Origin of the sequence: Plantibacter flavus (genome assembly GCF_900177615.1) — a bacterium.
Lineage (GTDB): Bacteria > Actinomycetota > Actinomycetes > Actinomycetales > Microbacteriaceae > Plantibacter > Plantibacter flavus.
This window is the reverse complement of record NZ_FXAP01000006.1, coordinates 225950-329328: the sequence shown is the minus strand read 5'-3', so window position 1 is coordinate 329328 and position 103379 is coordinate 225950. Positions and strand designations below refer to the sequence as shown.

Genomic DNA, 103379 nt, shown 5'->3' with positions numbered 1-103379 from the left:
GCGGGTTCGAACTCGACCCGGCGGTCTGCCTCGGAGCGGACCGCGCGTGCGGTGATCGATTCGGGGTGGAGGCGCTCGCGCAGGACGCGGGCGCGTTTCCAGAGGTTCGCGTTGGTCAGCTGCTCCGCGGCCGGCAACACCGCCTCCAGGAACGCCGCCCGCCCTGCGGTCGGTACGTCGCTGAGTTGGTCGATGATCGTCTGCGCGTGCCGGGCTGAGATGCGGCCGGCCTCGAGCGAGGCCAGCACGGCCGGTGCGTCGTTCACGAGCCGTTCCGCGTCGTTCGTCGCCCGCTGGACGGTCCGTTCAGGTGTTCGAGTCGCCATCGCGAGCGCCGCACAGGTGGAGCGGCGGGAGAGCGCCAGGCGTTCCGCCGGCGGGAAGATCGCCGGGACCGTGGCGTCTGCGAAGGCATCCGCGTAGGCGGCAGAGCGGGCGAGCAGGCGGGCCTCCTCGGCGTCCAGAGCCGCGCGTCGTCGGTGGATGTCCGCGTATTGGTCCGAGAACTCCGCGAGGCGCGCGGCGTGCTCGTCGCCAGCGCGGATCGCGGTGAGGGTGGTCTCGATCATGGAACCAGTCCACCATGGACCACTGACATTCCAGATGCTGAGTTGTCTCGGTTGTGGAAGTCTCCTCGCGTGCCCTTCGACAGGCTCAGGGACCGGGACAGGATCGCCGGAGCAGGAGGTCCCTCGTGCGCCCTTCGACAGGCTCAGGGACCGGCGGAGGCATGCCGGGTTCGTGAGGTTCTCCGCAGGCCCTTCGACAAGCTCAGGGACCGGAGGAAGGGTGCCGGAGCGGGATGTTCCTTGTGGCCCTTCGACAGGCTCAGGGACCGGCGGAGGCATGCCGGGTTCGTGAGGTTCTCCGCAGGCCCTTCGACAAGCTCAGGGACCGGCGGAGGATCGCCAGAGCGAGATGTTCCTCGTGGCCCTTCGACAAGCTCAGGGACCGGAGAAGGTTGCTCAGGGACCGGAGAGGGTTGCTCAGGGACCGGAGAGGGTTACTCAGGGGTCGGGATGAGGCATACCGGGTTCGTCGGGGTCTCCGTGGGCACCTCGCCACTTCGACAGGCTCAGTGCGGCGCGGCTCAGGGACCGGCGGTGCACTCCCGCCCGACGCTCGCCACCCCAACGACAAATCGCCCCATCCTGAGGATGAGACGATTTGTCCGTGGCGAGTGAGGGATTCGAACCCCCGAAGGCTGAGCCGTCTGATTTACAGTCAGATCCCTTTGGCCGCTAGGGTAACTCGCCAAGCGCGCCCGACCGACTTTCGAACAGCCAACCGAAAGCGCTTGACCAATATAGCCGTCAGACCGCCGGACGCGAAATCAGCATCGGCATCCGTCATCGGGCCCCTCAGCGCTTGTCGGACGGCGCGGCTTCGGCGTACTCGTTCGCCGCGGCGGCGACCCGCCGAAGGTACTCGGGCGACGAGTTGTACGCCCGGATCCCACTCAGCCAGCCATCCTCCGTCCGCATGTCGTAGTCGCTCGCCCGGCAGAGGTAGTTCGCGGCCGCCATCGCCGCGTCGTCGAGGTTCTGCGGGTCGAGCACGCCGTCACCACTCGCGTCGGTCCCCCAGTTCTCCCACGACTGCGGGATGAACTGGAACGGCCCGACGGCACGGTCGTGGACCGGGTCGCCGTCGATGACCCCCTGGTCGGTGTCGGTGATCTCCTCGGTCTCGCCACCAGTGAGCGGCACACCGAAGATCGGCGGCGTCACGACGCCGTCCTCGCCGAGCTTCGAGCCGTCGTGGCGGCCGTGGTCGCTCTCGGCGAACCCGACGGCCGCGATCGTCGTCCAGCCGATGCCGCACTCCGGCGTCAGCTCGGCCTTGCGGATGGCGGCACCGGCATAGGACCGCAGGGCGCGCTCCGGGATGCCACTCGCCTCGGCGACCTCGGTGATCCACTGCGGGTCGGCGAGGTCGACGTTCGCGACACCACCGTCGGGGGCGTCGCTCTTCGGCGGGAGCTCGACGGGGACCGCATACCGGACAGGGTCCGGCTCGGGAGCGCAACCGCTCAACGCGAGCACACCGATCACCAGGGTCGCTCCGGCGAGCGCCCCTCGTCGTCCGACGATGGTCCGCTGGTCTTGCTTCACCGGGCTGCGCATCGCATCCACCCAACCACACCTGCCTGAGCGGCACCGGCGCTACCATGGTCCACATGGCAGATTCATCGTTTGACGTCGTGAGCAAGGTCGACAAGATGGAGGCGGACAACGCCCTCAACCAAGCGCACAAGGAGGTCGAGCAGCGGTACGACTTCAAGAACGTCGGTGCCTCGATCGCCTGGAGCGGCGAGAAAATCCTCATGAAGGCCAACACCGAGGAGCGCGTGAAGGCGATCCTCGACGTCTTCGAGTCCAAGCTCATCAAGCGCGGCATCTCGCTGAAGAGCCTCGAGGTCGGCGATCCCTTCGCCAGTGGCAAGGAGTACCGGATCGAGGCGACCCTCAAGGAGGGCATCAGCCAGGAGATCGCGAAGAAGGCCAACAAGCTCATCCGCGACGAGGGCCCGAAGTCGGTCAAGTCGCAGATCCAGGGCGACGAGCTCCGCGTCTCGTCGAAGAGCCGTGACGATCTCCAGGCCACCATGGCGCTGCTGAAGGGCGCCGACCTCGACATCGACCTCCAGTTCGTCAACTACCGCTAGCAGGTCGGTCGCGGTCGATCACCTCGATCGCGTCATGATCCGCGCCTGACCCACTCTCTTCATCGGAGCACTCGATTCAGCGTGCTCCCGTTCGGCAGCCCGCCGGATGAATTGAATCCTGCGCGAGCGGGATCGATGGTTGGAGTGGAGCTGTGGATCACCGGACACCCGCGGACGGGTCGCATCTCGAACTCTTCCGGACCTCGCGTGCCGGCCAGGAGGTCGGCGTCCCGTGCTGGTGCGCGATCGGCGGGAACCACAGCTACGCCGACTGGCTCGCCGCCGGGCGACCGGATCCGCGGCGTCCGCGACGAGGTCTCCCGCCCGCTGAGCGCTAGCGGTCGGCGTTCGGCGGTGCTGCGAGGTAGCCGCGTGCCCACGTGACGATCTGCTCGAAAGCGCGGCGTCTGACGGCCTCCTCCGACAGGAAGACGTCGTGCAAGGCGCCATCCAGGCGCACGATCGTGACCGTCTCGCCGAGGTCGAGTGCGCGTTCCGCGACCGCGTCGACGTCGAGCGCCGTGTCGCTCCGCATCATCGCGTCGTTCCACCGCGGCAGCAGGACGCTCCGTGCCGACAGCAGCGTGAGCGCCGGCACACGCAGCTGCAGGCCCGCGTCGACGAGCCGATGCCCTCGCAGGATCGCGTTCAACCACCCCGGATGCAAGGGGAAGCCGTGGAGCGGCCGCCAGGCGAAGTCGTAGTCCCAGGCGCCGTCCATCGTGCTCGACACGGAGCGGGTGTAGAACCCGAGGTCGACGGCGGGGAGCTGCGCACGCGGATCGATCCGCGATCCGGCTTGGACGAGCGGGGCGATCGCGAGCCGTCCGAGCTGCCTCGCCTGGAATTCGAGCCACGGACTGTTCAGCACGAGACCGGCGACGCGATCCTGGTTCCTGGCCGCCCAGAGCGACAGCGTGAGCCCGCCGGTCGAGTGGCCGAGGAGGACGAGTCGGCGCCGGTTCCGACGCCCGGTGGCGTGGTCGTCGGGGCCGTGCCCCATCACCGCGAGCGCGACCTCGATGTCCTCGTCGTAGGTGCGGAGGTCGTCGACGTATCCCGGCGTCTGGTGCGGACGGAGGCTCCGGCCGTACTTGCGCAGATCGAGCGCGTAGAACCGCGCGCCGAGCCTGGCCCAGAATCGCGCGAAGTGGCGTTGGAAGAAGTAGTCGGACCAGCCGTGGACATACAGCACGTCTATGCCGTCCGCAACGTCGGGCAACAGGAACTCGCTGAGCTGCTCGAGGGGCGGCATCCGGTAGCGGACGAGGGTCGCGACGACGTCGCCCTCGTCATCCGGTTCGAGGGTCAGCGTGCGCTGCTGGAAGCCCTCGCCGAGGATGTCGGCGGCCCACCCTCGAGATCCGGCCATACCGTCACGTTACCCCGCCCGGCGATCGGGGGTCGGATGGTCGGGCTCACGCGCCGACCATCCGACCCCCGACTACTGCTGGTACGGGTTGTGCTGCTGCGGTGCCTGCGGCTGCTGTCCGTAGGGCTGCTGCGCCTGACCGTACTGCTGCGAGCCCTGGTCGTGCTGCCCCTGCTGGTGCTGCCCCTGCTGGTGCTGCCCCTGCTGCTCGTGCTGACCCTGCTGGAACTGCTGACCGTGCTGCTGACCATTGTGCTGCTCGTGCGGAGCGTCGGCGAGCCCCTCGGGTGCGACGAAGCGCGTCACGAGCACGGCACCGATCGTGAGGAAGCCCGCGAGGGTGACCCCGTAGAGGATCGGCGAGAGGAAGCCCTGGTTGACGAAGAACGCCGGCGTACCGTACTGCTCGACCACGCCACGCACGATGGTGACGATGAGCACGACGAGCAGCATGACACCGGTTCCGACGGCTGCGGCGATGCCGACCGACTGGATCAGGTCGCGAGCGGTGCGGACGCGCGTGAGCGGTCGGACCATGATGAGGATGAGCGCGGCTCCCGCACCCCAGAGGGCGATGTTCACGAGGTTGGCACCGAAGCTCAGCAGGACGTCGCCGACGGGGTAGTACTCGGAGATGCTGAAGAAGGACCCGATGAGGCTGACCAGGGCGACGGCCGCGGCGATACCCGCTGCGATGCTGACCGACACGAGCGCGAGGCGCGTCTCGCGGGCGCGCGGGTTCGGCGCCTTCTGCGGAGCCTGAGCGTACTGCTGCGGCTGACCGTACTGGCCCTGCTGCGGCTGACCGTACTGGCCCTGGGGGGCGCCGTACTGACCGGTCTGCTGCGGCTGACCGTACTGCCCCGTGTCCTGGCCGTACTGGCCGGTGTGCTGCGGCTGGCCCGGGTGCTGCGGCTGGCCGTACTGGCCCTGCTGCGGCTGACCCCACTGGCCCGCCTGCTCACCGGTCTGCGGCTGACCCCACTGGCCACCCTGCTGCGGAGCCGGAGTCTGCTGACCCGTCTGGTCCCACTGCTGCTGAACGGGATCCGGGTGCATCTCGCCGTAGCGCGGCTGCTGCTGTTGCTGCTGCTTGCCGTCGGCGACGAATGCCGGCGGTTCGGACGGCGGTACGGACGTCGGCTGCTCCGACGGGACGTTCTGGGGCGCGTTGGGGTCGGTCATTCGTCCAGCATAGTGACCGACACTTGTCGGAACCGGGTTCCGTCGAGCGGCTTGACGCGGAGCGATCGGCCGGATCGAGACCATCGCGGGTGCGGTTCAGGCGGACGGTGTCCCGGTGCCCGATGACTGCGCCCGCGAGATCGACACCATCTCCTCACGCGGCACCACCTTGATGCGGGCACGACCCTGTGGTTCACCGAGCGCGATCTCGTGCTGGTCGAGGAGGTGCCAGCCCTCGAGGTCCGTGTAGGCCACGCCGCGCGACTCGAGCAGCGCGACGACGGCCTCCTCCTCAGGTTCGGCCGGCGCCCACCAGTCCGCCTGGTCGTTGATGACGTGACCGATGGTCTCCATCGCGTCCGACTTCGTGTGGCCGATGAGGCCGACCGGACCACGCTTGATCCACCCGGTCGCGTAGACGCCCGGGACGCGCTCGTTGCTCTCGGGGTGGAGGACCTTGCCCTCGTGGTTGGGGATGACGCCGTGCCGCGAGTCGAAGGGCACGCCGGGCAGCGGGCTTCCGAAGTACCCCACCGCGCGGTAGAGCGCCTGGATCGGGACCTCGCGGATCTCACCCGTGCCCTCGACCCCGCCCTGACCGTCGGGTCTCGTCCGCTCGTACCGGAAGGCGGCGACCTTGCCGGAACCGTCGTCGACGACGTCGAGCGGCTTCGCGTAGAAGTGCAGGTGCAGTCGGCGCGAGGCCTGGCCGGTCTCGCGCTTCCGCCACTGCTGCAGGACGCGGTCGATGACCATGACCTGCTTGTTGCTCGCCACCGCCGCCTTCGACGCCTCGTCGTAGTCGAAGTCCTCGTCGGCGAGGATCATGTCGACGTCGTTGAGTTCCCCGAGCTCGCGGAGCTCCAACGGCGTGAACTTCACCTGCGCGGGCCCACGACGCCCGAAGACGTGCACGTCGGTCACGGGCGACTGCTGCAGCCCCTCGTGGACGTTGGCCGGAATCTCGGTCGGGAGCAGGTCCTCCGGGTGCTTCGCGAGCATGCGGGCGACGTCGAGCGCGACGTTGCCGTTGCCGATCACGGCGATCGACTCCGCCTCGAGTGGCCAGGTGCGGGGGACGTCGGGGTGTCCGTCGAACCAGCTCACGAACTCGGCGGCGCCGTACGACCCGTCGAGGTCGATCCCCGGGATGTCGAGCGGGGCGTCCTCGACGGCACCCGTGGAGAAGATCACGGCGTTGTAGTGGTGCTTGAGGTCGTCGAGCGTGATGTCGACGCCGAAGCGGACGTTGCCGAAGATCCGGATGTCGCCTCGGTCGAGGACGTCGCGGAGCGCGTTGATGATCCCCTTGATACGCGGGTGGTCGGGCGCGACGCCGTAGCGGACCAGGCCGTACGGGGCCGGAAGCTGCTCGAAGAGGTCGATGGAGACGTCGAACTTCCGTTCCGCCTTCAGGAGGATGTCCGCCGCATAGATGCCTGCGGGTCCTGCGCCGACGATGGCCAGCCTGAGCTTGGTCACGGTGGTTCCTTTCGTGTCCCCGTGCGGGGTTCCGGGTGTGGCCGGTGAAGCGCTCCGGCCGTCATGCATGCGCGTCTGGGATGCCGTGCCGACCCGGTGGGGCGGCGGCGCCATCAACTCCTTCGGTCGACGATCGCCTTCGCGAAGTGCACGAGCGCCTTCTTGACCGAGCCGTCGGGCAGCGGTGCCAGTGCCGCGATCGCTTCGTCGGCCCACTGCCGGGCCTCGGCGAAGGTCCGCGCGGTCACGGCGTGGTCGCGCAGGGTGGCGACGAGCGCGGCGAAGCGGACGGGGTCGTGGTCCGTCTCCGTGACCTCGGCGTCGAGGCGGGCGACGAGCGCCGCGGCTTCGGGGTCGGCGACGGCCTCGCGGCGCAGGTAGAGCATGGGGAGGGTGACGACGCCGGCCCGCAGGTCGGTGCCGGGGACCTTGCCGGTCTCCTCGGGCTGCGGCGACAGGTCGATGACGTCGTCGATGAGCTGGAAGGCGATGCCGACCTTCTCGCCGAACTCGACGACCGCGCTCTCGTACACCTCGGGGGCGTTGGAGAAGATGACGCCGCTCCGGGCCGCGGCGGCGATGAGCGACCCGGTCTTGTCGGCGAGGACCTGGATGTAGTGCTCGACCTCGTCCTGACCCTCGCGAGGACCGGTGGTCTCGTGCAGCTGCCCCAGCACGAGGCGCTCGAACGTGGCGGCCTGGATCCGGATCGCCCGCTCGCCGAGGTCGGCCATGATCTGGCTGGCGCGCGCGAACAAGAGGTCGCCGGTGAGGATGGCGGTGTTGTTGCCGAACACCTGGTGGGCGCTGGGGACGCCGCGACGCTTGTCGGCGTCGTCCATGACGTCGTCGTGGTAGAGCGAACCGAGGTGGGTGATCTCGATGGCCTCGGCCGCCCGCAGGACGTTGTCGGTGATGCCGTCGCCGAGCTGGGCGATGAGCATCGTGAGCAGCGGGCGGACCCGCTTGCCACCGGCCTCGAGCAGGTAGCGTGCGGTGACGTCGACGAGGTCGTCGGTGAACCCGAGCTGCTCCTCCAGACCGATCTCGAGGCGGGCCACGCCGTCGTCGATGGTCTTGGCGAGCTTCCGGTCTGCACCGGTCGCGAACATGCGTTCGGCAAGCCCGGCCTGGCTGGCCAGGTTGCTGACACGGCGGGTCGCGCTGGGATTCACAGCTCTAGCCTAGCCGGGGCAGCCCGTCACCTGTGCCGGAGGACCGGAATCCACGGGCGCGATCAGGCGATTGGCAGCTGTGGTCGGACCACACAGCTCTCTTCAGCGGAGTCGCACGCCCTCGGCGTCGTAGAACGCCAGATGCGGGAACTCGTGCGCGAGGTCGAGCAGCATCGAGTATCCGTCGGTGTTGAGCGGCGGCCAGGTCCAGGCATCGACGCCCTGAGCGGTCGGCAGCGCGGCGCGGAAGAGGCCGGCTTCGACGCCGGTCCCGAGGTGTTTCGGCGGCACGACGACGAGGGCGATCCTGGCCGACGGCCCGGACGCCACGAACTGGAGCCGCGCACCGGTCGCGTCGTCTCGCACGATGAACTCGCGGGTACCCGGGGTGTCCGGCGGGATCTCGGTGGTGTCGTAGCGCTCGTACGGCTTCGCGAACGCCGACTTCGCCCGCTTGGCGTTCAGGAGGATGACGACGAGCACGAGACCGACGATCGCGATGCCCCAGATCCACGGGCCGCCTGGCAGGGTGTCCAACATCCCACCAGTATGCCCGGCCCGCCTGGACGACACCGGGAGATGCGCCCTTCGACAGGCTCAGGGACCGGAGGGTGTCTCAGGGACCGGAGGTCAAGCTCAGGAGCCCGAGGTCAGGCGAGACCGCCGTCGACAGAGCGGCCGTACTCGATCGGCTCGTCTGGCACGAGGACCTCGGTGTCGCGGTTGAGGCTCTCCCCGCGGAAGAAGGGCCGCGAGGACTTCCGGCTGTACCAGAGCAGCATGAGCACGAAACCGAAGGCCAGCGAACCGACACCGATGACGAACGTGCCGCCGACGCCGAACAGGACCGTGTAGCCGTAATCGACGTCGAACATGTCGATGCAGCTCTGCACGAAGGCGAAGGTGAGCATGAGCGCCCCGAGGAGCGGGAAGAGGCCCTTGAAGAAGAAGTCCTGCGCGGAGCGGAAGAGCACCTTCCGGAAGTACCAGACGCACGCGTACCCGGTGATGCCGTAGTAGAAGGCGATCGCGAGTCCGAGGGAGAGGATCGAGTCCGCCAGGATGTTCTCGCTCACGAGCGTCATGCCGACGTAGTAGACGATGGCGACGATACCCATGACGAGCGTCGAGAAGGACGGCGTCTTGAACGTCGGGTGGACGGTTGCGAACCGTTTCGGCAGCGCCTTGTAGGCCGCCATCGCGAGCGTGCCGCGCGCCGTCGGGAGGATCGTCGTCTGCGTCGACGACACCGCCGAGATGAGTACGGCGACGACGAGGATCCACGCCCACGGTCCGAGCACGAGGTCCTTCAGCGCCAGGAAGATGTCGTTCGCGTTGTCCTCGTTGGCGAGGCCGGTGCCCGTGGTCCCGAGGCCGGCGTAGACCATCGCGGCGACCGTGACGGTGACGTAGGTGACCAGCAGGATGACCGTGGAGATGACCGCCGCGCGGCCCGGGATCTTCTGCGGGTCCTTCGTCTCCTCGTTCAGGGCGAGGCACGTGTCCCAACCCCAGTAGATGAAGAGTGCGAGCAGCACCGCCTCGATGAAGCCGTGGTAGTCGGTGAACGCGAACGGGTTGAACCAGTCGAGCGAGATCGGCGTCGCGTCGGGCGCGGTGCCGTTCGACGCTCCGATGAAGGCGAACACCGCGAACAGCACGAGTGCGAGGTACTGGACCGCCAGGAGGATGTTCTGGATCCGCTCCCCCAGTTCGATGCCGCGGTACGACACCCACGTCATGAGGGCGATGAACACGACACCGGTCGCGGTGACGAGCGGGACGTTCGAGGCGAGGGAGCCGTCACCGATGAGCAACCACAGGTACTGCCCCGCGATCTGTGCGAGGTTCGCGAGCACCACGATGCCGGCGAGCGCGACGCCCCACCCTCCGATCCAGCCGGTGACCGGGCCGAAGGCCTTCGTCGCCCAGGTGAAGGTCGTGCCGCAGTCCGGTACGTCGCGGTTCAGCTCGCGGTAGGCGAACGCGATGAACAGCATCGGGATGAAGGCGACGATGAAGGCGATCGGCGCCTGGGCACCCACGGCGAGCACGACGAACCCGAGCGTCGCGACGAGCGAGTACACCGGCGCGGTCGAGGCCAAGCCGATGATCACGGAGCCGAAGAGACCGAGGGTGCCGGTGGCGAGACCCTTGCCGCCGGTGGGTGATGCCGGCTGCGACCCGCGGGCCGTGTCCTGTGCTGTCATGACGGAACGGTAGGGCCGGGCGCACACGTGTGTCAATGCTCCCGTTCGGGACCGGGCTACGGAATCAGTCGCGCCGACTCGCGGCAAGTGACGGGATCAACAGGTTCCACCCCTCGGTAATGCCGAGACGAACCCCGCTGGTGACGAGACTCAGGCCGGCTTGAGTCCCCGGTGCAGGGCGACGATCCCGCCGGTGAGGTTGCGGTACGCGACGTGCTCGTAGCCCGCTTCGCGCAACCAGGCGGCCAGCTCCGGCTGGCTCGGCCAGGCGCGGATCGAGTCGTTCAGGTAGGTGTACGCCTCGGCGTTCGAGGAGGCCACTCCGGCGACGAGCGGCATGACCCGCTCGAGGTAGAGGTTGTAGGCGGCGCGCATGGGCCCGAACGTCGGCGTGGAGAACTCGCAGATGACGATCCGGCCACCGGGCTTCGTGACCCGGAGCATCTCGGCGAGGGCGTCCTTCGGCCGGACGACGTTGCGGAGGCCGAAGGAGATCGTCGTGGCGTCGAACTCCTCGTCTGCGAAGGGCAGGTCGGTCGCGTCGGCCTCGACGAACTGGATGTCGGAGCGGTCGGCGTACTTGTCGCGACCCACGGCGATCATGCCGGGCGAGAAGTCGGCGGCGACGACATGCGCACCGTTGCGGGCCAGCGCCGCGGAGGACGTGCCCGTGCCGGCTGCGAGGTCGAGGATGCGCTCACCGGCGGCCGGACCGACCGCGCGAGTGGTCGCGATGCGCCACAGGGCGTCGTTCCCGACGGAGAGGACCGCGTTCATGCGGTCGTACTTCGTCGAGACGTCATCGAACATGGCCGAGACCTGCTCGGGCTGCTTGGAGAGGTCGGCGCGGTTCACCCGTCCATCCTACGTCCGCGCCGCTGGGAGCCGGCCGTCCGAGCACGGCTCCCAGGCTCACGCTCAGTAGTCGATGCGTCCGTGCCGATTGTGGAACTCGCCGGTGGGACCGTCCGGACCGAGTAGGGCGAGCGCGACGGTCGCGTCCGTCCCCTCGGTCACCGTCTGGTGGCCTCCGTGTCGGTTGAAGTCGGTCGCGGTGTAGCCCGGGTCGCTCACGTTCACCCGGAACCCGGGCAGGTTCTTCGCGTACTGCACGGTGAGCGTGACGACGGCCGCCTTCGACGCGGCGTACGGGATCGTCGGCACCGCGAACTCGTCGGCCTCCTCGGAGGTGAGGAAGCGCGGCCAGCCCACCCCCGAGGCGACGTTCACGATGACGGGTCGGGACGAACGGCGCAGGAGGGGCAACGCCGCCTGGGTGACGCGGACGACACCGACGACGTTCGTGTCGAGGACGTCCTGCATCGACTCCGGGGTGAGGTCGTCCACGCCGAAGGACGTGCCGAGCACGCCGGCGTTGTTGATGAGCACGTCGAGCTCCGGAATCGCTGCGAGCGCCGCGTCGACGCTCGCCTGATCGGTGACATCGAGTTGGACGGGGTGGGCGCCGAGCGCGGCGACGGCATCGCCGCGGCCCAGGTCGCGCATGCCGGCGTAGACGGTGTGGCCGGCGTCGATCAGTCGGCGTGCGGTTTCGAGTCCGAGGCTCTTGTTGGCCCCGGTGATGAGTGTGGTGGTCATGGGTCCATGCTCCGCCCGGCATGGTCGGTCCGCCAGGCCCCGGTCGACAGGGGGACCGGCAGTACCAGGATGCGGACCGCCACCGGGGGCACAATGGCCGGATGGACGAATTCGCCGGCGTGCTCCGGGCCTGGCGCGAACGGGTATCCCCTGCCGAGGTCGGTCTCCCCGCCGGCCCGGGAAGACGGACGGCCGGCCTGCGTCGCGAGGAGCTCTCCGCCCTCGCCGGCATCAGCGTGGACTACATCGTCAGGCTCGAGCAGGGTCGCGCCAAGAACCCGTCGCCGCAGCTGCTGCGGGCCCTCGCGGTCGCACTGCGGCTGACGGATCAGGAGCGCGACCACCTCTACCGCGTCGCCGGAGCCGCTCCACCGCCGCCCGGGGTCGTCCCGCGGCACATCGGTCCGGGCGTGCAGCGCATCGTCGACCGGCTCGGCGACGTGCCGCTGGCGGTCTTCTCCGCCGCTCACGACATCCTGCTCTGGAACCCGCTGTGGGCCGCGGTGAACGGTGACCCCTCCGCCCTCGTCGGCGACGATCGCAACCTGGTGTGGCGTCACTTCACCGCGGGGCACGACGGCACGGACTTCGACGAGCAGCATGCGGAGGAGTTCGCGAGCGACCTCGCCGCAGACCTCCGGGCCGCGGTCGGGCGCTACCCGCGGGATGACGAGCTCGCACGACTCGTGGCCCGGCTGCGATCGGTGTCGCCCGAGTTCGAGCGGCGCTGGGCGGAGGCCAGGGTCGCGGAGCACCGGGCGAGCCGGAAGACGGTCACGCGGACGCCGGTCGGACCGATCACCGTCGACTGCGACGTCCTGTCCACACCGGGCGGCGACCTGCGCATCGTCGTGTACACGGCGGCACCGGGCACCGAGGACGCGGCGAAACTCGCACTGCTCGGGGTCACCGGGTTGCAGACGATCGGGACGTCCGGCCGGTGAACGCCCCGCCGACGAGGCCGTGACCGACCCTCCACCAGTCGGGCTGCGGCGGGGAGGGACCCCTCCTGCGCGGGCGTAGGGTTGAACGGTGACCATTCCCCTGACCTCGTCACTGGTCGCCCAGACCGTCGCCATCGACGACCCGCGCCAGCTCCTCCCGTTCGCCGACCAGACCTCGCCGCTCCTCTGGGTGCGGAAGGGATACGGGCTGGTCGGACTGGGTGAGGCGCTCCGCCTGGAGTTCTCGGGTCCCGACCGGTTCACGCGTGCCGCGGCGGCCTGGCGGGACGTCTCCGCTGCCGCAGTGGTGACGGACGAGGTCCGGCGGCCCGGGTCCGGCTTGGTCGCGTTCGGCACGTTCGCCTTCGACGACGAGTCCTCCGCGACGAGCGTCCTCATCGTGCCGCGCACGATCATCGGCCGGTACCCCGACGCGAGCTTCATCACACGGGTCTCCCTCGGCGACGGCGCCGAGGACGTCGATCCCGTGACCACGGCGTACGGGCCGGAGTACCGCATCCAGCTGACCCCCGGCGTGCAGAGCCGCGAGGGCTACCTCGACTCGGCCGAGCGCGCCATCGCCCGCATCCAGGCCGGCGGCCTCAGCAAGGTCGTGCTCGCACGCGACCTGGCCGGGCACCTCCCCGCGGAAGCGGACCGCCGCCGAGTGCTCCACGACCTCGCCCTCGGCTACCCCGACTGCTGGACCTACGCGGTCGACGGCTTCATCGGCTCGAGCCCGGAGACGCTCGTCCGAGTGGATCGGGGTGCCGTCTCGGCACGCGTCCTCGCCGGCACGATCTCGCGTGGTCCCGACGCCGAGAGCGACCACGACCAGGCCGTCGCACTCATGACGAGCGCGAAGGACCAGGGTGAGCACCGGTTCGCCGTGCAGTCGGTGCTGACCGCCCTGCAGGCCCACAGCCCCCAGTTGCGCCGCAGCGAGGTCCCGTTCACCCTCAAGCTGCCGAACCTCTGGCACCTCGCGACCGACATCGACGGACGACTCTCGGACGGCTCGTCCTCGCTCGACCTCATGGACGGCCTGCACCCGACGGCCGCCGTCGCCGGGACCCCGACCCGCGACGCCGTCGCCCTCATCCGCGAGCTGGAACCGTTCGACCGCGGTCGCTACGCCGGTCCGGTCGGGTGGGTGGACGCCTCGGGTGACGGCGAGTGGGCGGTCGCCCTCCGGTGTGCGCAGATCGCGCCGGACGGCGACATCACGGCCTTCGCCGGCTGCGGCATCGTCGCCGACTCGGACGCCGCGACGGAACTCGTCGAGACGAAGATGAAGTTCCGTCCGATCGTAGAGGCCTTCGGCTGAGCCGAGGCCCCACGGCCTCAGCTCGCCGCGAGTCGTGCCTGCTCGACGGCGATGTCGTAGTCGGCCGCCGGCCACTGCGGATCGATGTCCTCGAGGGCGTCGAGTAGCAGCCGTTGGACCGCGATGCGCGCGTACCACTTACGGTCCGCCGGCACGACGAACCACGGGGCGGCCTCGGTGCTCGTGCGCTCGAACGCCACCTGGTAGGCGTCCTGATAGGCCGGCCACAGCTCGCGTTCGTCCACATCTCCGGGGTTGTACTTCCAGTGCTTGTCCGGACGCGCGAGCCGGTCGGCGAGCCGTTCCTTCTGCTCGTCGGCGCTGATCTGCAGCATCACCTTGACGATGCGGGTGCCGCTCGCGACGATGCCCGCCTCGAAGTCGTTGATCGCCCCGTACCGGCGCTCGATCTCGTCCGGCTCCGCGAGCTGACGCACCCGACCGATGAGGACGTCCTCGTAGTGCGAACGGTCGAAGACGCCGATCTGACCGGGCTTCGGCAGGTGCGGCTCAACCCGCCAGAGGAAGTCGTGGGAGCGCTCCTCCTCCGTGGGCTTCTTGAAGGCGTAGTGGTGCACGCCCTGCGGGTCGACGGAGCCGACGACGTGCTTGACGATGCCGCCCTTGCCCGCCGTGTCCATCGCCTGCAGGACGAGGAGCACCGCTTCCGGGGCTCCCTGCGTGCTCGCCGCGAAGAGTCGCTCCTGCAGTTCGGACAGGGCGGGCACCCCCGCGTCGAGCTCGAGCCGGCCCTGCTGCTTGTCACCGTCGAAGCCCGGTGTCGACCGGGGATCGACGTCGGCGAGGCTGAACCCCTCCCCCACGCGCAGCGTGTCTCGGGGTGGTGCCGTCCAGGTCGATGCGTGCTTCGATGCCGTCATCCGCCCATTCTGGCCGCAGGTCGCGTCGGAAGTCGACCCCTGCGACGGCCGCCCTTCGACAAGCTCAGGGACCGGGATGGAACTCAGGGACCGGGATGGAACTCAGGGACCGGGATGGAACTCAGGGATCGGGATTGAGCTCAGGGATCGGCGGATCAGGCTCGCGGCAGCGGGACCTCGATGAGGACGGGACCGGTCACCGGCGCGGTGAACGCCTGGTCGAGCTCCGTGCGGGTGCGGGCCGAGCGGTACTCCCAGCCGTAGGCGGTCGCGAGCGACTCGAGCCGGACGTGCTGCGGCGTGTACTGGACGCGGTCGAAGAGCGCTCCGGGTGCGCTCTGGGCTACTTCGAGTGCGTCGAAGATGGTGCCACCCCCGTCGTTGCCGACGATCACCTGGAGACGCGGCGCGACGCCGTCGTCCAGGAGCAGCGCGCCGACGTCGTGGAGGAAGGCGAGGTCACCGAGGAGCACCCGCGTCACCCCTGGGCCTCCGTCGGCCTGGCTCGCCAGCGCGATCCCCGTGGCGGTGGCGATGGTGCCGTCGATGCCCGCGAGTCCGCGATTGGCGTGCACGCTGATCTTGCGGCCGGGGACGAGACCGTCCGCCACGCGGATGAGCCTCGACGCGCCGACGACGAGGCGGTCGTGCGGCCAGGTGGCACGCCAGACCGCGTCGACGAGGACCTCGCGGGTGACCGGGAGACGGACGGCGTCGAGCTCGGCCCGGACGGAGGCCAGTCGCTCGGCGGGTGTCGTCGAGTGCAGCCCGTCGAGATCGGGGGCTGCGGGCGAGGGGTCCACCACCCGCTCGCGGGATCCGACGACCCAGGCGCCGAGCCAGGCGCGATCCGCGGGACCCGCCTCGACGGCGACGGAGGACACGATCCGGTCGGCCCGTCGTCCGGGGTTGTAGACCTCCGCTCCGGCCGGGGCGACGACGATCGTCTCGACCTGCGGCTGCTGGAGCAGGAGTGGGACCTCGCGGCTGAGGGTCGGATGGCCGAAGACGACGACGCGCTCGACGGCCTCGCGGTAGTCGTCCTCGCGCAGTAGCTCCCGGTAGGCGGCGATGACGTTCCGCCCGAACCGGGATCCGCTCGACACCTCCGCGATGAGCGGCCATCCGCCGTCCGCCGCGAGCTGCTCGGCGGCCGGGCCGGCTTGGTGCCCGGCGACGACGAGGGTCCTGGGTCCGCGCTCGAGGACGAGATGCGGTCGGCCCGGGTAGCGCGGTGCGTGCGCGGTGTCGTCCGTCTCGACCGGGGCGTCGGGGGCTGCCTCGGCGACGACCGCGGCGAAGCTGCCCGAGAGCGGCTCCCGGAAGGCGAGGTTCAGGTGCACCGGGCCCGGATCGAGGACGTCAGTCGCGGCGCGGTACGCCCGCTGGGCGAGGTCGCGGGCGGTGTCCTGCTCACCGGCGTCGCCGGTCGGGGCCTCGACGACCACGGCGAGGCGCGCGGCGAACCCGTAGAGGTCGTCCTGCTTCGTCGTCTGGTTCGCCCGGATGCCGTGCGCCTCGGCCGGCCGGTCGGCGGTGAGGACGATGAGCGGGACGCGCGAATGATGCGCCTCGAGGACCGCCGGATGCAGGTTCGCGGTCGCCGTCCCCGAGGTCGTGATCACGACGGCCGGGCGGCCGGTCTCCACGCCGAGGCCCAGGGCGAGGAAGCCGGCGACCCGCTCGTCGATGCGCACGTGCAGGGTGATCCGTCCGGAGGCCGCCAGCTCGGCAGCGGCGAGCGCGAGCGCCTGCGACCGGGAACCGGGGCAGACGACGACGTCGGAGACACCCGCGTCGACGAACGCGTCGAGGAGTGCCCACGCGGACGCGCTGGCCGGGCTCGACGAGGGAGCCGAACCGACGGGCTCGGGAGCGGCGGACGGGTTCACGAGGCGCTCGGGGCGCCAGGCGGTCTGCGGCCGGAACCGTCGTCGGGCGTGTCGGATCCTGGGGTGGGGTCGTCGTGCGTCGTCGCATCCGGGCTGTCGCCCGATTCGTCGTCGAAGCGGTTGAGCTCGTCCTCGAGGTCGCGGATGCGCTTCGTCTGCGCGCGGTCGGCGTCGAGCTTCTTGAGGAAGTCGGGGTCGTCGTCCGGGGCTGAGCCGCGGGGCACGGCCTTCGGAGCGCGGACCCGGCCGATGATCCACCAGAGGACTCCGCCGATGACCGGCAGGAGGAGGATGGCGATGATCCACGAGGTCTTGCTGATCCCTCGGACGCGGTCGCGCGGCATCGTGGCGCAGTCGACCACCGAATACACGATGAAGACGACTGCCGCGACGGCGAGGCCGATCCAGAGACGAACCATGTCTCCATCGTAAACGCCAGGTGACGTGATTACCTGGGGTTGCCTTCAGGCGGGACGCCTAGACTTGTCTGGTGAAACGCGTTCCCGCCGCCGTCCGGTACACCATCCTCCGCCTCCTGGCGTTCGTGGTGCCGCTCCTGCTCCTCGTCTTCCTCACGGGTCTGCAGCCCTGGGTCGCCGCGATCATCGCCGCGATCATCGGGCTCTGCGTGTCCTACATCTTCCTACGCACCCCGCGGGAGACCGTCGCGCAGGAGCTCTACGCCCGTCGGCACGGCGACAAGCCGACGCCGCACGATGACGAGGACTCCGAGGACGCGGCGCTCGATGCGAGCGCGGCGGCACCGGAAGCGTCCTCAGCTGGCGATGCCCGGCGTGTAGAAGAACGCCAGACCGAGGATCACCCCGAACGCTAGCTGTACGAGTCCCGTCAGCTTGAGCGCAAGGATCTGCTCCCTGGCCGTCGTGGAGAACAGCACGATCACGCACGCCGGGATGGCGGCGAGCAGCGCGAACATCGTGAACCAGGCGATCGGGTAGAAGAGCGCGAGGAACGCGGCGATGCCGAACGGCACGAGCAGCAGGACGCAGTAGAGCACCTTCGACGCGATCCGGCCGATGAACGTCGACAGGGTGCGCTTCCCGACCGCCTTGTCCTGTTCGAGGTCGCGGAGGTTGTTGACGACGAGCGCCGCGCAGGCGATGAGGCCGGCGCCGATCGCGCCGAACCATGCCTCCTGGTTCACGGTCCCGACCTGGACGAAGGTCGTGCCGAGCGTGGCGACGAGGCCGAAGAACACGAAGACGAAGACCTCGCCGAGCGCGAAGTACCCGTAGGGACGCTTCCCGCCCGTGTAGAACCAGGCGGCGACGATCGCGACCGCCCCGACGAGGAGCAGCCACCAGAACTGGGTGAGGATCGTGAGGACGATGCCGGCGACCGCCGCGATACCGAAGAACGCCAGGGCGACGGTCAGGACCGTCTTGGGCTTCGCCGCGCCGGAACCGGTCAGTCGGCTCGGGCCGACCCGCAGGTCGTCCGTTCCGCGGATGCCGTCGGAGTAGTCGTTGGCGTAGTTGACGCCGATCTGCAGCGCGAGCGCGACGACGAGGCAGAGCAGCGCACGGACCGGGTGGTAGACCCCGGGGCCCGCGATGATCGTGGCGGCGCCGGTGCCGATGAGCACGGGGGCGACGGCCATCGGCAGCGTACGGATCCGGGCCGCACCGACCCAGTCGCCGAAGGTCGCCGGCTTCGCGAGCGGGACCTTGCGACCGCCACCGCGTGCGGGGTTGCCGGATCGTCCACCGTTCGCACCACGACCCGCCGTGCTGCGCGGTGCGGACGTCTTCTGCTGTTTCGGCGCTGCCGGCCGTGCTCCATGTGCCACGACGGCGAGTCTACCCGCGGAGCCTCGGGGCGGACCGCGTCACAAGGCCCCGGCGGCCTGGAGCGCCTGGAGGACCGCCGGAGCGATGTGCTCGGCGAACGCCGGGGTGAGGTGCACGCTGTCGTACTTCGTCGGCGTCGTCCCCGCGAAAGCCGGGCAGACGCCATCCGCACAGCTGAACGGAAGTGACGAGACGAAGCGCTCCCCGGCAGCTCCCGCCGCGGACTCGGTCGCCGCGGCGAAGTCGTTCCAGGCCGCGTCGACGCCGACGGCGCAGTCCTGCGGACTGGACACCCTCGAGTAGCAGGACCCGAGATCCGCACCGAGCGGCGGCGGCGCGAGGAACACGACGCGGCCGGGGACCTGATACGCCGCCGTCTCGGCGAGCGCCGACGCGACCATCGACGTCGTGTCGAGCGATCGGCCGTCGGTGGTGCGACCTGCGGTGAACGCGTTCGAGACGATCACGAGGTCGGGCTGGTCCGCGGCGATGCGTTCGGCGATGTCGTGCTTGCGCGTCGGGCAGTCGTCCATGACCCCGGCGCCGCTGTTCTGGATGAGGTCTTGTGTGAACCGGCACCCGTAGAGGCCGATGGTCGTGATCCGCAGCGCCCCACCGCTCTGATCGGCGATCGCGCGGAACGCCGGCGCGTAGGCGAGCGCGGTCGAGTCGCCGACGAGGTAGACGTGCTTCGGGGCGGACGCATCGCCCCAGGTGCACGAGCCGTCGTCGGGCGTCGAACCCAGGTCGAAACAGGCCCGGGCGGGGTTGGTGCTCGAGGTCGCGCGGATCGCGTCGTCGAGGCTCGGCGAGAGGTTGTCGGGCCACGCTGAGGCCTCGCTCGCGAGTTGCAGCTCCGCGGCGATGCCCTGGAGCGGGTCTCCGGCCGGGGCCGCGACGGCCGCCGGTCCCGCGGTGGTCACCGGCATGCGGAGCGCGGGACCGATGGCGATCACCGCGAGCCCGGCGACGATCACGAGCCCGACCGCCGAGTAGAGGAACTGGGAGGCGAAGCGCTCGCGCCAGGCGGCCCAGGCGGCGTCCCTGGCGTCGCGGTCGCCGTGGAAGGAACCCACGAGTGGCGTGCGGTGCAACGGCTGTTCGATGAGCAGGAAGGAGAGGACCGAGACCCCGAGGATGAGCCCGAGCATCCCCGGGACCGTGCTGAGGGCGGTGTCGGGGACGAGCATCGGCACGAACACGAGGATCGGGAGGTGCCAGAGGTAGAGCGAGTAGGAGATCGCTCCGACGCCACGGCTCAGCGGGTTCGCGAGCGGGAACATCCAGCGCGGGTACGCCGGGCCGGCTCCGGTCCCGGCGGCGATGAGCAGCATCGCGGCGATGACGGGGGCGACCGCCCAGGGGCCGGGGAACCCGATCGACCCGGTGATGAGCAGCGCGGATGCGACGATGCCGACGAGCCCCGCCCATCCGGCAACCACCCGGAGCGCCAGCGGCAACCGGCCGAGGAGCGGTGCGGACACGGCCAGGAGTGCGCCGGCCCCCAGCTCCCAGACCCGCGCGCCGGTCGCGAAGTACGCGGCCTGCGGAGCCGCGCCGGACTGCCACACGGCGACGGCGAAGGAGGCCGCGATGAGGACGACGAGGACGCCACCGACGACGAGGCGCGAGCGCAGCACGGGTCTGGCTCCGCGGGCCGCGACGGCGAGCAGGACGACGAGCAGCACCGGCCACACGAGGTAGAACTGCTCCTCGATCGAGAGGGACCAGAAGTGCTGCAGCGGTGACGCGGCGTCCGTCGCGTGGAAGTAATCGGTGCCCGACGCCTCGAAGCGCCAGTTCGAGACGAGCAGCGCGGCCGACAGCGCGTCCCACCAGGTCGCAAGCGCCCGCGGGGCGTTGAAGAGCCAGGACGCCAGCGCGGCGGTCGCGGCCAGGACGACGAGCGACGCGGGCAGGATCCGCTTGATCCGCCGCCCGAAGAAGGCCGGTAGGGAGATGCGTCCGGAACGCTGGTGCTCGCGCAGGAGCAATCCGGTGATGAGGAAGCCGGAGATCACGAAGAACACGTCCACGCCCACGAAGCCGCCGGCCGGCCAGCCGGTCGCGTGGGCGAGGATCACCGCGGTCACCGCGAGCGCCCGCATCCCTTGGATGTCGGCGCGGAACGCCGTGGTCGGCCTCGTGGGCGCAGCGCCCGTGTCGGTCCCCGTTGTCACCTGTCGTCGTCCCCCGGCTGCGGTCGCTCGTCGACACGCATGGGAGAGCATGCCCTATGCGACAACCGCCTGCAAACCGGCCGTCGCGGTCACGCGGAGGACGGGCTCAACCCAGGCGTGAGCGGAGCGCGACGAGGTCGGGTTTGCCGCTCGCGAGCAGCGGCAGCTCGGCCAGACGGACCAGTCGGGCGGGGCGCGCCGGGCGGCCGAGCGCCTCCGCGACGGTGTCCCTGGCGGTCTGCAGCAGCGCGTCGTCCGCGCGCTGGTCGAAGGCCCTCCCGGCAACCGTCACGATCACGGACGCCTGGCCGAACCGCTCGTCGGGGACGGCGACGACGACGGCCTCGGCCAGCCCCGGCACCGACCGGACGACCGCCTGGACGCGGTCGAGGGAGATGTTCACCCCGCCGCTGATGATCACGTTGTCGGCCCGCCCGGTCACCCGGACGACGCCGTCGACGAGCTCGGCGGTGTCGCCGGTGCGGTACCACCGGCGGCCGCCGTCGTCCGGGAAGGCGGTCGCCGTGCGGTCCGGTTCGCCGAGGTAGCCCTCGGCGAGCACCGGTCCGGCGATGAGCAGCTCCCCGTGCACCAGCCGGGGTTCGACACCGGGGAACGGCACGCCGTCGTACAGACAGCCGCCGGAGGTCTCGCTCGAGCCGTAACTCCGCACGACGCGGATGCCGAGCGCTGCGGACCGTTCGAGCAGTGGGGCGGGGGTGGCCTGTCCCCCGACGAGCAGCCCGGCGAGTCCGGCGAGCGCGTCACGCACGGAGGTGCTGGTCTCGGCGGCGTCGACGAGCATGCGCAGTTGTGCCGGCACGAGGGCGGCGAAGCCGGCATCGGCGTCGAGCCGCTCGACGAGTCCGCAGAACGCCCGGGCGTCTAACGATCCCGCCGGGGCCTCGATCGGCCTCGTCCCGGCGACGATCGACCGGAGCAGCACGTTCACGCCGGCGATGTAGTGCGTCGGGAGCGCCAGGATCCACTGCGAGGAACGGCGGTGGGCCTCAGGGCCGCCCAGGGCCACTGCGGAACCCGCCGCGCTGGCCAGGAGGGCCTCAACCGAGAGGGCGACCCGCTTCGGCACGCCCGTCGAGCCGGACGTCTCGATCACGAGGGCCACCCGGTCGTCGACCACGGCCGGTGCCGCGGACGATCCGGGTTGCGCCGGCAGGACCGCGGGTCCGGAACCGTCGAGCGCCGTCTCCAGGGCCGCGAGCATCGCCGAGGCGGACGCGTCGACGGGGAGCAGCTGACGGGTCATGGATTCAGCGTACGCCGGGTGCGTCGGTGCTCCGCCGACTCCCCGCTGTCAGGCAGCTCAGAACTGCCAGGGGAACGGAGCCCAGTCCGGCTTGCGCTTCTCCAGGAAGGCGTCGCGCCCCTCCACGGCCTCGTCGGTGCCGTACGCGAGGCGGGTGGCCTCGCCCGCGAAGACCTGCTGGCCGACGAGCCCGTCGTCGACGGCGTTGAAGGCGAACTTCAGCATGCGGATGGCGGTCGGTGACTTGCCGAGGATGGTGCGGGCCCAGGCGACCCCCGTCTGCTCGAGCTCGGCATGCGGGACGACCGCGTTGATCGCGCCCGCCTGCAGCGCGCGCTCCGCGTCGTACTCCTGGGCGAGGAAGAACACCTCGCGGGCGAACTTCTGACCCACCTGCTTGGCGAAGTACGCACTCCCGTACCCAGCGTCGAAGGAACCGACGTCGGCGTCGGTCTGCTTGAACCGCGCGTGTTCCCGACTCGCGATCGACAGGTCGCACACGACGCCGAGGGAGTGCCCGCCGCCCGCGGACCACCCGGGAACGAGGTTGATGACGACCTTCGGCATGAAGCGGATGAGGCGCTGGACCTCGAGGATGTGCAGGCGACCGTTGCGCGCGGCGTCGATGCCGCTCGCCGTCTCGTCATCCGCGGCGTCGTCGCTCGCGTAGCGGTAGCCGTCGCGACCACGGATGCGCTGGTCGCCGCCCGAGCAGAACGCCCAGCCGCCGTCCTTCGCGCTCGGACCGTTGCCGGTGAGCAGCACCACCCCGACCGTCGGGCTCTGGCGAGCGTGGTCGAGCGCGCGGTACAGCTCGTCGACGGTGTGCGGGCGGAAGGCGTTGCGCACCTCGGGCCGGTCGAACGCGATGCGCACGAAGCCGCCCTCGCGCGCGACGTGGTACGTCAGATCGGTGAGGTCCTCGAACCCCGGTACGACGTCCCAGATCTCCGGGTCGAACAGTTCGGACACTCGATCGCTCATGCGTCCAGCCTAGGCACTACTTCGGCTTGTCGAGGTCCGCGTAGGGCTTGAGCGCTTCCAGGTAGTCGGCGCGGTCCGCCTCCTTCAGGAGCGCATACGAGTCGAGGTGCAGCTCGACACCCTCCGCCGCCATGTCGTAGTAGTCGACGTCGAACTCGCGGTCCTTCGCGACCGTGCCGGCCGAATCGAGCGTGAGATCGACGATGCTCGTCCGGAAGTCGCCGGCCCCCGTGATGGCGTTGTAGGTGTGCAGGTCCCACAGCGCCTGGGTGTCGAGGGTCTCGCCGCCGTACCGCTCGGTGAGCTCGCCCGGCTCACGCCAGGAGGACGGTGCGTTCTGCATGTCGAGGTTCGCGATGCCGTACCGGAGCAGGACCTGCCGGATGAGCTCGACGACCCGCGACTTCTCCTCGAAGGTCCGCACGGTCGTCGTCGTCTGCCACACCGGTGCCGTGTACTCGAAGAGCATGGAGTCCCCGCCGTACCCGTTCTGATCGACCTCCGTCTCGGCAGGCTGTCGCTCCACCCAGTCGAACCCGAACTCGGCGGTCAACGCCGTCCGGATCTCCGCGAGCATCTCGTCGGACGTCCCGACGAAGTCCTCGTAGCTCGGCCCGTCGAGGGTCTCCTTCGCGTCGACGTAGGCGGATCCCGGGTAGGTGTCCCAGATCGGGTCGTGCTCCTCGTCGCCGCTGCCGCCGGCGGAGGAGCCATCCCCTGCCCGGTCTGGGGCGAGACCACCGACCGCCATCGCCGTGACCGGGTTGACGACGAGGATGAGCACCAACGCCAGCACGCCCCAGCGGCGCCGTACCTTCCGGCGGATGACGATGACACTCCCGACGAGCAGCACGATCTGCACGACGACGACGAGGACGAACGCCACGAGGATGGCCCAGGCCCCCTCGCCGGGCCGGTAGCTCACGGCCAGCAGGACGGTGAAGAGGGTGACGGCCACCACCGCGCCGAGCAGGGCGAGCGGCGAGAAGGAGGCGGCGACACCCCGACTCCGCGCGCCGAGTCCGTCCCGACCCGTCGGGGATGCACCGGCGGCAGGCGGGTGGGCCGCCGGACTCCGCTCGCCGTCGTCGGCCGGGATCGCCGCGGAATTGGGTTGCGAGGCAGCCGCGCGCTCCGCCGCCTTCCGTCGACGGCGCGACGACGGCTTCCGCGATGACGGCTGCCGCGATGCGGGCTGCCGCGGCGTCCGTCGTCCACGGGACCCCGGACGACGGAACCTGGCGGTCTCCGCCTCCAGCTCCTCGGGGGTGCGTTCCGGGGCGGCAGGCGCTGGCGCGGTCGAGGACGCGGCTGCCGGCGGCGCCCCGGGGATCGGCGGTGCGTTCGGATCGCGCGGCTCATCGGAGGATCCGCCGGACGCTTTCTCGATCACCGGGAGCACCTCGGCCTCGGGGCTCGGCTCGAAGATCGGCTCGGGCACCGAGAAGGCGGCTGGTTCGTCCGCGGGCACGCTTCGCCGATCGCCGGGCGTCGGCTTGCGTCGGGAGAACAGCGGCACGGGATCGATTGTGTCACGGGCGTCCCGCGACGGCTTCCGACGCGGGGGTGCAGGATGGGGTCATGCAAGCGAACCTCGACGACGTCCTCGCCACCGCCCGCGTGGTCTCCATCCCCCTCCGCGTCCGGTTCCGGGGCATCGACACCCGCGAGGCCGTCCTCTTCCGCGGGCCCGCCGGGTGGACGGAGTTCTCCCCCTTCGTCGAGTACGACGACCAGGAGTCGGCCGCGTGGCTCCGGGCCGCCATCGACTTCGGCTGGTCGGACCTCCCGCCCCTCCACCGGGATCGCATCCTCGTGAACGCGACGGTCCCGGCGGTGGACGCGGCGGACGTGCCGTCGATCCTCTCCCGCTTCCCGGGCTGCCGGACCGCGAAGGTGAAGGTGGCCGAGCGCGGGCAGGTGCTCGCCGACGACGTCGCGCGCGTCGCCGCCGTCCGGCGGGCCATCGGACCCGAGGGTCGCCTGCGCGTCGACGCCAACACCAACTGGAACGTCGACGAGGCCGAACACGCCATCCGTGCCCTCGAACCCTTCGACCTCGAGTACGTCGAGCAGCCCTGCGCGACCGTCACGGAACTCGCCGAGATCCGTGAACGGGTCTCCTCACTCGACGTCGCCATCGCGGCGGACGAGAGCGTCCGTAAAGCCGAGGACCCCCTGGCCGTGGCTCGCGCCGGCGCCGCCGACCTGCTCGTCGTGAAGGCGCAGCCACTCGGCGGCGTGCACGCCGCGCTCCGCATCGCGGGCGAGGCCGGCCTGCCGATCGTCGTCTCGAGCGCCCTCGACACCTCCGTCGGCATCTCCATGGGTGCCCACCTCGCGGCGGCCCTGCCGGAACTCGACTACGACTGCGGGCTCGCCACCACCGCGCTCCTCGGCGGCGATGTGACGACCGCACCGCTCGATCCCGTGGACGGCGGCATCGGCGTCCGGCGCGTCGAGGTGGACGTCGATCTCCTCGAGCACTTCACGGCGTCGCCGGAGCGCACGGCGTGGTGGCTCGACCGGCTCCGCCGAACCCACGCCTTGCTGGGCTGAGGCCCGGCGCAGGGACCTACAGGCCGCTGTAGGCGTGCAGACCCTTGAAGAACACGTTCACGACGACGAAGTTGAACATCACGGCGCTGAAGCCGATGATCGCGAGCGTGGCCGCGCGTGATCCGCGCCAGCCGCGCGTCGCCCTGGCGTGGATGTACCCGGCGAAGATCACCCAGATGATGAAGGTCCACACCTCCTTGGTGTCCCAGCCCCAGTACCGACCCCAGGCGCGCTCCGCCCAGATGGCACCGGCCATGAGCGTGAACGTCCAGAAGATGAAGCCGATGATGTTGACACGGTAGGCGAGGTTCTCGAGGCGCTCCGCGTTCGGGAGGGTGAGCAGGAAGCGCAGACGCCCGGAGCTCTGGGTGGGCTGTACGAGTCCGAGCCGGCGCTCGCGACGCCCCTGCAGGAGCTGCACGACGCTCAACGCGAAGCCGATGGCGAAGAACGCCGTGCCGAGGCTCGCGACGAACACGTGGATGACGAGCCACGCCGACTGCAGCGCCGGCGGCAGCGGGACGACCTCGACGTAGAAGTTCGCGGTGGCGAGGCCGAGGAGCACGGTCACGAGGCCGATCACGAAGCTGCCGAGGAAACGGAGGTCCACGCGCGCGATGACCACGAGGAACACCGCGACGATGAGCAGCGTGCCCGTCATCGCGAACTCGTACATGTTCGCCCACGGGACGCGACCGGCGGCGATACCGCGCGTCACGTCCGCGACGAGGTGGAGCAGGAAGGCGATGACGGTGAGCGAGACCCCGACCCGGAGGCTCGGCGACTTGCGCGACGCCTGCTGCTCGGGCTCGTCCGAGGGACGGCGGGTCTTGCGCGGGACACCGTCGCTCGTGACGATGGGCGCGGCGGTCCGCGCCGCGGCGGAGGCGAGTGCACCGACGCGTTCCTCGGCGGCTGCCGACCGTTCCAGCTCGGCCCGCTCGGCCGCGTCGATCGCCGCGGTGACCTCGGCGCTGCGGCGCGCGAGGTCGAACGTGAAGGCGATGAACGCCAGCGCGTAGACGGCGACGGCCGACCAGAGGCAGAGGTTCGAGATTTCGACGAGGGTCACGGGGTGATTCTACCTTCGGGTTCGGACGGGACAGGCGTTGGACTGTGCGCTTCGGCGATCGCCGCGACGGCCGCTTCGAGGCCTGGGTCCTCGCCGCGGGCGAGTCCGGCGTATTCGAGGGAGACGGTGCCGTCGCTCCCGGTCACGGCCTTCACCCAGACGCGGCGTCTGGCGACGAAGAGCGAGGTGATGAGGCCGGACAGGGCGAGGATGGCGAACGCGAGCACCCACAGCTGAGTCGGGTCGTGGTGCACGTCGAACGACGCGAACCGCTTGACGGAGCCGGCGTAGTTCTCGGTCGACGGGTTGGCGGCGACGTTGTCGAACGAGACGGTGCCGAGTCCGTTCGGCAGGTCGGTGATCTGCCCCGGCGTGAGTTCGATCGACTCGACGCCGGTGTCGCCACCGGTCAGCTGCTTCATGTCGTCGACGTCGAGCGCGTAGACCGACTTCGGAGCACCGGCGTTGATACCGAGGTCGCCGGAGTAGACGTTGAGCGTCAGCACCGGATAGGCGAGGTCGGGGTAGGACGAGAAGAACGGCGGCTTGGAAGCGGCCTGCGTCGGGTAGAAGAACCCGATCATGCCGAGCTGCTCCGCCAGTCCGTCCGGGACCTTGACGATGCCCAGCGAGGTGAGCTGGGCGTCCTGCGGCAGGAACGGGATGGAGTCGCTGAACACGACCTTGCCCTCGGGATCGCGGACGGTGATCGTCGGCGCGTAGCCGTTGCCGAGCAGGTAGACGTCGGTGCCCTCGAACCGCAGCGGATCGTTGACCTTGATCGTCGCGTCCTGCGGCTTCCCGCCGGGCGAGGTCGTCGTGACCTTCGCGCGGTAGTCGATCGCCTGGCCGTACGCGTCGAGGTTCTCGGTCTCGTAGGTGACGCCGAACTCGTCGAGTGTCAACTTGTAGGGTGCCAGCTCCGACTCGTTGAAGAAGCGGCCGGGGTTGAACGAGTCGTAGTCGAGCAGGGTGTTGACGAAGGTCTGACCCTCGACGAGCACGCGCTGACCGGAGAACCCGAAACCGCCGCCGAAGCCGACCGTCACGAGGATGCCGACGAGGGCCGAGTGGAAGACGAGGTTGCCGGTCTCGCGGAGGAAGCCTCGTTCGGCGGACACCGATGCGGAGCCCTCCGCGTCGTAGCGCTCGACGCGGTAGCCCTGGCGTTTCAGCTGCTTCGTCGCATCGTCGATGAGCTCGGTGGCGGTCGCCCCGCTGTCGTCGCTGCGACGCTCGAACGCGGAGAGCCGTGACAGGCGCGCGGGCGTCCGCGGTGGGCGGGAGCGCAGGGCGAGCCAGTGGTGCTTCGTCCGCGGGATCACGCAGCCGATGAGCGAGATGAACAGCAGCAGGTAGATCGCGGAGAACCATGCCGAGCTGTAGACGTCGAACGCCTGCACCTTGTCGAGGACGGGCGCGAGGTCCGGGTTGTCGGTGAAGTACTGGGTGACGCCGTTCGGGTCACTCGACCGTTGCGGGACGAGCGAACCGGGCACCGCGGCGATCGCGAGGAGCAGCAGCAGGAAGAGCGCCGTGCGCATGCTCGTGAGCTGACGCCAGAAGAAGCGGAGCCAACCGACGAAGCCGAGCTTCGGCTGGTTGATGCCGTCGGCCGGAGCCGGGGCGGCGGAATCGATGTGATCAGAGGGGCGTGACAAGGCCGCTCATCACCCCCTGCAACGAGTACATCCAAGCGGACCAGAGACCAGACACCATCAACACACCGATCACGATGAGGAGCACGCCGCCGATGATGTTGATCGTGCGGATGTGCCGTTTGAGGAACGCCAACGACCCCGTGACCCAACCGAGTCCGAGCGCGACGAGCAGGAAGGGGATGCCGAGACCGAGGCAGTAGAACAGCCCGAGGAGTGCCCCGCGCCACGCGGAGCCGCCCGAGAGGGAGAGCGCGCTGATCGCGGTGAGCGTCGGGCCGAGGCAGGGCGTCCAGCCGATGGCGAAGACGAAGCCGAGCAGCGGCGCGCCGGCGAGGCCGGTGGCGGGTGCCCAGCTGGTGCGCACCGTGCGTTGCAGCCGCGAGAACTGTCCGATGAAGATGAGCCCCATCAGGATCACGACCGCACCGAGGACGCGGGTGATGACGCCCTCCCACTCGACGAACCAGGCGCCGATCGTCCCGACGAACGCCGCGATCGCCACGAACACGACGGTGAAGCCGAGGATGAAGAGGCTGACGCCGAGCAGCACGCGCCGGCGACCCGCACCGGAACGCCCCTCCTCGACCGTCGTCATCCCGCCGACGTACCCGAGGTAGCCGGGGACGAGCGGCAGGACGCACGGCGAGAGGAAGGACAGCAGACCGGCCGCGATGGCGATCGGGATCGCCACGAGGAGCTGGCCGCCGTAGACGAGCTCGCCGGGGCTCACTCTGGGGCGCTCTCGGCGATCGTGTCGCGGATGAGGGTGTCGAGGATGGTGCGGTCCTGCAGCTGCCCGAGGATGCGGGCGGCGACCCGACCTTCGGCGTCGAGGACGATGGTGGTCGGCACCGCGTTCGGCGGGACACTGCCCGTGAAGGCGAGCTTCGCCTCCCCGCTGTCGACGTCGAGGATGGAGGGGTAGGTGATGCCGAAGGTGCCGTTGAACGCCTTCGCGGTGTCGGCGGTGTCGCGGACGTTGACGCCGATGAAGGTGGCGCCCTGGTCGGTGTAGGCCTCGTTGAGCGCCTGCAGGTCCTTGGCCTCTGCGCGGCAGGGGGCGCAGGCGGCGTACCAGAAGTTCACGACGAGGACCTGGCCCGCGTGGTCGGCGGAGGAGATCTGCTCGCCGTCCTCGCCGACGCCCGAGAAGCTGATCGACTCACCGCGGTCGTCGAGCGCGACCTCCGTCACGCTGCCGTCGCCCGCGACGTACCCCTTGCTGCTGCCCTCGCGGTACTGGTCGGCGAGCGGGTCGCTCCCGCATGCCGTGAGCAGGAGTGCCCCGACGGCCAGCACGGCGGCGACGGCGGACGTCCTCGATCTGCGGGCCATCAGACGGCCCCGACATCGGTCGCACCGGACGACAGACGGGCGGCCGGATCGACGTAGCCGACCTCGACGAAGCCCTGCTCGGTCCGCTCGAAGGTGGTGATGCTCGACAGGGCGCACCGCCGCTTCCGCGGGTCGTGACGATACGGCGCCCCGACGACGGAGCTGTGCAGCATCCAGATCGGCAGCTGGTGACTGACGATGACGACGTCGCCCGACGGCGTCGCCCGCCAGGCGTCCTCGACGGCCGCGGTCATGCGGTTGACGATCGACGCGTACGGCTCGCCCCAGCTCGGACGCGACGGGTTGCGGAGCTTGGACCAGTTGAGCGGGTTCTTCAGGGCGCGGCTCATGCGCTTGCCCTCGAACTCGTTGAACGGTTCGATCACGCGCGGCTCGGAGACGACCGCGAGCCCGAACGCGGCGGCGACCGGTGCTGCGGACTCCTGGGTGCGCTGCAGCGGAGACGCGTAGAGCGCGGCCACCGTGCGATCACGGCTCACGAGGTCGTCCGCGGCGGCCTGCGCCATGCGCTCGCCGAGCTCCGACAGTCGGAATGCGGGGAGTCGACCGTAGAGCACACGAGAAGGATTGTGCACCTCGCCGTGACGCACGAGATGGATCTGGTCGGCTACCACCCTCCAAGTGTACGTTTCCCCAAGCTGCGGATTCACCGTGACCTCCGTCCAGGTCGGAGCCACGAGCGACGGCTAAGCTGTCGGGGTGAGTGAACGCGTCGTTGTGAAGAACCTGGCCGCCCTGTCCGACGGTCCCGTCACCGTCTCCGGATGGGTCGAGACCGTCCGCGACCAGAAGAAGGTGCAGTTCGTCGTCCTCCGCGACGAGAGCGGCGCCGTCCAGCTGGTGAACCCGGCTGTCCGCGAGGTCGACCCGGAGGTCGAGGGCTCGGCCGAGCGGCTCGCCACCACCGAGGCCATCTCCGCCCTCGCGCACGGCTCCTTCATCACCGTCACCGGTGAGCTCAAGCACGACGAGCGCGTCAAGCTCGGCGGCATCGAGGTCAAGGTCGCCACGCTCGAGGTCGTCACCGCCGCCAACCCTGAGACGCCGATCGCTGCTGACTCCTCGCTCGACAAGCGGCTCGACTGGCGCTTCCTCGACCTGCGCCAGCCGAAGCAGGCCCTGATCTTCCGCATCCAGACGACGTTCGAGCACGCACTGCGTCAGTACTGGATCGACAACGACTTCATCGAGATCCACACCCCGAAGCTCATGGCGAGCGCGAGCGAGTCGCGCGCCGAGCTCTTCGAGGTCGACTACTTCGAGGGCAAGGCGTACCTCGCGCAGTCCCCGCAGTTCTTCAAGCAGATGGCGCAGTCCGCCGGCTTCGGCAAGGTGTTCGAGGTCGGACCGGCGTTCCGCGCCGACCCGTCGTTCACCAGCCGACACGCGACCGAGTTCACGAGCGTCGACGCCGAGATCAGCTGGATCGAGTCCCACGAGGACGTCATGCAGCTGCACGAGGAGCTCCTCGTCGCCGGCTTCACGGCGGTCAAGGACAAGCACGGCGAGCAGATCTCCGAGCTCTTCGGCATCGAGCTCGAGGTCCCGTCGCGTCCGTTCCCGCGCATCCCGCTGGCCGAGGCCAAGCGCATCGTCGCCGAGCGCGGCTACGAGATCCCCCGCGCCGACGACGACATGGACCCCGAGGGCGAGCGTCAGATCGCGGCCTACGTCAAGGAGACCTTCGGTCACGACTTCGTCTTCCTGACCGACTACGCGTCGAGCATCCGGCCGTTCTACCACATGCGCAACGCCGAGGACGGCTCGCTCACCAACAGCTACGACCTCATCTACAACGGCGTCGAGATCTCCACGGGCGCGCAGCGCGAGCACCGCGTCGACGTCCTCGTCGAGCAGGCCAAGGAGAAGGGCCTGGAGCCCGAGGAGCTCGAGTTCTACCTCGACTTCTTCCGCTACGGCGTCCCGGCGCACGGCGGCTTCGGCATGGGCCTCGCCCGCGTGCTCATGCTCATGCTGCACGAGACCTCCATCCGCGAGGTCACCTACCTGTTCCGCGGCCCGACCCGCCTCGCCCCGTAACCCCGCAAGAAGGACGCCATGCAGATCGTCATCCTGTACGGGACCGAATCCGGCAACGCCGAACGCCTCGCCGGCGACCTCGGCAAGGCCATCGGTTCACAGCACCAGTGGCGCGTCGTCGACCTCGGCGACGTCGACCCCGCGGAGCTGTCGACCGACGAGATCCACATCTTCATCACGTCGACGTACGGCGACGGCCTCCTCGGTGAGACCGGCCAGATCTTCTACGAGGCGCTCGAGGAGTCCGACGTCGAGCTCGACGGGCTCCGGTACGCCATCTTCGGGCTGGGCGACAGCAGCTACGAGGACACGTACAACCAGGGCAGCTCGCTGCTCGACGCCATCCTCACCGAGCACGGCGCGACCCGCTTCGGCGAGTTCGGTCTGCACGACGACGGCGGGTTCGAGCGCAAGAAGGACGTCGCGCTCGCCTGGCTGCCCGGTGTGCTCGCCGCCGCAGAACAGCTGTAGACACCCTGGTGCCCGACGACGGTCCGGCCTATATTGACTTCTGACGGACACCTGTCGCGTGTTCGCGCGGTGCAATCGAGGAGTGCAGCATGGCTGGCAAGTTCGAGGTGTTCCAGGACAAGAGCGGCGGATACCGCTTCAATCTCAAGGCGGCGAACGGCGAGGTGATCGCCAGTTCCGAGAGCTACACGACGAAGGCCGCGGCTCACCAGGGCATCGCCTCCGTACGGGCCAACGCGGCTGATGCAGTGATCGTCGAGCGCGACTCCTGATCGAGGTCGACCCGGAGCACGCGGCGGCGCTCGTCGAGCGACTGCGGACCGCGGGGTGCGTCTTCGCCGAGGACGAAGCGGCACTCCTGCTGGCCGAGGCACCTGATCACGGACGACTCGAACGGATGGTCGCAGCACGGGTCGCCGGACGGCCGCTCGAACACGTCCTCGGCTGGGTCGCGTTCCGAGGCCGCCGGGTGGTCGTCGCGGACGGGGTCTTCGTGCCGAGGCGACGGACCGAGCTCCTGGTCGACGTCGCCCTCCCACGCCTCCGGAACGGTTCGACAGTCGTCGAGCTCTGCTGCGGCGCCGCGGCCGTCGGGAGTGCACTCCTCACCGAGGCGCCCGGCCCGATCGACCTCTGGGCGTCGGACATCGACCTCGCCGCGGTGTACTGCGCCCGGCGCAACGTCGAGCCACTCGGTGGGCACGCCCTGCCCGGAGACCTGTTCGACGGGCTCCCCGGGGCGCTCGCGGGGCGCGTGGACCTCCTGCTCGCGAACGCTCCCTATGTACCGTCGGCGTCGATGGCCACGATGCCCCCGGAGGCCAGGGAGCACGAAGCCGTGATCGCCCTCGACGGCGGCGCCGACGGGCTCGACGTGCAGCGTCGGATCATCATGCAGACCCCCGACTGGCTCTCGCCGACCGGCGCCGTCCTGATCGAGACGAGCGAACGTCAGGCCCCCGAGACCGCCGCGCTCATGCGGGCGGCGGGCCTCACGGCGTCGATCGTCCGCGACGACGAGTTCGACGGCACCGTCGCCGTCGGCGTCATGGCCTGAGTCCTGCGCGCGCGGGGCTCAATCGAGCTGGAAGTCGACCGCGGAGCGCTCAACGACGAGCTGACGGACGATCTGCACCACGCGGACGTGCTCCGGGTGGACCTGGTAGCGCTCCAGCGCCTCGAGGCTCGGGTAGTCGCCGACCAGCACGACGTCCCAGTTGCTCTCGGGGTAGGCGATGTTGCGCCCGACCTGGAGGCGCTCGATGTCGTCCGGCATGAACCCGGCGAGTGCCTCGAGTTCGGACTGCATGGTGGCGAACGCCGCGTCGCGCTCGGCGTCGTCCGTAGCTGCCAGCTTCCAACTGACGATGTGGCGGATGGTCACTGGGCCCCCAAGGGTCGATGTGGATGGATGGACGTGCGGATCAGTCGGCGAGCAACGCGGACCGCAAGCGGTCGGGGTCGATGCGCCAGTAGTTGTGGACCCTGCCGTCGATGAGGACGACGGGGATCTCCTCCCAGTGGCGGTCGTGGAGCGCGGGATCGTCGAGGATCGAGAGCTCCTCGCGTTCGATCGTCGGGCCGTCGGACGGGAGGCCTGCGACCACCTCGTCGATCACGGCACGGGCGTCGTCGCAGAGGTGACAGCCGGGCTTGCCGATGAGCGTGACGTGCAGAGTGGACACCTCCACAACTGTACGGGGTGCCCGAGGTCGCAGCACATCCAGGGAGCCGACACGTGTGGTGTTTCACGAAGGCATCTGACACGATGCCGGAATGATGATGCCGTTGAACCCAGGACTGAGAACCATGTGGAGTGAAACCATCAGGCTCAGACACTCTGGCATGCGCCGGTCGAGGTCCGTTGTCATTGAGTGATGCCTACACATTCGGAAGCCGCGACCATCCTCGGCGAGCGGTTGCGGGCCGCCCGCAACGAGCGACAGCTGACCCTCGAGGACCTGGGCGTGCTGGCCGGGATGCACTGGACGAACATCGGCAAGATCGAGCGAGGGCAGGTGCACCCGAGCGTGGAGACGCTCGTCCGGCTGAGTACCGCGCTCGACCTCGACCCGGCCCCGTTCATCACGGGCCTCAACGCCGACATGTACCCGGGGCGGGCGCACAAGCTGACGGCACGCGATCTGCTGGCCGCTCGCCGCGACCAGGAACGCTGACCCGCGCGTCGGAGACCACTCCCCTCCACCCGCCGGCGTCCATCAGAAGGTGACCCGCCAGAGGTACTGGTGACCACCGGGACGGAACCAGGACACCTGCACACTGGTCGCGCGGGCCAGCTCGGTGCCCAACACCTCGAACTCCAGGGCGCTCCCCGGCGTCAACCGACACGGTTCCAGTGGGGCGAGGAGTCCGGGCCCGATCAGGCGCAGCACGACCCAGTGCACGGCTTCGTCACCGACGTTCCGGAGTCGATAGCGAGGTGCGTCGTCTCGTTCGACGACGAACGGCACCCGGTACGCGAGCTCGCGTCGGTTGCGGTGGACGGTTGGCGGGAGATCGCGGGTCATGCGACGAACCTACGAAGGACCGCCGACGATCTCGGGGCGACGGACCGCGTGCCGCGACGCGCTGTGGATCAGTCCCGTCCGGCCTCGCCTGTGGAGGAACCTCGACGCCACTCGACCCGCGGAGACCCCCGCCACGACCGGCGAACGAGACGAGCACCTCGACAACGCCAGAAAGCGCCTTACCCCAATGGGTAGGCGCTTCCGGTGGACGAAGAGTCGTCAGGCGCTCCGAACGGAGCAGCCGGCTACTTCTTGTTGCGGCGCTGGTGACGGGTCTTGCGAAGCAGCTTGCGGTGCTTCTTCTTCGCCATACGCTTGCGGCGCTTCTTGATAACAGAACCCACGGATTTACCTCACAGAATTGGGGGGCTTGGCCGCAGGGATCGCGACCGAAGAGAACAAGTCTTGTTGCCAGTCTAGCCGATTGCAGCGCGCGTCGTTCACACGCCGTACGCCTGCAGGCTGCTAGGAGCGGGAAACGCCTCAGCCGACGTCGGCGACCGGGCGCTGCCGGACGGCGTCGACGGCGGTCTCCGGCACCCGGAACGACTTCCCGAACCGGATGGCCGGGAGCTCCCCCGAATGCACCAGGCGATACACGGTCATCTTGGACACCCGCATCATCTCGGCGACTTCGGCCACGGTGAGGAAGCGGACGTCGGCAGTGTCCTGCGTCATCGAACCCCTCCCGCGCCTCTGGAAACCCGCTTGAACGGCGCCCCGAGGACCGGAACGCCGCATGGCAACTCTAGAGGGCCGACGCCCGCCCTGTACATCCCCTGTGTGAACGGGGGGCAGGCTACGGGCGGAGCTTCTTCGTGACCGACTGCACCGCATGGGTCACGTCCGCGGCGACCTTGCCGACCGATCCCGCGACCGCCTTGGCCTGGTCCGGGAGTGACAGCGCCGCGAAATCGACACCGTCGTCCTGGTAGTCGACGCTGAGGAACGGGATGAGCCAGTCCTCCACGTCCTCGAGCGGCGCCGAGTCCAGGCTGTAGTAGCGGTGCTGGCCCTCCTCGCGCACCTCCACGAGCTCTGCCTCGCGCAGGACCTTGAGATGCTTGGACACCGTCGGCTGGCTGAGGCCGAGCTGCGCGACGATCTCGGAGACGCTCGTCCCGGTGCCACCGTGCCGTTCGAGCAGCAGCGCGAGGATGTCCCGCCTGGTGGTGTCAGCGATCACGTCGAAAATGTCGGCCATGCTCCAACGATAGTGATGGAGCGCACGGAGTACCATTGCCTCCGGCGCAGTCCTGAGGTGTTGAGGGGTCAGATGAGCGGCAATGCCATGGGTCGTCGTCCCTCGATCACCGTCCGTCACGGACTCGCGAGGGTCAGGGAGGCCGTCAGCGACTTCGCCGCGAAGTCGACCTCGCGGTTCGCCATCCTCGTGTTCAGCTTCCTGATCTTCGTCTTCACGATGCTGTTCTCGCTCCCCATCGCGAGCGCCGACCGCCAGGTGACCCCGATCGCCGACGCGCTCTTCACCGCCGTCTCCGTCATCTGCGTCACCGGGCTCTCGACCGTCGACATGGCCACGCACTGGTCGCTCTTCGGTCACGTGCTCGTGTTCATCGGCGTCCAGATCGGCGCGCTCGGCGTCCTGACCCTGGCCTCGATCCTCGGGTTCGTGATCGCACGACGACTCGGGCTCCGCCAGAAGCTCATGGCGGCGAGCGACACGAACCCCCTGCGGTCGCACCACGGCCCCGTCGCCGAGGGTCAGGCCGTCCGGCTCGGGGAGATCGGCAACCTGCTCGTCACCGTCGCCGTCAGCGCCCTCGTGATCGAGGCGGCCCTGGCGGTCCTGCTCTTCCCGCGCATGCTGCTCGACGGCATCAACCCCTGGGACGCCGCCTGGAACAGCGTCTACTACGCCGCCATGGCCTTCACCAACACGGGTTTCACGCCGAACGCCGAGGGCCTCGCGGCCTTCGAGAACGACTACTGGTTCCTCAGCATCCTCATGCTCGGGGTCTTCCTCGGCAGCATCGGCTTCCCGGTCATCTACGCGCTGAGCCGCAACTTCCGTCGGCCGAGCCGCTGGTCGCTGCACGTCAAGCTCACGCTCGTCACGACGATCATCCTGTTCTTCGCCGGGGCGCTCGCCTTCATCCTGCTCGAGTTCAACAACCCCGAGACCTGGAACAAGTGGAACCTCTGGGACACGATCTTCCAGGGGTTCTTCCTGTCGGCCATGACGCGGTCGGGTGGCTTCTCCACCGTGGACATCGGCGACCTCAACGGCTCGACCCTGCTCGTCGCCGACATGCTCATGTTCATCGGCGGTGGTTCCGCCTCGACCGCCGGCGGCATCAAGGTCACGACGCTCGCCGTGCTGTTCCTGGCCGCGTTCGCCGAGGCCCGGGGCCGCGAGGGTGTCGAGGTCTTCCGCCGCCGGATCCCGCAGGACGTGCTCCGCGTCGCGGTCAGCGTCGTCCTCTGGGGTGCGACGATCGTCGCCCTGTCGACGATCGTCATCCTGCAGATGACGAAGGCTCCGCTCGACCACGTGCTGTTCGACGTCATCTCCGCCTTCGCGACCGTCGGGCTGAGCACCGGACTCGTCGCGGACCTGCCCGACGCCGGAGTGTACGTCCTCGCCGTCACCATGTTCCTGGGCCGCGTTGGTACAGTGACACTCGCTGCAGCCGTGGCCGCGAGTCAGAGCGGCCAGCTGTTCAAACGACCCGAAGAGAGGCCCATCGTTGGTTGACCGCATCAAGCACGACGCCCCGGTCCTCGTCATCGGACTCGGTCGGTTCGGTGCGGCCTGTGCCGGCGAACTCGACCGCCTCGACCGCGAGGTGCTCGCGATCGACGACAACTCCGACCTCGTGCAGAAGTGGTCCGACCGGGTCACGCACACCGTGCAGGCCGACGCGAAGAACATCGAGGCACTCCGGCAGATCGGCGCGCAGGACTTCTCGGTCGCGGTCGTCGCGGTCGGCTCCTCCATCGAGGCGAGCGTGCTCATCACCGCCAACCTCGTCGACCTCAAGATCCCGCAGATCTGGGCCAAGGCCGTCTCGCAGTCGCACGGCAAGATCCTCGCCCGGGTGGGGGCGAGCCACGTCATCTACCCCGAGCGCGAGGCCGGCGAACGCGTCGCCCACCTCGTGTCGGGCCGCATGCTCGACTTCATCCAGTTCGACGACGACTTCGCGCTCGTCAAGATGTACCCGCCGAAGCCCATCCGCGGGCTGAACCTGACGGAGTCGGGCGTCCGCACCAAGTACCGGATCACCGTCGTCGGGGTGAAGTCACCGGGGAAGCCGTTCACCTACGCGACCGCCGACACCGTCGTGTCGAACCACGACCTCATCATCGTCTCCGGCACGTCCGCCGACATCGAACGCTTCGCCTCGCTCGAAGGCTGAGGCCTCAGCCCAGGTCGCGCGCGTAGCAGCGCGACCGGGGCTCGTCGACGTACGGCCCGAACGCTTCGATCGGGTGGTACCCCTCGCGCTCGTAGAAGCGCATCGCGTCCGGCTGCTCCGTGCCGGTCTCGAGGAGGAGCTGCCCCAGTCCGAGCCGCCGCGCCTCGTCCTCGAGTGCACGGAGGAGCGCGATGGCGACGCCGGTCCCCCGGGCGTGCTCGACGACGTACATGCGCTTGATCTCCGCGCTCCCCTCGCCGAGCATCCGCAGGCCGCCGCAACCGAGCGGGGCGTCGTCGACGTCGCTGGCGACCAGGAAGAGCGTGATGTCGGCTGCGGTCGGCGGTGTCCCGGGTTCGTGATCGTCGCTTCCGTATCGCGCGTCGAGTTCGCGGCGTTGGGCGGCCCGCAGCGCGGTTCCCGCCTCGTCGTCCCACGCCACCCGGCTGATCCTGATCGTCATGCGTGTCCTCCAGTTATTCCGTAACAAGCATTACGGTAACATCGGTTCCGAGGTGGTGACGACATGGCCAGGACGATGGACCCCGATGCCCAGGCGCGGATCTCGCGCGCGGTCTGGGAGGTACTGGGTGAACGCGGGCCGCACGGGTTGACCCTCCGCGCGGTCGCGGAGCAGGCCGGGTGCACGACCGGTCTCGTCCTCCATCGCTTCCCCGACAAGCGCGCGCTCCTGCTGCACGCTAGAGACCTGCTCCACGACCGGACGGCGGCGCGGACCGAGGCGCTCGAAGCCGAAGCCGCGACCCCGCGCGACGCGCTGCGCGCCGTCCTCCGGCAGGCCCTCTCACTCACGGACGAGACGCGCCAGGAGGCCCGGGTCTGGCTCGGCTACCTCGCGGCGGCCCTCGACGACGAGGTCCTGGCCGAACGGCACCGTGCGGGTCATGGCGTGTTCGTCGCCCGCACCCGGCGCCTCGTGGCCGGGATCCGCCCCGAGCTCACCGAGGCCGAGGTCGCCGCGACGGCCACCGTCGTCGTCGGCTTCATCGAGGGCGTCAGCACCCTGAGCACAGCCGACGACGACCACTACGACGCCTCGGCCCAGCTCGCCGCGCTGGACCGGCTACTGCTCATCCTCGGGCTCGACGGGACGGGTCAGGTGTGATCGTCGTGGAACGGTGGGCGGATGCTCCGGCTCATCGTCGCGAGCGATTCGCCGAGCTCCTCGAGGAGTACCACCGCCGGACCGAGCACGAGAAGCTCCTCGGCCGAGAACCGCGTCCGGAGGATTCCGCTCCGACGATCACCCTCCCCGACCGCTACCGGGTCGAGATCACCGACCCGAGCACCGCCTTCGCCTCCGAGGAGATCCTCCTGGCCGTCGAGGACGACCGGGTGCTCGGCTGCGCCGTCCTGACGGACGGCCCGTCGCCGGAGCTCAAGCGACTCTGGGTCGCCCCCGACGCTCGTCGCAGGGGCGTGGCCGCAACCCTGCTCGAGGCCGCGACGACCGTCTCGCGGCTGCGGGGCGACGACACCGTGCGTCTCTCCGTGTGGCACTGGCGCTCCGCCGCGATCGCGCTCTACCGGCGGTCCGGCTTCGTGGCGGTCGCTTCCTGGGACGGCAGACCCGGCCTCGACTGCTTCGTGCGGACCTTCGACTGATCGGGTCGCCGTCGGCTCAGGACGCCGACAGCTCCTCGGCGCGCGCGATGGCGGCTGCTGTGGCGCGGTCGAACGTCTCGCTGAAGCCCGCCTCGGCGAGCACGGCGAGCGCCCGTTCCGTCGTCCCCTTGGGGCTCGTGACGTTGATCCGCAGCTGCTCGGCGCTCTCCCCCGTCGTCGCGAGGAGTTCCGTCGCGCCGCGGAAGGTTCCGTTGACCATCACGGACGCCTGCTCGGGGGTGAATCCGAGGCCGATCGCCGTCCGGGTCAGTTCCTCGATGAGGTAGTAGACGTACGCCGGACCGGAACCGGAGATGGCACTGAGGGCGTCGATCTTCGATTCGGGGATGACGACCACCTGGCCGACGGTCTCGAAGAGCGCGGTGACGACGGCGAGGTCGTCCTCACTCGACCGGGTACCCGGCGCGAGCCCGGTGACGCCGAGCCCGACGTAGGACGGGGTGTTCGGCATGGAGCGGAGGACCGACACCGACTCCGGCAGGGCGGCCTCGAAGGCCGCACCGCGGATGCCGGCGGCGAGGCTCACGACGATCGTGCCAGGCTGCAACGCGTCGGCGATCTCGGCAAGGAGGTCGGCGACCAGGTAGGGCTTCACGCCGATCAGGACGATCTTCGCCGCGGCTGCCGCCCGACGGTTGCCGTCGGCGTCCTGCTCGAGGGCGATCGAGGTGACGCCGGGCAGCTCGGCCAGAGCCTCCGCCTTGGCGATGGTCCGGTTCGTCACCGTGATGCCACCGTCGACCTCGACACCCGGCTGGACGAGACCGCGGAGGACGGCCCCTCCCATCGAACCGGCTCCGAGGATGGCGATGCTGGGCAGGCTGATCGTTTCACTCACCCTGCGAGTCTAGGCACCTGCATGCTCGGCGGCACGTGCGCGGCCGGCTCAGTCGGCGAGGCAGGCGCCCGACGGGACCGCGGACTGCAGCGACCCGGCGAGCGCGACGACGGGCAGGACCTCGTCCATCGCGAGCGCGTACCCGACCGGCGCGGAGTTCGCGTCGCGGGCGAAGATCACGCCGGCCACCTCACCGGACTCGGTGAGGAGCGGGCCACCGGAGTTGCCCGGCTGCACCGTCCCGGACAGCGTCACGACCTGACGGCTCGTCGGGTTGTTCCCGCTGATGTCGGCGACGAGGCTCGGCCCCACCACGATGACCTGTGCGCCGCCGGCCGTGTACGGACCACCGAACGGATACCCGGCGACGACGGCGTTCGAACCGGGAGCAGGGTTCGGTGCGAGCGGCAGCGATCGGGCGCCGAGGTCGTCGACGCGGATGACGGCGAGGTCGTCGACCGGATCGAAGTAGACGATCCGCCCTTCCCTGGGCATGGCCCCCGGGACCTCGACGACCGGGTTCGTCACGCCGGCGAGGACGTGCGCGTTCGTCATGACCAGGTCGTCGGCGAAGACGAAGCCGCTTCCGGTGAGGCTCCGCGAGCAGGACTCGGCGGTGCCGCTGATGCGCACCACGGACGCGGAGGCCGTCTGCAGCGCCGGCGTCGAGGTGTCGAGCTGCGGGGCGGCGGGCACGTCCGCGGTTCCACCGAAGGCCTCGATGACGCGTTGGGCCCCACCGTCGACCACCGTGGAGCGGAGCTGCGCGAGCGTGCTCTTCACCTGCACGGGCGTGACGCGGTCGATCGTGCCGATCACCGCGGACGACCCGACCGCCTGGGCGAGCAGCGGGATGCCGAGGGATCCGACACCGAGGGCCGCGGTCACGAGGACGAGTGCGGTGACGACGAGGTTGAGGGCGGCCCCGAGCAGCCGCTCCAGACCGCGCAGCGGGGTCTTGCGGACGACGGAGCCGATGGCGCCGCCGATGAACGCACCGATCGTGTAGCCGACGGCGAGGACGACCACCGCCGCCGCGACCGCCGCCCAGCCACGCCAGGCCGCGTCCGGCACCCACGAGGCGACGAGCGGGATCGCGAAGAAGGCGCCGACCCCACCGGCTGCCAGCCCGACGAGCCCGCCGAGGCTCCCGAGGAGCCCCGCACGCCACCCGCGGATCAGGAAGCCGATCAGGACGACGACGAGGATGATGTCGAGGATCACGCCGGGTTGCATCCTGCGATCCTGCCATCACCCGCCGACAACGGGCTCCGGAAGTGCTGGGAGCGGCCGCATCCGGTCACCGAGCCTGCCGAGGCGCTGGGATCTCCGGGGCCTGTGCGCCCTCAGGGGGCTCCGACGCCGCCCGCGCCTCGGAAGAAGTCGGTGAGGAGCGTCGAGCAGCGCTCGGCCTCCACGCCCGCGTAGACCTCGACACGGTGCTGCAGTCGCCGGTCGCGCAGGACGTCGTAGACGGAACCGACCGCGCCCGCCTTCTCGTCCCAGGCTCCGAAGACGACCCGCGGGATCCGGGCGGCGAGGATCGCGCCGGCGCACATGACGCAGGGTTCGAGCGTGACGACGAGCGTCAGCTCCGTGAGGTGCCAGTCGGCCAGCGCGGTCGCGGCGGCGCGGATGGCGACCACCTCGGCGTGGGCGGTCGGATCGGTGTGCAGTTCGCGCTCGTTACGCCCGACGGAGACGACCGTGCCGTCCGGGGCGACGAGCACCGCGCCCACCGGGACGTCGTCGCTGGCCAGGGCCGCCTCGGCCTCGGCGATGGCGAGGTCCATCCACACGGCGAACTCGGCCGGTGCGTGCATCCGTCATCTCCCCGAAATCCTGGTCGCCGCGCGAGCGACTAGATTGATCGTATGCGAGTGCACGTAGCCGACCACCCACTCATCACCCACAAGCTCACGGTGCTCCGCGACAAGACCACACCGTCACCGGTGTTCCGTGCCCTCACCGAGGAGCTCGTCACACTGCTCGCCTACGAGGCGACACGCGGTGTCACGGTCGAGGAGATCACGATCCAGACGCCCGTCACCGAGACGGTCGGCGTCAAGATCAGCGAGCCGCGTCCGCTCGTGGTCCCGATCCTGCGGGCCGGCCTCGGCATGCTCGAGGGCATGGTGAAGCTGCTCCCCACCGCGGAGGTCGGCTTCCTCGGCATGGTGCGCAACGAGGAGACCCTCGAACCCACCACCTACGCGGAGCGCCTCCCCGACGACCTGTCCGACCGCCAGTGCTTCGTGCTCGACCCGATGCTCGCGACCGGCGGCTCGCTCGCGGCGGCCATCGACTTCCTCTTCCAGCGCGGCGCGATGCACGTCACCGCCATCTGCCTGCTCGCCGCTCCTGAGGGCCTCGAGCGCCTCGAGGCCGAGACGGCCGGCAAGGACGTCACCATCGTCCTGGGCGCCCTCGACGAGAAGCTCGACGAGAACGGCTACATCGTCCCCGGGCTCGGCGACGCCGGCGACCGCCTCTACGGCGTCGTCTGACCCCTGCTCCCGCCGACATGAGGCGGATCGTCGTCCATCCCCGCGATGGACGACGATCCGCCTCATCTCAGTTGTGCCGCCGGCTGGCAATCCCCGAGTAACACGACGTCATCTTCCGCTCGCACTTGACAGGATCCGGGGGATTCCTGTTGTATTGCGGACTATGACGACCAACGCGCCCACCCCGACCTCCTTCGAGGCCCCTGGGAACGCCGGCATGATGATGCCCGGCCGCGCTGTCATGTGCTGTCGAATGTGTCGCTGATCCGACTCCTCCAGCACCGGTAGCGATCCACACGGATCCGCTCGACTGCTCCCAGCACCTCCGAGTCCGCCGCTCCCCCACCAGGTGAGCCGACTCCCGGACGTACCCGTCCGTACCCGGCCGACGCGCCACTTCCCGGATCGCGGGACCGCAACTGCCCACCGGCAGGCGGGATCACCCCGAGCGCATCGCGCACGATCCGTCGTAGCATCATCACTCCCGAGGACCTCGCACTCATGTCTCTTGCAGCCGTTCAGACCACCCGCCCCACCCGCCAGCTCACCGCCGTCGAGGACGCACCTCGGGCCGCGACCCCGCACGTCCGCGCCGTTCCGGCCGGCCCCGAAGCCCGAGGCTTCGTCCTCTACGTCGGCCTCGACGAGGCGAAGGCGGCGGCCGCAGGCACGAGCCTCGGTGAGATCGTCGAGGCCATCAAGGCCCTGACAGCCCAGTTCGCTCCGGAGGCCGAGACGCACGCTGCCGTCGCCCTCGCGCCTCGCGGTGCCGGCGGACGCGACCTCGACGTCGTCCGGCTCGCCCTCCAGGACCCGTCGGCACTCGCGGCCCACCGCGACGAGGTCGACGAGGAGGAGCAGGACCGCGCCCACGCCGGTGTCGTCGTCGACATCTCCCGGAAGCGCCTCGTCCTCGACAACGAGGCTGCGCCGCTCACGTACAAGGAGTTCGAGCTCCTCCAGTACCTCGTCCTCCGCGAGGGTCGCACGATCGAGCGCGCCGAACTCATCTCCTCCCTGTGGCGCGCCGGCGACGACGAAGAGGTCCCGAACGAGCGGACCATCGACGTCCACGTGCGTCGCCTCCGCGCCAAGCTCGGCCGCTACGAGGACATCGTCCGCACCGTGCGCGGCGTCGGCTACCGCTTCGACCGCCACGCGGACGTCTCCATCCGCTACGCCAGCACCCCGTCGCCCGACCTGTTCTGAGCCGGATCGGCGTCCCAGGGACGAGACGACGGGCCCGGTGAGTGGGTGTTCCACTCGCCGGGCCCGTCGGACGTCCTGCGTCAGATGACGCGCGGCTTCTTCGGCTTCTCGCCCGGTGCCGGGACCGGGCGCATCGCGAGCTTCCACACGCCGAAGACGGCGATCGCGCCGGCGACGACGAAGAGCACGAGCGCGAACCAGGGCGCACTGGCCGCCTCACCGAGCACGACGATGCCGATGCCGACGGCGACGAGTGGGTCGACGACGGTGAGGCCCGCGACCACCAGGTCCGGCTGTCCGCTCTGGTGGGCCTTCTGGACGAAGAACCCGCCCACCCCGGCGGCGACGAGCAATGCGATGATGCCGACGACGGTGAGACCCTCGAAGTTCTGCGTGATGACCCGGTTGATGACGACCTTCGCGAGGGTCACGACGAAGCCGTACAGGACGCCTGCCGCGACCACGTAGAACACCGTGTGCAGCTTCCGGCGCCACAGCGCATAGGCACCCGCGAGGGCGAGGGTCACCACGGTCAGCATGATGAGGATGATGATGAGCTGCGGCTGACGGATCGGCTCCTCGACCGCGTAGAGCGCGGCGACGATCACGAAGAGGCCGATACCGGCGACGCACAGCACCATCGCGCGGGTCTGCTCCTTGGTGATCTTCACCCGGGTGACCCTGGCGTTCAACAGCGCCGTGATCACGAGGGCGATCGCCCCGAGCGGCTGCACGACGATGAGCGGCGCGAAGGCCAGCGCGACGAGCTGGAAGACGATGGCCAGACCGAGCAGCAGGGTCCCGATGAGCCAGGACGGACGACCGAGCAGCTGCGGGAGCTGCTTCAGCCCGAACGCCGACGAGGCCGCCTCGACCTTCCCGACACCTCGGGACTGGAGCTGGGTCCCCACCGCCAGGAAGAAGGCACCGACGAGGGCGATCGGGATGCCGATCGCCTGGTACGGCGTGACGCTGATCGCGGGGATGTCGAGATCGACCGCGGCCCGCGCGGACTGCGCGACGATGCCGGTGGTGCCCGACAGCAGCAGGGCGCCGGCCGCGAGGACCGGGAACGAGGTCGCCGCCATCACTTCGCCGCCGCGCTCGTGCCGACGGCCGCCGTCTCGGCGTCACCGAGTTTGTTCTCCGGTACCACCTTGGAGTCCTGGCTCGGAAAGACGACCTTCTGCACGATGATGATGATCGACGCGGCGACCGGGATCGCGACGAGGGCGCCGAGGATGCCGCCGAGTGCGCCGCCGCCGAAGGCCGCGATGACGACGAGCGCGCCGGGGACCGCGACCGCCTTGTTCATGATCCGCGGGCTCAGGACGTACGCCTCGAGCTGCATGTAGATCAGGTAGTAGATGATCGCGATGAGCGCGGTGACCGGCGAGACGAAGAGGCAGAGCGCGCTGTTCACGATCGAGGCGCTCAGCGTTCCGACGAGCGGGATCATCGAGCCGATGAACGCCAGCAGGGCGAGCAGCGGCGGGAAGGGCGCTCCGATGATGCTGAGGAAGATGAAGCTCAGCACACCGTTGACGAGCGCGAGCCCGACCTGTCCGACGACGTAGCGTCCGACGGCCTGCGTGATCTCCTCGAGCACCTGCGCGAAGCCCTCGCGGCGGTAGGCGGGGAGGAAGCGGTACGTGACGGCCTTCATCGAGCGCAGCGACGCAAGGAAGTACAGGGTCAGGATGAGGACGATGATCGAGCCGGTGATGCCCGATGCGACGCCCGCACCGACCGCGACGATGCCGCCACCGATGTTCAGGAGGTTGTTGGGGTCCTTGAGGAAGGAGAACGCGTCGTTGAGCGCCGAGTCGATGTCGAGCGTGTTCCCGATCGTGTTCTGCACCCACGCGACGAAGTCGCTGTTGAGGAACTGCTGCGAGATCCGGGGGTAGTCGCTCACGAAGTTCGAGATCTGCGTCACGAGCAGCGGCACGATCGCGAAGATGATCCCGACGAACGCGCCGATCACGGCGAGGAAGACGACGGCGATGGCGAGGCCACGCGGCAGCTTCTGCTCCAACCAGGACACGAGCGGGTCCAGGCCGAGCGCGATGAACAGTGCGACGCCGACGTAGATGAGCGTGGTGCTGAGCTGCGTGACGATGCTGCCGATCACGAGCGCGACGAGCACGCCGATACCGCCGACGAGGCCGATGCGGAACGCGTTGATGCGCACGCTCGGAGCCGAGGGTTGGAGGGCCGCGACCACGGCGGCCGACGGCGGTGAGGAGGCTGCGGCCTTCGCCGCGCGTTCCTGCTTGGCCTCCTGGTGCTTGGCGCGCCTGGCCTCGCGCTCCTCCGGGGTGGAGGAGAACCCGGGCAACCGGAGTTTGGGGGTCTTCATCGTGCGGTCTCCTCGGTGGTGATGCGATCGTGGTGCTGGGGGCGTTCACATGGATCGCCGCTCTGTGCCTACAGTAGTGAGACGGAGCCCGGCTCGCAGATGTCACGGTCGGGTGTGACGAAACCGCCGGAAGTTGTCTCGGCCGGCACAGAGAGGTGGCAGGCGGTGGGTGTCGATCCAGTGGGCACGTCGGGTGGCCTCCTCGAGCACGCGACCGACCGGACCCTCGTCGAACGGTGCGTCGACGGCGACACCCGTGCGTTCCAGGTGCTCATCACGCGCTACGGCCGGATGATGAAGGCGTATGCCGTGCGGCTCACGCGCTCCTCGGCGGACGGCGACGACGTCGTCCAGGAGGCGCTCATCTCGGCCTGGAAGCGGATCGACACGCTCGAGGACGGCGCGATGGTGAAGAGCTGGCTGATGCGTATCGTCAGCCGCCGGGCGATCGACCTCATGCGACAGCGCAAGGACACCGAATCCACGGACGACGTCATGGTGGAGGCGCCGGAACGTGACGGACCCGAGCGGCGAGCCGAGGCGTCGTCGCAGCTGGGAGCACTGTCAGCCGCGCTCGACAGACTGCCGCACGGACAGCACCAGGCTTGGGTGCTCCGCGAGATCGGCGGATACTCGTACGAGGAGATCGCCGAACAACTCGGACAGAGCGTCGCCAGCGTCCGAGGGAGTCTCGCACGAGCCAGGGCGACACTGGTCAAGGAGATGGAGGGATGGCGATGAACACGGATACTCCGGGCCCCGGACCGGGTGAACCGGACGGCTGCGCGCACGGCATCGACGCCCTCACGGACTACCTCGAACGCGACATGCTGCCGGCCGACCCGTCGATCGACGAGTCGCCCGAATGCCAGCGGATCCTCCGGTCCCTGCGACGGGTGCGCTCGCTCGCCACGCCGTTGCTGGAGGCGGACGAAGCGGCGGTCACCGCACTCGACCAGGACTGGATCCGCGGGATCATGGAGAACATCGGCCGTGAGGCGAAGGCCGGACGCGACATCCCGTTCGCCGCGTCAGGCGACGACGCGGCGCTCGTCATCACGGAGGGAACGGTCCGCGGGCTGGTCCGCGGCGCCGGCGACCGCACCCCGGGTGTGCTCGTGGGTCGCTGCGTGCTCGAGGGCGACGTCGCCGTCGTCGGCGAACCGATCAGGCTCCACGTCACGGTGAGCATCGGTTGGGGCAAATCGGTCGCCGAGACGGTGTCGCTGTTCCGCGAGGAGGTCGCCGCCAGCCTCCAGCAGCACACGGACCTGGTGGTGGCGGGACTCGACGTCGTCGTCGATGATCTGCACTTCGAGGCCGACGAGATCGGAGAGGTGGGGGACGATGAGTGACCTGACGGAGACGGACGACGACCTCGTCGCGCTCGCGAGCTCGCTCGATGACGTCGTGCAGGCGGTGCCGGGCGTGGTCGGGTTGACCGCGGTCGAGCCCGCACTGCTCCGAGCCGCGCGGGAGGGCGTGGGCGCTGTGCTCGGCTCAGCCGACCAGCAGGCTCGGGTGCGGGTCAAGCGCGTCCGCGACGTCTTCACCGTCCACGCCAACATCTCCGTGGCGGCAGAGGCTGCCTCTCCTGCCGTCGCGCAGGCGGTCCACCGCGCCATCGCGGAGCGGATCACCTCGTCAGTCGGAGGGGCCACGCCGTCCATCACCGTCCGCGTGATCGACGTCGTCCCGAGCGGCTCGCAGGACTGACGCGGCACCAGGAGTTCCGCTCCGCCACAGGAGAACTGCTCGAGTTCCGTCCTGCTACCAGGTGGTCACCCTGCGACCGCGCTCCGCGCCAGTAGCGCACTCGGACAACTCCCAGCAAAAATAACGTTCTGATAACTACCGCTCGTTACCGATCCGTTATATGGTTTTGGAACGTTAGTTGTTTTGCTGTGGCAGCTGACGGAATGTGATTGCAGGACACTCTTGGTGCAAGGGAAAGAGAGCCGGTCGTAGCCTCTGCGACCGGCTCTCGTCATGTCCGGAGACGATACGGAGCGCAACCGCCCCACCTCGACGCACCGCTCGACGGCCGTCCAGGATAGATTCAGGTGGTGGATCGTCGGACGGCAGCGGGAGCAGGTATGGACGAGAGGCGACTCGCGATCGCCGCGTGGGAGTCGCTCTTCCGCGCGCAGGTCGACGTGATGCGCCACATCTCGCATGACTTCCCGAGCCACGGCATCTCACTCAACGAGTACGACGTCCTGCACACGATGTCGCGGGAGCCCGATCGTCGCATCCGTCTGCGCGACCTCAATTCGAGTGTGCTGCTCTCGCAGCCGAGTATCAGTCGTCTCGTCGATCGGCTCGTCGCGCGCGGGCTGGTCGGCAAATGCCCCGACCCGGACGACGGCCGCGGCACCCTCGTCCGCATGACCGACGCGGGTTACGACGTCTACCGCGCCGTCGCCATCGCCCACGGTGCGACGATCGCCGAACGCGTGACCACTTCGCTCAGCCCGCAGGAGATGGCGACCCTCGCGGCGCTCAGCGACAAGCTCCGCGGAGCGTGAGCCGCGCCCACTGACCCGGCACGCACGGCCCCCACTGTCGTGTCCGATTTCCGCTCGTCCGACCCGGTGGTCCATGTCAGACTCGGATCATGGACGACACCCGGAGCATGGACTTCGCCGAACGCTACCGCGCGATCCAAGCCCGCGACCAGCGCTTCGACGGGCAGTTCATCACGGCCGTGAGCTCCACGGGGATCTACTGCCGGCCGTCCTGCCCGGCTCGGACCCCGAAGCCGGAGAACGTCACCTTCTACGCGACGAGCGCTGCGGCGCACGAGGCCGGTTTCCGCGCGTGCAAGCGGTGCCTGCCCGAGGCAGTCCCGGGCACGCCCGCCTGGAACCTCGGCAACGACGTCGCCGCGCGCAGCATGCGCCTCATCGCCGACGGTGTCGTCGAACGCGAGGGTGTCCCGGGACTCGCCTCGCGCCTCGGGTACTCGAGCCGGCATCTGACGCGGATCCTCAGCGCCGAGCTGGGCGCGGGTCCACTCGCCCTGGCTCGGGCCCATCGCGCGCAGGGTGCTCGGCAGCTGCTGACCGGCACCGACCTCCCCTTCGGTGACATCGCCTTCGCCGCCGGGTTCTCGAGCATCCGGCAGTTCAACGACACGATGCGGGAGGTGTTCGAGCTCACCCCCGGCGAGCTGCGCGCGAAACACCGGACGGTCGGCGAACACGCCCCCGGGTCGATCACCCTGTCGCTGCCGTTCCGCCGCCCGTTCGACGCAGCGGGCGTCTTCGCCTGGCTCGCGCCACGGGCGGTGGACGGCGTCGAGCTCGCAGGCCCCGACCACTACGCCCGGCTCCTCGCCCTCCCCGGCGGCACGGCGTGGTTCGAGGTCCGGCAGGTCGGCGACGACCTCCGACTCACCGCCGAGGTGACGGACCTCGCCGACCTGCCCGTGCTCGTCTCGCGGGTCCGTCGGCTCTTCGACCTCGACGCCGACCCGACGTCCGCCGACGCCGTCCTCGCGACCGACCCGCGTCTCGCCGCCTCAGTCGCGGCCACACCGGGCATCCGACTCCCCGGGGCGGTCGACCCGGAGGAGATGCTGGTCCGGGCGATGGTGGGCCAGCAGATCACTGTGGCCGCGGCGCGCACCCAGCTCCGCCGTCTCGCGGACGAGGTGAGTACGACGGTCCCCGAACGACACGGGCTGCACCGGCTCTTCCCGACGGCGATGCAGATCGCGAACGGCGGGGAGGCCGCCCTCGTCGGGCCCCGGGCGCGGATCGACAGCCTGCTCGGCGTCGCGCGGGCACTCGTGTCCGGTGAACTCGCGATCGGTTTCGGCGACGACCGCGAGGAGCTCCGCACCAGCTTGCTCGCCATGAAGGGGATCGGCCCGTGGACGGCCGACTACGTCAGCATGCGCGTGCTCGGCAACCCCGACGCATTCCTGCCCGGCGACGTCGCCGTCCGCACCGGTGCCGGCCGGCTCGGCTTGCCCTCCGACGCCCGCACCCTCACCGCGGAAGCGGACGCTTTCGCCCCGTGGCGCTCCTACCTCTGCCTCCACCTGTGGAAGGCGGCCTCCACACCGGCGCCGTCCGCCGCACCCTCAGCCCTCGAGAAAGGTCCAGCAGCATGACCACCATCCTCTCCAGCACGAGCGCCCGCCACGGTGACGACCGGGCGTCCGGCGCGCGGCTCACCGCGACCAGCCAGACCGTCGACACCCCGGACGGCCCCTTCACGATCCTCGCGCGGGAGGACGGGGCGGTCCTCTCCTCCGGGTGGTCGGACGACATCGGCGTCATGCTCGAACGGATCAGGCCAGCCGACCGCCCCCGCGAGACCGTGGCGGGGACGATTGCGGCGATGGACGCCGTCCGCGCGTACTACGACGGCGACCTGGCGGCGATCGACCTCGTACCGGTCGCCCAGTTCGGCGGCCCGTTCCGCACCCACGCCTGGACGGTGCTGCGGACGATCGCCGCAGGGCGCCCGGTGACGTACACGGAGTTCGCCGCGGCGAGTGGTCGGCCGTCGGCGGTGCGCGCTGCGGCGAGCGCCTGCGCGACGAATGCCCCCGCCCTGTTCGTCCCGTGCCACCGCGTCCTCCGGACCGACGGGACGCTCGGCGGGTTCGCCTGGGGACTCGACGTCAAGCGGTCGTTGCTCGACCGCGAGGCCGCGCTGAGCTGAGTGAGCACGGGGAGGGAAACCCCCGCGGTGCCTGAGGACCCATCCCCGGTCCCTGAGCACCCTCCCACGGTCCCTGAGCCTGTCGAAGGGCTGCGTCTCCCCGTTGGCACTTCGACAAGCTCAGTGACCGAAGGAGCGCACAGTCACCGAAGGCGGGCACAGTGACCGAAGGCGGGCACAGTGACCGAAGGATGGCACAGTGACCGGAGGAAGAGACACCGGGGCACGAGGGCACCCGTCCAAACGGGGAGAACCCTCCCACGGTCCCTGAGCCTGTCGAAGGGCTACGTCTCCCCGTTGGCACTTCGACAAGCTCACTGACCGGAGGACCGCACAGTCACCGAAGGCGGGCACAGTGACCGAAGGATGGCACAGTGACCGGAGGAAGAGACACCGGAGCAAGAGGGCACCCGTCCAGACGGGAGAACCCTCCCACGGTCCCTGAGCCTGTCGAAGGGCGGCGTCACCCGTGGGCACTTCGACAAGCTCAGTGACCGAAGGACCGCACAGTCACCGAAGGACCGCACAGTCACCGAAGGACCGCACAGGCACCGAAGGCGGGCACAGTGACCGAAGAATGGCACAGTGACCGGAGGAAGAGACACCGAAGCACGAGGGCACCCGTCCAGACGGGAGAACCCTCCCACGGTCCCTGAGCCTGTCGAAGGGCGGCGTCACCCGTGGGCACTTCGACAAGCTCAGTGACCGAAGGACCGCACAGTGACCGGAGGACCGCACAGTGACCGGAGGACCGCACAGTGACCGGAGGCGGGCGGGTCCGGTCAACCCTCCGGTCCGGTTCGATCGTCCGCGTAGGCTGACGGGATGGCTGCTGCCCCGACGATCGTATGGTTCCGCGACGACCTCCGCCTGGCGGACAACCCCGCACTGCATACAGCGGTCGAGCTCGGCGCGCCGATCCTCTGCTTGTTCGTCCTCGACGACAGCGACGAGCTGCGACCGCTCGGCGGCGCGTCTCGATGGTGGTTGCACCACAGCCTCGAGGCGCTCGGCGACGACATCCGCGGTCTCGGCGGCACGCTCCTCCTGCGGTCCGGGAGCGCCGCGACCATCGTGCCCGAACTCGCCCACTCGATCGGTGCCGGTGCCGTCCTGTGGAACCGCCGCTACGGCGCGGCCGAGCGTGAGATCGACGCCGGGATCAAGTCGGAGCTGAAGGACGCCGGGCTCGACGCTCGCAGCTTCGCCGCGAACCTCCTCGCCGAGCCGTGGGAGATCGTCACCGGACAGGGGCAGCCGTATTCGGTGTTCACCCCGTTCTGGAAGGCGTCGCTCCAACGGCACGCGGCGAACCCGCCGAGACACCCCCTCCCCGCACCGACCACACTGACGGCCATGTCCGATCCGCCAGCGGGCGACGAGCTCGGGTCGTGGGAACTGCTCCCGACCAAGCCGGACTGGGCAGCCGGACTCCGTGAACAGTGGACACCCGGCGAGGCCGGCGCCGACGAACGGCTCGCCGAGTTCCTCGACGGCGGCGTCACAGGCTACGCGGAGGACCGCGACTTCCCGGCCCAGCCGTCGACCTCCGGGCTCTCTCCGCACCTCCGCTTCGGCGAGATCAGCTCACCGCAGATCTGGCACACCGCTCGCGACGGCCGCCGGCACCTCGGCGACGACGGCGCCACCTTCCTCAAGGAGCTCGGCTGGCGCGACTTCGCATACCACTGCCTCTTCGCCTTCCCCGACCTCGCGACGCGCAACTGGCGTCAGGCTTTCGACCGGTTCCCCTGGCCGGACGTCGACCAGGACGCCTTCGACGCGTGGACCGCCGGGAAGACCGGGATCCCGCTCGTCGACGCCGGCATGCGGGAGTTGTGGGCGACGGGCACCATGCACAACCGGATCCGGATGGTGACGGCGTCGTTCCTCACCAAGAACCTGCTCATCCACTGGAAGCTCGGCGAGGACTGGTTCTGGGACACGCTCGTCGACGCCGACCCGGCCTCCAACCCCTTCAACTGGCAGTGGGTGGCCGGCAGCGGCTTCGACGCCTCGCCCTACTTCCGGATCTTCAACCCGGAACGGCAGCGCGAACGCTTCGACGCCGACGACGCGTACATCAAACAGTGGGTGCCCGAGTTCGGGACGCCCGACTACCCCGAGCCGATCGTCGACCTCGGCGAGACGAGGCAGGCCGCGCTCGCGGCGTACGAGCAGGTCAAGGGGGCGTAGCTCCGGCTCGTCGTCCATCGACCCTTCGACAAGCTCAGGGACCGGGGTGGGGCTCAGGGACCGGGGTGGGGCTCAGGGACCGGGTGGGGCTCAGCGACCGGGTGGATCGGCCCTGAGACAGTCGACCCTTCGACAAGCTCAGGGACCGGGGTGGGGATCAGGGACCGGGGTGGGGATCGCGACCGGGGTGGGGCTCAGCGACCGGGATGAGACTCAGGACCGGATACGCCGGTCCCTGAGCCTGTCAAAGGGCGCTCAGCGGGTGCGGAAGAGACCGGCGCGTTGGGCCGCGGCGATCGCCGCCGAGCGGTTCGACACGTCGAGCTTCGTGTAGATGTGCGCGAGGTGCGACTTCACCGTCGTCTCCCCCACATGGAGCCGCCCGGCGATCTCCAGGTTGGTGAGCCCCTCGGCCGCCCGCGCGAGCACTTCGATCTCCCGCGCGCTCAGCGCCTGTTGCGGTGCACTCACCCGAGCGACCAGCCGGGTCGCCACGGCCGGCCCGAGCACCGAGTTCCCGCCGGCCGCCGAACGGATGCCGTCGATGAGGTCCTCCGGGGCGGCGTCCTTCAACAGATACCCCGCGGCCCCGGCTTCGATCGCGCCGAGGATGTCGGCGTCGGAGTCGTAATTCGTCAGCACGAGGACCGACGGACCGCCCGGCAGCGACGCGATCTCCCTCGTCGCGTCGATCCCGGTCGGACCGTCGCCGAAGCTCAGGTCCATGAGGACGAGGTCGGCGCCGGGTGCGGCGTCCACGGCCTCGGCTGCCGTCGACGCGGTCCCGACCACCGCGATGTCGGCGATCGGGGCGAGGACCGCGAGGAGTCCGGCTCGGACGATCGGGTGGTCGTCCGCCACCACGACCCGGATGACCGGCGGCTCCCCGGCATCGGCCGTATCGTCACGCATGGGCGTCCCCTTCCGCTCCTGGTGCCGCGAACCGCACGGTGATGGTCGTGCCGGCGCCCGGCGCGCTGCGCACCTCGACCTCGCCACCCAGTTCGGTGATGCGTCGGCGCATGGACATCATGCCGAACGAACCGCCCGCAGTGCGCTCGGCGACCCTCGCCGGATCGAACCCCACTCCGTCGTCGTCGATGTCGAGGATGACCTCCTCGTCGAGGTAGGTGAGGGTGACGTCCGCCCGGCTCGCTCCGGCATGCCGGACGACGTTCGCGAGACTGCTCTGCGCGGCGCGGAGGAGCGCGGTCGTCACCGGCGTGCCGAGGACGAACGCATCGCCGGTGACGGTCGTGGAGACCGGCGTGCCGCTCTGGGCGGTCGTCGTCTCGGCGAGCCGTCCGAGCGCGTCCGAGATCGTCGCACCCACCAAGGCCGGCGGGCTCAGCTCGTCGATGAGGCTGCGCGTCTCGGCGAGGGCCGTCGCTGCGGCATCCCGTGCCAGCCCGATGTGCGAACGCAGCTGCTTCGTGCCCGGCTGCTCGGCCGCGGATCGTTCGGCCGCGTGCAGGAGCAGTTGGATGCTGGACAGGGCCTGGGCGACCGTGTCGTGGAGGTCTGCGGCGAGGCGCTCGCGCTCAGCCAACTTGCCCGCCTGCCGACCACGCTCGGCGAGCTCCTCGCGTGCTGCGACGAGCTCGGCGATGAGTCGCTCCCGCTCGGCCGCCTCACGGGCCAGCGCCTCGTAGCCGAGTCCGATCGCGACGGCCACGGCAGCACCGACGAGCGGGCCGACGACGCCACCGACACTGAAGCCGGCGTGCAGACCGATCGCCACGACCGCGGCGACGGTGGCGATCACCACGGCGGGCACCGCGACGGCTCTGGGCAGGAGGTGCAGGTAGAGGAAGAACAACGGGAAGACGAGGTAGGCGGCATCCGGGCTGAGCAGGACGAGGACCACCCACTCGACGCTGAGTACCACCAACCAGGCCAGGACGGACACCCGACCTCGACGGACGCCCGCCGGCGCGGTGGCGCGGTCGGTCCCTCCGCTGGCGGCCACCGCACGGCGGACCCGACCGCCGAGGATCGCGCCGGCGGCGTAGGTGAGCAGCATGACGACGGCGAGGACGATCGCCGCCAGGGCCGCCTGGCCACCGACCGAGACGGATCGCCCGATCACGAGCACGATGAGTGCGATGACGAGTCCGTGGAGGCCGAGCTGCAGGCCGGTGAACACGGGGCTGAGTGCCGAGTGCTTCATCCGCCCAGCGTACGGCGCGGATCGTCATCGCGAATCATCAGAAAGGTGGAACGTCGCCTCCACCCGAACGCGCCGGAGGACCGTCCCGTCCGACGATGTCCGGAGTCGGCGACGCGACGAGGCTGGAATCCTGCCGCACCACGGAGACGCCGTCGGGCGGCTGACAAGGAGTCCCCATGTTCGTCGCCTGGCGCGACATGCGCTTCGCCACCGGTCGCTTCGTGCTGATCGGGGCGGTCGTCGCCCTCATCACCCTGCTCGTCGGATTCCTCAGCGGCCTCACTGCAGGCCTGGCGAACCAGAACATCTCGGCGATCACCGGGCTGGGTGCGTCGAGCATCGTCCTCGCGGCCCCGTCCGACGGCGAGCAGGCGACGTTCGCGGACTCCGCGATCGACGCGGACGCGGCCACGACGTGGGCTGCGGTCCCCGGGGTGGACGGCGTCCAGGAGCTCGGTATCAGCCAGACGCGGATGACCACGGACGATGCGCGCACCTCCGTGGCACTGTTCGGGATCAGCGGTGACGCCGTCGCGGGTCACGCCGCCGACGTGCCCGCCGACGGGACCGCCCGCCTGAGTCGGACCGCCGCGGAGGCCCTCCACGTCTCCCGAGGCGACACCGTCTCGATCGGTGGCAGCGAACTCCGGGTCGGTTCGGTCGTCGACGACCAGTGGTACAGCCACACGCCGGTCGTCTGGACGAGCTTGTCGGAGTGGCGGTCGCTGCAGGCCGCGCAAGGATCCCCCGGCGACGGAGCGACCGCGCTCGCCATCACCGGGAACCCGAGCGCCGCTGCGGTGACGGGAGCGGAGCAGGCCACCGGCACGGTGTCGAAGGACGTCCTGTCCTCCCTGCTCGCGATCGGCTCGTTCCGCTCTGAGATCGGATCGCTCCTCCTCATGGTCGCCATGCTGTTCGGGATCTCCGCGCTCGTCATCGGGGCGTTCTTCACGGTGTGGACCATGCAACGCGCGGGCGACGTCGCGATCCTCAAAGCGCTGGGCGCGACGACCCGTCGGCTCTCGCTGGATGCGCTCGGCCAGGCGCTCGTCCTCCTCGTCCTCGGCGTCGGGCTCGGCATCGGCATCACCGCCGCACTCGGTTCCGCGGCGGGCACGGCGCTGCCGTTCGTGCTCAGCCCTCTGACGACGCTCGTGCCCGGGGTGATCATGATCGCCCTCGGCCTGATCGGCGCGGCGTTCGCCCTGCGATCCATCCTCTCGGCCGATCCGTTGACCGCGCTCGGGGGCAACCGCTGAACGCGCCCGACCTCCCTGCCTCCTACCTCGCACCCACCCTCGTCACCACCGGAGTCTCCGCATGATCTCGCTCACCGACGTCACCCTCACCTTCCCCGACGGCGACCACCGCGTCACCGCCGTCGACCACGCGACCCTCACCGTCCCGGCAGGGACCGTCACCGCACTCACCGGGCCCTCGGGCTCCGGGAAGTCGAGCGTGCTCGCCGTCGCGGCCGGACTCATCCGGCCCGACAGCGGCCTCGTGGAGGTGGCCGGGGTCGACGTCACCTCCCTCGACCGCCGTGCGGCCACCGACTTCCGCCGCACGAGGCTCGGCATCGTGTTCCAGCAGGCCAACCTGCTGCCGTCGCTCACTGCCCTCGAGCAGCTGTGCGTCCTCGGGACGCTCGGCGGCCGCTCGTCGCGGGCCGACCGGACCCGCACCCGCGAGCGGGCCGCGATGCTGCTTGCCGCCGTCGGGCTCGCCGACCAGGCGGGCAAGCGGCCCCACCAGCTCTCCGGCGGTCAGCGGCAGCGGGTCAACATCGCTCGCGCCCTCATGAACGAGCCCGACGCTCTCGTCGTGGATGAGCCGACCAGTGCCCTCGACCACGAACGCGGGTCCGCGATCATCGAGCTCATCCTCGAACTCACCGCGACCTCGGGCGCCGCGACGCTGCTGGTCACCCACGATCGGAGCCACCTCGACCGCATGGACCAGGTGCTCGTCATGGAGGACGGTCGGCTCAGCGACGCCGCCGACGCGCTGGCCCTGCGGTCCTGAGGTCAACCGTCGCCCGGCGGTAGGGTGAGGTCACGTCGAGAGAGGACCGCCATGCGCTGTGCGACCCGTGGGCTGACCGTGATCGCGATCGTCGGCGCCGTGCTCGGTACGAGTGCCTGCACCGGTGGCGCGGACTCGCCCTCCGGTCAGAGCTCCGCGAGCGAGGCCGGCGTGATCGCACCCGTCATCGTGCAGCTCGTCGATCAGGACGGCCGCACCATCACCGTCGGCCTCGACAACGTCGTGGACCTCGTCGCCGTCGATCCGACCGTCTGGTCCGCGAAGGTTGAGGATCCGTCGATCGCGGAGTACGTGCCGGGCGGCTCCCGCGGCGGCGCGTCGTTCAACCCCGGTCTGCAGCCGCTCGAGGTCGGCAGCACGACGGTGACGCTGACGAACAGCTCCGACGATTCGACCGTCGTCCTCACGCTCGAGGTCGTCGACCGGTCCTGAGCCGGGGACGCTCCTACCGGTCCCTGAGCCTGTCGAAGGGCGCACCCCACCGGCCCCTGAGCCCGTCGAAGGGCGCACCCCACCGGCCCCTGAGCCCGTCGAAGGGCGCACCCCACCGGCCCCTGAGCCCGTCGAAGGGCGCACCCCAACCGGTCCCTGAGCCTGTCGAAGGGCGCTCAGATGTTGAGGTACCGGCAGAGGTACGCGGTGGTGACCTCGACCTCGACCTGGAAGCTGCTGCTCCCCGGGACACTGAACTGCGCGTCGGGCCCGAAGTCCTGCCAGGCACTCGTGTTCGGCAGCAGCACACGGAGCTTGCCGGAGATCACGGACATCTCCTCGGCCTTGCCCGTCGTGAAGGTGTACTCCCCCGGCTCCATCACTCCGACGCTGGCCGACTCCGCACCGGGCTCGTTCGTGGTGAAGCCGATCGACTTCACGTTGCCGTCGAAGTACTCGTTGCTGGTCAGCATCAGGGGCCTCTCATCGTGGTCCGGGACCGCGGCGGCGGATCCGGCCTTCATCGTATCGGCTCGGCGAAGAACGCCTCCTCGTGCGCGGCCGAGGCCAGGAACGCCCGACGCATCGTGTCGCGGCCGGTCTCGTTCGCACGAGCCACCGCCCCGGCGACGATCTCGATCGCCCGGGCGTTCGCCGTCGCGAAGGCGGGGTCGGCGTAGGTGTCGAGCCACGCGGCGAAGGGGTGCTCCGCGTGCGATGCGCCGACCAGTCGCTCACCGAGATCCTGGTAGATCCAGTAGCAGGGCAACACGGCGGCGACCACCCGCCCGTAGTCGCCGTCGACCGTCGCCGCGTGCAGGTGGTCGAGGTACGCCGTGGTCGTCGCCGACGGTTCTACCTCCATACCGCTGACGGCATACGTCCTGAGCCAGGTGCGGTGCAGCTCCATCTCGGCCTCGATGGAGCCCGCCGCGCCGGTCGCCCAGAACACCTGTTCCTCGGCCGTCGGCGCCAAGGCACTCGCTCTCGCGAGGACCCGCGAGTAGGCCCGCAGGTAGATCGCATCCTGCTGCAGATACCAGGCGAACCGGGCCGGATCGAGGGTGCCGTCCGCGAGCGTCGTCACGAACGGCAGGCGGTCGATCCGCGTCCGCACCTCGGCGATGTCCTCCCACCAACCCGAGAGGATGCCGGCACCGTCCTGCCGGCCCGAGGTCATCCCGGACGACACCCACAGCTCGGCGAAGTGGTTGATCGGTCCGTTGCCCGAACCGACCTCGAGGGCGTCCGCATGCCGGAGGCTCGACGTGAGCCACGTCTTCGCGTCGCCGAGCGCCTCGGTCCAGGACCCCGACCGGGCGACGAGGGTGGCCATCGCGCTCGACAGGGAGCATCCGGTCCCATGGGTGTTCCGTGTGTCGACTCGAAGACCGTCGAACTCGATGAGTGATCGGTCGCCACCCAGGCCTCCGGTGGCGTCGACGAGCGCATCCGGGCACGCGGTCGTCCCCGTCAGGTGCCCGCCCTTCACGAGCACGATCACGCCCGCCTGCGCCGAGACCCGTTCCGCCTGGGCCAGTGCGTCGGCCCAGCTCGTCGCCACCGGCTCGTCCGCGAGGACCGCGAGCTCCGGCAGGTTCGGGGTCACGAGGTCGACGTGCGGCAGGAGCGCGCGCATGGCCGCCTCGGCGTCGCGGCGGAGGAGGCGGTCGCCGCTCGTCGCCACCATCACCGGGTCGAGGACGACGGGTCCGGTCACCGTCTCCTGCAGCCAGGTCGACACGGCGTCGATGATCGCGACGTCGCCCAGCATCCCGATCTTGACCGCGTCGATCACGACGTCGTCCGCGACCGCGTGCAACTGCTCGCGGAGGAACCCGACGGGCGGGGTGTGCACGGACCGGACGCCCCGGGTGTTCTGCGCGACGAGCGCGGTGACGACCGCCATGCCGTATCCGCCGTTCGCGGCGATGCTCTTGAGGTCGGCCTGGATCCCGGCCCCACCGGTCGGGTCGGTGCCGGCGATGCTCAGCACTCGCGGTGTGTCCCGGACCGTGACGGGTCGTCGATCGTGCACCCGGTTCGAGGTCGACGCCGCCGGAGTCGTCGTCTGTTCCACCGCGGTCATGCCGAGACCTCGGTCCAGGCCGCGCGGAACGCCCGTGCTGCGGCCGCCGGATCGTCGGCGGCGCAGATGGCGGAGACGACGGCGAGACCAGCGGCGCCCGAGGCGCGGAGCTCGGCGGTGTCCTCCAGCGAGACACCGCCGATCGCGACGCACGGGAGCGGGGTCGCGGCGGCGATCGCGGCGTACCCCTCCATGCCCAGCGGCTCCGGGTGGTCCGGCTTGGTCGTCGTCGGGCGGATGACGCCGACGCCCAGGTAGTCGACCGTCCCGGGTGGCAGGGCCGCGACGGCGTCGAGGTGCGCCGGGGTGTTCGCCGTCAGCCCCACGACGGCGGCCTGCCCCACGATGCGGCGCACGGCGTCGACCGGGAGATCGCTCTGACCCACGTGGACGCCGTGGACGACGGCACCGGCGGAACGGGCCGCGAGGAACACGTCGACCCGGTCGTCGACGAGGAGCAGCGCCCGCCCGGCGACGACCTCCGCCGCCCGCACGGTCAGATCGAACAGCTCCCGCGCCGACGCGGTCTTCTCCCGCAGCTGGACCGCGGTCACCCCGCCGTCGACGGCCCGGCGCACGACGTCGAGGACACCGCGATCACCGCTGGCCGAGGCGTCCGTGACGAGGTAGGTTGCGATGCCGCGGCGCACGAGCTCGGCGTGCGAACGGGCCGCGAGGACCCGGTCCGCGGTGGTCGAGGCGCTCACACGATCACCGCCAGGCTGCGGACGGTGTCGGCGTCGAGGAGGTGGAGGTGGTCGAGGAAGGCGGGAGCGAAGGAGCCGGGGCCGCGGCTCTCCGCAGCCGCAAGCTGCGCGGCGACCGTGTACGCGGTGGTCGCCGCGACCGTCGTCAGCAGCCGGTCGTCGTCGAGTGACGCGAAGGCGGCGAGTACGGCACCGAGGGCACAGCCACCGCCCGTCACGCGGGTGAGGCAGGCGTGTCCGTTCGAGCAGCGGACGATGCGTTCACCGTCGGTGATGACGTCCGTCGGGCCGGAGATCGCGACGACGGCACCCGAGGTGCGGGCGATCGCGGTGGCCGCCTCGATCGCGCTGTCGACCGAGTCGGTGCTGTCGACCCCGCGACCGCCGGCGCCCAGTCCGGCGAGCGCGATGATCTCGCTGGCGTTGCCACGGACGATCGTCGGCCGGAGGGCGAGGAGTTCGGCGGCGAGCGCCGTCCGCACCGGCAGGAAGCCGACGGCGACGGGGTCGAGCACCCACGGGGTGCCGGCGTCGTTCGCGGCGGTGGCGGCCTCGACCATGGCCGCGCGCTGTTCCGCCTGCGGCGTCCCGAGGTTGAGGAGCACCCCGGAGGCGATGCGCGCGAACGGTCCCGCCTCGGTGGGGATGTCGGTCATCGCCGGAGCGGCGCCGACAGCCAGCAGGACGTTCGCGGTGAAGTTGGTCACCACGGCGTTCGTGATCGATTGGACGAGCGGCGTGCGCTCGCGCAGGCGGTCGAGGAGGTCCCCCGAGGCGCTCGCGAACTCGCCGACGGACGAGTCGTCGGTGGACGGGTGGGCAGACTGCTGCGGTGTGCGAATGCTCATTCGCGACATCCCTTCGCTCGGACTAACGAGATCAGGTTCGACGGGTGTGTTCTCAGCCGATCGTCGTGGGATCGGCACCCCGTGTCACTCGCGACCACCCTAGCGGGTCGGCCTGGCTTCCCGTCCAGCGGGCGGGCGAGGATGATGGAGGGATGGACTTCTTCGAGCTGGTCACCATCGTCTTCGAGGTCGCCGGCGTCGGGGCGATGGTCGTGGGCTTCGTGATCGCCGTCACCCTCTCGGCCCGCCTGTGGTGGAGCACGCGCGACGGCGCACGGGCCTTCCGGATGCTGCGGGAGACGATCGGCTCGGTCATCCTGCTCGGGCTGGAGATCCTCGTGGCCGCCGACCTCGTGAAGACGGTCACGTCGACACCCTCACTGACCGACGCACTCGTCCTCGCGATCATCGTCGTCATCCGCACCCTGCTGAGCTTCTCCCTGCAGATCGAGATCGAGGGTACCCTCCCCTGGAGGCGCCTGGCGACGACCGGACCACAACTGTTCGACCGTGCTGTCAAGCGCGGCGGCGAACGCACCCGACGTCGCGCCGAGGAGCACGACGCGTCGACGTCGCCCGATACGGTACCGGCGCCGACGGTCACGACGCAGGCCGTCCCCGACGACGAGGACGGCTTCCCCGAGCTCCGCAGTCGCAGCTAGCGCAGCGCGGCTAGCGTGCCGCGGAGGTCGCCCAGGTGTCGCGGATGAGGTCGGGCAGCAGACGCATGTCGTCGAAGACGTGGGTGCCGTCGCCGATGAGCCGCTCGGCGGGCGTCATGCCACCGGCGTAGGCGTAGACCGTCATGCCGGCCGCTCGCGCAGCCAGGACGCCGACGACACTGTCCTCGACGACTGCGCACCGCTCGGGGGCCGTGTCGAAGTCGGCGGCGGCGTGCAGGAAGAGGTCGGGTGCGGGCTTGCCGACGGCGACGTCGGTCGCGCTGAAGATGCGCCCGTCGAAGCGGTCGTGGATGCCCACCTGCCCGAGGTTGCGGACGACGTCATGCAGCATCCCGTTCGAGGCGACGCACAGCGGCACCCCGGTCGCAGCGATGCCGTCGAGGGCGTCGACGACCCCGTCGACCGCCTCGAGTTCGCGCTCGCAGATGCCGCGGAACATGTCACTCCAGCGCTGGATCCAGTCGGCCTCGAGCGGCTTCCCGAGGCGCTGCTCGACGAGCGTCGCGTACGTCTCGAGCGAGGCGCCCACGAAGAGCTCCCGCACCTCGGCCTCGGTGTAGTCGCCGCCGACCTCGTTGAGCAGCTGCAGGTTCACCCGGACGGAGATGCGTTCCGTGTCGACGAGCGTGCCGTCGCAGTCGAAGATGACGAGGTCCGGATAGTCGACTGGCATGCTCCGAGCCTAAACGACGGCGCCTGCACTGTGGCCGTGCGCCATCCGGTGGTGGTCTCCGACGACGGCCGACGGCGGTGGTCAGCGGGCGGTGCGTGCACCCTGGCGCTGCCAGGTGACGACCATGCGTCGCGCATATTGGATCGCTGCGACGTAGTGACCGACGAGCCCCAGGAGGATGGCCACGAACCCGACACCGCCGAACAGCCGGTAGAGACCCGACGTCGAATCCCCACCGCCCACGGCGAGTCCGCCGAGGAGCAGGAAGAAGCCGACGAACAGGAGGACGGTCCGGACCTTGCCCGCGACGCTCACCGGGACCTCGGGCGTCCCACGGAACGCGACGACGGCGATGAAGGCGAGCAGGAGGTCGGGGACGATCATGAGCACGAACACCTGCCAGGGGATGATCTGGGCGATGGCGAACGACGCGGCGACGACGACGACCGTCAGCCGATCGGCGACCCCGTCGAGCCAGGTGCCGAGCGCGGAGACCGTGCCCATGCGACGCGCGATCTGCCCGTCGGCGACATCGCTGAGGAACACGACGGCTCCGACGAAGAGCGCCGCCCAGTAGAGCCCGGCGATCACCAGGCCGGCGAAGACCGGGAGCAGGAGGATGCGCCCGGCCGTGATGGCGTTCGGCAGGTTCCTCCAGTCGTCGTCGGAGAACAGCTGTGTCCGCAGGCGCGCGAGCGGGGTCTTCTCGTGCAGGGTCACCGGGATCATCGCTTCGTCACCCGGGATGGCCTTCCCGCGACGACTCCGGACGATGGCGACGATCACGACCACGACTGCGACGATCACGAGCAGGATCCAGCCTCCTGCTCCGAGGTACCGCTGCACGACGTCGAGCGATGATCGGACGAGGAAGCCGACGCCGACGTACACCAGCGACCAGGTGAGGGCACCGCCGAGGGACGCGGGGAGGAACGCGCGGTACGGGACACGGGCGGCTCCGGCCGCAGCCGGGGTGAGCGTCCGGATCACGGGTACCAGGCGGGTCAGGAAGACCGCGAGCGCCCCTCGGCGCTCCAGCGCCTCGACCGCGCGGTCCCAGTTACCGACGCCCAGGCGGCGGATCACCTTCGTGGAACGCATGCGCGGACCGAACCGGCGGCCCAGGAGGTAACCGACGTGGTCGCCGAGCGAACCTCCGACGGCCACGACGAGGAGCATCACCAGTGCCGCCGTCGGGCTGTCGAGCGTCGCGGACAGGAGCAGCACGATCGTCTCGCCGGGCACGAAGAAGCCGAGTCCGAGTCCCGACTCGACGAACGCGAACAGCAATCCGAACACCCACACCACCGGGTCGGGCAGCACGGAGGCGATGTCGTTCACCCACCCGATGATGTCCACGGATCCCCGTTCAGCAGTGCGAACCGCGCTCCCGGGCGGGGCGCGGCTCGCCCAAGTCTACGGATGAGCCGCGCCCTCCCGTCCCCGAGGGCCACCCGGGACGGTCATTCGCCGGACAGCTCGTCCCGGTTCGCGCGGCGGCGACGCAGGACGGCCGCGGTGACGACACCCGCGGCACCGAGCACGAAGAGGGCTCCTGCTGCGACGATCCACGGCATCGCGTCAGCACCGGTCGAGGGCAGACGACCCGAGCCACTCGGAACGGCCGGGTCGCTCGGGTTCGCCGACGGCACGGGTACTGCGGCGTCGGGAACGAGGACGAAGGCCGGCACCGAGGCCACGGAACCGTCTGCGGCGACGACCACGGTCGCCGTCGTGGCGCCCTCGGCGGTGTAGCCCTCCGGAACCGTCACGGACACCTGGTAGGAGCCTGGCGCGAGACCGTCGAGGTCGTAGGCGCCCTCGACGTCCGTCGTGAGGTCGACCGGGCCGGCCGGGTTCTCGACGGTGACGGCGACATCGGCGACCGGAGCGCCGGCGTCCGTCTCGACCGTTCCGGCGAGGCCGCCGAGCACCGCGTCGGCGACGAGCACGAAGGTGGGCACCGTCTGGACCGCGCCGTCCGTGCCGACGACGACGGTGGCGGTCGTGGCGCCGCCCGCGGGCACGGAGTACCCGGCCGGGACGGTCAGCGTGACCTCGTAGCTGCCCGGCGCCAGGTCGGCGAGCCCGTAAGACCCCTCGGCCGTCGTGGTCAGGGCGACCGGGCCGCCCGGCGTCGTCACCGTGACCGTCGCTGCGGGCACCGGGGCGTCGGTGTCCGTCCGCACGTCGCCGATGACGGTGCCGAGTCGGGCGAGCTCGAAGTCGACCGCGTCGAGATCGGTGCCGGCGAGCTCCTCCTCCCGGGTGGCCGCTCCGGAGACGACGTACCCCTCCGGGGCGACGACCGAGACCGCGTAGGACCCCGCAGACAGGAGTGGGAAGCGGTAGGAACCGTCGGCTGCCGTGACGGCGCTCTCGACACCGTTCGGACCGTCGACGCTCACGGTGACGCCGGCCACACCGACCCCGCCGGACGAGATCACCCCACCGAGACTGGGGTTCGCGACGAGCACGAAGTCCTGCTCGGTGATGGGAGTCTCGCTGCCGGCCGGGACCGTGAAGACGTTCGGCGGGCTCTGCACCGCGTAGCCCGCGGGCGGCGTGATGACGACCGTGTGGTCGCCGACCGGCACGGTGTCGAAGAGGTAGTTCCCGTCGGTGTCGGTGGTGACGCTGCCGACGCCGTCGATGGTGACCGTGGCTCCGACGATCGGCGCACCGTCCGTGTCGAGCGCGGTGCCGGACACGGCGACGGGCACGATGTCACGGACGGTGAAGTCCGCGACGGCGTCGGCGTCCGTGAGGTCCGCGGCGGCTCGTGCGGGACCGACGGCGATCTTGCCGGTCGGCGGGACGAGCTGCACGGTGTAGCCGTCGGTCGCGAAGTAGCCAGCGAAGGCGTACGCACCGCCTCCGGCGGTCGTGGTCGACGCCACGACCCGACCGTCGCGGTCGATGAGCCGGACGCCGACACCGTCCAGCGGGCCGCTGGTCTGGTCGGTCACGGTGCCGGTCACGTCACGTGCGATCGACGCGAACCACGCCTGGTAGACCGGCGCGCCCGACCGCTGCCGGAACGAGAAGGTGAGGCTGGAGATCGGCGCTGAGGGCTCGAACCACCCTGCCGCGCCGGCGGTGTCCGATGCGGCGTCATTGCCGCGGAGCACCTGCGTCGCCGGGTCCCAGGTGGGGACGTCCGTCGCGGAACCGGTGCAGGACGGCTTGCCGACCAGGCCCGGAGCGCAGTAGTTGAAGCCTCCGTTGAACCCGAGCTCGTCGGGGGTGAGTGCCGAGCCGTCGGGCCCGATCGCCGTCACGGTGACCTGGTCGGCGTCGATGTCGCCGAGGACGAAGGTCCAGCCGGACGGCGGTGTCGGCGACGCGAATGAGTAGGTCGTGGTCGAGGGCGACGCCGCGTTGTTCGCCTTCGGTCGGAGGTTCAGGTAGGGCTGATCGCGGCTGCTGCCGTACTTCGCGCCGACCGGGGTCGACGCCGCCAGCCAGGTCGAGGCGCCCGAGATGACGCCGATGCCACCGCCCCCGACCGAGTCGCTCGTCAACGCCGCGGTGAGGGCGGGCTGACCGGCCAGGGTCATCGTGCCCTGATACGACCCCGATCCACCGGAGAACGTGGGCCACGTCGCCCAGCTCGAGGTGGTCGCGGCAGACGCCGCCGGGACGGCTGCGGTAAGAGCGAGCGCGGAGGCTCCGAGCAGGGCGAGCACAGCGGCTCCGATGCGACGGGTCATGGGCGTCAGGATAAACACACATCTGTCGCCTGCGGAAGCCCTGTGTCCCGTTTCCGAGGGTCAGCCCGAACCGTGGTAACGACGGCGACGGCACCGGAGACCCATGAGGTGGGCGCGCAGGATCATCCCGCGGGAGGACGGGAGATCGGGCGCACGGGCGACGCGCACCGGCGGCGATCCGAGGAGGCTGGAACCATCAACCGATCAGCTCCGCACACCGCGGAGACAGCTCCGCACACCGCGGAGGAAGCTCCGCCACCGCGGAGGAAGGAAACCCACCTCATGTCCGCCTCAGCCACCACCGAGTCCACCACGATCTCGCCCGCCGAGGACGTGACCCTGGCAGACGCCCCGACCGAAGCCTTCGGCTCCGAACCCCTCACCCAGGCCACGCCCGTGCAGGAGGTCGCACCGACACAGCCGACGACCCCCGTGCCCCTCGCACCCGCACCTGCCGCGACGGCCGCCGACCGCGAGAGCTCCACCCAAACGCTGTCGATCATCGCGTTCGCCCTGTCGATCGCCGCGGTCGTCGCGCCGTCATTCGTCCTCCTGCCGATCGCCTCGCTCGTGCTCGGCATCATCGCGCTCGCCCGCAAGCCGAAGTCGAAGGGCTTCGCCCTCACCGCGGTCATCATCTCCGGCACCATGCTGGCCCTGGCGCTGATCGTCGCCGCCGGCGCAGCCCTGCTGCTCGGAGTGTCGGTGATCAGCAGCGGCTACGCCGGCTGACCCGATCTCCCACCCGACGCCCGTCCGCTCCTCGAGCGGGCGGGCGTCGTGTCGTGTCCCCCGGACATGCCGATCAGCCGTTGATTGTTACACAATCCTGCGGCAAGCTGTCCCCATGACCCGTTCGCCTACGGAGACCCCGAGGACCGTCAGCAGCACCGCCGCAGGGCGCCTGCCCGTCGCCGCCGCGATCCTGGCCGCCGTGTGCTTCGGGACGACGGGGACGGCTCACGCGCTCCTGCCGATCGAGGTGGGTTCGGTCGCCTTCGGCGCCGCACGCATCGTCTTCGGCGGGGCGCTCCTCGTCCTCGTCCGGGTGGCGCTCGCCCACCGCTCCACGTCCACGAGGCCGTCTCGAACCCGCGCAGCGGAACTCGGGAGGCCCGCCCTGATCGTCGCCGTCGTCGTCGGCACGATCGGTGTCACGACGTACCAGCCGTTCTTCTTCCTCGGAGCGGAACGCAACGGTGTCGCGATCGGGACCCTCACCGCGCTCGGCTCCGCACCGGCCATCACCGGCCTCCTCGAATGGGCGATCCACCGCCGGCGCCCGAGCGGCCGCTGGTTCCTGGCAACGATCGTCGCCGCAGCCGGAGTCGCCGTCTTGTCCGGGGTGACGGGCGGCGGGATCGGGACCGTCTCGGTGGACGGGCTGCTCGCGTCCGTCGGAGCCGGAGCCTCGTACGCCCTGTACACGCTCTGCAGTAAGGCACTCATCGAGCACGGGTGGACACCGCTCGGCACCATGGCGGCGCTCTTCGGCGCAGCGGCGCTCGTCTCGGTGCCGATCCTCCTCACCACCGAGACGGCCTGGATCCTCACCGCGCCCGGCGCCCTCGCGGTCGCGTGGCTCGCGCTCGTGAACACGGTGGCGGGGTACCTGCTGTTCGGCTACGCGCTCGGCGGGCTGCCCGCGTCTCGAGTCGCGACGCTCACGCTGTTCGAACCCCTGACGGCGACGCTCCTCGGCATCCTGCTCCTCGGCGAGTCCTTCGGGTCGTCCACCGTCGTCGGCGCCGCGCTGCTCGTGGCCGGACTCGCGATCCTCGTCGTGCCGAAGCGCACCGATCGTCGCGAGGTCGCCGGATGACCGCGGTCGACGCCGTCGCCGACGCGCTCCGGGAGGACATCCTCGACGGACGGCTCGGCGCGGACGAGCCGTTGCGGGAGACCGCCCTCACCACCCGGTTCGGCGTCAACCGGCACACCGTCCGAGCGGCGCTCCAGGCGCTCGCGGCGGAGCGCCTCGTCACATTCGAGGCCTACCGCGGTGCTCGGGTGCGGTCGTTCAGCGATGCGGACGTGCTCGCCCTCATGGAGTACCGGACGGCGGTCGAGGCCGAGGCGGTCCGGCTGCTGCGAACGCGCGCGGAACCGTCGTCGCGCCCACCTGACTCGATCATCACGGCGCACGACAGCCTCCGACGCATCTGCATCGACCGACCCGGCGATCACCGTGCCATCGAGGTCGCGCACGCCGAGCTGCACCACGCGATCGTCGCCGCGGCCCGGAGCCCCCGACTCAGCGAGGCGCACGCTGCCCTGCTCGCCGAGCTCGGCCTGTTCATGGTGCAGCTCCGAAGCGTCCTCCCGCCAGAGGAACTCATCGACCAGCACGACCGACTCGTCGACGCGCTCATCGGCGACCACGGCGAGGAGGAGCTCCGCGCCCATCTCGCGCACTCGGCGGAGCAGCTCATCGCACTCCGCCGGCCGGCCCCCTGAGGCGCCCAGTCCGGTCCCTGAGCCACCCCTTCCGGTCCCGGAGTGACCCCTTCCGGTCCCTGAACGACCCCGTCCGGTCCCTGAGCTTGTCGAAGGGCACCCCGTCCGCTCCGGTCCCTGAGCGACCCATTCCGGTCCCTGAGCGACCCCGTCCGGTCCCTGAGCGTGTCGAAGGGCGCCCCGTCAGCTCCGGTCCCTGAGCCACCCCTTCCGGTCCCTGAGCCACCCCTTCCGGTCCCTGAGCTTGTCGAAGGGCGCCCCGTCAGCTCCGGTCCCTGAGCGACCCTTTCCGGTCCCTGAGCTTGTCGAAGGGCGCCTCGACAAGCTCGGCGACCGGGTGCGGCTCGGTCACCGGATGGAACTCGACGACCGCGGAGGGGCCGTCAACCTCGCGTCGAGGTGACCGCCTCCGGCCGCGTCCCGGTGGCGTCCGCCGCCGGCCGGACCGCGGGGTGCTCCTCGGACGGACCCGACCACGGCAGCGTCACCGTGAACGTGGTGCCGGCGGATGACGAGGCGACCTCGATCGAGCCTTCGTGGCCTTCGGCGATGGACAGCGCGATCGCCAGGCCGAGGCCCGTACTGCCGGCGGCACGCGAGCGCGACGAGTCCGCCCGGGCGAATCGGTCGAAGAGCTCGGGGAGGAAGGCCTCGTCGATGCCGGGTCCGTCGTCGGCGATCGTCAGCGAGGCGCGCTGCGGCTCGTCGGGACTCTTCGGTGCACTGATACGGGTGACCACGGAGGTGCCGGCCGGGGTGTGCACGGCTGCGTTCGACAGCAGGTTCACGACGAGCTGGTGGAGACGCTCGCGGTCGCCCAGCACGATGATCGCGCGCTCGGGCACGTCGACCGACCAGTGATGCGCCGGTGCCGAGACGGCCGCGTCACTCACGGCGGCAGCCACGAGGTCACTCAGGTCGACGTCGTCGAGGTGCAGGTCCTGGCCCTCGTCGAGACGCGCCAACAGGAGCAACTCACTGACGAGCGAACTCATCCGGGTCGCCTCCGACTCGATGCGGGCGAGCGCGTGCTCCGTCATGGGCGGGAGGCTCTCGCTGTCCTGACGGGTGAGCTCCGCGTAGCCCTGGATCGCGGCGAGTGGCGTCCGGAGTTCGTGGCTCGCGTCGGTGACGAACCGGCGCATGCGCTTGTCGGTCGCGGCTCGGACGGCGAGTGCGCGGTCGACGTGGTCGATGAGGCCGTTGAGCGCCTCGCCCACCTTGCCGATCTCCGTCCGAGGATCGGTGTCGGCCTGATCGACCCGTACGTCGATCCCGGTGTCGCCGCGCTCGAGTTGCAGCGTGGACACCTCCTCGGCGGCGGCGGCCACGCGGGACAACGGTCGGAGCCCGAGGCGGACCACGATGATCGCCCCGATGATGGTGACCGCGAGCGCGAGGACGGCGAGGATCGCGATGACGATCGCCTCCTGCTGCACGGCTGCACGCGGGGTGGCGAGCGAGACGCCGGCCACGAGGGTCTCGCCGTCGCCGTGGTCGAGGAAGTCGAGCCGGTACCCGCCGAGCGAACCCAACTCGATGTTCTGTCGCTCGGAGCTGTCGGCCGCGACGGCCTCCTCGATGAGCGCCTTCGTCCGCACGTCGAGCGCCGTCGCGTTGGACTGGGTGAAACGCGCGGAGTCGACGACTCCACCGTCCGCGACGAGCGCGATGAGCGTGCCGGGACCGTGGCCGACGTAGTCCACGAACGGCTTGACGTAGCCGGGCTCGCCGCGCGTGGCATCGGGGTCGACCACGGCTCCGGCACCGGCCTGCTGGTCGTGGAACTTCACCACGGAGTGCTCGAAAGCCTCCATGGATCCGGTGAGCTGGGTGTCGACGACGGCCGTGACCGACCCTTCGACCGTGACGATCGTGAGGATGCCCGACACCGCGAGGACCGCGGCGATGACCGCCGCGATGCCCGTCACCAACCGTCGCTGGAGAGTCCACGGGTGCCGCCGGTTCGCCCGAGGTGTCGGCACGCCCGCAGTCGGAACCGATGCGGTGCTCATTCGACCGGCCGCAGCACGTACCCGACACCGCGGACGGTGTGGATCATCGGCGCCCGGTCGGCGTCGATCTTCTTGCGGAGGTAGGAGACGTAGAGGTCGACGATGCTGGCCTTGCCGGCGAAGTCGTAGTTCCACACGCGGTCGAGGATCTGGGCACGACTCAGCACGCGCTTCGGGTTGCGCATGAAGTAGCGGAGCAGTTCGAACTCGGTCGTCGTGAGCGCCACCGGCTCGCCGTCGCGGCTGACCTCGTAGCTGCGCTCGTCGAGGAAGAGTCCGCCGATCGTGATGCGGGAATCGTCGTCGGACACGACGTGCGCGGTGCGGCGGAGGAGACCACGGAGGCGGGCCACGAGCTCCTCGAGCGAGAACGGCTTCGTCATGTAGTCGTCGCCGCCGGCGGTGAGGCCCATGATGCGGTCGTCCACCGAGTCGCGAGCGGTGAGGAACAGCGTCGGGGTGCCCGATTCCGGCTCCGCCTGCGAGAAGCTGCGAAGCTGGCGCAGGACGCTCAGCCCGTCCATGTCGGGCAGCATGATGTCGAGGACCACGACGTCGGGACGTTCCGTGCGGTAGCGCTGGACAGCCTCGCGACCGTTGGTGGCGACGTCCACGACCCATCCCTCGTAGCCGAGGGCCAGGCTCACGAGGTCGGTCAGGACCGCTTCGTCGTCGACGAGGAGGACGCGGATGGGTGAACCGTCGGCCCGGTACATCCGCGGTAGCTTGGCGAGGACCGCCCGGCGGCGCCCCGAGTCGACGATCTGCGTTGGCAGGTCGGAGGGCATGGGTCGATTATCCGTCGTCGAGCTGCGAGGCGCGGGAGCGACGGGCGATTCATAGAGGCCTCATATCTTTTCAGGCCGAGCCCATGGGCGCGGTGCCTACCGTGGAGGGCATGACCCGAGCAGAGCCCCTGGGCACGTCGTTCGCCCCCCGCCGTCGTCGGACGGCCGGAGCGACGGCCGAGCCCGCGGACCGGGTCCGGAGCGGCCTCGCCGCCGCGGTCCGTGCGCTGCGTCCTCTGTTCCCGGCAGGCGTCTCACGTCCTCGGTTCCTCCGCGGGCCGCGGATCGAGGCCCCGGTCGACGCGCACCCGATCCGCACCGACCGTCTGGTCCTGCGTCGTCACCGGCTGGAGGATGCCGACGCCTGGTACCGCATCCAGTCCACGCCCGAGGTCGTCGAGCACCTGCCGTGGCCCGTCCGCGACCGGGAGGCGTCCCGCGAACACCTGCGTCACCGCGTCCGGCACAGTCGTCTCTGGCAGTCGGGCGACTTCCTCGCCCTGGCCGTCGAGCACGACGGGCGGCTCGTCGGAGACGTCTCCCTGCACCTCCGCGACGTCCAGCCCGCAGAGCGCTCGGTCGAGATCGGATGGGTCCTCGACCCCGCCGTCGGCGGACGCGGTCTCGCGAGCGAGGCTTCGGCGGCGATGATCGACCTGGCCTTCCGCGAGCTCGGGGCGAAGACCGTGACGGCCGTCATCGAGCCGGAGAACATCAGGTCCATCGCCCTCGCCGAGCGGCTCGGCTTCCTCCGGGTGGCCGCACCGCGCCGGTCGTCGAGCATCACCTTCGCGATCACGCCCTCGCTCCTCGCCGCACGTCGTGCGGAACGGACGGCGGGCAGCACCGGCCGGAGCTGATCGCCCGTCCGGGCGGCCGAACCTGCCGGGGCCGTGTCTCCCCCACACGCACCTCGGCAGGTTCAGCCGCCTGGACGGGCGTCTCTGCTTCGCTCCCGTTCCGCTCCTCCACCCGGCGCCTCCCCCGCCTGCCTGTCACTTCCCCCAACTCAGGATCGGCGCGGCGCGTCGCGGCCCTGGCCCTCGATCGGACGGCGACACGCCGCAGCGGTCCTGAGTTAGGGCACTGCCAGGGTTTCGGTCGGTTCCAATATCCTATAGGATTATCGCGATGTGCCGGCTCGTGCCGGATCGACGGACTCGATGACGAGGAGATGCAGATGACCAGGCTCTGGAACCGACCGGCCGACTTCGCGGATGAGATGGTGGACGGCTTCGTCCGGGCCAACGGACGCTGGGTACGCAAGGTCTCCGGCGGGGTGTCGCGCTCCACGAAGTCCGCGGAACCGGAGGTCGCCCTCGTGATCGGTGGCGGATCCGGGCACTACCCCGCCTTCGCCGGCCTCGTCGGACCGGGACTCGCCCACGGTGCGGCCATGGGCAACCTCTTCGCATCACCGTCGGCACACCAGGTGGAGAGCGTCGTCCGCGCGAGCGAACAGGGTCGGGGTGTCCTCCTCAGCTACGGCAACTACGCCGGCGACGTGTTGCACTTCACCGCCGCCCAGGACGCCGTGCGCGCCGACGGCATCGACTGCCGCACCGTCACCGTGACCGACGACATCTTCAGCGCCCCGCCAACCGAACTCGAGAAGCGGCGCGGGATCGCGGGCGACCTCACCGTCTTCAAGGTCGCGGGTGGCGCTGCTTCTGGTGGGTACTCCATCGACGACGTCGAGCGCGTGGCGATCCTGGCCAACGCCCGGACCCGTTCGATGGGCGTCGCGTTCTCCGGGTGCACGCTACCCGGCGCCGACGAACCGTTGTTCTCCGTGCCGGAGGGACGCATGGCCGTCGGGCTCGGCATCCACGGCGAGCCGGGCATCGACGAGACCGACATCCCCTCCGCGGACGGACTGGCGGAGCTGTTCGTGCACCACCTCCTGAACGAGGCCGAGATCCCGGAGGGCGTCACGCCGAACGGCGCACGCGTCGTCCCGATCCTCAACGGCCTCGGCTCCGTGAAGTCGGAGGAGCTGTTCGTCGTCTACGACCGCATCGCCTCCCTGCTGGAGGACGCCGGGATCACCCTCGTCGACCCCCAGGTCGGTGAGTTCTGCACGAGCTTCGACATGGCCGGCGTCTCACTCACCCTGCTCTGGGTGGACGAGGAGCTGGAGCGACTGTGGAGTGCTGCTGCGGACACGCCCGCGTTCCGCACGGGCGCCGTCGACTCCGGCGCACTCGAGACCGTCGCCGCCGACGACACCGAGGATGTCGCCTTCGTCGTGCCGGACGCTTCGCCCGAGTCGCAGGAGTCGGCGGCCGTCGTGGCCGACGCGATCTCCGCGATCCAGGAGCTCCTCGCGGAGCACGCGGACGAGCTGGGACGCCTCGACGCCATCGTCGGCGACGGCGACCACGGCATCGGCATGGACCGCGGGGCGACCGCCGCTGCCACCGAGGCCGAGCGCCTGCGTGAGGCCGGTGCCGGCGTCGCGACCCTGCTCGACCGCTCGGGCGACGCCTGGTCCGACCGCGCCGGTGGGACCTCGGGCGCCCTGTGGGGCGTCATGCTGCGCACCCTCGGCGAGCGCCTCGGCGACGCCGAGCGCCCGACCGCCACCGCCGTGAGCGAGGGCGTGACCGCCGCCAAGGACGCCGTCATGCGCTACGGCAAGGCCTCTGTCGGCGACAAGACGCTCGTCGACGCCCTCGTCCCGTTCGCCGACACGCTCGCAGAACGCGTCACCGCCGGCGACGACCTCTCCACCGCCTGGACGACGGCGGCGGCAGCGGCAACCACCGCGGCACACGACACGGCCGGTCTCATGCCCGGCATGGGCCGAGCCCGCTCGCACGGCTCGAAGGCCGTCGGCGTCGAGGACCCCGGAGCCGTCTCCCTCGCCCTCATCGTCGAACGCGTCGGCACCCTGCTCGCCGAGCGCTGACGCCCGGTCCACCGACAGAAGACCCGCTCCCTGCACAAACACACCGCTCCCTGCACAAACACCCCGCTCCCTGCACAGACACCCCGCTCCCTGAAGCGACACACCGGTCCCTGAGCCTGTCGAAGGGCCAACCACGAAAGGCACACCATGACCCGCACCTGGCGAATCGTCATCGGCTCCGATGACGCCGGTTACGACTACAAGGAGATCCTGAAGCGCGACCTCGAGGCGAGCGACCTGGTCGCCTCCGTGGTCGACGTCGGGGTCGACGCCGACGGCCACACCAACTACCCGACGGTCGCGGTGACCGCGGCCGAGATCGTCGCCCGCGGCGAGGCCGACCGCGCGCTGCTCATCTGCGGCACGGGCCTCGGCGTCGCGATCGCGGCGAACAAGGTCCAGGGCATCCGAGCCGTCACCGCGCACGACGGCTTCTCCGTCGAACGTGGAGTGCTCTCGAACGACGCCCAGGTGCTCTGCATGGGCCAGCGCGTCGTCGGCATCGAACTCGCCCGCCGCAACGTGCGCGAGTGGCTCACCTACGAGTTCGACGCCTCGAGCGCGTCGAACGACAAGGTGCAGGAGATCAGCGCATACGAAGCGTCCTGATGTCAGGACGTCCCAGACTCGTCGGCGTGAGCCTGAAGATGTACTTCGGGCACGCGCAGACGCTCGACTGGTGCTCGGTCGTCGCGGGGGTGTCGGCCGAGCACCACGCACTCCGATCCGGCGCTGCGGAGCTGTTCGTCATCCCCGGATACCTCTCGGTGACCGGCGCGGTCGAGCGGCTCCGCGGCGTCGCAGCCGTGGGGGCTCAGGACCTCGCGACCGAGGACACCGGGGCGTTCACCGGCGAGGTGAGCGGCGCAGAGCTCCGCGAGGTCGGCTGCGAGGTCGTCGAGGTCGGGCACGCGGAGCGACGCCGACTGTTCGGCGAGACGCCCGACGTCGTCCGCGCGAAGACGACCGCAGCGCTCCGCAACGGTCTCGCGCCCGTGCTGTGCATCGGTGAGGCCGAGCACGGCGACGCCGAGGTGGCAGCCACGGAATGCGTCGCACAGCTGGACGACGCCCTGGCAGGGGCGGTCGCCGCCGGGATCGTGGGCCGCGTCATCGTCGCCTACGAACCGCACTGGGCCATCGGCGCCACCGAGGCCGCGAGTCCAGCCCACATCCGCGCGGTGTGCCTCCGGCTGCGCGGCCACCTCGACGCGCTCGCCACGATGGGTCTGGTCGACACCTCCTCGGCCGTCATCTACGGTGGGAGCGCCGGACCTGGCCTACTCACGACGATCGGCGACGCGGTCGACGGGGTCTTCCTCGGCCGCTTCGCCCACGATCCGGCAGCCCTCTCGCTGGTGCTCGACGAGGTGGACGGCCTCGACCGCGCGGGCTCCGACCTGCCGCGATGACGCCTGGCGGCCCCGTAAACTGGTCCTCGACGATCATCGCGGCCGCTCGACCGGAGGTTCCCCTCCGTGACGACGCCTCGAGCACACCCTTCGGAGGCTGCCGTGGTTGATGCCGTCTTCCCACTCGGCGCCTCCTCCTCGCTCGAACGCCGCGGTCTGCGCGACCGCGTCTACGAGCTGGTGCTCGACATGCTCCTGAGCTCCGGCATCGAACCGGGTGCCCGCCTGTCGATCGACGCCATCGCCCGCGACCTCGACGTCTCGCCGACTCCGGTCCGCGAGGCACTCGTCCAGCTGGAGCGCACCGGACTCGTCACCCGGGTCACCCACAAGGGCTACCGGGTGGCACCACCGCTGGCCGACGACCAGCTCGAGTCGCTGTTCGACGCCCGCATCGTGCTCGAGAGTGGCGCAACGGCGCTGGCCGCCGCCCACGCCGACGAGCTCGTCCCGGCCCTCGAGGTCGCCCTCGAGCAGCACGTCGAGATGACCGCCAGGGTGCGCGCCGCGGCGTCGGCCGGCGAGATCCCCGTCGCGCTCCTCCGCGAGTACTTCGCGGTGGACTGGAACTTCCACCACCTCATCTTCGAGGGCACCCGCAACCCGTTCCTCCTCGACATGTCCGAGGGCATCTCCACCCGCGTGCACCGCATGCGCCAGACGGTCGAGACGGGCGTCACCGACGCCGACCAGGCGGTCGTCGAGCACCGCGCCATCCTCGACGCGTTCTCCGAGGGCCCCGACGCCGCCGCGGCGGCCATGCGCTCACACATCGAGCTCGTGCGCACCCGCGCCCGCAGCGACGCCGAGCACTGAGCCACCCTTCGACAGGCTAGGGACCGGGGTCTGGCAACCGCAGGGCCGGGCACACACCCTTCGACAGGCTCAGGGACCGAGTCCTCCGATCCCCGAGCCGCCCTCCTCCGGTCCCCGAGCCGCCCTCCTCCGATCCCCGAGCCCCCCTCCTCCGGTCCCCGAGCCGCCCTCCTCCGGTCCCTGAGCCTGTCGAAGGGCGCAGAACGGGGCCGACCGCCTGAGCGATCGACCCCGTCCGGGCGTTGCGTCGTGACTAGTGCGCCGTGCGGTTCACCGTCGTCTCGAGCAGCTCGTCCGCCTTCGCCCCACGGAAGAACCGGGTGCAGTAGAGCATCGCGGCCGCGAGGAAGGCGAACACCCCGAGCGAGACCACGCCCCACACGCCGCTGTCGGTCGGCACGCTCTCGTTGATGCCGGTGCGCATGATCGGGGCGACGAAGCCGCCGAGGTTACCGAGCGAGTTGATGAGGCCGATGCCCGCCGCCGCAGCCGTGCCGGTGAGGAACGCCGTCGGGTAGGCCCACGTGATCGGCCCGACCGAGAGGAAGCTCGCCACCGCGATGGTGATGAACAGGATGCCGAGGATCGGCTGGTTGTTCGCACCCGCCCAGGCCGAGGCCAGGATGAAGACGCCGGTAGAGATGTAGAACATCGTTCCCCAGGTGCGACGACGGACGACCGTGTTCGCGTTCCGGCCCACGTAGTAACAGGCGAACAGACCCACGAGCCACGGGATGGCCGCCACGAGACCGACCTGCCAGCCGACGTCCTGGCCGATGAGGTTCGCCACCTGCTGCGGGAGGTAGAACGTCGTGCCGTACACCGCGATCTGCAGGCAGAAGTAGATGATGGTGAAGTACCACACCTTCCAACTCGTCATCGCCTTCGCGATACCGGTCGGGCCGTCCGACTGCCGCACGGTGTCCTCGCGTTCCATCGCGGCCGTCAACGAGTCCTTCTCCTGTTGGTCCAGCCACTTCGCCTGCTGTGGCGAGTTGGTGAGGAAGTACAGCGCCGCGAACCCGGCCAGGATCGCCAGCATGCCTTCGGCGAAGAACATCACCTGCCAGCCGTGCCACGGGGTGAGGGCGTCACCGAAGCTGATGAGGCCACCGCTCAGCGGGGCGCCGAGCATCTGCGAGAACGGCTGCGCCAGGTAGAAGATCGAGAACATCTGGACGCGGACCTTGTTCGGGAACCACTCCGACAGGAACATGATGACGCCGGGGAAGAGCCCGGCCTCGGTCACGCCGAGCAGGAAGCGCAGGACGATGAACATCGTGTCGTTCGTGGTGAATGCGAAGGCCGCTGCGACGATGCCCCAGGTCACCGCGATGCGGGCGAGCCAGAACCGGGCGCCGAACTTCTTCAGCAGCAGGTTGCTCGGGATCTCGAAGATCGCGTAGCCGATGAAGAAGATCCCGGCGCCGAGGGCGAAGGCACCGTTCGAGATGCCGCGGTCGACGCTGAGCGCCTCCTCGGCGAAGCCGACGTTCGTGCGGTCCAGGAACGCGACGAAGTACAGGATGACGAGCATCGGCATGAGGTGCTTCGACGCCTTGCGGATCGCCGACTTCAGCGCGGGATCGTTGGTCGATCCGATCGCCGGCGGATTGGGTGTGGACAAGACACTCTCCTTTGAGATGACTGGTGCTGTAGGTCGTACTGGGCGTCCCGCTCGCCGAGCTTGTCGAGGCGCACTTCGACAGGCTCAGTGACCGGGAAGGGTGTGGTCAGGAGACCATCGAAGGGATGATCATCCAGAGGCCGATGCCGACGAAGACGACGCCGAGGCCGAGGAAGATCAACCGGGATTTGGTCCACTGACCGGTGAGGTGCTGCATGGTGCTGCTCCGTTCGCTCGTGGTGCGTGTGGTGGATCAGTGCATGTAGAGGCCGCCGTCGACGTTCAGCGTCTGACCGGTGACGAAGCCGGCGTCCTCACTGATGAGGTAGGCGATGGCGGCGGCGATGTCGCGTGGGGTGCCAATGCGAGGCAGGACGCCGTCGGCGGCCATGGCCGCCTTGCGCTCTTCGGTGAGGGTGCCGCCCATGATGTCGGTGTCGATGGGTCCGGGCGAGATGGCGTTGACCGTGATGCCGTCGTGGCCGAGCTCGCGGGCGACGCTGCGGGTGAAGCCGATCACGCCGGCCTTCGCCGCCGAGTAGGCCGTCTTGCTGAAGGTGCCGCCGCCACGCTGGGCGGAGACGGACGACAGGCTGACGACGCGACCGACGCCGTTCGACACCATCGATTCGACCGCACGGCGGGTCGTGTAGTGGACGCCGTTGAGGTTGATGTCGATGACGCGCTTCCACTCGTCGGCGCTCACCTCGAGGTAGGGCACGGGTGAGGCGACACCCGCGAGGTTCACGAGGGCGACGAGCTGCGGGAGGGCGGCCTCGAGCGCGTCGAACGCGGCACGCACCTGCGCCTCGTCGGCGACGTTCGCACCGGCGCCGGCCGCCTGCACGCCGTGCTGCTCCGCGATCTCGGCGGCGACCGCCTGCGCCGCAGCCTCGTCGAGGTCGATGATCCCGATGTTCCAGCCGAGTTCGGCGAGGTGGTGGGCGGAGGCGCGACCGATGCCGCGCGGGGAGGCTGCGCCGGTGAGGACGACGGTCTTGGATTCGGGGAAGGAGGTGGCGGTCATGGCCGGCCTTTCTGCGTGGAGTGGTGAAGTCTGGTGTCCGATCGAGTCGGACGTTGCGCCAGGTCGGTGCGGCGCTCAGTTGATGGGCGCGGGGCCGAGCTCGTCCATGAGCTGCTTGATCGCGACGTACGCCTTGTTGCGGTAGGCGATCAGCTCGGGGGTGCGGTCGGCCGGGACGTCGAGGTAGCCGGCACCCGACTTGGTGCCGAACTTGCCGGCGTCGACGAGCTCCTTGAGGGAGTCGGGCGTGGCGAACCGTTCGGGCCACCGGGTCTGGAGCGACGCGTAGCAGAACGAGTACACGTCGAGTCCGGCCATGTCGGCGATCGCGAAGGGGCCGAAGACGGGGAGCCGGAAGCCGAAGGTGGTGCGGACGATCGTGTCGATGTCCTCGGGCGTCGCGACGCCCTCCTCGACGAGTTGCGTCGCCTCGTGGAACAGCGCGTACTGCAGACGGTTGAGCACGAAGCCGGTGGCGTCCTTGACGCGGGCGGTCTCCTTGCCGGTCGCTGCGACGATCTCCTCGACGGTGGCGATCGCCGCATCGGCGGTGGTCTCGTGCGGGATGAGTTCGACACCGGGGATGAACGGGGCCGGGTTCGAGAAGTGGACGCCGAGGAACCGCTCCGGGTTCGTGACGGCCTCGGCGAGCGAACCGATGAGGATGGTCGAGGTGTTCGAGCCGATGATGGCGTCGGGCGAGGCTGCGGCGCTGATGCGACGGAGGGTCTCGTGCTTGATCTCGATCTTCTCGGGGACGGCCTCCTCGATGAAGTCGGCTCCGGTGACGGCCTCCTCGATGGAGGCGGCGGGCGAGACGTTGGCGCGGATCCGCTCCACGGCGTCGGCGGGGAAGAGGCCGTCGGCGACGAACTGCTCGGCCTCGGCGATGAGGCGGTCGTAGTTCTTGCGCGCGATCTCCTCGGAGATGTCGGCGATGCGGACGGTGGCGCCGGACAGCGCGAGCACCTGGGCGATGCCGCCGCCCATGTACCCCGATCCGACGACGGCGATGGTGTGTGTGGTCATGATGAAGCTCTCCTGTGGTCGTCTGGATCAGGCCTGCGGCAGCAGGGTCCTGATGTACTTCTGGTTGGTGGAGCACATGCCGAGGCTGTCGCCGCCGTAGTGCTCGGCCAGGATGATGCCGTTGAAGCCGAGGTCGACGGCGTCGCGGAAGACCTGGCGGTAGTTGATGAGTCCGGCGTCCATGGTGGACGGCACGGACGTCGCCCAGCTGCCGTCGGCCGCCTCGTCGCGGGTGTAGTTCTTCACGTGCATGTAGTTGGCGTACGGCAGGGTCTTGGCGAACAGCTCGCGCCAGTCCTCCACCGGGCGGTGCAGGCGGATGAGGTTCGCGACGTCGGGGTTCAGGCCGACGTTGTCGAGCCCGACCTCCTCCACGAACCGGACCGCGCTGTCGGCGGTGCCGAGGTAGGTGTCCTCGTAGAGCTCGAGTGCGAGCGGCAGGCCCACGTCGGCCGCGTGCTTGCCGAGCTCGCGGATGCGGCTGACGGCGGCGTTCCAGACGTCGGGGTCGTCGGGGTCCTTCGGGCCCTGCGCGGTCCAGAACCACAGCGCCTTGCGCTGCGCGTCGTTGAAGGGCTGGTGCAGGCCGGTGGAGAAGACCTGCATCCCCCACTCGGCGGCGGCGTCGATCGTGCGGTGCGCGTACTCGAGGTTGCGCTCCTCGTGGCCAGGCATGATCACGCTCTGCCGCTGGAGGTGGACGGACGGGACGCCGACGCCGTGCGACTTCGCGATGGCGAGGAACTCGTCACGACGGGACGGTTCGAGGTCGGCGGGCCGGACGTGGCTGTCGGGCAGTTCGGCGAGGGTGAACCCGACGCCGGCGACCTGCGCGAAGAGGTCGTCCCAGGCTTCGGGTTCCGCGTCGTGCAGGGACACGCCGTTGCGGTCGACGGGTGGGATGCCGTGCAGACAGGTGGCGATAGGCCAGGTGTCGGCGGTCCAGCGGGGTGTCGACGCGGTCGCGGTCGTATCCGTCATGATGCTCCATTGCGCTCAGGGACTGCTCGGGGCTGGTGCTCCCGGTGAAAAAGATCCTATAGGAAATAGTAAAGCGTTTCCACGAATGCGCAAGGGCACTTCGACAGGCTCAGTGACCGGCGGAGGGGGGCTCAGTGACCGGCGGAGCGGGAAGCCCAGCGAGCGGCGGAGCGGGAAGCCCAGCGAGCGGCGGAGCGGGAAGCCCAGCGAGCGGCGGAGCGGGAAGCCCAGCGAGCGGCGGAGCGGGAGGCTCGGCGAGCGGCGGAGCGGGAGGCGAGCTTCCGGTGGCCGAGTGTGCCCGGCCACCGAGCTCGTCGAGGTGCCACTTCGGGGCTCAGCCGCCGAGGACGTCCCAGTCCTCGTCGTCCGCGTCGGCGATACCGCCCGCGATGAACGCCTCGCCGGCCTCGGTGGCGCGATCGCGCACACCGACCAGCAGCTCTTCGAGCGAACCGGCCGAGAGGAACCGCATCTGGTCGATCTCGCTCACCGGGGCGATGCCCGCGAGCTGCCACGACGACTCCAGCGGATCGTCGGCGAGTTCCACGACCGAGGCCCACTGCTGCTCACTGAACTCGCTGGCCACGGCGAGCGAACGCCGCACCGCCGCCTCGGTCTCGTCCCGCAGCCGCTCCCAGCGCTCGTCCCACTCCAGGTCCTCGAGCGCGCGGATCTCGGCGCGCGGGTACGGGTCGTCGGGCAACCAGTCGGTCACCTCGAACCGCTGGCCGCCCTCGGCGATCACCGCGACGAACCCCTCGCCGCCGTCGACCTCGACGATCTCGGCCACCGTCCCGGTGCGGAACCGGTGTTCACCGCCACCCGTCTCGCGGCCGCGCTCGATGAGCACCACGCCGAACGCCGGATCCTCCGCCTCGAGGAGGTGCGCCAGCATCGTGAGGTAGCGCTCCTCGAAGAGCCGCAGGGCGAGTGGCATGTGCGGGAACAGCACGGAGCCGAGTGGGAACATCGGCAGTTCGAGGACCGGGAGGCCGGATGCCCACGGCTCGGCACTGAAGGAGTCGGTCATGTCACTCTCCCTCCGTCTCGCAGGTCCCACCGGTTACCGCCCGGCGGACCGTCCACCCGAACCGTGCTGTGATCATAGTCGCCGGACACCGGAGGCGACTCAGTCGCCGAGGACCGCTCGCAGCGCCTGGTCGAACCGGATCGCCCGATCGATTTCGACCGCCGTCTCGTAGTCGGCCCCACGCAGGGCGACGTGCAGCGGCCAGTCCACGTCGATGAACCCGATCCGCCGGTCGCCCTCGAAGACGCCGAAGCGGTCGGCCGCCAGCTGCTCCACCCAGGCGCGGCGGAGTTCGGACGTCTCGCTGCCGGTGGAGCCCATGGAACGACCTCTCTCGGCAGATGCAGCGACCGGGTCCGGACAACCCTCGAAGTATCTCGACCGTCTAGCTATCTCCGCCGTGCTTCATCATGACAGCACCGACGGCTGGTGGACAACTTTCTATCCGTCAAGCGAATGCCACCGACGACTGGAGGCATCGTTGCGAGATCGTGGCGCGATGGTCCGCGGATCTTCAGGAACCGTCCGTAGGATGCTGATCGTGGGGTGGAAGTGGCCGTGGGGACGCAAGCGCATCGTCGATGCGCCGGTCGATGCCGGGTCCGACCCCTATCTCCAGTACCTCGAATGGGTCCGCCTCGGCAAGCCGTCACTGGCATCACCCGACGATCCACCGCTGCAGTTCGACCCGCGGTTCGCGCCACGACTGGCCTCCGACGCCGTCAACTCCTCGCGCGCCGACGGCGTCTGAGCCTGCCCGTCCACGCACAGGACAGCGCCCGACACCGAAGTGCCGGGCGCCGTGGACGTGCTTACGCGGTGGCCTGTTCCGCGACCTCGGCACGGCGAGGGAGCTTCCAGCCCGGGCGCACGAAGTGGCAGGTGTAGCCCCACGGGATGCGCTCCAGGTAGTCCTGGTGCTCCGGCTCGGCTTCCCAGAACTCGGAGACCGGCTCGACCTCGGTGACGACCTTGCCGGGCCAGAGCCCTGAGGCGTCGACGTCGGCGATCGTGTCGCGTGCGACGCGCTCCTGCTCGGGCGAGGTGAAGAAGATCGCCGAGCGGTAGCTCATGCCGACGTCGTTGCCCTGACGGTTCTTCGTCGACGGGTCGTGGATCTGGAAGAAGAACTCCAGGAGCTCGCGGAAGGACAGCCTGCTCGGGTCGAAGACGACCTCGAGGGCCTCCGCGTGGGTGCCGTGGTTGCGGTAGGTGGCGTTGGCGACGTCGCCACCGCTGTAGCCCACGCGCGTCGACTTCACGCCCGGCATCTTCCGGACGAGGTCTTCCATGCCCCAGAAGCATCCGCCGGCCAGCACCGCGCGCTCGGTCGTCGTGCTCTGCTCGTCTGCTGCACTCATCGTGACTCCTCCTTCGTGCCGAGCACCGTGCGGGGTCCCCGCGTGCTCCGGTCTTCGGCTCCATGGTATGCAACAGCGTCCGCTTCCGGGCTGTTCCGGCCGGGGCTTGCACTCAGCGGTCGCACAGGTGTGCGGACGCGACGGCAGCCCTCAGACGGTCCGCTTGCGGCGGAGCTGCTTGATCGACTCATGGATCTCGGGGGCCAGCACCACGGCGCCCGACTGCTCCGACTGCTCGAGGGTGACCGCCTGCGCTTCGTCCGCCGCGGCGAACCAGGAGGCGATCGTCACGCCGTGGCCGGGTTGTCGGACGATCTCGATCGGGTCGCCCGCCTGCACCGTCCCACTCTTGAGCACTTTGAGGTAGGCACCGGGCCGTGCGGCGTCGGCGAAGCGCTTCACCCACCGTGGCTCGCCCAGGCGCCGCTGGAACGTGCCGCACGGGGTGCGCGGGCAGGTCACCTCGACGACGAGGGTGTCGCCGATCCGCCAGCGTTCACCGATCTCGGCACCGTTCACGTCGAGCCCCTGCGTGCGGAGGTTCTCGCCGAACAGCCCCGGCGTGATCTCCCGACCGAGCTCACCCTCCCAGAACCGCGCGTCCTCCTCGGCGTAGGCGTAGAGCGCCTTCGTCAGACCGCCGTGGTGTTTGCGATCGGCCTGCACGTCGCCGTACAGCCCCATCGGCCGCACGTGCAGCGGCTCGTCGACGGGCCGCTTGTCGATCGCGGTGACACCGATCGAGCCGTCGTCCATCTGGAGGGCTTCGACGCGACAGAGGGCGAGGAGTTCAGACATGGGACCAGTCTGCCGTGTCCTCCGCGACCGTCCGGACGATGGGGCCGGTGCGGCTCAGGCGGGGGCCCTGCGGAGCGGCCAGGCGGACTGGCTCAGGCGGACTCGCGGACGACGAGCGAGACACCCACCGAGCGTCGGACGGACGGCCCCGAGAGCGGGAGCGTGCCGGACATCATGCCGTCGAGCAGTTCGAGACTGTGCCGCGCGATGTCGCCCTTGTCGACGGCCACGCTCGTGAGCTCAGGGGTGACGAAGCGACCGAGGTCGAGTCCGTCGATGCCGATGACGGCCACGTCCTCCGGCACGCCGACCCCGGCACGGGCGAGTCCCTTGAGCACGCCGACCGCCATGACGTCGTTGAAGACGAGCACGGCGTCGACGTCGGGCATCGCGGCGCGGCACCGCAGGGCGGCCGAGACCCCGCCCTGGTGGGTGTCCTCCGCCCAGGTCTCGGACGCCTCCGACCACGGCAAGCCGTGCTCCTCGAGGAACGCTCGGTACGCGAGACGTCGTCCGGACGGTTCCGCCGAGGCGTCGATCATCGCGATCGACCGGCGCCCGGTCGCGATGAAATGGGCGAGCGCCTGCCGGATGCCGTCCTCGAAGTCGATGTCGACGCCCGCCACCTGCAGCGCGGGTTCCGAGCCGGACGGGTCCGCTCCGGCCTCGGACTCGTCTGAGCGGTGGTCGCCGAGGGAGACGAACGGGATCGTGGCGAAGGCGCCCTGGAGTGCTCCGTGGTCCGCGCCGTTGCGTCCGACGACCGCGTCGACCTGCCGTGCGAGTTCGGCGAGCTGCGCGCGTTCCGCGGCGGGGAGGTCCGGTCCACGATCCGCGGCGGCAGGCCGGTCGCCCGATGCGTTCGCCGCTCCCCCGACCTCGGCGACCAACACGGTCCATCCCCGCTCGGCCGCCTGCTGCACGAGGGCGGCCGCGAGCTCCGGGTAATAGGGGTTCCGCAGGTCGTCGACGACCAGTCCGAGCGTCGTCGTCCGGCCGCTCACCAGGTGCTGCGCGGCGCGGTTCGGACGATAGTTGAGCGAGGCCGCGACCTCGACGACCCGTTGCCTGGTGGCGTCGCTGACGTCGCGCATCCCGTTGAGCGCGCGGGTCACGGTCTGGCGCGAGACACCGGCGACCCGGGCGACGTCGATGATCGTCGCTCGCGCCGGAGCGTGATCGTCGCGGGGCCTGGTCATGGTCACATCGTACTGATACGCTCACACCGTGAACGTTCACGGTGACGTTCGCCACAGACCATCGCACCGCCGATCAACGTTGAGGAGCACCACCATATGGAACACGTCGCCTGGGGGATCATCGGACCCGGAACGATCGCCGAACGGTTCGCGACCGAGCTGCACGCGAGTCGCACCGGTCGACTCGCCGCCGTCGCCAGTCGTGACGCGTCGCGTGCCGAGGAGTTCGGCGAGCGCTTCGGCGACGGTACGGCTGCAGTCCGCGGATACGGCTCCGTCGCCGAGTTGCTGGCCGACCCCGACGTCGACGCGGTCTACATCGCGACCCCGCACACGGAGCACGTCCGGCTGGTCATCGAAGCGGCGGAAGCCGGCAAGCACATCGTCAGCGAGAAGCCCCTCTCGGTGAACCGCGCCGGTGCGATGCTCGCGATCGAGGCCGCCCGTCGTGCCGGCGTGTACCTCGCCGAGGCGTTCATGTACCGCTTCCACCCGCAGACGGCCAAGCTCGTCGAACTCGTGACGTCCGGCGCCATCGGCGAGGTCGAGCACATCGAGGCGTCCTTCGCGTTCGCCGCGAACCTGCCGGCCGAGCACCGGCTCATGAACCCGGAGCTGGCGGGCGGCGGCATCCTCGACGTCGGCGGCTACCCGGTCTCCATCGCGCGGCTCATCGCCGGCGCCGCCGTGGGCACGCCGTTCGCCGACCCGACGGAGGTCACCGGGAACGGCACCATCGGCTCCACCGGCGTCGACGAGTGGGCCAGCGCGTCGCTCGTCTTCCCGTCTGGCATCACGGCGCACGTCACGAGCGGCGTGCGCGTGCAGGACGACAACCGCGTCATCGTCACGGGCTCGACCGGTCAGATCATCGTGTCCGACCCGTGGTTGCCGTCGGTCGAGGACGGCTCGACGATCGAGGTCCGCACCATCTCGGGCACGGAGTCGATCCACATCCCCGGGGCACCGCAGTACGCGATCCAGGCCGACGCAGTCGCTGCGTTCGCCGACGCCGGTCAGGCGCCGCAGATGCGCTGGGCGGACTCGCTCGGCAACGCGGCGACCCTCGACCGCTGGCGCGAGGCGGTCGGCCTCGAGTACCCGTTCGAGTCGATCGACACCGACATCCCGACCGGTTCCGGCCGGCCGCTCGCCGTACGCGCCGAGCTCCCGATGCCGACCGGTCGCATCGCCGGCATCGACCGCGACATCTCGCGGCTCGTGATGGGTGTCGACAACCAGCAGACCCTGTCGCACGCGTCGGCGATGTTCGACGACTTCTTCGAGCGCGGCGGCAACGCCTTCGACACGGCCTGGCTGTACGGCGACGGCCTGCAGGAGCAGTTGCTCGGACGCTGGCTCGCGAACCGTGGCCTCCGCGACGACGTCGTCGTGATCGGCAAGGGTGCGCACACGCCGTTCTGCGACCCGGAGTCGATCTCGCGTCAGCTGTTCGAGAGCCTCGACCGGCTCGGCACCGACCACCTCGACCTGTACCTGATGCACCGCGACAACGTCGAGGTGCCGGTGGGCGAGTTCGTCGACGTGCTGAACGAGCACGCCGAGGCCGGTCGCATCCGTGCGTTCGGTGGCTCAAACTGGTCGATCGAGCGGTTCGAGGAGGCGAACGCCTATGCGGCGGCGAACGGGAAGCGGGGCTTCGCGGCGTTGAGCAACCACTTCGGTCTCGCTCGCGCCCTCGACGTGCCGTGGGCAGGATGTGTGGAGGTGACGGATCCGACGAGCCGCGCGTGGCTCGAGGAGACGAAGACGCCGCTGCTGCCGTGGTCGTCGCAGGCGCGCGGCTTCTTCACCGGGCGTGCCGAGCCCGAGGACCTGTCGGACCCGGATCTCGTGCGCTGCTACTACAGCGACGACAACTTCGAGCGGTTGGCCCGCGCCCGGCAGCTGGGCTCTGAGCTGGGTGTCGCACCGACCGCGATCGCCCTGGCCTATGTGCTGGCGCAGGACTTCCCGACCTTCGCCCTCATCGGGCCGCGGTCCATCGAGGAGACGCGTTCGTCGACCGACGCCCTGTCCCTGAAGCTGACCCCGGAGCAGGTCGCCTGGCTCGACCTCCGGGTCTGATCCGTTCCTTCGGGTGATGCCAGCGCGGTGCGCTGACGTCACCGCGGGGCATGGGCGTGAGCGCGGGTCTCCAGAGACCCGCGCTCACGCGTGTGGGTCGCGCCCACGCCGAGTCACTTCTCCTCGCGTCAGCGCACCGCGCTGGCGCGAGCGCGGGGTGACGCCCGGCCATGTGGGACCCGGCGCCAGCGCGGTGCGCTGGGCCTCGCCGCGGGGCATGGGCGTGAGCGCGGGTCTCCAGAGACCCGCGCTCACGCGTGTGGGTCGCGCTCGCGTCAGCGCACCGCGCTGGCGCAACCCACCCCACACCACCACAGCGGGACTCGGATGGGCGTCACGTGAGGGGTTTGCGGGCGCGGTCGCGCGCCAGGAGGACACCGAGGATCAGGATCAGGATCAGGACGACACCGCGGGCGAGACCCTGCCAGTAGAAGGACAGGCCGATGAGGTTCATCCCGTTCGTCAGCAACGCGAAGATGAGCACCCCGACGAGCGTGCCGAAGAGGTTCGGTCGCCCGGTCCGGCTGAGCGTCGTCCCGATGAACACCGCACCGATCGAGTCGAGCACGTAGAGCTGACCGCTGTTCGCGACGAAGCCCTGGCTCCGCGATGCCAGGATCAGCCCGGCGATGGCCGCGATCCCGGCAGCGAAGATGAACGCCGTCGCCATCGACGTCCCCGCCAGCCGCCCGGAGATCCGGGTCGCCGTCGGCTGCTCCCCCGCCGCGGTCAGCACCCGACCCCAGCGGCTCCGTTCGAGCGCAGCCCAGACGATGATCAGCACGAGCACGGCGACGACGATCGGCGCGGCGACACCGAGCACGGTTCCGGCACCCAACCACGCGAACTCGTCCGGCACGCTGCTCCGCGACAGGTAGATGGGCGACCCGCCGTCGGTCGCGACCTGCTGCACGCCACCACCGATGAACCAGACGCTGAGCGTCGCGAGGAACGGTCGGATGCGCAGCACCACGATGAGGAACGCGTTCACGGCCCCGACGAGCAGGCCGACGACCAGACCACCGACGATCGCCACCCAGGCCACGTAGTCGTCGGCCAGGAGTGCCGACGCGGTGAGCGCCGCGAGGTCGATGGCGACACCGATCGAGAGGTCGATGCCGCCTGCGCGGACGACGACCGTCATCGCGACGGCCGCGAGCAGGAGGAGCGCGTTCTGGTTGAGTACCCCGAGCAGGTTGTCGGCGGTCAGGAACGACGGCGACAGCACCGCGAACACGATGAGCAACACCGCCAGCACCGCGGGGGCGAGCGCCTGCGGGACCGCGGCGCCGAGGCCACGGACCGTCAGCCTCGAGAGCGGACCGCGGGGACGCTGGTCATCGCCGCCTCCCGGTCCAGCCGATCCGGCGTTCGGGACGGAGACTCCGGTGGTGGCGGAGGACTGCGTGTGCGTGTCGACACTCATCGCTTGACGCTCCGTTCGCGGATCGCGGCGACCGCGAGGACCAGCAGGATCAGCACACCCTTGGTGATGCCGATCCACTGGCTCGGGACGCCGAGCTGACTGAAGCCGTTGGTGAGGATCGCGACGAACACGGCGCTGAACAGCGTCCCCGTGATCGTGACGACGAGCCGGCGGGAGAACGCGATGGAGAGGAACGTCGCGAGGAGGATGTCGATGAGCGACTGCTCACCGATCCCCGGCAGGGCAGCGGACAACCGACTGGTCATGAGGACGCCCGCGATCCCGGCGAGGACCGCCGCGAGCACGTAGCTGACGACGATGTGGCGGTTGACGTCGATCCCGGCCACCCGGGCGGCCGTCGGGTTCTGCCCCACCGCGGCGTTCTTCACACCCCAGCTGGTGCGCCCGGTGGCGACGGCGACGACCGCGAAGACGAGGAGCAGCACGACGACCGCGGCAGGGACACTGACGACGTGTCCGCTCCGCAACCAGACCAGCCCGGCGTCCGAGACCGGCACCTTGACGTTGTTCGTGATGACGATGGTGAGGCTCGTGACGATGCTCATCATCGCGAGCGTGACGAGGAGCGGGCGGATACCGGCGACGACGACGAGACCGTTCACGAGCCCGATGACCGCCGTGGCTCCGAGCCCGATGAGCAGCGCGAGCGGCAGACCGAGCTCGGCTTGGAGGAGCACCGCGACGAGGGCGCCGGAGAAGCCGAGGACCGCGCCGATCGAGAGGTCGATGCCACCGCGGACGACGTCCTCACCGCCCGTGACGACGACGATGGACAGTCCGAAGGCCGCGATCGCGTAGACCGCCGACTGGGTGAGGATCGTCGCCAGGTTGGCCGGGTCGAGGAAGCCGGGCGAGGCGACCGCGAAGACGACGACCTCGATGACGACGATCGCGTAGCCGATGAGTCCCAACCGGGAGACCGGACGGCGACGTTTGGTCGCGGACTCGGCCGCGGCCGACGGCGTCTGCCCGGGGACGACGGGTGGAGCGGAGAGGGCGGTCATGCGAAGGCTCCTCGGGTGGGCAGTGTGCCGCCTCCAGGGCCTGCCGACGGGGCAGACCTCGGGGGATCAGCCTGCGTCGACGACGTGGGCCCTTCGACAAGCTCAGGGACCGGGGCGGTGAATTTGTCAGGATCCGCATCGGTTGACGAGGTGGGCCCGTCGACAAGCGGTTCGTGCCCTTCGACAAGCTCTGGGACCGGTGGGACCGAGGCGGCCGGCGGCGTGGACGCGACCTCGGCGGCGCCCGTCGACCAGGCGAGGATCGTGTCGGCGGTGGCCTGCGATCGGGGCAGCTCGGTCCGGATCGTGCCGCGGTACAGCACGAGGACGCGGTCGGCGAGCCCGATCAGTTCCTCGAGGTCGACGCTCACGAGCAGGACGCCGGCGCCCTGCGCGACGAGGGCGTCGATTTCCGCGTAGATCTGTTGACGCGACCCGATGTCGACGCCGGAGGTCGGCTGGTCGAGCACGAACACCGTCGACCCGGCCGCGAGCCACCGGCCGAGCACGACCTTCTGCTGATTGCCGCCGGAGAGGCTCCCGGCCACCGCGGTGTCGTTCGCGGGCCGGACGTCGAGTCTCGTGACGAGGTCTGCGGCGATCTCCCGCTCGCGTCGACCACGCAGGATGCCGCCGAGCCCGGTGATGCGGTCGAGCGCGGCGAGCGTGAGGTTCTCGCGGACGGACTGACGGTTCAGGATGCCGTCGCGGTGGCGGTTCGCCGGCACGTACGCCCCACCGGCCCGGACGAAGGCCCGCGGCGAGCGGATCGTCGCCCGGCCGAGCCGCACGGTTCCGCCGTGCGCACGCAAGCCGGTGACCGCGTCGGCCAACTCTTCGAGGCCCGAGCCGACGAGACCCGTGACGCCCACGATCTCGCCCGGACGGACAGCGATCGAGACGCCGTGGAGCCGTTCCGGGACCGTCAGGCCGTCGATCGCGAGCACCGGTTCGGCACCGGCGTCAACGACGATCCGTTCGCGGTCGCCGAACTCCTCGACGCTCCGCCCCACCATGAGCTGGACGATGGCGTCGAGGGTCGCGCCGGGATCGGCGAGGTCGAGCGCGCCGACGCGTTCACCGTTGCGGAGGACGACGACGCGGGACGCGATGTCGCGCACCTCCTGCAGGTAGTGGGAGATGTAGATGACGGCGACGCCCTGGCTCTGCAGGGTCCGGACGGTGCGGAACAGTCGCTCGACGTCGCCGGCGGCGAGCGGTGCGGTGGGTTCGTCGAGCACGAGGACCCGTGGGCGCGTGATCGTTGCGATCGCGAGCTGCAGGAGTTGTTGCTCGGCGACGCTCAGCTCGTCGACGAGGGTCTTGCCCGGTACGTCCAGCCCGACGAGGTCGAGCAGCTCGCGCTCGGCGCGGCGGTCGAGCTGCCGGCCGGTGAGGAACGCGGAGCGCGACCCGAGGAAGAGCTGCTCCGCGACCGTGAGTCGACCGGCCAGGTGGCGGTCCTGGTGGATGACACGGACACCGAGGCGTTCGGCGTCGCCCGGGTTGCGGATGACGACCGGTTCGCCGTCGATCTCGATCGTGCCCTCGCTCGCCGTGTAGAGGCCGGTGAGGATCTTGATGAGCGTCGACTTGCCCGCGCCGTTCTCTCCGACGAGCGCGACGACCTCGCCGGGGTGCACCTCGAGGTCGACGTCGTCCAGCACCCGGACGCCGCCGAAGTCCTTCGCGATGCCACGCATGCTCACGGCGGGAGCCGAGGCTTCCGGCGTCGCGACACCGGGCCGACCGCCCGGCGAGCGCTGGGCGGTCAGACCGTCGAACGAGGTGTCGTGCGTCATTCCAGTCCGAGTCGCTTGCGCTCGTCGGCGACGTTCGCCTTGTCGATGAACACGGCGTCGAGGTAGGTGCTCAGCGGCACCTCGTCCTGCTTGCCACCGAGGTACAGGGCGACGTTGTTCGCGCTCGTCGTCCCGAACAGGGTCGGCTGCTGCGCGACCGTGAACTGGTACACCGAGTCGGGGTCCTGGATGAGGTCGAGCGCTCCGGGCTCGGCGTCGACGCCGTAGACCTTGATCTCATCGCGGCCCGCCGCGTCGATGGCCTGCGAGGCACCGATCGCCGGGAGGTCCCAGCACGACCACACGGCCGAGATCTCGCCCTTGGGGTATCGGGTGAGCGCGTCGTTCGTCTTCTGCTTGGCGTCCTCGATGGTGCCCTCGTAGATGTCCTGCAGCTCGGGCTCGATGATCTCGATGTTCGGGTAGTTCTTCAGCACGAGCTTGAACTCGTCGTAACGGATCTGGCAGGGGGTGACGTCGTAGAAACCGTTGAAGACGAGCACCTTGCCCTTCCCGCCGATGTCCTCGGCGAGGGTGCGGGCGAGGGTGGAGCCGATCTGCCAGTTGTCGGAACCGATGTTGTTCACCGAGTTCTCGCTGGCGTGGTCGATCGTGAAGACCGGGATGTCGGCGTCCTTCGCCTGCTGCAGCGCCGGGGCGAGCGTGGTCGCGTCGCCGAGGATGACGACGATCGCGTCGACCTTCTGCGAGACGAGGTTCTCGACGTTGGCCAGGTGCTTGTCGTCCTGTGCGTCGGCCTGGGTGGCGACGACCTTGGCGCCCAACTCCTCCAGGCGGTCCTGCACACCCTGGTAGGTGAGGCGGCCGAAGTCGCGGACGACGTCCTTGGCGGCGACGCCGACGGTCTTGCCCTTGAGCGATGGGACGTCGACGTCGGAGGCGGCCGAGCTGGCAGCGGCGCCGCTCGTCGACTCGCTGGACGAGGACTGCTTGAGCGAACAACCGGTGGCCAGGCCGACCACGACGGCCAGGGTGACAAGAGACAGCGCGAGGCGCGATCGACGACGCATGGGGACTCCAGATGACGGTGGGGTGCGGGACGGTGCTGGGGGTGGTGGAGCGTGCCGATGTCCGCTGTCGGTGCGGTCGGGCGCACCGGGACGTCGGGTTGCAGCAACAGTAGGGAGTGATCGGACGGGCCGCGAGAGGGCGCTCAACCTGACGTAACACAAGGTGCCCGGTGTCGCCGGTGCGTGGAGGCCGGTCGGGGTGCGGCCCGCGGAAACGTCGGATGTATCATGGCGCGAGGCGGTGCGAGCGGTGACCGTCTCGCTCGAGCAGGGGGTCGCATGGCAGTCACGGACGAGGCGATCGCGCGGATCCAGGCGATGATCGTCGCCGGCGATCTCACACCCGGCCAGCGCCTCCCTCCGGAGAAGGAGCTCAGCGAGACCCTGGGGCTCTCCCGCAGCTCCCTCCGCGAGGCGGTGAAGGCGTTGGAGCTCATCCGCGTGCTCGACGTCCGCCGCGGCGACGGCACCTACGTCACGACGCTGGAGCCGAGCCTGCTGCACGAGGCGATGTCGTTCGTCATCGACATGCACGCCGACGCCTCCCTCATCGAGATGTTCGAGGTGCGCCGCATCCTCGAACCATCCGCGTCGGTGATGGCGATCCAGCACCTCGACGACGAGCGGATCGCCGAGCTGCGCAGCATGGTCGACGAGGTCGACGAGTCCACGACGGTCGAGGAACTCGTCGCGCACGACCTGCAGTTCCACGCCCGCGTGATCGAGCTGAGCGGCAACGCCTACCTCGCGAGTCTGCTCGCCGCGCTCGGCAGCAAAACGGTCCGGGCCCGCATCTGGCGCGGCCTCACCGAGGAGAAGGCCGTCGCGCGCACGCTGCAGGAGCACCACGCGATCGTCGACGCCCTCGAGAAGCGCGACACCGAACTGACCCGTGCGCTGGTCACGGTCCATGTCTCCGGCGTCGAAAGCTGGCTCCGCCGCTCGATGTGACCCTCCCCCTGCCCCCTGCCCCCTGCCCGCGAACTGTCACTTGCTGCTAGTCCGGGCCGCTCTAACTAGCAGTTGGTGACAGTTCGCGGGCAGGAGTGGGGTGTTGGGAACGTCTGGTGATCGGGAGACGAGGACGGAACAGGCGGGTTGATGGGATGGCCAGGTGACCGACACCGGTCACCCGTCAGAAAGGTCCATCCATGCGCCGACCCACAGCCCTCGGCTTCGCCGTCCCCGTCCTCGCCCTCATGCTGGGGCTCACCGCCTGTTCCGGATCGGCGGAAGCCCCGTCGAGCGGTGGATCGCCGTCGACCGCCGACTCCTACGCCGAGGCGTTCGACGACTACACCATCTCTCTCGCCGGCTGCCTGCGCGACCAGGGGTTCGACGTCGAGGACCCGGAACCCGGCACCGCGATCACCCTCGACGGCGACGAGGCGATGAACACCGCCTACGACGCCTGCGCCGACGAACTCGGCCCGCCGCCCGCGAACCCCGACCAGCTCAGCAAGACCGAGATCTCCGACGAGCTCCGGCTCCGCGCCCAGTGCCTGCGTGACCAGGGGTTCGACGTCCCGGACCCGGATGCGAACGGCGCATGGGACCTGCCGGAGGACCTGTTCGATGAGGCCAGGGCCTGCGCCGTGCAGTGACCTCCGCACCCAGCCGGAACGGCCGACCGATCCCGTGATCGGTCGGCCGTTCCGTCGTTCGAGGTTCCGTCGTTCAGCGGTCAGGCTCCGGCCGGGTCGGCGTCGTGAGCCGGCAACAGCACCGTCACTTCGAGCCCACCCGCCGGCAGCGGCGCGAGCCGCAGCGACCCGCCGTGCAGCTCAACGATGCGGGCACCCAGGGTCAGCCCGAGACCGTTCCCTCGGTCGCGACCGGCAGCCCGCGCCATCCGCGCGTCCCGCCGGTCGAACGGCTCCACGAACCGCGCCACCTCGGCCTCGTCGAGCAGCGGCCCCGAGTTGCTGACCACGACGACGGCGCGTCCCGGCGCCTGCGGGTCGGGTCCGACCCACACCGAGACCCAACCGTCCGCACCGCTGTTGTATCGCACGGCGTTCGACAGCAGGTTCGTCAACAGCTGCTGGAGGAGCACGCGGTTGCCGCGCACGGATGCGCTCCGAAGGGTCGACGAGATCGTGATCCCGGCGTCCGCGGCCTCCGGCGAGATGAGCTGCGACGCGTCGCGAGCCACCGCTGCAAGGTCGATGGGCGAGGTCACGAGCGGTCGGCGGTCGAGCTGGTTCAGCTGCAGGAGCGCCTCGACGATCGCGATCCCCCGCTCGTTCGTCTCGTGCAGCCGCCGCAACGCGCGGCCGACGTCGCGACCCTCCGGGTCGGCCTGGGCGACTTCGATGAGCATCTTCATCGTCGCGAGCGGTGTCCGCAGTTCGTGCGAGGCGTTGGCCGCGAACCGCTTCTGCGTCAGGAACGACTGCTCCAGGCGCGCGAGCATGTCGTCGAAGCGGTCGGCGAGCTCGCGGAACTCGTCGCGGCGACCGGTCATCGCGATGCGGTGGTCGAGCGAACCCTCCGCCGCCGCTCGCACGGCCGCGTTGAGGTCCCGCAGCGGCCGCAGGACCCGTCCGGCGACGATCCAGCCGACGCCGGTGCCGATCACGGCCATCGCGATGAGTGCGAGCATCGAGTAGTTGATGAGCGAATCGCGGATCTCGCCGCGCGTGATGGCGGAGAGCTGTCGACTGTCGTCGGCGGGCGCGAGCGGATAGCTGGGGAACCGCCAGATGATGACGTTGATGACGATGAGCGCGATGAGTCCCGTCACGACGGTGAAGGCGGCATAGGTCGCGGTGAGTTTGACGCGAGCGGTCATCCACGTCGGCCGGGCGTTGTCACCGACGGCCGGAGCGGCGGTCATGCGCCCACCTCGTCGTCCTCGTCGTCGGCGTCCGCACCGCTCGTCTCAGCGGGAGCCTCACCTGGCGGCAGGACCCGGTAGCCGACGGCCGGCACGGTATGGATGATCCACGGCTCGCCGAGCACCTTCCGGAGCGTGGACATCGTCACCCGCACGGCGTTCGTGAACGGGTCGGCGTGCTCGTCCCAGGCGCGCTCGAGGAGTTCTTCGGCACTCACGACGCCGCCCTTCGCCGCGAGCAGGATCTCCAGCACCGCGAACTGCTTCTTCGCCAGACGCACGTACCGGCCGTTGCGGTACACCTCGCGGCGGAACGGGTCGAGCCGCACACCGGCGTATTCGAGGACGGGCGGGAGCGACGCCTTGGGTCGGCGCGCCAGTGACCGGAGCCGGAGCACGAGCTCACGCAGCTCGAACGGCTTCGTCAGGTAGTCGTCGGCGCCGATCTCGAAGCCGCTCTCCTTGTCGTCGAGGTCGGCGGCAGCGGTGAGCATGAGCACCCGGCAGGGCAGTTCCTGGGCGATGATCCAGCGGCAGACGTCGTCGCCGTGCGTGCCGGGGAGGTCGCGGTCGAGCACCACGACGTCGTAGGCGTTGACGGCGAGCCGCTCGAGCGCGGTGTCGCCGTCGAATACGAGGTCGGCGGCGAGCCCCTCGTGCTGCAGGCCCTCGAGGATGCTCTCGGCGAGGTACTGCTCGTCCTCGGCGATCAGGACACGCATGGGACCTCCGGCGTTCGGGACGGACGACGCGTCGATGGCGTCGCTCCGGCGCCCGCGATGGGCGTCGTGTCGATCGTAGGCGGCGCGGTGTTTCGGAACCGTCTGGTGATGGGCCGACGCCCGCGCAACCGCCGTCGAGCTGGACTGGGGGCCTGGTCATCGCGTGCCGAACACCGACGACCGACCGAGGAGGAACCATGCAGCACGACATCCAGCACCAGCAGCAGCCGCACCGGCACCCGCGCCGACGGAGCACCGTCGCCCGCAGAGGCTCCAACCGAGCCGTCGTCATCCTCACCGCCACGGCCGTCGCCCTCACCGCCGCGATCGCCCTGGTCGCGTGCACGGGCGTCGCGCCGACCATCACCCGCGGGATCACCGCGCTGGCCGAGCGACCGGCCGGAGACGCGAGTGACGGAACCACGGCCACGACGGATGGCGCGTTCGGGGCCGACGACGGCGTGCTGGACGAGAACCGGTACTCGGCCTACGACACCGGGCTCCCGGCCATCGCGAACCTCGACCCCGACCTCCTGGAGGCCGTCCAGCAGGCGACCGACGCAGCGACGGAAGACGACATCGCGCTGTACGTGAGCTCCGGTTGGCGGAGCACGGCGTACCAGCAGCACCTGCTCGACGAGGCGATCCTCCAGTACGGCAGTGAGGCGGCCGCCCGGCAGTACGTCGCCACGCCCGACGGCTCCTCGCACACGCGCGGGGCGGCCGTCGACATCGGTGCGACGGACGCCGACTACTGGCTCATCGAGCACGGCGCCGACTACGGCCTCTGCCAGACCTACGCGAACGAGATCTGGCACTTCGAGTTGGCCACCGTCCCCGGCGGCGAGTGCCCGGACCTCCTGCCCGACGCCGGATGAAGTCGGTGCCGCTCGAGCCAGGCGCCCTTACTCCCCCGCGTTCCGCCGCCACAACCCCCGTCTGCCGGGCGGCGATCACCCCGATACTGGGTTGAGTCGGTCGCGGGACCTGCACTGCTCGAGCCTGCCGCTCGGGACCGCGAAGGCCGAGAGAAGTGGAGTCCGTCATGGGTATCGGAACTGGAATCGCACTGGTGGTCATCGGCGCCATCCTGGCCTTCGCCATCAACGTCGACGTGCCCGCCGTCGACCTCACGATGATCGGGTACATCCTCATGGCGGCCGGTGCCGTCGTGTTCCTCATCTCGTTGATCCTCATGCTGCGTCACCGCCAGGTCTCGTCGACCACGCGCTCAGCCGTCGACCCGAACAGCGGCGAACGCGTCACCCGACGGAGCACGACCGACAACGACGGTCCGGTCCTCTGAACGACTGGATGGCCCGCCTGACCCGACGCGGTGACGGAGCAGCCGAGATGGACGACGAGACGACGCCCGGCCAGCAGAGCGAGGAGCAGACCAAGCGAACCCGCGCGGTTGAGGACGGCGTGTCCACCGTGCAGCACAGCATCGTCGTCGACCTCCCCATCGCCGCCGTCTACAAGCAGTGGGTGGATTTCGAGTCGTACCCGGAGTTCTTGCCGGCTGTGCGCGAGGTGAAGCTGACCGGCGAGGTCTACAGTCGTTGGACCGTCGCGATCAGCAAACTCTCGCGGCAGTTCCTCGTCGAGATCCTGGAGCAACTCCCCGAAGAGCGTCTGGTCTGGCGCACCATCGAGGGCGACGTCTGGTTCAGTGGCGACGCCACCTTCGACGCGATCGACAAGCAGCAGACCCGCGTGGACGTCACGGTGCACTGGAAGCCGGTGTCCGCGGTGGAGCGGACCGCTGCCGCGCTCGGGCTCGCCGGACGGGACGTGCGCGGGACGCTCGAGGCGTTCAAGACCTGCATCGAGTCGACCGGCGGCCCCTCGGGTCACTCCCGCATCAAGGTCGTCTCCCCGAAGGGCTAGCCGTCGCCAGACAGCAACACGCCGGCCCCGAGACCATGTGTCCCGGGGCCGGCGTGTTGCTGTCCGCTCCGCTACCGCTCGCGCTCCTCGGGCGCCGTGATCGACGACGGCGCGCCATCGGGGCCGCTCACCTGGTCGGTCGAGGTGCTGCCGTTCGCGGAGGCGAGCACCTTGCCGCGCGCTGCAGCCTCGAGCGACTCCGCCTCGTCCCCACCGACCGCCTCGCCGCGGGCGACGAGGCCGGCGACGTCGGACAGCGGGATCTGCTTGAGGAACAACGACAGCAGGAAGGCCGCTCCGATGAACGGCAGCAGGTACCAGAACACCGGGGCGAGGGCGTCGGCGTAGGCGGTCACGACACCGTCGCGGATGCCCGGCGGAAGCTGGCTGAGCGTCTGCGGGTCGATCGTCGCCGCCGCATTGGAGGCGTCCCCCGCGCTGGCTCCCGAACTCGCGAACACGTCCGTGAGGTTCGCAGTGAGCCGCGTGGTGAAGATCGTGCCGAACACGGCCACGCCGAGCGACGCACCGACCTCACGGAAGTAGTTGTTCGTGCTGGTCGCGGTTCCGACCATCGACGCGTCCACCGAGTTCTGGGCGACGAGCACGACGACCTGCATGATGAGGCCGAGGCCGGCGCCGAAGAAGAACAGGAAGACGCAGATCAGCCAGATCGGGGTGTCCGCCGTGAGCGTCGTGAACGCGACCATGGAGGCGGCGGTGACGAGCGTACCGATGACCGGGAACATCCGGTAGCGACCGGTCCTCGTGATCAGGTTCCCCGAGACGATCGAGGTGCCGATGAGGCCGACCATCATCGGGATCATGAGGAGACCCGATGCGGCTGCCGAGGTGCCGGACGACATCTGGAGGAAGGTCGGCACGAAGCCGATCGCCGAGAACATGCCGAGGCCGAGGGTGAGGCCGATCGCGGTCGCGTTGATGAACGTCGGGTTCTTGAAGAGCGACAGCGGGATGATCGGGTCCTTGGCCCGCGCCTCGGTGATGACGAAGAGCAGCGCGGCGAGCAGCATGCCGATGCCGAACATCCAGGTCTCGATGGCACCCCAACCGTGCGCGGCGTCGCCACCGAAGTCGGTGAAGAAGATGAGGCAGGTGGTGAACGCCGAGAGGAAGATCACGCCGAGGAGGTCGATCGGCGCGGTCGCCTTCTTGTTCGGCAGCTTCAGCGTGAAGAACGCGATCGCGAAGGCCGCGATGCCGACCGGGATGTTGATGTAGAACGCCCACTGCCAGGTGAGGTGGTCGACGAAGAAGCCACCGAGGAGCGGACCACCGACGGCGGAGAGACCGAACACCGCACCGAGCGGGCCGAGGTACTTGCCGCGCTCGGAGGCGGGCACGATGTCGGCGATGATCGCCTGCGACAGGATCATGAGGCCACCGCCACCCAGGCCCTGAACGGCACGCCAGACGATGAGCTGCGTGAAGTCACCCGCGAACGCACAGCCGACGGAGGCGATCGTGAACAGCGCGATCGCGACGAGGAAGAGCCGACGACGACCGAGGACGTCACCGAACTTGCCGTAGACGGGCATGACGATCGTGGTCGCCAGGAGGTAGGCGGTGGTGAGCCAGACCTGGTGGTCGACGCCGCCCAGCTGTCCGACGATCGTCGGCATAGCGGTGGAGACGATCGTCTGGTCGAGGCTGGAGAGCAGCATGCCCGCGATGAGGGCGGCGAAGATGATCCAGATGCGGCGCTTGGTGAGCAGCATCGGGCCCTCGGCGGGTGCAGCGGTGGCGGCGGTCACGGGAGGTCCTTTCGGGGAGTGGGGTTCGTGTGGGGGTTCTGGGGCGCGGCGTCGGTGGGTCCGGCCTCGACGGTGGCGGGGTCATCGGGCTCGAGGATGGTGCGATATGTCGCGAGGCAGTCGCGGATGGAGCCGACGATGTCGAACTCCCCGCCCTGGGCGAGGTCGGCGACGCCGCTGCCGAAGACGCGAGCCATCGTCGTCTTGATCGCCATCCCGAACAGGTCGGCGCAGGCGCGGGCACGCGGGTCGTCTGCCGGGACGCCTTCCCGCACGGCGATGAGCTCGACGAGCAGTTGCTCGCGCTCACGGTTGAGGCCCATGAATCGGACCAGCAACTTGGGTTCGCGCTCGAGGGCGGCGTGGAAGTCGACGTGCTCGGCCAGGCCGAATCCGGACCGCTCCGCGTGGCCGGCCGCGATGAGCATGAAGTCGTCGAGCACGGCGCGCCACCCCCGCGAGCCGAGCGCGAGGAACTCGGTGGCGAACCGCTCGGTCTCCTCGGTCTCGTCGACGCCGAGGACGGCGTCCTCCTTGCTCGGGAAGTAGTTGAAGAAGGTGCGGCGCGAGACACCGACCTCCTCGCAGAGTTCTTCGATCGTGAAGCCGGTGAGCCCCTGGGTGGCGGTGAGTCGACGCGACACGGTCGTCAGGCGCGCGGCGGTGGCTGCCATCCGGTCGGACAGTCGATTCGTCGAAGTTGCACTCTGCATCACGAAGTGCAGTATTGCACTCTCCGTGCCGTGGTGCAACTTGGCGCACGAGCCGCCCGGTCGGGCCTCACTAGAGTGAACGCATGGACCCCCGTCAGGCACGAACACGCAGTGCCCTCCGCGACGCGATCCACACCCTCGCGGCGGCGAAGCGCATCGATCAGGTGACCGTGGCGGAGGTGTCCCGCGTGGCTGGGATCACGCGCGACACCTTCTACCGTCATGCCGCGACACCGGTCCGCCTGCTCGCCGACGTGCTCGGTGAGGAACTGGACGAGACGCTCCGTGCGCACGCTGATCTGCCAGCGCACAGCGACTCGACGCTGAGCGTCTTCGACGAGTCCGAGCGTGACCTCCTGCGCCATGTGGCCGAGCACGCGACGATCTACCGGAACTCGATGCACCCCCGGCTCATCGGACCCCTGCGCGACGCCCTCACCGAGCGGATCGAGCAGGCGCTCGCGCACCACCTCGATCGGCACCCGCACATCGCCCCACCTCGCGAGGACGGCATCACGCCGGAGCGACACGTGCGCATGCTTGTGGCCTACGCCGGCGCCGGCACGGTCGCGGCGATCGAGGAGTGGCTCCGATCCGGCGACCTCGACGACATCGACGCCGCGGCCCGCACGGTCATCGCGGCCTCCCCCGCATGGTGGCTCGGCCGCTCCTGACTCTGGTGCCTGGGCCTGGGTCTGACGCCAGCGCGGTGCGCTGAAGCGAGCGCGGGTCCTTGACGTGAGCGCGCCCCTCCGGAGACCCGCGCTCACGTCCCCTGGGGTGCGCTCACGCCAGCGCACCGCGCTGGTACACGGGCCAGTTGCGCGGCATATGTCGGTGTAGGCATATTTGCTCTGTGGATAACCCGAGGGGCCTCCTCGACCGGCCGTAGCGTCGAGGAATGTCAACGACCTCCTTACCTCGAACCACCTCCGCACTCGCACTAGCGGTGGGACTCCTCGCGCTCACCGCATGCACTGCGTCCGAGCCGGCTCCCGCTCCGAGCAGGACTCCGCCGGTCTTCGAGAACGAGGAACAGGCACTGGCTGCAGTGACGGAGACGTATCAGGAGTTCCTTGACATCTCGAACACAATTCTCGTTGAGGGTGGCGTGGACGTCGACCGAATCAACGCCATCGTCGGCGGACAACTCGTGGATGCTGAGCACGAAAATCTCACCGAATTGTCGACACAGGGATTGTCTCTGACCGGCGCTCCGACCCTCGTATCCATGCAGCTACAGGAGTGGTACCCCCAGCCCGACGCGGCCGGCGTCATCGCCTTGGCTCGGGCGTGCATGGACCTCACCGCCGTTCAGGTCTTGGACGGCGACGGGAATTCGGTCGTCGAGACAGACCGTCCGTCAACGCGCACGTGGTCTATCGCCATCGGACCGGGGAACGAGGGTCAGCAGCGATTCGTTCTGACGAGTCGGGACTTTCTATCGGAAGGATCATCATGCGAAAACTGAGTTCTACGCTAGTTGTGGCCGTTGCTATCGGGACACTGAGTCTTGCCCTGTCACCAGCGGCGCTTGCAGCCTCGTGCACCGGCAGCGAATGGGTCGGAGCGTGTTCAAGTGATGGGTCCGTCGATATCGGTGGAAGCATCGAGCAACCCGGTTCGGGTGGAGGCGGTGGTTCCGGCGGCGGAACAGGCGGAGGCGACCACGAAGGAGGCGGCTCAGCCGAGCTTCCGCCCGGTGTGACCGACGGGCCTAACGGTGAGCGGACGGTCTGCAGCCTCATGCGGCCGGACGAGTGTTACACC

General features: G+C 70.0%; 108 protein-coding genes, 1 tRNA gene and 1 riboswitch (1 of these 110 cut by a window edge). Of the genes, 45 read left to right on the top strand and 64 right to left on the bottom strand.

Translation table 11 applies throughout. The annotated features are described in order from the left end of the window. From B9Y95_RS18185 to B9Y95_RS18175, 3 genes are all read right to left on the bottom strand, one after another. Positions 1-569: DUF222 domain-containing protein (locus tag B9Y95_RS18185; RefSeq protein ID WP_159453449.1), on the bottom strand; the 569-nt coding region annotated here is incomplete at its 3' end. A 605-nt stretch (positions 570-1174) separates the two neighbouring features. Continuing rightward, a tRNA-Tyr gene (locus B9Y95_RS18180) sits at positions 1175-1256 on the bottom strand. Between the two features lie 105 nt (positions 1257-1361). Further along, entirely contained in the window at positions 1362-2114 is a 753-nt protein-coding gene (locus B9Y95_RS18175; RefSeq protein WP_200811438.1) for a lytic transglycosylase domain-containing protein, read from the bottom strand. Positions 2115-2179: 65 nt separating this feature from the next. On the opposite strand from B9Y95_RS18175, the gene B9Y95_RS18170 reads away from it, so the two are divergent. Continuing rightward, positions 2180-2668, top strand: coding sequence for a YajQ family cyclic di-GMP-binding protein (locus tag B9Y95_RS18170; protein ID WP_056014685.1), 489 nt, complete (start codon positions 2180-2182; stop codon positions 2666-2668). Positions 2669-3002: 334 nt separating this feature from the next. On the opposite strand, the gene B9Y95_RS18160 is transcribed toward B9Y95_RS18170, so the two are convergent. The 8 genes from B9Y95_RS18160 to B9Y95_RS18125 all read right to left on the bottom strand — a co-directional run bounded on the left by B9Y95_RS18160 (position 3003) and on the right by B9Y95_RS18125 (position 11691). After that, on the bottom strand, positions 3003-4040 hold the full coding sequence (locus tag B9Y95_RS18160; RefSeq protein WP_085514041.1) for an alpha/beta hydrolase: 1038 nt from the start codon (positions 4038-4040) through the stop codon (positions 3003-3005). Between the two features lie 72 nt (positions 4041-4112). Next, a complete protein-coding gene (locus tag B9Y95_RS20910) occupies positions 4113-5225 on the bottom strand; it encodes a hypothetical protein (RefSeq protein WP_085514040.1) in 1113 nt (370 codons plus the stop codon). Positions 5226-5321: 96 nt separating this feature from the next. Continuing rightward, on the bottom strand, positions 5322-6707 hold the full coding sequence (locus tag B9Y95_RS18150; protein WP_085514039.1) for an FAD-dependent oxidoreductase: 1386 nt from the start codon (positions 6705-6707) through the stop codon (positions 5322-5324). Between the two features lie 113 nt (positions 6708-6820). Further along, positions 6821-7882, bottom strand: coding sequence for a polyprenyl synthetase family protein (locus B9Y95_RS18145; RefSeq protein WP_079706663.1), 1062 nt, complete (start codon positions 7880-7882; stop codon positions 6821-6823). A gap of 102 nt (positions 7883-7984) precedes the next feature. Continuing rightward, complete coding sequence (locus B9Y95_RS18140; protein WP_085514038.1) at positions 7985-8422, bottom strand: hypothetical protein; 438 nt, start codon at positions 8420-8422, stop codon at positions 7985-7987. Between the two features lie 110 nt (positions 8423-8532). Next, positions 8533-10092 (bottom strand): APC family permease, encoded by a 1560-nt coding sequence (locus B9Y95_RS18135; RefSeq protein WP_085514037.1) that lies wholly within the window; start codon positions 10090-10092, stop codon positions 8533-8535. 150 nt (positions 10093-10242) lie between these two features. Continuing rightward, entirely contained in the window at positions 10243-10947 is a 705-nt protein-coding gene (locus tag B9Y95_RS18130; protein ID WP_085514036.1) for a demethylmenaquinone methyltransferase, read from the bottom strand. A 63-nt stretch (positions 10948-11010) separates the two neighbouring features. Further along, positions 11011-11691, bottom strand: a complete 681-nt coding sequence (locus B9Y95_RS18125; RefSeq protein ID WP_085514035.1) for an SDR family NAD(P)-dependent oxidoreductase — start codon at positions 11689-11691, stop codon at positions 11011-11013. 101 nt (positions 11692-11792) lie between these two features. Between B9Y95_RS18125 and B9Y95_RS18120 the strand changes: the two genes are divergently transcribed. Together B9Y95_RS18120 and B9Y95_RS18115 are read left to right on the top strand one after the other, a co-directional pair. Further along, positions 11793-12635: a helix-turn-helix transcriptional regulator gene (locus B9Y95_RS18120; RefSeq protein ID WP_085514034.1), complete on the top strand. Its 843-nt coding sequence runs from the start codon at positions 11793-11795 to the stop codon at positions 12633-12635. Between the two features lie 88 nt (positions 12636-12723). Beyond that, entirely contained in the window at positions 12724-13962 is a 1239-nt protein-coding gene (locus tag B9Y95_RS18115; RefSeq protein WP_234994171.1) for an isochorismate synthase, read from the top strand. 17 nt (positions 13963-13979) lie between these two features. On the opposite strand, the gene B9Y95_RS18110 is transcribed toward B9Y95_RS18115, so the two are convergent. From B9Y95_RS18110 to B9Y95_RS18100, 3 genes are all read right to left on the bottom strand, one after another. Further along, positions 13980-14843 carry a polyphosphate kinase 2 family protein gene (locus B9Y95_RS18110; protein WP_085514033.1) on the bottom strand — a complete coding sequence of 288 codons (864 nt, stop codon included), beginning with the start codon at positions 14841-14843 and terminating at the stop codon, positions 13980-13982. 155 nt (positions 14844-14998) lie between these two features. After that, entirely contained in the window at positions 14999-16735 is a 1737-nt protein-coding gene (gene menD, locus B9Y95_RS18105) for a 2-succinyl-5-enolpyruvyl-6-hydroxy-3-cyclohexene-1-carboxylic-acid synthase (RefSeq protein ID WP_085514032.1), read from the bottom strand. Next, positions 16732-17154 (bottom strand): PLD nuclease N-terminal domain-containing protein, encoded by a 423-nt coding sequence (locus B9Y95_RS18100; protein WP_085514031.1) that lies wholly within the window; start codon positions 17152-17154, stop codon positions 16732-16734. The genes menD and B9Y95_RS18100 overlap by 4 nt, the downstream gene beginning before the upstream one ends. Before the next feature lie 71 nt (positions 17155-17225). On the opposite strand from B9Y95_RS18100, the gene B9Y95_RS18095 reads away from it, so the two are divergent. Next, positions 17226-17570, top strand: a complete 345-nt coding sequence (locus B9Y95_RS18095; RefSeq protein ID WP_085514030.1) for a DUF4229 domain-containing protein — start codon at positions 17226-17228, stop codon at positions 17568-17570. On the opposite strand, the gene B9Y95_RS18090 is transcribed toward B9Y95_RS18095, so the two are convergent. From B9Y95_RS18090 to B9Y95_RS18070, 5 genes are all read right to left on the bottom strand, one after another. Further along, positions 17511-18545: a 1,4-dihydroxy-2-naphthoate polyprenyltransferase gene (locus B9Y95_RS18090; protein WP_085514029.1), complete on the bottom strand. Its 1035-nt coding sequence runs from the start codon at positions 18543-18545 to the stop codon at positions 17511-17513. The two genes, B9Y95_RS18095 and B9Y95_RS18090, sit on opposite strands and share 60 nt — an antisense overlap. A 39-nt stretch (positions 18546-18584) precedes the next feature. After that, entirely contained in the window at positions 18585-20726 is a 2142-nt protein-coding gene (locus B9Y95_RS18085; protein ID WP_234994170.1) for an acyltransferase family protein, read from the bottom strand. Positions 20727-20832: 106 nt separating this feature from the next. Continuing rightward, entirely contained in the window at positions 20833-21993 is a 1161-nt protein-coding gene (locus B9Y95_RS18080) for an AMP-binding protein (protein WP_085514027.1), read from the bottom strand. A gap of 57 nt (positions 21994-22050) precedes the next feature. Then, positions 22051-22977, bottom strand: a complete 927-nt coding sequence (locus B9Y95_RS18075; RefSeq protein WP_064294597.1) for a 1,4-dihydroxy-2-naphthoyl-CoA synthase — start codon at positions 22975-22977, stop codon at positions 22051-22053. Between the two features lie 16 nt (positions 22978-22993). After that, positions 22994-24496 (bottom strand): hypothetical protein, encoded by a 1503-nt coding sequence (locus B9Y95_RS18070; RefSeq protein WP_085514026.1) that lies wholly within the window; start codon positions 24494-24496, stop codon positions 22994-22996. Between the two features lie 62 nt (positions 24497-24558). Here B9Y95_RS18070 and B9Y95_RS18065 point away from each other — a divergent pair, with 62 nt between their 5' ends. Beyond that, the gene (locus B9Y95_RS18065) at positions 24559-25536 is read left to right on the top strand and encodes an o-succinylbenzoate synthase (RefSeq protein ID WP_085514023.1); all 978 of its coding nucleotides are present in this window, start codon (positions 24559-24561) and stop codon (positions 25534-25536) included. A gap of 16 nt (positions 25537-25552) precedes the next feature. On the opposite strand, the gene ccsB is transcribed toward B9Y95_RS18065, so the two are convergent. The 5 genes from ccsB to B9Y95_RS18040 are packed head-to-tail and all read right to left on the bottom strand — an operon-like array spanning position 25553 to position 30239. Then, on the bottom strand, positions 25553-26608 hold the full coding sequence (gene ccsB, locus B9Y95_RS18060; RefSeq protein WP_079706648.1) for a c-type cytochrome biogenesis protein CcsB: 1056 nt from the start codon (positions 26606-26608) through the stop codon (positions 25553-25555). Then, complete coding sequence (gene resB, locus B9Y95_RS18055; protein ID WP_085514021.1) at positions 26605-28269, bottom strand: cytochrome c biogenesis protein ResB; 1665 nt, start codon at positions 28267-28269, stop codon at positions 26605-26607. Before resB ends, ccsB begins: the two co-directional genes overlap by 4 nt. Then, a complete protein-coding gene (locus B9Y95_RS18050) occupies positions 28253-28999 on the bottom strand; it encodes a cytochrome c biogenesis CcdA family protein (RefSeq protein ID WP_079706647.1) in 747 nt (248 codons plus the stop codon). The genes resB and B9Y95_RS18050 overlap by 17 nt, the downstream gene beginning before the upstream one ends. Then, positions 28996-29604 (bottom strand): TlpA family protein disulfide reductase, encoded by a 609-nt coding sequence (locus B9Y95_RS18045; protein ID WP_085514018.1) that lies wholly within the window; start codon positions 29602-29604, stop codon positions 28996-28998. Before B9Y95_RS18045 ends, B9Y95_RS18050 begins: the two co-directional genes overlap by 4 nt. After that, positions 29604-30239 (bottom strand): histidine phosphatase family protein, encoded by a 636-nt coding sequence (locus tag B9Y95_RS18040; protein ID WP_085514016.1) that lies wholly within the window; start codon positions 30237-30239, stop codon positions 29604-29606. The genes B9Y95_RS18045 and B9Y95_RS18040 overlap by 1 nt, the downstream gene beginning before the upstream one ends. A gap of 85 nt (positions 30240-30324) precedes the next feature. On the opposite strand from B9Y95_RS18040, the gene aspS reads away from it, so the two are divergent. From aspS to B9Y95_RS18020, 4 genes are all read left to right on the top strand, one after another. Beyond that, positions 30325-31665, top strand: a complete 1341-nt coding sequence (gene aspS, locus B9Y95_RS18035; RefSeq protein ID WP_085514014.1) for an aspartate--tRNA(Asn) ligase — start codon at positions 30325-30327, stop codon at positions 31663-31665. A gap of 18 nt (positions 31666-31683) precedes the next feature. Next, on the top strand, positions 31684-32136 hold the full coding sequence (locus B9Y95_RS18030; RefSeq protein ID WP_085514012.1) for a flavodoxin domain-containing protein: 453 nt from the start codon (positions 31684-31686) through the stop codon (positions 32134-32136). Between the two features lie 89 nt (positions 32137-32225). Next, the gene (locus B9Y95_RS18025) at positions 32226-32408 is read left to right on the top strand and encodes a YegP family protein (protein WP_085514010.1); all 183 of its coding nucleotides are present in this window, start codon (positions 32226-32228) and stop codon (positions 32406-32408) included. Further along, positions 32405-33193, top strand: coding sequence for a putative protein N(5)-glutamine methyltransferase (locus B9Y95_RS18020; protein ID WP_085514009.1), 789 nt, complete (start codon positions 32405-32407; stop codon positions 33191-33193). The genes B9Y95_RS18025 and B9Y95_RS18020 overlap by 4 nt, the downstream gene beginning before the upstream one ends. An 18-nt stretch (positions 33194-33211) precedes the next feature. Here the strand turns inward: B9Y95_RS18020 and B9Y95_RS18015 are convergent, their stop codons facing one another. Both B9Y95_RS18015 and B9Y95_RS18010 read right to left on the bottom strand, forming a co-directional pair. Then, on the bottom strand, positions 33212-33520 hold the full coding sequence (locus B9Y95_RS18015; protein WP_085514006.1) for a Dabb family protein: 309 nt from the start codon (positions 33518-33520) through the stop codon (positions 33212-33214). Positions 33521-33560: 40 nt separating this feature from the next. Further along, positions 33561-33821: a glutaredoxin family protein gene (locus tag B9Y95_RS18010; RefSeq protein WP_064294609.1), complete on the bottom strand. Its 261-nt coding sequence runs from the start codon at positions 33819-33821 to the stop codon at positions 33561-33563. Between the two features lie 192 nt (positions 33822-34013). On the opposite strand from B9Y95_RS18010, the gene B9Y95_RS18005 reads away from it, so the two are divergent. After that, positions 34014-34313, top strand: coding sequence for a helix-turn-helix domain-containing protein (locus tag B9Y95_RS18005; protein WP_064294610.1), 300 nt, complete (start codon positions 34014-34016; stop codon positions 34311-34313). A 42-nt stretch (positions 34314-34355) separates the two neighbouring features. On the opposite strand, the gene B9Y95_RS18000 is transcribed toward B9Y95_RS18005, so the two are convergent. From B9Y95_RS18000 to B9Y95_RS17985, 4 genes are all read right to left on the bottom strand, one after another. Beyond that, a complete protein-coding gene (locus B9Y95_RS18000; RefSeq protein ID WP_079706639.1) occupies positions 34356-34664 on the bottom strand; it encodes a hypothetical protein in 309 nt (102 codons plus the stop codon). A gap of 245 nt (positions 34665-34909) precedes the next feature. Then, positions 34910-35008: a 30S ribosomal protein bS22 gene (locus tag B9Y95_RS17995; RefSeq protein WP_003792170.1), complete on the bottom strand. Its 99-nt coding sequence runs from the start codon at positions 35006-35008 to the stop codon at positions 34910-34912. Between the two features lie 139 nt (positions 35009-35147). Beyond that, on the bottom strand, positions 35148-35342 hold the full coding sequence (locus B9Y95_RS17990; protein ID WP_079706638.1) for a helix-turn-helix domain-containing protein: 195 nt from the start codon (positions 35340-35342) through the stop codon (positions 35148-35150). Between the two features lie 121 nt (positions 35343-35463). Beyond that, positions 35464-35868, bottom strand: coding sequence for an ArsR/SmtB family transcription factor (locus B9Y95_RS17985; protein WP_064294613.1), 405 nt, complete (start codon positions 35866-35868; stop codon positions 35464-35466). A gap of 72 nt (positions 35869-35940) precedes the next feature. Here B9Y95_RS17985 and B9Y95_RS17980 point away from each other — a divergent pair, with 72 nt between their 5' ends. Both B9Y95_RS17980 and B9Y95_RS17975 read left to right on the top strand, forming a co-directional pair. Beyond that, complete coding sequence (locus B9Y95_RS17980) at positions 35941-37383, top strand: TrkH family potassium uptake protein (protein ID WP_079706637.1); 1443 nt, start codon at positions 35941-35943, stop codon at positions 37381-37383. After that, on the top strand, positions 37376-38047 hold the full coding sequence (locus B9Y95_RS17975; protein ID WP_056013885.1) for a potassium channel family protein: 672 nt from the start codon (positions 37376-37378) through the stop codon (positions 38045-38047). Before B9Y95_RS17980 ends, B9Y95_RS17975 begins: the two co-directional genes overlap by 8 nt. A gap of 4 nt (positions 38048-38051) precedes the next feature. Here the strand turns inward: B9Y95_RS17975 and B9Y95_RS17970 are convergent, their stop codons facing one another. Further along, positions 38052-38510, bottom strand: a complete 459-nt coding sequence (locus tag B9Y95_RS17970) for a GNAT family N-acetyltransferase (RefSeq protein WP_085514004.1) — start codon at positions 38508-38510, stop codon at positions 38052-38054. A gap of 63 nt (positions 38511-38573) precedes the next feature. Here B9Y95_RS17970 and B9Y95_RS17965 point away from each other — a divergent pair, with 63 nt between their 5' ends. Together B9Y95_RS17965 and B9Y95_RS17960 are read left to right on the top strand one after the other, a co-directional pair. Next, positions 38574-39173 carry a TetR/AcrR family transcriptional regulator gene (locus tag B9Y95_RS17965; RefSeq protein WP_085514001.1) on the top strand — a complete coding sequence of 200 codons (600 nt, stop codon included), beginning with the start codon at positions 38574-38576 and terminating at the stop codon, positions 39171-39173. Then, entirely contained in the window at positions 39170-39673 is a 504-nt protein-coding gene (locus tag B9Y95_RS17960; RefSeq protein WP_085513999.1) for a GNAT family N-acetyltransferase, read from the top strand. Before B9Y95_RS17965 ends, B9Y95_RS17960 begins: the two co-directional genes overlap by 4 nt. A gap of 16 nt (positions 39674-39689) precedes the next feature. Here the strand turns inward: B9Y95_RS17960 and proC are convergent, their stop codons facing one another. The 3 genes from proC to tadA all read right to left on the bottom strand — a co-directional run bounded on the left by proC (position 39690) and on the right by tadA (position 42355). Further along, positions 39690-40532, bottom strand: a complete 843-nt coding sequence (gene proC, locus B9Y95_RS17955; RefSeq protein ID WP_085513996.1) for a pyrroline-5-carboxylate reductase — start codon at positions 40530-40532, stop codon at positions 39690-39692. Positions 40533-40580: 48 nt separating this feature from the next. Next, a complete protein-coding gene (locus B9Y95_RS17950; protein WP_085513994.1) occupies positions 40581-41768 on the bottom strand; it encodes a MarP family serine protease in 1188 nt (395 codons plus the stop codon). A gap of 110 nt (positions 41769-41878) precedes the next feature. Further along, on the bottom strand, positions 41879-42355 hold the full coding sequence (gene tadA, locus B9Y95_RS17945; protein WP_085513991.1) for a tRNA adenosine(34) deaminase TadA: 477 nt from the start codon (positions 42353-42355) through the stop codon (positions 41879-41881). A gap of 51 nt (positions 42356-42406) precedes the next feature. Between tadA and upp the strand changes: the two genes are divergently transcribed. Both upp and B9Y95_RS17935 read left to right on the top strand, forming a co-directional pair. Beyond that, a complete protein-coding gene (gene upp, locus B9Y95_RS17940; RefSeq protein WP_064294620.1) occupies positions 42407-43039 on the top strand; it encodes a uracil phosphoribosyltransferase in 633 nt (210 codons plus the stop codon). Positions 43040-43540: 501 nt separating this feature from the next. After that, positions 43541-44248 (top strand): winged helix-turn-helix domain-containing protein, encoded by a 708-nt coding sequence (locus B9Y95_RS17935; protein WP_079706629.1) that lies wholly within the window; start codon positions 43541-43543, stop codon positions 44246-44248. Between the two features lie 80 nt (positions 44249-44328). Here B9Y95_RS17935 and B9Y95_RS17930 read toward each other — a convergent pair whose 3' ends face one another. Next, positions 44329-45336, bottom strand: a complete 1008-nt coding sequence (locus tag B9Y95_RS17930) for a DMT family transporter (RefSeq protein WP_085513989.1) — start codon at positions 45334-45336, stop codon at positions 44329-44331. After that, a complete protein-coding gene (locus B9Y95_RS17925) occupies positions 45336-46610 on the bottom strand; it encodes an AI-2E family transporter (RefSeq protein WP_085513986.1) in 1275 nt (424 codons plus the stop codon). The genes B9Y95_RS17930 and B9Y95_RS17925 overlap by 1 nt, the downstream gene beginning before the upstream one ends. Before the next feature lie 165 nt (positions 46611-46775). Here B9Y95_RS17925 and B9Y95_RS17920 point away from each other — a divergent pair, with 165 nt between their 5' ends. The 7 genes from B9Y95_RS17920 to B9Y95_RS17890 all read left to right on the top strand — a co-directional run bounded on the left by B9Y95_RS17920 (position 46776) and on the right by B9Y95_RS17890 (position 53483). Next, positions 46776-47351, top strand: a complete 576-nt coding sequence (locus B9Y95_RS17920; protein WP_234994169.1) for an RNA polymerase sigma factor — start codon at positions 46776-46778, stop codon at positions 47349-47351. Then, positions 47342-47965, top strand: a complete 624-nt coding sequence (locus B9Y95_RS17915) for an Asp23/Gls24 family envelope stress response protein (RefSeq protein WP_085513982.1) — start codon at positions 47342-47344, stop codon at positions 47963-47965. Before B9Y95_RS17920 ends, B9Y95_RS17915 begins: the two co-directional genes overlap by 10 nt. Next, positions 47958-48326, top strand: coding sequence for a hypothetical protein (locus tag B9Y95_RS17910; RefSeq protein WP_085513980.1), 369 nt, complete (start codon positions 47958-47960; stop codon positions 48324-48326). Before B9Y95_RS17915 ends, B9Y95_RS17910 begins: the two co-directional genes overlap by 8 nt. A gap of 380 nt (positions 48327-48706) precedes the next feature. Next, entirely contained in the window at positions 48707-49138 is a 432-nt protein-coding gene (locus B9Y95_RS17905; protein WP_085513978.1) for a MarR family winged helix-turn-helix transcriptional regulator, read from the top strand. Positions 49139-49227: 89 nt separating this feature from the next. Continuing rightward, complete coding sequence (locus B9Y95_RS17900; protein ID WP_234994168.1) at positions 49228-50730, top strand: AlkA N-terminal domain-containing protein; 1503 nt, start codon at positions 49228-49230, stop codon at positions 50728-50730. Then, positions 50727-51287, top strand: coding sequence for a methylated-DNA--[protein]-cysteine S-methyltransferase (locus tag B9Y95_RS17895; RefSeq protein ID WP_085513975.1), 561 nt, complete (start codon positions 50727-50729; stop codon positions 51285-51287). Before B9Y95_RS17900 ends, B9Y95_RS17895 begins: the two co-directional genes overlap by 4 nt. An 825-nt stretch (positions 51288-52112) precedes the next feature. Further along, a complete protein-coding gene (locus B9Y95_RS17890) occupies positions 52113-53483 on the top strand; it encodes a cryptochrome/photolyase family protein (RefSeq protein ID WP_085513973.1) in 1371 nt (456 codons plus the stop codon). A gap of 255 nt (positions 53484-53738) precedes the next feature. Here B9Y95_RS17890 and B9Y95_RS17885 read toward each other — a convergent pair whose 3' ends face one another. Then, positions 53739-54395: a response regulator transcription factor gene (locus B9Y95_RS17885; protein WP_085513972.1), complete on the bottom strand. Its 657-nt coding sequence runs from the start codon at positions 54393-54395 to the stop codon at positions 53739-53741. Further along, a complete protein-coding gene (locus B9Y95_RS17880; RefSeq protein WP_085513970.1) occupies positions 54388-55653 on the bottom strand; it encodes a sensor histidine kinase in 1266 nt (421 codons plus the stop codon). The genes B9Y95_RS17885 and B9Y95_RS17880 overlap by 8 nt, the downstream gene beginning before the upstream one ends. A 176-nt stretch (positions 55654-55829) precedes the next feature. Between B9Y95_RS17880 and B9Y95_RS17875 the strand changes: the two genes are divergently transcribed. From B9Y95_RS17875 to B9Y95_RS20765, 3 genes are all read left to right on the top strand, one after another. Beyond that, positions 55830-56915 (top strand): ABC transporter permease, encoded by a 1086-nt coding sequence (locus B9Y95_RS17875; protein ID WP_085513968.1) that lies wholly within the window; start codon positions 55830-55832, stop codon positions 56913-56915. Positions 56916-56976: 61 nt separating this feature from the next. Beyond that, positions 56977-57681: an ABC transporter ATP-binding protein gene (locus B9Y95_RS17870; RefSeq protein WP_085513966.1), complete on the top strand. Its 705-nt coding sequence runs from the start codon at positions 56977-56979 to the stop codon at positions 57679-57681. Positions 57682-57732: 51 nt separating this feature from the next. Next, complete coding sequence (locus B9Y95_RS20765; protein ID WP_085513965.1) at positions 57733-58134, top strand: hypothetical protein; 402 nt, start codon at positions 57733-57735, stop codon at positions 58132-58134. 176 nt (positions 58135-58310) lie between these two features. On the opposite strand, the gene ppnP is transcribed toward B9Y95_RS20765, so the two are convergent. From ppnP to thiM, 4 genes are all read right to left on the bottom strand, one after another. Continuing rightward, positions 58311-58607 (bottom strand): pyrimidine/purine nucleoside phosphorylase, encoded by a 297-nt coding sequence (gene ppnP, locus B9Y95_RS17860; RefSeq protein WP_064296149.1) that lies wholly within the window; start codon positions 58605-58607, stop codon positions 58311-58313. A 47-nt stretch (positions 58608-58654) separates the two neighbouring features. After that, positions 58655-60223, bottom strand: coding sequence for a bifunctional hydroxymethylpyrimidine kinase/phosphomethylpyrimidine kinase (locus tag B9Y95_RS17855; protein ID WP_123539749.1), 1569 nt, complete (start codon positions 60221-60223; stop codon positions 58655-58657). Further along, positions 60220-60930: a thiamine phosphate synthase gene (gene thiE, locus B9Y95_RS20490; protein WP_234994167.1), complete on the bottom strand. Its 711-nt coding sequence runs from the start codon at positions 60928-60930 to the stop codon at positions 60220-60222. The genes B9Y95_RS17855 and thiE overlap by 4 nt, the downstream gene beginning before the upstream one ends. Then, positions 60927-61778 carry a hydroxyethylthiazole kinase gene (gene thiM / locus B9Y95_RS17850; RefSeq protein ID WP_085513963.1) on the bottom strand — a complete coding sequence of 284 codons (852 nt, stop codon included), beginning with the start codon at positions 61776-61778 and terminating at the stop codon, positions 60927-60929. The genes thiE and thiM overlap by 4 nt, the downstream gene beginning before the upstream one ends. Further along, positions 61770-61870, bottom strand: a riboswitch (TPP riboswitch). (Overlaps the previous gene by 9 nt.) A 60-nt stretch (positions 61871-61930) precedes the next feature. Between thiM and B9Y95_RS17845 the strand changes: the two genes are divergently transcribed. After that, the gene (locus B9Y95_RS17845) at positions 61931-62440 is read left to right on the top strand and encodes a DUF1622 domain-containing protein (RefSeq protein WP_085513961.1); all 510 of its coding nucleotides are present in this window, start codon (positions 61931-61933) and stop codon (positions 62438-62440) included. A 10-nt stretch (positions 62441-62450) separates the two neighbouring features. Here B9Y95_RS17845 and B9Y95_RS17840 read toward each other — a convergent pair whose 3' ends face one another. The 3 genes from B9Y95_RS17840 to B9Y95_RS17830 form a co-directional block, all read right to left on the bottom strand. Continuing rightward, positions 62451-63134 (bottom strand): HAD family hydrolase, encoded by a 684-nt coding sequence (locus tag B9Y95_RS17840; RefSeq protein ID WP_085513959.1) that lies wholly within the window; start codon positions 63132-63134, stop codon positions 62451-62453. A gap of 81 nt (positions 63135-63215) precedes the next feature. Then, complete coding sequence (locus B9Y95_RS17835) at positions 63216-64493, bottom strand: CDP-alcohol phosphatidyltransferase family protein (RefSeq protein ID WP_085513958.1); 1278 nt, start codon at positions 64491-64493, stop codon at positions 63216-63218. A 104-nt stretch (positions 64494-64597) separates the two neighbouring features. Further along, the gene (locus B9Y95_RS17830) at positions 64598-66847 is read right to left on the bottom strand and encodes an LPXTG cell wall anchor domain-containing protein (protein ID WP_085513956.1); all 2250 of its coding nucleotides are present in this window, start codon (positions 66845-66847) and stop codon (positions 64598-64600) included. A gap of 282 nt (positions 66848-67129) precedes the next feature. Here B9Y95_RS17830 and B9Y95_RS17825 point away from each other — a divergent pair, with 282 nt between their 5' ends. The 3 genes from B9Y95_RS17825 to B9Y95_RS17815 all read left to right on the top strand — a co-directional run bounded on the left by B9Y95_RS17825 (position 67130) and on the right by B9Y95_RS17815 (position 69304). Further along, positions 67130-67579 carry a hypothetical protein gene (locus tag B9Y95_RS17825; RefSeq protein WP_085513954.1) on the top strand — a complete coding sequence of 150 codons (450 nt, stop codon included), beginning with the start codon at positions 67130-67132 and terminating at the stop codon, positions 67577-67579. A 115-nt stretch (positions 67580-67694) separates the two neighbouring features. Beyond that, positions 67695-68669 carry a DMT family transporter gene (locus B9Y95_RS17820; RefSeq protein WP_085513953.1) on the top strand — a complete coding sequence of 325 codons (975 nt, stop codon included), beginning with the start codon at positions 67695-67697 and terminating at the stop codon, positions 68667-68669. Beyond that, positions 68666-69304 carry a GntR family transcriptional regulator gene (locus B9Y95_RS17815; RefSeq protein WP_085513951.1) on the top strand — a complete coding sequence of 213 codons (639 nt, stop codon included), beginning with the start codon at positions 68666-68668 and terminating at the stop codon, positions 69302-69304. The genes B9Y95_RS17820 and B9Y95_RS17815 overlap by 4 nt, the downstream gene beginning before the upstream one ends. Positions 69305-69687: 383 nt before the next feature. On the opposite strand, the gene B9Y95_RS17810 is transcribed toward B9Y95_RS17815, so the two are convergent. Then, positions 69688-71235 (bottom strand): sensor histidine kinase, encoded by a 1548-nt coding sequence (locus tag B9Y95_RS17810; protein WP_200811437.1) that lies wholly within the window; start codon positions 71233-71235, stop codon positions 69688-69690. Positions 71236-71315: 80 nt separating this feature from the next. Continuing rightward, positions 71316-72107 carry a response regulator transcription factor gene (locus B9Y95_RS17805; protein WP_085513947.1) on the bottom strand — a complete coding sequence of 264 codons (792 nt, stop codon included), beginning with the start codon at positions 72105-72107 and terminating at the stop codon, positions 71316-71318. Positions 72108-72217: 110 nt separating this feature from the next. Between B9Y95_RS17805 and B9Y95_RS17800 the strand changes: the two genes are divergently transcribed. From B9Y95_RS17800 to B9Y95_RS17780, 5 genes are all read left to right on the top strand, one after another. Next, on the top strand, positions 72218-72967 hold the full coding sequence (locus B9Y95_RS17800; RefSeq protein ID WP_159453448.1) for a GNAT family N-acetyltransferase: 750 nt from the start codon (positions 72218-72220) through the stop codon (positions 72965-72967). Positions 72968-73287: 320 nt separating this feature from the next. Further along, positions 73288-75018: a dihydroxyacetone kinase family protein gene (locus B9Y95_RS17795; RefSeq protein WP_085514067.1), complete on the top strand. Its 1731-nt coding sequence runs from the start codon at positions 73288-73290 to the stop codon at positions 75016-75018. A gap of 147 nt (positions 75019-75165) precedes the next feature. Further along, a complete protein-coding gene (locus B9Y95_RS17790; protein WP_071258616.1) occupies positions 75166-75627 on the top strand; it encodes a ribose-5-phosphate isomerase in 462 nt (153 codons plus the stop codon). Between the two features lie 26 nt (positions 75628-75653). Next, a complete protein-coding gene (locus B9Y95_RS17785; protein WP_327083106.1) occupies positions 75654-76430 on the top strand; it encodes a triose-phosphate isomerase family protein in 777 nt (258 codons plus the stop codon). 102 nt (positions 76431-76532) lie between these two features. Beyond that, positions 76533-77246, top strand: a complete 714-nt coding sequence (locus B9Y95_RS17780) for a GntR family transcriptional regulator (RefSeq protein WP_234994166.1) — start codon at positions 76533-76535, stop codon at positions 77244-77246. A gap of 253 nt (positions 77247-77499) precedes the next feature. On the opposite strand, the gene B9Y95_RS17775 is transcribed toward B9Y95_RS17780, so the two are convergent. The 6 genes from B9Y95_RS17775 to B9Y95_RS17750 all read right to left on the bottom strand — a co-directional run bounded on the left by B9Y95_RS17775 (position 77500) and on the right by B9Y95_RS17750 (position 83261). After that, positions 77500-78873 carry an MFS transporter gene (locus B9Y95_RS17775; RefSeq protein ID WP_234994165.1) on the bottom strand — a complete coding sequence of 458 codons (1374 nt, stop codon included), beginning with the start codon at positions 78871-78873 and terminating at the stop codon, positions 77500-77502. Between the two features lie 253 nt (positions 78874-79126). Continuing rightward, entirely contained in the window at positions 79127-79900 is a 774-nt protein-coding gene (locus tag B9Y95_RS17770) for an SDR family NAD(P)-dependent oxidoreductase (RefSeq protein WP_085513941.1), read from the bottom strand. A 75-nt stretch (positions 79901-79975) separates the two neighbouring features. Next, the gene (locus B9Y95_RS17765; RefSeq protein ID WP_079706602.1) at positions 79976-80929 is read right to left on the bottom strand and encodes a 3-hydroxyacyl-CoA dehydrogenase family protein; all 954 of its coding nucleotides are present in this window, start codon (positions 80927-80929) and stop codon (positions 79976-79978) included. Between the two features lie 27 nt (positions 80930-80956). After that, the gene (locus B9Y95_RS17760) at positions 80957-81910 is read right to left on the bottom strand and encodes a sugar phosphate isomerase/epimerase family protein (RefSeq protein ID WP_085513939.1); all 954 of its coding nucleotides are present in this window, start codon (positions 81908-81910) and stop codon (positions 80957-80959) included. 334 nt (positions 81911-82244) lie between these two features. Further along, positions 82245-82940 (bottom strand): LON peptidase substrate-binding domain-containing protein, encoded by a 696-nt coding sequence (locus B9Y95_RS17755; protein ID WP_234994164.1) that lies wholly within the window; start codon positions 82938-82940, stop codon positions 82245-82247. Positions 82941-83039: 99 nt separating this feature from the next. After that, entirely contained in the window at positions 83040-83261 is a 222-nt protein-coding gene (locus tag B9Y95_RS17750) for a hypothetical protein (RefSeq protein ID WP_085513937.1), read from the bottom strand. Positions 83262-83481: 220 nt separating this feature from the next. On the opposite strand from B9Y95_RS17750, the gene B9Y95_RS17745 reads away from it, so the two are divergent. Further along, a complete protein-coding gene (locus B9Y95_RS17745) occupies positions 83482-83691 on the top strand; it encodes a hypothetical protein (protein ID WP_124767435.1) in 210 nt (69 codons plus the stop codon). Between the two features lie 61 nt (positions 83692-83752). On the opposite strand, the gene msrA is transcribed toward B9Y95_RS17745, so the two are convergent. The 3 genes from msrA to B9Y95_RS17730 all read right to left on the bottom strand — a co-directional run bounded on the left by msrA (position 83753) and on the right by B9Y95_RS17730 (position 86298). After that, complete coding sequence (gene msrA / locus B9Y95_RS17740) at positions 83753-84301, bottom strand: peptide-methionine (S)-S-oxide reductase MsrA (protein ID WP_085513935.1); 549 nt, start codon at positions 84299-84301, stop codon at positions 83753-83755. A gap of 150 nt (positions 84302-84451) precedes the next feature. Further along, entirely contained in the window at positions 84452-85099 is a 648-nt protein-coding gene (locus B9Y95_RS17735) for an MOSC domain-containing protein (RefSeq protein ID WP_085513933.1), read from the bottom strand. Between the two features lie 92 nt (positions 85100-85191). Next, positions 85192-86298, bottom strand: coding sequence for a LacI family DNA-binding transcriptional regulator (locus B9Y95_RS17730; protein ID WP_085513931.1), 1107 nt, complete (start codon positions 86296-86298; stop codon positions 85192-85194). Positions 86299-86394: 96 nt separating this feature from the next. Here B9Y95_RS17730 and B9Y95_RS17725 point away from each other — a divergent pair, with 96 nt between their 5' ends. After that, positions 86395-88386 (top strand): aldo/keto reductase, encoded by a 1992-nt coding sequence (locus B9Y95_RS17725; RefSeq protein WP_085513929.1) that lies wholly within the window; start codon positions 86395-86397, stop codon positions 88384-88386. A gap of 334 nt (positions 88387-88720) precedes the next feature. Here the strand turns inward: B9Y95_RS17725 and B9Y95_RS17720 are convergent, their stop codons facing one another. Genes B9Y95_RS17720 through B9Y95_RS17705 form a run of 4 tightly spaced genes read right to left on the bottom strand, consistent with a single transcriptional unit; the run spans position 88721 to position 93670 of the window. Continuing rightward, positions 88721-89812 (bottom strand): ABC transporter permease, encoded by a 1092-nt coding sequence (locus tag B9Y95_RS17720; protein ID WP_085513927.1) that lies wholly within the window; start codon positions 89810-89812, stop codon positions 88721-88723. Further along, positions 89809-90837, bottom strand: a complete 1029-nt coding sequence (locus tag B9Y95_RS17715) for an ABC transporter permease (protein ID WP_085513924.1) — start codon at positions 90835-90837, stop codon at positions 89809-89811. Before B9Y95_RS17715 ends, B9Y95_RS17720 begins: the two co-directional genes overlap by 4 nt. Further along, positions 90834-92639 carry a sugar ABC transporter ATP-binding protein gene (locus B9Y95_RS17710; protein ID WP_085513922.1) on the bottom strand — a complete coding sequence of 602 codons (1806 nt, stop codon included), beginning with the start codon at positions 92637-92639 and terminating at the stop codon, positions 90834-90836. The genes B9Y95_RS17715 and B9Y95_RS17710 overlap by 4 nt, the downstream gene beginning before the upstream one ends. After that, positions 92636-93670, bottom strand: a complete 1035-nt coding sequence (locus B9Y95_RS17705; RefSeq protein ID WP_085513919.1) for a sugar ABC transporter substrate-binding protein — start codon at positions 93668-93670, stop codon at positions 92636-92638. Before B9Y95_RS17705 ends, B9Y95_RS17710 begins: the two co-directional genes overlap by 4 nt. 279 nt (positions 93671-93949) lie before the next feature. Here B9Y95_RS17705 and B9Y95_RS17700 point away from each other — a divergent pair, with 279 nt between their 5' ends. Together B9Y95_RS17700 and B9Y95_RS17695 are read left to right on the top strand one after the other, a co-directional pair. Beyond that, a complete protein-coding gene (locus B9Y95_RS17700; RefSeq protein ID WP_085513916.1) occupies positions 93950-94621 on the top strand; it encodes a FadR/GntR family transcriptional regulator in 672 nt (223 codons plus the stop codon). A gap of 200 nt (positions 94622-94821) precedes the next feature. Continuing rightward, on the top strand, positions 94822-95274 hold the full coding sequence (locus tag B9Y95_RS17695; RefSeq protein ID WP_085513913.1) for a hypothetical protein: 453 nt from the start codon (positions 94822-94824) through the stop codon (positions 95272-95274). An 80-nt stretch (positions 95275-95354) separates the two neighbouring features. Here B9Y95_RS17695 and B9Y95_RS17690 read toward each other — a convergent pair whose 3' ends face one another. Both B9Y95_RS17690 and B9Y95_RS17685 read right to left on the bottom strand, forming a co-directional pair. Beyond that, positions 95355-96509: a sensor histidine kinase gene (locus B9Y95_RS17690; protein WP_200811436.1), complete on the bottom strand. Its 1155-nt coding sequence runs from the start codon at positions 96507-96509 to the stop codon at positions 95355-95357. Next, positions 96506-97231 (bottom strand): response regulator transcription factor, encoded by a 726-nt coding sequence (locus B9Y95_RS17685; protein ID WP_085513911.1) that lies wholly within the window; start codon positions 97229-97231, stop codon positions 96506-96508. Before B9Y95_RS17685 ends, B9Y95_RS17690 begins: the two co-directional genes overlap by 4 nt. 197 nt (positions 97232-97428) lie before the next feature. On the opposite strand from B9Y95_RS17685, the gene B9Y95_RS17680 reads away from it, so the two are divergent. From B9Y95_RS17680 to B9Y95_RS17670, 3 genes are all read left to right on the top strand, one after another. Then, positions 97429-98109: a M15 family metallopeptidase gene (locus B9Y95_RS17680; RefSeq protein WP_085513908.1), complete on the top strand. Its 681-nt coding sequence runs from the start codon at positions 97429-97431 to the stop codon at positions 98107-98109. A 167-nt stretch (positions 98110-98276) separates the two neighbouring features. Continuing rightward, entirely contained in the window at positions 98277-98537 is a 261-nt protein-coding gene (locus B9Y95_RS17675) for a DUF6458 family protein (protein WP_085513906.1), read from the top strand. A gap of 8 nt (positions 98538-98545) precedes the next feature. Beyond that, on the top strand, positions 98546-99121 hold the full coding sequence (locus tag B9Y95_RS17670; protein WP_085513903.1) for an SRPBCC family protein: 576 nt from the start codon (positions 98546-98548) through the stop codon (positions 99119-99121). 71 nt (positions 99122-99192) lie between these two features. Here the strand turns inward: B9Y95_RS17670 and B9Y95_RS17665 are convergent, their stop codons facing one another. Further along, on the bottom strand, positions 99193-100860 hold the full coding sequence (locus B9Y95_RS17665; protein ID WP_085514062.1) for an MDR family MFS transporter: 1668 nt from the start codon (positions 100858-100860) through the stop codon (positions 99193-99195). Between the two features lie 32 nt (positions 100861-100892). Beyond that, positions 100893-101570: a TetR/AcrR family transcriptional regulator gene (locus B9Y95_RS17660; RefSeq protein WP_159453447.1), complete on the bottom strand. Its 678-nt coding sequence runs from the start codon at positions 101568-101570 to the stop codon at positions 100893-100895. 122 nt (positions 101571-101692) lie between these two features. On the opposite strand from B9Y95_RS17660, the gene B9Y95_RS17655 reads away from it, so the two are divergent. The 3 genes from B9Y95_RS17655 to B9Y95_RS17645 all read left to right on the top strand — a co-directional run. Further along, the gene (locus tag B9Y95_RS17655) at positions 101693-102283 is read left to right on the top strand and encodes a TetR/AcrR family transcriptional regulator (RefSeq protein ID WP_085513897.1); all 591 of its coding nucleotides are present in this window, start codon (positions 101693-101695) and stop codon (positions 102281-102283) included. 227 nt (positions 102284-102510) lie between these two features. Then, positions 102511-103080 carry a hypothetical protein gene (locus tag B9Y95_RS20480; RefSeq protein ID WP_143736568.1) on the top strand — a complete coding sequence of 190 codons (570 nt, stop codon included), beginning with the start codon at positions 102511-102513 and terminating at the stop codon, positions 103078-103080. 233 nt (positions 103081-103313) lie between these two features. Continuing rightward, positions 103314-103379 carry the 5' portion of a hypothetical protein gene (locus B9Y95_RS17645; RefSeq protein WP_123539752.1) on the top strand. 543 nt of this gene lie beyond the right edge of the window, so only the first 66 of its 609 coding nucleotides appear in the window; its start codon is at positions 103314-103316; its stop codon lies off the right edge, out of view.

Excerpts from the sequence above, each read along its gene's own strand:
- B9Y95_RS18170 (WP_056014685.1), top strand. The coding sequence starts at position 2,180 with ATGGCAGATTCATCGTTTGACGTCGTGAGCAAGGTCGACAAGATGGAG.
- B9Y95_RS18160 (WP_085514041.1), bottom strand. The coding sequence starts at position 4,040 with ATGGCCGGATCTCGAGGGTGGGCCGCCGACATCCTCGGCGAGGGCTTC.
- B9Y95_RS20910 (WP_085514040.1), bottom strand. The coding sequence starts at position 5,225 with ATGACCGACCCCAACGCGCCCCAGAACGTCCCGTCGGAGCAGCCGACG.
- B9Y95_RS18140 (WP_085514038.1), bottom strand. The coding sequence starts at position 8,422 with ATGTTGGACACCCTGCCAGGCGGCCCGTGGATCTGGGGCATCGCGATC.
- B9Y95_RS18135 (WP_085514037.1), bottom strand. The coding sequence starts at position 10,092 with ATGACAGCACAGGACACGGCCCGCGGGTCGCAGCCGGCATCACCCACC.
- B9Y95_RS18125 (WP_085514035.1), bottom strand. The coding sequence starts at position 11,691 with ATGACCACCACACTCATCACCGGGGCCAACAAGAGCCTCGGACTCGAA.
- B9Y95_RS18120 (WP_085514034.1), top strand. The coding sequence starts at position 11,793 with ATGGACGAATTCGCCGGCGTGCTCCGGGCCTGGCGCGAACGGGTATCC.
- B9Y95_RS18110 (WP_085514033.1), bottom strand. The coding sequence starts at position 14,843 with ATGACGGCATCGAAGCACGCATCGACCTGGACGGCACCACCCCGAGAC.
- B9Y95_RS18100 (WP_085514031.1), bottom strand. The coding sequence starts at position 17,154 with ATGGTTCGTCTCTGGATCGGCCTCGCCGTCGCGGCAGTCGTCTTCATC.
- B9Y95_RS18080 (WP_085514027.1), bottom strand. The coding sequence starts at position 21,993 with ATGACCCGTCAGCTGCTCCCCGTCGACGCGTCCGCCTCGGCGATGCTC.
- B9Y95_RS18075 (WP_064294597.1), bottom strand. The coding sequence starts at position 22,977 with ATGAGCGATCGAGTGTCCGAACTGTTCGACCCGGAGATCTGGGACGTC.
- B9Y95_RS18065 (WP_085514023.1), top strand. The coding sequence starts at position 24,559 with ATGCAAGCGAACCTCGACGACGTCCTCGCCACCGCCCGCGTGGTCTCC.
- B9Y95_RS18045 (WP_085514018.1), bottom strand. The coding sequence starts at position 29,604 with ATGGCCCGCAGATCGAGGACGTCCGCCGTCGCCGCCGTGCTGGCCGTC.
- B9Y95_RS18030 (WP_085514012.1), top strand. The coding sequence starts at position 31,684 with ATGCAGATCGTCATCCTGTACGGGACCGAATCCGGCAACGCCGAACGC.
- B9Y95_RS18025 (WP_085514010.1), top strand. The coding sequence starts at position 32,226 with ATGGCTGGCAAGTTCGAGGTGTTCCAGGACAAGAGCGGCGGATACCGC.
- B9Y95_RS18005 (WP_064294610.1), top strand. The coding sequence starts at position 34,014 with ATGCCTACACATTCGGAAGCCGCGACCATCCTCGGCGAGCGGTTGCGG.
- B9Y95_RS18000 (WP_079706639.1), bottom strand. The coding sequence starts at position 34,664 with ATGACCCGCGATCTCCCGCCAACCGTCCACCGCAACCGACGCGAGCTC.
- B9Y95_RS17990 (WP_079706638.1), bottom strand. The coding sequence starts at position 35,342 with ATGACGCAGGACACTGCCGACGTCCGCTTCCTCACCGTGGCCGAAGTC.
- B9Y95_RS17985 (WP_064294613.1), bottom strand. The coding sequence starts at position 35,868 with ATGGCCGACATTTTCGACGTGATCGCTGACACCACCAGGCGGGACATC.
- B9Y95_RS17980 (WP_079706637.1), top strand. The coding sequence starts at position 35,941 with ATGAGCGGCAATGCCATGGGTCGTCGTCCCTCGATCACCGTCCGTCAC.
- B9Y95_RS17970 (WP_085514004.1), bottom strand. The coding sequence starts at position 38,510 with ATGACGATCAGGATCAGCCGGGTGGCGTGGGACGACGAGGCGGGAACC.
- B9Y95_RS17965 (WP_085514001.1), top strand. The coding sequence starts at position 38,574 with ATGGCCAGGACGATGGACCCCGATGCCCAGGCGCGGATCTCGCGCGCG.
- B9Y95_RS17950 (WP_085513994.1), bottom strand. The coding sequence starts at position 41,768 with ATGCAACCCGGCGTGATCCTCGACATCATCCTCGTCGTCGTCCTGATC.
- tadA (WP_085513991.1), bottom strand. The coding sequence starts at position 42,355 with ATGCACGCACCGGCCGAGTTCGCCGTGTGGATGGACCTCGCCATCGCC.
- upp (WP_064294620.1), top strand. The coding sequence starts at position 42,407 with ATGCGAGTGCACGTAGCCGACCACCCACTCATCACCCACAAGCTCACG.
- B9Y95_RS17935 (WP_079706629.1), top strand. The coding sequence starts at position 43,541 with ATGTCTCTTGCAGCCGTTCAGACCACCCGCCCCACCCGCCAGCTCACC.
- B9Y95_RS17930 (WP_085513989.1), bottom strand. The coding sequence starts at position 45,336 with ATGGCGGCGACCTCGTTCCCGGTCCTCGCGGCCGGCGCCCTGCTGCTG.
- B9Y95_RS17925 (WP_085513986.1), bottom strand. The coding sequence starts at position 46,610 with ATGAAGACCCCCAAACTCCGGTTGCCCGGGTTCTCCTCCACCCCGGAG.
- B9Y95_RS17915 (WP_085513982.1), top strand. The coding sequence starts at position 47,342 with ATGGCGATGAACACGGATACTCCGGGCCCCGGACCGGGTGAACCGGAC.
- B9Y95_RS17910 (WP_085513980.1), top strand. The coding sequence starts at position 47,958 with ATGAGTGACCTGACGGAGACGGACGACGACCTCGTCGCGCTCGCGAGC.
- B9Y95_RS17905 (WP_085513978.1), top strand. The coding sequence starts at position 48,707 with ATGGACGAGAGGCGACTCGCGATCGCCGCGTGGGAGTCGCTCTTCCGC.
- B9Y95_RS17900 (WP_234994168.1), top strand. The coding sequence starts at position 49,228 with ATGGACGACACCCGGAGCATGGACTTCGCCGAACGCTACCGCGCGATC.
- B9Y95_RS17895 (WP_085513975.1), top strand. The coding sequence starts at position 50,727 with ATGACCACCATCCTCTCCAGCACGAGCGCCCGCCACGGTGACGACCGG.
- B9Y95_RS17890 (WP_085513973.1), top strand. The coding sequence starts at position 52,113 with ATGGCTGCTGCCCCGACGATCGTATGGTTCCGCGACGACCTCCGCCTG.
- B9Y95_RS17885 (WP_085513972.1), bottom strand. The coding sequence starts at position 54,395 with ATGCGTGACGATACGGCCGATGCCGGGGAGCCGCCGGTCATCCGGGTC.
- B9Y95_RS17880 (WP_085513970.1), bottom strand. The coding sequence starts at position 55,653 with ATGAAGCACTCGGCACTCAGCCCCGTGTTCACCGGCCTGCAGCTCGGC.
- B9Y95_RS17875 (WP_085513968.1), top strand. The coding sequence starts at position 55,830 with ATGTTCGTCGCCTGGCGCGACATGCGCTTCGCCACCGGTCGCTTCGTG.
- B9Y95_RS17870 (WP_085513966.1), top strand. The coding sequence starts at position 56,977 with ATGATCTCGCTCACCGACGTCACCCTCACCTTCCCCGACGGCGACCAC.
- B9Y95_RS20765 (WP_085513965.1), top strand. The coding sequence starts at position 57,733 with ATGCGCTGTGCGACCCGTGGGCTGACCGTGATCGCGATCGTCGGCGCC.
- ppnP (WP_064296149.1), bottom strand. The coding sequence starts at position 58,607 with ATGCTGACCAGCAACGAGTACTTCGACGGCAACGTGAAGTCGATCGGC.
- B9Y95_RS17855 (WP_123539749.1), bottom strand. The coding sequence starts at position 60,223 with ATGACCGCGGTGGAACAGACGACGACTCCGGCGGCGTCGACCTCGAAC.
- thiM (WP_085513963.1), bottom strand. The coding sequence starts at position 61,778 with ATGAGCATTCGCACACCGCAGCAGTCTGCCCACCCGTCCACCGACGAC.
- B9Y95_RS17845 (WP_085513961.1), top strand. The coding sequence starts at position 61,931 with ATGGACTTCTTCGAGCTGGTCACCATCGTCTTCGAGGTCGCCGGCGTC.
- B9Y95_RS17840 (WP_085513959.1), bottom strand. The coding sequence starts at position 63,134 with ATGCCAGTCGACTATCCGGACCTCGTCATCTTCGACTGCGACGGCACG.
- B9Y95_RS17830 (WP_085513956.1), bottom strand. The coding sequence starts at position 66,847 with ATGACCCGTCGCATCGGAGCCGCTGTGCTCGCCCTGCTCGGAGCCTCC.
- B9Y95_RS17825 (WP_085513954.1), top strand. The coding sequence starts at position 67,130 with ATGTCCGCCTCAGCCACCACCGAGTCCACCACGATCTCGCCCGCCGAG.
- B9Y95_RS17820 (WP_085513953.1), top strand. The coding sequence starts at position 67,695 with ATGACCCGTTCGCCTACGGAGACCCCGAGGACCGTCAGCAGCACCGCC.
- B9Y95_RS17815 (WP_085513951.1), top strand. The coding sequence starts at position 68,666 with ATGACCGCGGTCGACGCCGTCGCCGACGCGCTCCGGGAGGACATCCTC.
- B9Y95_RS17805 (WP_085513947.1), bottom strand. The coding sequence starts at position 72,107 with ATGCCCTCCGACCTGCCAACGCAGATCGTCGACTCGGGGCGCCGCCGG.
- B9Y95_RS17800 (WP_159453448.1), top strand. The coding sequence starts at position 72,218 with ATGACCCGAGCAGAGCCCCTGGGCACGTCGTTCGCCCCCCGCCGTCGT.
- B9Y95_RS17795 (WP_085514067.1), top strand. The coding sequence starts at position 73,288 with ATGACCAGGCTCTGGAACCGACCGGCCGACTTCGCGGATGAGATGGTG.
- B9Y95_RS17790 (WP_071258616.1), top strand. The coding sequence starts at position 75,166 with ATGACCCGCACCTGGCGAATCGTCATCGGCTCCGATGACGCCGGTTAC.
- B9Y95_RS17770 (WP_085513941.1), bottom strand. The coding sequence starts at position 79,900 with ATGACCGCCACCTCCTTCCCCGAATCCAAGACCGTCGTCCTCACCGGC.
- B9Y95_RS17765 (WP_079706602.1), bottom strand. The coding sequence starts at position 80,929 with ATGACCACACACACCATCGCCGTCGTCGGATCGGGGTACATGGGCGGC.
- B9Y95_RS17760 (WP_085513939.1), bottom strand. The coding sequence starts at position 81,910 with ATGACGGATACGACCGCGACCGCGTCGACACCCCGCTGGACCGCCGAC.
- B9Y95_RS17755 (WP_234994164.1), bottom strand. The coding sequence starts at position 82,940 with ATGACCGACTCCTTCAGTGCCGAGCCGTGGGCATCCGGCCTCCCGGTC.
- B9Y95_RS17750 (WP_085513937.1), bottom strand. The coding sequence starts at position 83,261 with ATGGGCTCCACCGGCAGCGAGACGTCCGAACTCCGCCGCGCCTGGGTG.
- msrA (WP_085513935.1), bottom strand. The coding sequence starts at position 84,301 with ATGAGTGCAGCAGACGAGCAGAGCACGACGACCGAGCGCGCGGTGCTG.
- B9Y95_RS17735 (WP_085513933.1), bottom strand. The coding sequence starts at position 85,099 with ATGTCTGAACTCCTCGCCCTCTGTCGCGTCGAAGCCCTCCAGATGGAC.
- B9Y95_RS17730 (WP_085513931.1), bottom strand. The coding sequence starts at position 86,298 with ATGACCAGGCCCCGCGACGATCACGCTCCGGCGCGAGCGACGATCATC.
- B9Y95_RS17725 (WP_085513929.1), top strand. The coding sequence starts at position 86,395 with ATGGAACACGTCGCCTGGGGGATCATCGGACCCGGAACGATCGCCGAA.
- B9Y95_RS17720 (WP_085513927.1), bottom strand. The coding sequence starts at position 89,812 with ATGAGTGTCGACACGCACACGCAGTCCTCCGCCACCACCGGAGTCTCC.
- B9Y95_RS17715 (WP_085513924.1), bottom strand. The coding sequence starts at position 90,837 with ATGACCGCCCTCTCCGCTCCACCCGTCGTCCCCGGGCAGACGCCGTCG.
- B9Y95_RS17710 (WP_085513922.1), bottom strand. The coding sequence starts at position 92,639 with ATGACGCACGACACCTCGTTCGACGGTCTGACCGCCCAGCGCTCGCCG.
- B9Y95_RS17705 (WP_085513919.1), bottom strand. The coding sequence starts at position 93,670 with ATGCGTCGTCGATCGCGCCTCGCGCTGTCTCTTGTCACCCTGGCCGTC.
- B9Y95_RS17700 (WP_085513916.1), top strand. The coding sequence starts at position 93,950 with ATGGCAGTCACGGACGAGGCGATCGCGCGGATCCAGGCGATGATCGTC.
- B9Y95_RS17695 (WP_085513913.1), top strand. The coding sequence starts at position 94,822 with ATGCGCCGACCCACAGCCCTCGGCTTCGCCGTCCCCGTCCTCGCCCTC.
- B9Y95_RS17690 (WP_200811436.1), bottom strand. The coding sequence starts at position 96,509 with ATGACCGCCGCTCCGGCCGTCGGTGACAACGCCCGGCCGACGTGGATG.
- B9Y95_RS17685 (WP_085513911.1), bottom strand. The coding sequence starts at position 97,231 with ATGCGTGTCCTGATCGCCGAGGACGAGCAGTACCTCGCCGAGAGCATC.
- B9Y95_RS17680 (WP_085513908.1), top strand. The coding sequence starts at position 97,429 with ATGCAGCACGACATCCAGCACCAGCAGCAGCCGCACCGGCACCCGCGC.
- B9Y95_RS17675 (WP_085513906.1), top strand. The coding sequence starts at position 98,277 with ATGGGTATCGGAACTGGAATCGCACTGGTGGTCATCGGCGCCATCCTG.
- B9Y95_RS17670 (WP_085513903.1), top strand. The coding sequence starts at position 98,546 with ATGGCCCGCCTGACCCGACGCGGTGACGGAGCAGCCGAGATGGACGAC.
- B9Y95_RS17665 (WP_085514062.1), bottom strand. The coding sequence starts at position 100,860 with ATGCTGCTCACCAAGCGCCGCATCTGGATCATCTTCGCCGCCCTCATC.
- B9Y95_RS17660 (WP_159453447.1), bottom strand. The coding sequence starts at position 101,570 with ATGGCAGCCACCGCCGCGCGCCTGACGACCGTGTCGCGTCGACTCACC.
- B9Y95_RS17655 (WP_085513897.1), top strand. The coding sequence starts at position 101,693 with ATGGACCCCCGTCAGGCACGAACACGCAGTGCCCTCCGCGACGCGATC.
- B9Y95_RS20480 (WP_143736568.1), top strand. The coding sequence starts at position 102,511 with ATGTCAACGACCTCCTTACCTCGAACCACCTCCGCACTCGCACTAGCG.